This is a genomic window from Mesorhizobium sp. M0227, from assembly GCF_040321855.1.
In the GTDB taxonomy this organism is placed as follows: Bacteria; Pseudomonadota; Alphaproteobacteria; order Rhizobiales; family Rhizobiaceae; genus Mesorhizobium.
In genome coordinates this window covers 1-113,938 of the sequence record NZ_JAMYSJ010000017.1, presented here as the reverse complement: position 1 = coordinate 113,938, position 113,938 = coordinate 1, and the positions used below count along the sequence as shown (strand labels likewise).

Genomic DNA, 113,938 nt, shown 5'->3' with positions numbered 1-113,938 from the left:
CTGGCCTCCAATCCAGCCAGCATCTTGAATCACAAACATCCGGCTTTGGGAATCCTACGATTCTCTCAAAATAGGAATCGCTCTAGATGGATAGTCGCCAGATCACGTTTGCGGGCAATCGCGTTGGCGAGGGTCGACTTGCCACTGTTGGACGGCCCCAAGATACATATCCGGTCTCCGAGCTCCGAGAGATGCATCCGATCGTGCCCTGGTTTGTTGCCTGCGATTCTCAACCCGTGGCGGCCTCGGATCTTTAGCCAGGCAGGGCGAGTTTCTTCTGCTTGTCCGGCTGGCCGCATTCGCGGCGATCGATCGACCGGTTCATGGCATCGATCTCGCCGCTCGCCTTGTCGGTATCGCGTTTGGCCTTGGAGCGCATGTCAGGCGTGAACGGGCCGAAGCCCATCGCCGGGTTGGAGAAGGTCGGCTTGGCCCTCGTCGGAAGGTTGTATTGCTGCGCCAAGCCGTTGCGCTGCGCCAGCAACTGGTCGCAGGGCACGTTGTCATATTGCAGGGAGGACTGGACGTTCGCATCCTGCTGTTCCGACATCGAAGTGCCGCCGACGCAGCCGGCGGTCAGCAGGCAAGAGGCCAAGATCATCATGTTCCAGCGCATCGACTATGCTCCTCCTGATATCCCACCCTGATGCGAGCAGATCGCAAATATTAGTCGCGCATGCAAATCGGACTTTTTCACAGCAAGAATGTTTGCGAGGCGGCGACGGACCCCTCCGCCGGCAGCTTGCCTGCCACAACGGCAGGGCTGCGAGGTCGGGGCAACGGGTTCCTTCGGAGCCTTGGCCGGCGCGTGGCTGACGGAGCATCAACGAAAAACCCGCCTGTGCGGCGGGTGACTGGCACAAATCAGCACCATGGGCCAAAATGTACCATAGCTGAGGGCATGGTGTCAAGAAAAAATTCCTATCGCGCTGCCCGGCAAAAACGGCGGACACCGCCGAACTGGCTGTCGTCAGGTCTTTGCTAGGCGGAGTTCGGAGCCCCGGCCACAACGACCAGCCCGTTGACGTGTTCCCCGCGATCCTGCCGGATCACGGTTGGTTCCAGTGACAAGACCGAAAGCCCGTTGGCGGCCAGGACCTCGCGCACATAGTGTTGCGCATGCGCATAGCGGCGCGACGGCAACAGCACGAAATCGCCATCGCCAGCCAGCGTCTCCACGGAAAATGCGAACAGGCCATCCGTGGCCAGTAAGCCGGCAATCGTCTTCACCACGCCGTCCAGCGCGCCGACATAGATGAAAACATCGGCCACCGTCACCAGATCGGCTTTCGGACCGGCATAGGGAAAATTCCGCAGATCGGCCTTATCAAGGAAATCGTAGACGCCCTTGGCCCGCGCCTTTCTCAGCATCCTGGCCGAAATGTCATAACCCTCCAGCCGGTCGGCGATCGGACGCAGCCTCTGTCCCGTCAGGCCGGTGCCGCAGCCAAGATCGAGCGCCAGCGCGAAGCGACCTGGCCTTGCCGCTCGAATGGCCTGGTCGAGCATCTCAGGCAGCCGGTACCCCAGCCTGCCGACCAGGGACTCGTCGAAGCTCTCGGCATAATGGTCGAACAGTGTCTCGACGAACGCGCTGGGGAGCGCGTCGAGCGCCGGCGCCTTGCCGATCAATTGCAGGTTGAGTGCAGCGCCTTGACGATCCGATGGATCGAGTTGCAACGACATCGTCCAGGCCTGTGCAGCCAGATCCGCCGCGCCCGCCGCCTGCTGCATCTCGCCGAGGCGAAACCAGCCCATCGCCCATTGCGGCGTCATTTCCAGCGCACCGAGCAGCAATTCCGCCGCTGCCGCATGATCGCCATCCGCGTGCAGCATCTCGGCATAATCGGCACGGCGATCGGCGTTCAAGTCGCCGGACGAGGCCTGAAGCGGTTTCATGGCGATGGGTCCTGCCGGCGGATCGAGCCGGCGGTGCTCTATGCGGGAGTCAGCAGTGACTTACAACAGGCTTCCCGCCGCGGAATTATATCCTATCTTGGAGACCATGCGCGCCAGCGACCTGCTCCATCCCCGGCCCGAGGGCCTCTATTGCCCGCCGGGCGATTTCTTCATCGACCCGGTCCGGCCGGTCAACCGGGCACTGATCACGCATGGCCATTCCGATCACGCACGTTCCGGCCACCGCTCGGTGCTGGCGACGCGGCAGACGCTCGACATTATGGGCCTGCGCTACGGCGAGAATTTCGCTGGCGCGACGCAAGCGGCACAGCTCGGCGAGACGATTGCACTCAATGGCATCAGCGTCAGCTTCCATCCAGCCGGCCATGTGCTGGGCTCGGCGCAGATAGCGGTCGAGCATCAGGGCACGCGCATCGTCGCTTCCGGCGACTACAAGCGGCAGAGAGACGCGACCTGCGCGCCATTCGAGCCGATCCAGTGCGATGTGTTCATCACCGAAGCGACCTTCGGCCTGCCGGTGTTTCGCCATCCTCCCGACACAGAAGAAATCGCCCGCCTGCTGAAATCGGCAGCGCAGTTCCCCGAGCGCTCGCATCTGGTCGGCGCCTATGCGTTGGGCAAGGCGCAAAGGGTGATGCGGCTGTTGCGCGACGCCGGCTACGACAGGCCGCTCTACATCCATGGCGCGCTGGCCAAGCTCAGTGAATATTACCAGAGCCAAGGCATAGACCTTGGGCAACTGGAGCCGGCAACCGTCGAAAGCGGGGGCAAGGATGATTTTACCGGCGCCATCGTCGTCGGCCCGCCATCGGCCTTCGCCGACCGCTGGGCGCGGCGCTTTCCCGATCCGATCTCGTGCTTCGCGTCAGGCTGGATGCGCATTCGCCAGCGCGCCAAGCAAGGCGGCGTCGAACTGCCGCTGATCATCTCGGACCATGCCGACTGGGATGAGTTGACCGCCACCATCAAGGAGACCGGAGCCGAGGAGATCTGGGTGACGCATGGCCGCGAGGAAGCGCTGGTGCGCTGGTGCGAACTCGAAGGCATCGCCGCCCGGCCGCTGCATCTGGTGGGATACGAGGACGAGGGCGATTGATGCTAGTTGCTGATCCACCAATCACCGGCGCCGCGATCCTTCACACCCCCCTCTGGCCTGCCGGCCATCTCCCCCGCAAGGGGGGAGATCAGATGTCACCGCCGCTTTCGCTAATCACCAACCGCGCAAGGAGAGTGCTGGCATCGAAGCTGCCAATCTCCCCCCTTGCGGGGGAGATGTCCGGCAGGACAGAGGGGGGTGTGCCGAAGTGCCAAGCCCATCCAGTAGTGTCACCATGAACCGCTTCGCCGAACTACTCGACCGCCTGGTGCTGACGCCGTCGCGCAACGGCAAGCTGACCTTGCTGACCGACTATTTCCGCACGGTAGAGGATCCCGACCGCGGGCTGGCGCTGGCTGCCATCACCGGCGATCTCCACATTGCCGCGGTCAAGCCGGCGATGCTGCGCATGCTGGTCACCGAACGCATGGATCCGGTGCTGTTCGGCTATTCCTACGACTATGTCGGCGATCTCGCCGAAACGGTGTCGCTGGTCTGGCCGCAAACGCCCGGAAACATCGCGAACCGCGAGCCGACGCTTGGCGAGGTCGTCGCCAGACTGCAGGCGGCGAGCCGCTCCGACGGACCGAAGGTGCTGGCAGGGCTGCTCGACAGCGCCGGCATCTCGGCCCGCTTTGCCATCATCAAGCTGGTCACCGGCGGCTTGCGCATCGGCGTGTCGGCGCGGCTGGCCAAACAGGCGCTGGCGGATTTCGGCAAGGTCGACATCGCCGAGATCGAAGAGCTCTGGCACGGGCTGTCGCCGCCTTACACAGCGCTGTTCGCGTGGCTGGAAGGCAAGGCCGAAAAACCCAGGAACACGGCGTTGGCATTGTTTCGACCGGTGATGCTGTCGAACCCGGTTGGCGACGGCGATCTCGAAAAGCTCGATCCGGCGGATTATGCCGCCGAATGGAAATGGGACGGCATCCGTGTCCAGGCGGTGGCCGAGGGCGGTATCCGCCGGCTCTATTCGCGCACCGGCGATGACGTTTCGGGTGCTTTTCCCGATCTCGCCGAGGCCATGCATTTTTCAGCAACGTTGGACGGCGAACTGCTTGTCGGCGATCCCCGAGAGGAGACGGGAACATTCTCGGATCTGCAGCAACGGCTGAATCGCAAGACGGTGACGCCGAAGATGCAGCAGCAATACCCGGCCTTCATGCGCTGCTACGATCTGCTCCAGGTCGGCGACGAGGATTTGCGCGCGCTGCCGTTTCGCGAGCGGCGCGGCCGGCTGGAAAGCTTTGTCGGGACGCTCGATCCCAGCCGTTTCGATCTTTCGCCATTCGTCGACTTCACGGATTGGCAAACGCTGGAGGAGCTGCGCCGGGCGCCGCCGCATCCAATCATCGAAGGCGTCATGCTGAAGCGCTGGGACTCAGCCTATGTCGCCGGCCGCCCGAAAGGTCCATGGTTCAAATGGAAACGCGATCCGCACACGGTGGACGCGGTGTTGATGTATGCCCAGCGCGGCCACGGCAAACGCTCCAGCTTCTATTCCGACTATACGTTCGGTGTCTGGACAGGTGCCGAAGGCGAGGAGGAACTGGTGCCGGTCGGCAAGGCCTATTTCGGCTTCACCGACGAGGAGCTGAAGCAGATCGACAAATATGTCCGCGACAACACGATCGAGCGTTTCGGGCCGGTGCGTTCGGTGCGGGCCGACCGCGACAACGGCCTGGTGCTGGAAGTCGCCTTCGAAGGGCTGAACCGCTCGACCCGGCACAAATCCGGCGTCGCCATGCGCTTTCCCCGCATTTCGCGGCTGCGCTGGGACAAGCCGGCCAACGAGGCCGACCGCATCGAGACGCTGCAGGCGCTGCTCGATCGCTAATCCGCGCTTTCGGTGCGGGGTGCGCTATGGCTCGATTGAAACGCGGATTTCGTAGATGTCCGCGGCCTTGCCCTGCTTGTCGAAGTCGGAATTGATGGCAATGGTGCCGGCCGAGCCCGGGCGCTTATCCGGAAACTGAACGTCGAACAGATATTCGTTCTGCTGCTGGCCGACCGCATAGCGCTTGCGGCCGCAGTCGCCGAGTTCGCCGAAATTGCAGTCGACCGAAATCTGCGTCTCCTTGCCTTCTTCGGAGCGGGCAATGATGTCGAACACGGCATGTTTGCCGGCCAGCTTCTCCAGCACGCCTTGTCCGACGTCGAAACTGATCGCCGAACCGGACGCGCCGGAACGGATGCGCAGGAACGAACCGGTATCGTCCTTCATCACCTCGGCCCTGGCGTCAGACGGCGCGCTAACATGGGATGCATCGGCCGGCGAAAACACATTGATCCAGTCGCGCGCCTGGTCCGCGGCGCCGGGTTTTGCCGGACCGCCGTCGGCCGGTGTGAAATCGTCGTCCTCGACGGTCGGCGGCGCCTGCGGCGGGGCGGTGTCGAGTTGCGCGGATGTCTTGAACACGCCGGTCTGCACGGCGAAGAACAGGCCGATGCCAATCGCGGCGAGCAGTGTCACGGTCAGGAAGATGGCGGTCAGCGGCAGGCGACGCCCCCTTATGCGTCGTTCATCGCGGTCGGGCGCCACTTCCGTCGTCGCGCCGGCCGAGGCCGGAACCGACATGTCGATGGCCGGAGCATCGGGAAGCGTGGCGTCCGGCATGATGTCGGGAACGACGGGCAGAACGCGCGAGCGCGGCGCATCGGCAGCGGATTGCACGGGTCCGTCGACGACGACATCGGGGGACGATGCCTGTCGGCCGGTTTCGACCGCGGGCGCCGAGTCCGCTCCGAGTTCGACCGCCGGTGCATCGCCCTGCTGGCCGACATCCGGCACCGCCGGCAGGAACTCGGATTCGATTTCGGTGATTTTCGCCTGGATTGCCTTGCGGCGCTTGATGGCGACCTCGACGGTCACACCGGGATTGGCCTGGAGCGCGCGATCGAGCGCGGCAAAAGCCGAGCGATAGACCCTCTCGCGGAACGCGCGGTCCTCGGCATTGCCTTTCTCCAAGGCGTTCCGGATCGCTTTTTCGATCGCGTCCAAGCAGGTCCCTCTGTCTTTGCCAACCTTGCCGTGATCGTTAGCCGCAGGCGACCAATCAATCAACGGGCGAGCGGCGTATTCTGCCTCGCAGAGGTGTGCAAAGTCCATTCCGGCGCTGTTCCGGCAACAAAATCAGCATGTTTCGCCGATTTCGCGCACAGGGAGCGCACGCACCGTGCGCCGCATTCCCTTGGCGATTGACTGGCGGACAAAGCGGCGGCCGGCTTTCGAGGGTGCCATGACGCCGACGCAGGAATTGCCAAGTCGCATCTTGAATTCGCGCCCGGTTGCGTCTATCACCGCCGCATCTTGGAGGCCTTGGCTTCCTGGGCCGCTTTAGCTCAGTTGGTAGAGCACCGCATTCGTAATGCGGGGGTCAGGTGTTCGAGTCACCTAAGCGGCACCATTCCTCCTCCGTTTTGTAGTCTGCCCCTTCGCGGCTGGTGCAAAGGATTGCGACGCCGGCCTGGCAGATCTGCCATTGTCGAGACCCCGGTTTGGTGTGAAACTCATGGCCTCAGCATGGGAGGTCAAAAAATGCCCAACAATTTCAAGACCGGAGACGTCGTCAGGCTGAAATCCGGAGGCCCCAGGATGACGATCAGCGATGGCGCAGCCTCGGGCATGTATCTGTGCCACTGGTTCAATCGCGAGGGCGAGGTGTGGACCCCGCAACATGCCGGGTTCAAGCCCGAACAACTGATTGCGGCCGACCAGTCGGACTAGAGTTCCTTTCATCCCGAACAGGTCGAGATGGGCACCCTCTGTCGTCCGGGCATGAACGGATCAGCACGTGCGACCGACGGATTTTCCGGGTCGCGGCGTTTAACGGTTGAAGCGCGATGGCGGCACAAGCCGTCTGCGTCGCGCCAACCTGGAGACGCACAACATGATCAGTCGTTCGATATCAGTCGTTGCCTTGAGTTTGCAGACCGTTGCGGCTTTCGCCCAGGCAGCGACGCCGCCTGCACCGCCAACGGCCGCGCCACTTGCCGCGCCAGGCGCTTCGGGGATCAGGTCCGACATCACGCTGGCCAAATTCCAGAAGCGGCGCGAGAAGGCGATCATGGCGGCCGATACCGACGGCGACGGCAAGATCAGCCTGCTGGAATGGGAGGCCTTTCAGACGAAGCGCAACGCCAAGGGCGACGCCGCCAAATCCTTCGCGCGGATCGATTCCAACCATGACGACTTCATCGATCGCGCCGAACTCGATGCATTCTTCGCCAAGCGCTTCGCCCGGCTGGACAAGAATGCCGACGGCATTTTAACGGCCGACGAACTGCCGGGCCACAAAACCGCTCCCAAGCCGGGCCAATGACCAAGAGGCAATGACGCGCGATGAATATCGGGAGTGCGCCGACTGATGGCTGCGGATCCGGACGAGGAGCTGGTTCGCCGTGTTGGCGCCGGCGAGCCCGCAGCCGTGCAAACGCTCGTCGCGCGCAAGCTGCCGCGTATCCTGGCGCTTGCCGTGCGCATGCTCGGCGATGCGGCGGAGGCCGAGGATGTCGCGCAGGAAACCTTCGTGCGGATCTGGCGCCATGCCGCGAGCTGGCGGCGCGGCAATGCGCGCTTCGACAGCTGGATCCACCGGGTGACGCTCAACCTTTGCTACGACCGGCTGCGTCGCAGGCGCGAGTGGGTGACCGGCGACCTGCCGGACGTGGTCGACCCTGCGGCACTTCCCGACGCCCCTCGCCAAGAGGACGCGCTTCGGGTCGAACGGGCACTGCAAGCCATAGCGCCGCGCCAGCGCGAAGCGATCGTTCTGGTCTACTATCAGGAGATGTCCAATATCGAGGCGGCAGCGACCTTGCAGATCAGCGTCGATGCCCTGGAGAGCCTGCTTGCGCGCGGCCGGCGGTCGCTGCAGGCGATCCTGGCGGGGGATGGCGCCGATGAGTAAGCACCGGGCAAGCACCAACGCACTACGGCCATTGCGCCTTGCTGGTGCCGCCTGGCGCTCGGCGCCGACCGGCAAGGAGGAGACACATGGCTGAAGGGTCCAGAAACGAAATGGATGCCAGGCGCTTTGCCGCCTTGGCACAGGCCTATGGCGGCGACTTGCGGCGATGGCCCGAGGCTGAGCGAATGGCCGGCACGGCCTTTGCCGCGAGCGGCGCGGGCAAGGCCATCTTGAGGCAGGCCGGGACACTTGACGCGCTGCTCGACAGCTACCGCGTCGACGCCCCGGACAAGGCACTGCACAGCAGCATTCTGCAGGCTGCCGGCCGGCACCTCGTCCAGCGCCGGCGTCAGTGGTTCTGGTGGCTGGGACTTGGACTTGCCGGCATTGGTCTGGCCGGTGCCGTGGCAGGACTGGCCCTGGTGACCATCGTCACGCCGGAGGTCCAGCCGGACCATTATGTGCTGGATGCCAATGTGACGGCGTTTGGCGATGCCGGCCCGGATGCCGAGAACGGTGAGGAAAGCCTATGAGCCCGCGCTGGATCCGTGGCCTGGTCATTGCTTCCGTGGTGCTGAACGTCTTTCTTGCAGGCGCATTTGCCGGCGGTGCGGTCTGGCTGAGAAATGCCAAATCGGGTGTCTCGCTGGAATCGGCTGGCCGACAGCTTCCCAACCAGGACCGCAAGGCGTTCCGCCTGGCGCTGCGCCAGGTTCGCGTGGAGTCCCGGCAGATCATTCTAGATGGCCAGCAGGCGAGGCAGGAGGCAGCGGACCTGTTGCAGCAGCCTGTCATGGACAAGGCCGCCTTGTCCGCCGCGCTGGAGCGGGCACGCAATGCCGATGTGACGGTGCGCAGCCGGCTTGAACAGGCCATTGTCGACTTCGCGGCGAACACGTCACACGAAAACCGGAGCGTGCTGGCACAGGCATTGCTGCGCCATATGGAACGCCGCGCCGCCGTTGCGCCGAAAAAATCGCCATGACGACCGACGGAAAAGGCCGGAGACGCCGTTTAACGATGCGAAGGGACAAGCCTGCCCGATCGCACCATGCAGGGCGGCCATCTTCAAACTCGAAAGCACTCGGAGTCCAATTATGAGTCGCCTGAAAAACTACGCAGCAGCCGCTATGCTGGCCCTCAGCGGAACGGTCGTGACAGCCACCGCGTCCAGCGCAATGCCCATCGTGTCCGTTGCCCAGCCGGCCGCCCAGGCATCGGTCGAGCATGTCCGCTGGGGCTGCGGCATCGGCTGGCATCCGAACAGATGGGGACGTTGCGTGCCGAGCGGCGTCGTCATCGTGCGCCCGCGCTATCATTACTGGCACGCTCCGGTCCACGTCTGGCATCCGCACCATCGCTGGCATCGCTGGCACCACTACTGATCGAAGCACGGTAGGGCCAGGCGCTTGTGAAACCTGGTCCCGCCGTTGCGGACAGCGCGATCCCCGGAATTAAGGTTAAATTCACTATAGATTTGTTCTCAGCCCGCAAATAATCGAAGAGTTTCCCGAAACTATGCTCAGGCATATTCATGGGAAAATCTGTGGCTCAGCTTCAAATCCTTGGGCGGGTGCTCTGTCATCCGCTGACGCTGGTCGTGGTCAGCCTAGCCGGTGTCTTCGCCGCCGGACGGGCCGAGCACGAATGGCTGTCGGTGCCGTTCTCGCTGGCGCTGGTGGCTGCCCTTGCCGGACTTCTCTTCCTGGCTTCGGGGCGCCTTGTCTTTTCCGTCTATCTCGCCTGGATGGGCATCGCTTTCATCACAGTGGTGTCAGCGATCAAATTCAGGATGAAGGGGTTTTCGCTGCACTTCTACGACACGGTCTTCGTGTCGAAGGATCCGGAAGTGTACCGCTTCCTGCTCGGCTCCTACCTCCATCTGATCGCGCCGGTCGTTGTTGCCCTGGTGCTCGGCATTACGGCGGCGGTGCTTCTGTTCCGGATCGATCGAAAAATCGGCTGGCCAGTATCGGCACGCGTCCTGGTCATGGCGGCGCTCGTCGTTCTGGTGCCGCTGACCTTTCCGGCCGAGGCCTCGAAGGACCGTTATTTCTACTACATGCAGGGCCGGCACATGTCGGCCTTCTTCGTTTCGCTGCTGGATTTGCACAACCTCGTTGTTGAATCGGGCTTCGAAAAGCGGCTGCAAGCCGTCGCGCCACAGCCGCCTTTGGCCGACACGGTCGATTGCGGCGACCGGGCTGATCTTCCCGACGTCTTTTTCGTGCTCAGCGAAAGCCAGTCCGATCCCGGCTATTTTCCGCAGGTCGGCAACGGCGCGGGATTCCTGCAGAGGTTCGCGCCGGGGGCCGGCACGCCGCATCCGATGCAGGTCGAGACGTTTGGCGGCGGCACCTGGATCACCAATCTGTCGCTGATGACAGGCCTGTCGGCCACCGATTTCGGCTGGCGAAGCCCCTATTTGACCATCACCCTGCAGGACAAGGTCGCCGGCGCCTTGCCGGAGGTGCTGGCGCGCTGCGGCTATCGAACTGTCGTGATGACGCCGATGGACTTTTCGTTCGTCAATGAAGGGCCGTTCCTGAAATCGATCGGTTTCGAGACCGTGCTCGACATCAAGGACATCGCCGCGCCCTTCTACCACCTGCGCGATATCTTTTATTACCAGGCGGCCGAAGCATTCATCGCCAGGCACCGCAAGGAAGACGGCCGGCCGCTGTTCCTCGAAATACAGACCATGTTTTCGCACTCCCCCTATGAGGGGCGGATGGAGCCCGAGTTGAAGGTCGAGGGCGAGCCTTTCTCGGGCGATTTCCAGGCCAATGAGTATCTGCGCCGGATGGCGGCAGCGCGCGGCGATTTCCAGCATTTCCTCGACAAGAGGAAAGCGGATGCCGGTGAACGCGGCGCCGTGGTGCTCGAATTCGGCGATCACCAGTCGTCGGCGACCAAGCCGCTCGTCGACGCGATCGCCGGGGACGACGCCTTGGCGACCCCTGGCTCGCTTGCCTACCGCACCTTCTACACGCTCACTACCTTCAACCATCCTTTGCGCCATCCGATGCCTGACCTGGCGCCGCTCGACGTCGGCTTCCTCAGCGCAAGCCTGCTCGACGCCGCCGGCCTGCCGATGTCGCCTGTCATGGCCGATCTCGTGCGCCTGCGCGACCATTGCGGCGGCAGGTTCCATGGCTGCAAGGACAGGGCAGAAGTGGACGCGCATCTGCGCCGGCGCGTCGATTCAGGGCTGCTGCATCTGTTCCCGGAGGCGGCGCCGCTGCGTTCGCCGGCGCCGCTCCAATCGGTAGACGCCCGCTAGATATTTCAGTCGATTTTATCCGGTCCCAGCGTCGCCACCGTCTTCAACGCACCATCGAGCATGTCGCCCTTCTCGTCCTTCAGCGCCATCTCGCGCAGGCGGCGGATCCAGTCGGCGGCGTCGGCGCGGCCCTTGACCAGGTCGAGCGCCGACAGCACCCGGTCGAATTTCGACTGTGCGCGGACATGGGTGTCGCTGTAGCCCTTGATCAGCCGGCGGCAGTTGAGGATCTCGACGGCCAGCGCGTAGTCCTGGCGAACATGGTCGAGCGCCAGCGCGTACCAGCGGTCGAGATGCGCGATCTCAACCTTGTGGCGCAGCAGACTACGGCGCCAGCGGCGCAGGCCGCCGATGAACCACAGAGCGGCAAAGCCGGCAAAACTGTCGGTGCGGATGCGGCGGCCGTGGTTGATGCGGCGGTCGAGAAAGGCGGCGAGCTTCGGCCGGTCCTCGATGTAGCTGCCCAGCCCCGCCGGCAAGGTACCGCAGAACTCCTCGATGCGCGGATGGAAATACTCGGTCACCTGCAGGATCGAGCCGTCCTTGACGCCGACCTCGCGGCGCACGCGTTTGTCGCGCGTCGAGCGCGTCTTGAGATCGGCGACGCGGATCATGTCGTCGTAGCACAGCGCATTGGCCAAATGCTTTGCGGCAGCGATGGACAGGCCATAGCCCTGAACCGGCCCGTCCAACGCGACGGCCTCGTCCAGCCGGTCGAGATACTCGCGCCCGTAGGCTATGTCCTGATAGTCGACGACCTTTCTCAAGCCCCGAAGTGCCATGTCGCGTACGGCCACCGGCAACAGATCGATGCGGGCAGCCAAGGCCTGCCAGCCTTGCAGCAGGTTTTGCGGGCCACTCACCTGTCCTTTGCCCAAGGCAGATTCGACAATCGCGGGCTCGGCCGGCCTAGGCGCCGGTGCTGCCGTGCCGCGCGCACGATCAAACGCGGCACCGAAGGCGGCGAGGCTGGCCTTGACGCCCCGGCCGCCGGCACCGATCGCCTGTTCGTAGCTTTCGCGCGTGAACGGCAGGGCGTCGGACCCCGCCAGCGCGCCAAGCAGGCTGGCCGAGATCATCGAGCCATTGGCGGCGGCGATCTTTTCCATGTCGAAAGCGATGAAGCGCTTCGATGCGGCTTCCGCCGTTGCATGCACCTTGGACGACGAGGCCCGGCCATCGCCCGGCTCGATTTTTTCCGACACGGCGGCGATGCGGTGCGAGGAGGCGATCAGCGTGGTCCGCTCGGGCGTGACGAAGCCGCGAATGATGGCACGGCCGGCTTCCATCAATTCGGCGGCGATCAGGATGTCGACGTCGCCCTGCGACGGCGACAGCGCGAAGACCGGCAGCCGGCCGGTGTCGCGGGCCATCTCCACATAGTAAATGGTGGCGCCGGTACGCTGGGCGACGCCGGCGACCGAGGTCGATTGCGCAACAAAGCCGTTGCGCTCGGCGACATCGGTGATCCAGTCGGCGAGCACGCCACCGCCTTGGCCGCCGACCGCCAGCACGGCGAGCTTGATGACACGCTCGCTATCCTGAGCGCCGGCGCGGGCGCGAAATGGCGGGACAGCGTCAAGCATCGGCGAAGGTCAGGCGCCGGCTTTCGCGGCGGCGCTGCAACAGGCTGATGGTGGCACGGCGCGCGGCTTCCAGGAAGCGATCCCAGCGGCTCGGATTGTGTACGACGTCGGCGCGATAGAAGGATGGGCACAGCACCGCCGCATCGGCGACCTCGCCGCAATTGCCGCAGCCGATGCAGCTCTGGTCGATATGCGCGACCGGATCGTCGCGCAGCGGATCGTCGAGCGACTTGACCGACAGCGACGGGCAGCCGGACAGCCGCATGCAGGCATGGTCGCCGGTGCAGATGTCCTCATCGACGCCGAACTTCGGCTTCACCACACGCTCGCCGCCCTTGATCGCCTTGTCGACCAGCGGCTTTTCGCGGCGCTGCCGGTTGAGCATGCATTCGGACGAGGCGACAATGACCTTCGGCCCTTTCTCTTCCGTCGTCAGCGCCTCACGCAGCGTGTCCTGCATCCTGGTCACATCATAGGTACGGTCGACATGGCGCAGCCATTTGACGCCCATGCCTTTCACCGCCTCGGTGATTGGATGCTTCGTCGACTTGGTCTTGTTGCCCGCGCGGGATGACAGGATATCCTGCCCGCCGGTGGCCGCCGAGTAAAAATTATCGACGATGACGATGACGCCGTCGTTCTTGTTGAACACCGCATTGCCGATCGAGGAGGTCAGGCCGTTGTGCCAGAAGCCGCCATCGCCGACGAAGGAGATCGAGCGGCGCTTGGCATCCGGCGAATTGAACGCCGAGGCCGAGGCGGGCCCCAGCCCGTAGCCCATGGTGGTGGCGCCGAGTTCGAAGGGCGGCATGATCGAGAAGAGGTGGCAACCGATGTCGGAGGCGATGTGATGTTTGCCGAGTTCCTGCTCGACCAGTTTTGTCGCGGCAAAGATCGGCCGTTCCGGGCAGCCGATGCAGAAACCGGGCGGTCGTCCTGGAACGACGTTGATCAAATCGGCGGTGTCGACGCCGTCGCCGACCTTGTTTGGGGCACGCACTTCGCCAGGCAGCAGATGCGGCGCCTCGGCGCGCAGGAAGGCGCCGATGCCGTCCAGCATGACCTGGCCGGTATACTCGCCGGCCATCGGCAGATGTTCCTTGCCGACCAGCCTGGTGCCGCGACCGGCCTTGTGCAGCATCGAAGCGAAGGCCTGCTCGATATAGTTGGGCTGGCCCTCCTCGACGACCAGCACCGACTGCTTGCCCTCGCAGAACGACAGGAACTCGTCATCGATCAGCGGATAGACGGCGTTGAGCACATAGAGCGGCACATCGGTGTCGCCATAAATATCGGCGAGGCCGAGCCGCTGCAGCGCGCGGATGACCGAATTGTACATGCCGCCCTGCATGACGATGCCGACCGAGCCATGATCCGACCCGAAGAATTCGTTGATCTTGTTCTTGCGGATGAAATCGACCGCCGCCGGCCAGCGCTTCTGCACCTTCTCCTTCTCATGCAGGAAGGAAGCAGGCGGCAGCACGATGCGGCCGGTGTCGCGGCGGGGCGCGTCGAGCGCATCGGCGACCGTCATCGGCGGCCGCTTGTTGTCCTTGGCGATGAAATGGCCATGCACGTGGCAGCAGCGGATGCGAACCTGCAGCATGACCGGCGTGTTGGAAATCTCCGACAGTTCGAAACCGTCCTCCACCGCCTTGACAATCGACGGCAGGTTGGGGCGCGGGTCGAGCAGCCAGACCTGACTTTTCATGGCGAAGGCATGGCTGCGCTCCTGCATGATCGAGGAGCCTTCGCCATAGTCCTCGCCGACGATGATCAGCGCGCCGCCGGTGACGCCGCCGGAGGCGAGGTTGGCCAGCGCGTCGGAGGCGACATTGGTGCCGACCGTCGACTTGAAGGTCGCCGCACCGCGGATCGGGTAATGCACCGAGGCGGCCAGCATGGCGGTGGCGGTGGCTTCGGAAGCGCTGGCTTCGAAGTGCACGCCGAGTTCGCCCAGAATGTCCTGTGCGTCGGCCAGCACGTCCATCAGATGGCTGATCGGCGCGCCCTGGTAGCCGCCGACATAGCCGACGCCGCATTGCAGCAGCGCTTTAGTGATGGCGAGGATGCCTTCGCCGGCAAATTCCTCGCCGGCACCCAGCCGAAGCTTTTCGACTTCCTTGGCAAAAGAGCGTTCGGCCATTTTTTTCTCCTTCCGGTACCGCCCGAGGCTGGCGACGCGTAGGTCTAGATGTCGTGCTTGCGAATGTTCTTCAGCATCTTCAAAAGCGTGGCGATAAGTGCGGAATATTCGGCGTCGTCGATATCGTCGAACATCGCCTCGAACGCGTCATGCATGGCCGGCCAGGCGCGGGTAAACTCGGCGCGGCCCTCATCGGTCAGGAACACATGGCGGATGCGGCTGTCTGTGACGCCCTGCTCACGCCGCACGAGGCCTTGGCCCTCCAGCGAGTCGAGCGTCCGGCTCAAGGTCGACTGCTCGATGACCGTATAGACCGAGAGGTCGTTGACGGTGATGCCGTCGGTGACCGACAGCACGGCCAGCGTGCGCACCTGCGGAATGGTCAGGCCCTGCTTGCGGAAATCGTCGCGCAAGGTGGCGTTGTAGCGGCCCATGATGCGGTTCATCAGATAGGGCGCGAATTGCTGCAGGCCGATCTGCCCCAGGGTCGAAATGCGCTGGCGCTTCTCGGTGACCTTCTCTTCCATCACAGCCTCCCCGCAAGGAGAAAGCCGGAACCGCCGCCAAGGCCGGCCCCCGGGTGGGTCGAGGCGCCGATATGGTAGAGGCCCTTGATGCCGGTCTGATGGTTGCGGCTGCTCTTGAACGGCCGCCACAGGAACGACTGGTCGATGGTCGAGGAACCGCCATAGGGGTCGCCGCCGACCAGATTGATGTTCATCGCTTCGAGGTCAGCGGGCGAATAGGCGCGACGCGCAATGACGCTATCTCTGAAGCCGTCGATATGGCCGGCGAGGATGGCCTCGGCGCGATCGGCATAGGCTTCCCGCAACTCTTCGGTCCATTGCCCGTCAACCGGCGCCTGCAGGATGCCGGCGGCGTCGCCCTTGATGTGGCGGGGAGCCTCGGGCAATTGCAGCCACAGGATCGCCTTGCCCAGGGGGCAGCGCGACGGATCGAGCGCATGCGGCTGGCCGACACAGATGGTCGGCACTTCCGGCAACATGCCGCGCGTCGCCTCGTTGCAGGCTTTCGAGACGCCATCCAGTCCCGGCGCCAGGTGCAGCAGCGCCACCTTGTCCAGGCCTTCGCCGCGCCATGCCGGCGGCTTGTCCAAGGCGTAGTGAATCTGGAAATTGCCTTTGCCGTAGCGATATTTCCGCGTCGCCTCGACATCGGCTTTGGGTGCATCCGCACCAAGCAGCCTGCCATAGAGCTGCGTTGGCGTGACCGAGCAGATGACGCTCTTGTTGGCCGTGATCGTCTCGCCCGAGGCCAGCCGCACGCCGGTTGCCCGGCCATTGCTTTGAACGATCGAAGCGACATCGGCGCCGGTGCGGATGTCGCCGCCGCGTTCCCGGATCAAAGCCTCGAAGGCCGCCAGCAGGTTTTTTGCCCCGCCCTTGACGATCGGCGCGCCCGCCGCCTCAAGCGCGAAGGCGATAACCCTGGCGATCTGGCCGGAGAAAGCATCTTCGGGACCAAGCCCGGCATGCAGCACCCAGGGCGCCCACAGCGCACGGATGGTCTCCGACCGGTAGGTGCTTTCGAGCCAGCTTCGCGCCGGCACAAGTGCCTCGCCGAGAAAGGCGGCAAGGCCGCGCGGGCCACGCCGCCAGCCATCGCCGGCCAGCAGCTTGGCCGTCGGATAGGACCACAGGCTGCCGCCGAGCAGACCGAACAGCAGGCCGGCATTGCGCTCGATGTTGCCGACATCGTCTGCGTGCCGGTCACCGTCGCCTGCCGCGATCGCATTGAGGGCGGCGGCATTGGCGGCACGGTCGGTGCGCAGCACGGCGTGGCTGCCGTCCGGCCGCAGCACGCCGGTCGGCGTGCCGGTGTGGCAGAATTCCAGCCCGTGCCGAGCAAGGTCGGCGCCCAGTGCCGCAAAGGCGGGCGAGGTGATGAACAGCACGAAGGTCGTCGCCATCACATCATGGATGAAGCCGGGCGCGGTGATCTCCTCGGTGCGCATGCAACCGCCAATGTGGTCGTTGCGCTCAAGGACGAGCACACGCGCCCCTTTGCCGCCAAGCACCGCCGCGCAGACCAGCGCGTTGATGCCGCTGCCGACGATGATGTGATCCGGCTGGGTCACGGCAAACGCTTTCGCTTAGCCCTTCGACACCAGCGCCAGCGCGCGGATCGGGCTGCCGGTGCCGTGCTCGATCTTGAGCGGCGCCGCGATCAGGATGGCGCCCTTTGGCGGCAGCTGGTCGAGGTTGCAAAGGCTGGCGAGGCCATAGCGGTTGGCTTTGTGCATCAGCGTGTGCGCCGGGAATGGCGGCTCCATGCCACCGGCTTTGCCGGCATCGGTGCCGATCGTCTCCGAGCCCCAGCCCTTGATGTCCTTGCTGATCAGGAACTGGATGGCTTCGGCCGTCGGGCCGGGCGTGTGCGGGCCGGTCTCGTTGGCGTTGAGGAACTCGGCTTCCGAGCCGTTGCGCTTGTACCAGTCGGTGCGCATCACCACCCATTCGCCGGCATTGATCGCGCCATGCTTGGCTTCCCAGGCCTTGATGTGGTCGACGGTGAGCAGGAAATCAGGGTCGCCGGCGGCTTCCTTCGAACAGTCGATGACATTGACCGGGCCGACGAAGTTCTGCGCCGGAATGGTGTCGGTGGCGCCGTCCGGATAATCCTTGCCGGAGATCCAGTGCTGCGGCGCATCGAAATGTGTGCCCGAATGCTCGCCGAGCTTCAGCCAGTTCCAGGCCCACCACGGACCGTTCTTGTCGTAACGGGAGATGTTGTGGATCTCGACCTTCGGCGTGTCGACGGCGAGTTCCGGCGGCAGCTTGATCAACGGCGTGTCCGGCCCGAGCGGCGCCGACAGGTCGACCACCTTGATGGCGCCTGAAAGAAGCTGGCCGGCGACCTCGCCGAGGAGTTTTTGCGTGTCCATGGTCTGAAGTTCCCTCTTTCGTGTGATGATCAAGGCTCGTCTCGGCCCTTAATATCCTACTAGACGAAAACATATGCATCTGCAATTATCTTTAAGCATAAAGGAAATGGGGACGAGGCGTGAGCGAGTTCGACGCCATCTTTGTCGGGGCGGGCCACAACAGTCTGGCATGCGCCGCGCATTTGGCGCTCAAAGGCTGGAAAACCGGGATTTTCGAGCGTAACGCAGCGATCGGCGGCGCCGTCCAGACGCGCGAATTCACCCTTCCCGGCTTCCGCCACGATTTCGGCGCGATGAATCTGAGCCTGTTCGCCGGCTCGGCCTTCCACCGGAAATATGCAAATGAATTGAAAGCGCAGGGGCTGGAGTTCGCGCCCGTTGCCGACTGTTTTGCCAGCGCGTTCCCGGACGGACGCTGGTTCGGCGTCAGCAACGATATGGAAAAGACCACTGCGCGCATGGCCGCCTTCTCCGCCACTGACGCCACGACATGGCGCAGGCTGGTCGCCGCCTTCCCGGCGGAGGCCGAACATCTGTTCCGGCTGCTGGGCTCGCCGATGAGCGCCCGCGCGCTTGCCGGCATCGCGTGGAACCTGTGGCGCAAGAAGGGCATGTCTGGGGCGCTCGATACAGGCCGGCTGCTGTTGTCCTCGCCCCGCGCCTGGCTGGAGGAAAATTTCCAGTCGCTGCATATCAGGGCAACGCTCGCCACCTGGGGCATGCATCTCGACTTCGCGCCCGACATCGCCGGGGGTGCGGTGTTCCCCTATCTGGAATCAATGGCCAACCAGAGCTTTGGCATGGTGCTGGGCAAAGGCGGCGCCGACACCATCATCCGCGCCCTGTCGGGCATGGTGACCTCCGCCGGCGGCAAGATTGTCACCGGCGCCGAAGTGGCCGAGATCACCGTTTCCGCCGGCAAGGCGACCGGCGTCCGGCTCGCTTCGGGCGAGACGTATACCGCCACCAAAGCGGTCATTGCCGGCGTCGCGCCGACGGCGCTGACCGGCAGATTGCTTCCCAATGGTTCGGGCGACGCCGGCTTCGATACGGCGATGCAGAAATTCCGCTATGCGCCGGGCACGATGATGATCCATCTGGCGCTCGACGATCTGCCGGACTGGCGTGCCGGAGCGGAGCTTCGGCAGTTCGCCTATGTGCATCTGTCGCCCTCGCTCGACGCCATGTCGCGCACCTATCAGCAGGCGATGGCGGGCATGCTGCCGGACGAACCGGTGCTGGTCGTCGGCCAGCCGACGGCGATCGACCCGTCGCGGGCGCCGGAAGGCAAGCATGTGCTGTGGGTGCAGGTGCGCATGCTGCCCGCCGAAATCCTGGGCGATGCCGCCGGCAAGATCGCACCGGACCATTGGGACAAGGTGAAGGAAGCCTACGCCGAGCGTGTCCTCGACATCATCGAGACCTACGCACCCGGCCTGCGAAACAAGATCCTTGGCCAGGCGGTGTTCTCGCCCATCGACCTCGAACGCGAGAATCCGAATCTCGTCGGCGGTGACCAGGTCTGCGGCAGCCATCATCTGGCGCAGAGCTTTTTATTCCGCCCGGCACGCGGCTATGCCGGCTGCAACACGCCGGTGGCGCATCTGCACCTCACCGGGGCCGCGACATGGCCGGGCGCCGGCACCGGTGCTGCGTCGGGCTTCATGCTCGCACAACAGCTTGGCGGGAGGTAGGAGCCGAGGATTTCCGTGAGGCTACAAGGGGCAAGGCGCTGCTGCCCGAGAAGCCTGAACCAATGAACTAAGACGCCGCGCGCAGAAACAAAACCAACAAGGGGAACGACCATGACAATCAACAGACGTGAATTGCTGGGATACAGCGCCGCGGCACTCGGGGCGGCCGCCATCGGCCTGCCGCAGATCGCCAAGGCAGCTGCCGGCGAACTGACCATCGCCTACAATGTCAACCTGCCGTCCTGGGATCCGACCACTGGACCTTCGGCCGTCAACCCGACCATCCAGGGTCTCTACCAATCGGTATTCGACCAGTTCATCCCGCAGAAGCCCGATTTGTCCTTCGCGCCGGGCCTGCTCACCGAATGGGGCTGGAACGACGACCGCACCAAGATCATGATGACGGTGCGCGAAGGCGTGACCTGGCATGACGGCTCGCCGTTCACGGCCGAGGACGTCGTCTGGTCGCTGCAGCGGGCAGGCGACGAAAAGACCGGCAACCCTATCCAGTTCGTCTGGAAGAACGTCAACAATTTCAAGATCGACGGCAACAAGATCACCGGCGACGTCGTGCAGTTCGACCCGGTCTATTTCAAATGGATGTCGTTCCTGACCGGCTACATCATGCCGAAAGCCTACTACGAAAAGGTCGGCGCCGAAGGTTTCGAGAAGGCGCCGATCGGCACCGGCCCCTACATGGTGGAAAAGTTCGAGCGCAACGCCTTCCTGCGGCTCAAGGCAAACCCGAACTATTGGGGCGGCAAGCCGGCCTTCGAGAATGTGACGATCAAGTTCGTCGCCGATGCGGCAAGCCGCGTCGCCGAGATCGAATCCGGCTCCTCGCAGGTGACGCTCGAAATCCCCTATGAGGAGTATGACCGGCTGATCGCCAAGGACGGGCTGGCCGGCTCGTGCAAGAACGTTTCCGACATCGGCATGATCTTCTTCAACGACATCGAGGCGATGCTGGACAAGAACGTCCGCCAGGCCGCCGTGATGGCCGTCGACAAGAAGCTGCTGGTCGATCGCCTGCTGCGCGGCTACGGCCAGCCGATCGATACGCTGGAAACGCCGGAATACGCATCCTACGACGCGTCGATCAAGGTCGAGCACAATCCGGAAAAGGCCAAGGAATTGCTGGCCGCTTCCGGCTATTCGCCGGAAAAGCCGGTCAAGTTCACCATCCAGACGACCAAGGGCTTCAAGCCCAAGGACTATGAGATGATCCAGGCGATCGTCGGCATGTGGCGCAAGGTTGGCATCGAGGCGACGATCGAAGTCTACGAGATCGCCAAGCACTACGAACTGCGCGCCGCCGACAAGCTGGCGCCGGCGGCCTTCTATAATTGGGGCAATGCCATCGGCGATCCGACCACCTCGACCGGCTTTGCCATGTACGGCCCGAGCCCGCATTCGGTGTGGGACAGCCAGGATTTGATCGACATGATCAATCCGCTGTGGGGCGAAAAGGACGAGGCCAAGCGCATCGCCGGCTGGAAGGCTGTCGACAAATACATCGCCGAGCAGGCCTATGTGCTGCCGCTGATCCAGTATGCGCAACCGATCGTGCATGCCAAGGGCGTCAATGTGGTGCAGCATGTGTCCGGCGCGCTGCTGCCGGCTCTGATGACCCCGGCCTGACCAATATGGGAGGGCACGCTGTCGCGAGACGGCGTGTCTTCTTTAACGACGCAGGCCCCTCATCCGGCCCTTCGGGCCACCTTCTCCCCGCTGGGGAGAAGAGACTGGCTGAGCCGTCGTCGACCTCTTCTCCCCTCGGGGAGAAGGTGGCCGCGAAGCGGCCGGATGAGGGGGCTGTTCGTTCCACCTGTCACTGAAACGCATTAGGCCTACGCCAGAATGCTCCTGCAAAGATTCCTGATCCGTCTGCTGACGATGCTGATCACGCTGTTCGGCGTGGCCGTCGTCGTCTTTGTCGTGATCCGCGTCGCGCCCGGCGATCCGATCGCCATGATGCTGCCACCGGGCGCGACGGATGCCGACATCGCCCGGCTGCGCGCGCTCTATGGGCTCGACAAGACCATCGTCCAGCAATTCTTCATCTGGCTCTCGGGCGTCGCCAGGGGCGATTTCGGCACCTCGATCTCGCTCAGCCAAGATGTGCTCGGCCTCGTCTTCAACCGGCTACCGGCGACGCTGGAACTCGCCATCGTCGCGCTTGTGATGGCGGTGACGCTCGGCGGCACCACGGCGATCATCGGCGCACGCGAGCGCGGCACGGCGGTCGAGGCCGGCATCGACATCGCCAGTGGTGCCGCGCTCTCGATACCCGATTTCCTGTGGGGCCTGGTGCTGATCCTGCTGTTCGGCGTGCTGGTGCCGATCTTCGACATTTCCGGCCGGGTGTCGCCGCAGCTCGACTTGCCCTTCGTCACCCAATTCTATCTGTTCGAGAGCCTGTTGCGCCTGCGCCTCGACCTCACCTGGGATCTCCTGAAGCACATGCTGATGCCGGCCGTGGCGCTTGCGCTGCCGCTGGCGGCAATCATCTCGCAGCTCTTGAAACAGTCCCTGAAGGAAGTGCTCGATCTCGACTATGTCGTGCTGGCGCGGGTGAAGGGGTTCTCGGAAACGCAGGTCATCCTGCGCGAGGCCTTGAAGAATGCCGCTTTGCCGACGCTGACACTGGTCGGCGTGCAGTTCACCTTCCTCATCGGCGGCACCGTCATCGTCGAGCGGCTGTTTTCCTATGAAGGCCTCGGCAATATGGCGATCGACGCCGTCATCAACCGCGACCTGCCGCTGATCCAGGGCATCGTGCTGGTCTTCGCGCTGCTGTTCGTGCTGATCAACCTCAGCGTCGACATGATGTACGCGCTGCTCAATCCGAGGCTGCGCCATGGATGAGGGCCGCGCACGAAGGCGAGGTGTGTCGCCACGCCTGTGGCTGGCCGGCGGCTGGCTGCTGCTGGCGCTGTTGGCCGCGATCTTCGCGCCGCTTGTCGCGCCGCAGGATCCGCTGGCGCAGGATTTGATGCTGGAACGACTGCCACCGTTCTGGGTGAGCGGTGCTGAGCCCGGCTATTGGCTGGGCACCGACAGCCTCGGCCGCGATCTGTTGTCGAGGCTGATCTTCGGCGGCCGCATCGCCTTCATCGTCGCCTTGTCCGCAGCCATCGCTGCGTGCCTGGTCGGCTCGACGCTGGGCCTGATCGCAGGCTATTTCGGCGGTTGGGCCGACCGCATCATCTCGCGCGTCGTCGATGTTTGGATGGCGTTTCCGCCGGTGCTGTTCGCCATATTGCTGGTGGCGGTGCTCGGCACGGGCTTGAGTTCCGTCATCCTTGCCATCGCCATCATCGACTGGACGCGCTTTTGCCGGGTGATCCGTGCCGAGACGATGGGTCAGTCGCGCATGGACTATGTCGAGAATGCCCGCATCGCCGGCTACGGCCGCATCGGCATCATGCTGCGCGAAGTGCTGCCCAATGTGGTGCCGTCGATCGTCGCATTGCTGTCGCTAGAAATGGGCATCGCCGTCATCGTCGAGGCGATCCTGTCCTTCGTCAATCTGTCGATCTCGACCGACGATCCGACCTGGGGAGGCATCATCGCCGAGGGCCGGCTGTCGATCCATCAGGCCTGGTGGGTGCTGGTGTTCCCGCTGATCACGATGATCCTGACCGTGCTGTCGTTCAGCCAGTTCGGCGAGGCGCTGAAGACGCGTTTCGATCCGGTGCTGCGATGAGCGCCTGTCTCGACATCAGGGATCTGAGCGCGGTGCTGCCCAACGGCCAGCGCGTGCTGCGATCGGTGTCGCTTGCGGTCCAGCCCGGTGAAGTGCGCGCGCTGGTCGGCGAAAGCGGCGCCGGCAAGACGATGATCGGCAAGGCGGTGCTCGGCGTCCTGCCTTCGAGTGTGCGCATTGTCGAAGGCGACATGCGGCTTGAAGGCGAAGACCTCGGCAAGCTTCCGCCCAAGGCACGGCGCACGCTGATCGGGGCACGCACGGCGCTGATCCCGCAGGACCCGCTGACAGCGCTTAACCCGTCGCGCCGCGTCGGCTCGCAGATGACTGACCGGCTGGTGCGCATCCTCGGCTGGAGTGGCGAGAGGGCCGATACCCGCATTCGGCAATTGCTGGACGAGGTGCAAATCCGCGATCCCGACCGTGTGCTGAAAAGCTATCCGCACGAACTGTCAGGCGGCATGCGCCAGCGCGTGCTGATCGCCGCCGCCTTCGCCGCGGAGCCAAGGCTGATCGTCGCCGACGAGCCGACCACGGCTCTCGATGTGACCGTACAAAAACAGATCCTGCGGCTGATCGTGCAGTTGCAGCGCGAGCACGGCACGGCGATCCTGTTCGTCACCCATGACCTCGGCGTCGTCGCCAAGATCAGCCAGAAGGTATCGGTGCTCTATGCCGGCAAGGTGGTGGAGGAGGCCGAGACCGCAGCGCTCTTCGCCGCGCCGCAGCACCCCTATACACGAGCGCTGATGGCGGCGACGCCACGCTACACCGATCCTTTCGCCTCGCTGAAGCCGGTGGACGAGGCGGTTCTGGCCGGGCTTGCTTCGGAGATCGCTGCCGCCGACCAAGCCTGGAGGCGGCCGCATGGCTGAGCCACTGTTCTCCGTGCGCGGGCTGAAGGTCGCGCTGCCCGACATGACGCGCAAGCCACTGATCGGCCGCGCGCCATTGGTCGAAATCCTGAAGGGCCTGGACTTCGACCTGCCCAAGGGCTCGGTGACCGGCATCGTCGGCGAATCCGGATCGGGAAAATCAACGCTCGGCCGCGCTTTGGTACGCCTGCTGCAACCCAGCGCAGGCAGCATCACTTTCGACGGCCGCGACATCACCCATCTGCCGGAAGCCGAACTGCGGCCGCTGCGCCGCAATCTGCAGATGATCTTCCAGGATCCGATGTCGTCGCTCAACCCGCGCCGCACCATTGCCAGCATCATCGCCGCGCCGCTGAAACAGAACGGCCTTGGCGACAATCTGAAGGCACGCGTCGCCGAGGCGCTGCAGCGTGTCGGCCTGCCGCAGAGTTTTGCCAGCCGCTACCGCCACGAACTGTCGGGCGGCCAGCGCCAGCGCGTCGGCATTGCGCGCGCTCTGGCGCTGTCGCCGAAATTCGTGCTGGCCGACGAGATCGTCTCCGGCCTCGACGTATCGACGCAAGCGCAGATCCTGACCCTGCTGGAAAAGCTGGCGGCGGAGATGGGGCTGACCGTCGCTTTCATCAGCCACGATCTGTCTGTTATTCGGCGGCTGTGCCGGCAAGTGATTGTCATGCGCGAAGGCATGATCGTCGAAGCGAGCGCCACCGACGCCTTGTTCGACAAGCCGCAGCAGGCCTACACGCGCGATCTCATCGCGGCCATTCCGCTGCCCGAGATCGATGCTGGCTGGCTGGACATCCCCGCCGCCGCCAAGGCGCCGACATGAATGCATACGCACGCCGAAGAGCGGGCCTCGGACGTGCGACCACAAAGACCCAAGTCCCGCCAAATGGAGAGGACTGACATGAAGACCACAATCGCAATTGCAACGGTGGCCGCCGCGATGCTCGGCAGCGCCGGCATGGCCTCGGCGGATTCGATCCCAGGCATGCGCGGCCACGACCACACCGGCATCACCGTTCCCGACATGAAGCAAGCGGTCGACTTCTTCACCGAAGTGGTCGGCTGCAAGAAGGCGATGTCGTTCGGTCCGTTCGCCGACGACAAGGGCACCTTCATGCAGGATCTCCTGGGCGTCGACCCGAAGGCGGTGATCGAAGAGGTCACCATGGTCCGCTGCGGTTATGGCTCGAACATCGAGCTGTTCAAATACACAGCACCGGACCAGAAGGCCCTGACGCCGAAGAACAGCGACATTGGCGGCTTCCATATCGCCTTCTATGTCGACGATGTCGCAGCCGCGAAGGCCTATCTCGAAGCCAAGGGCGTCAAGACAAGGATGGGACCATTGCCGGTCAACGAAGGACCCGCCGCCGGCCAGACCATCCTCTACTTCCAGGCGCCGTGGAGTCTGCAACTGGAGGCGATCAGCTATCCGTCGGGTATGGCCTACGAGAAGGGCGCCGAGACGGTGCTGTGGAGCCCGAAGAGCCCGGAAAAGTGATCCGGCAGCGCGCTTGCGCGATGACACGCAGGCGCGCTTTCGCCATGTCAGGACAATCGTTTTGATATAAAACTTTAAGCTTGAAATATCGTGTCGCCGGCGCGATACTGAACTCCAGCAAGCGAAGAGGAGATCGCAGACATGAAGGTTGCGGTTCTCGGCGGCGGACCAGCCGGCCTCTACTTTGCCATTTCGATGAAGCTGAGGGACGCCGCGCATGATGTGACGGTGTTCGAGCGCAACCGCGCCGACGACACGTTCGGCTGGGGCGTCGTGCTTTCGGCCGAGACGCTCGACAATCTGTCGAAAAACGACCCGGTCAGCGCCGTCTGGATCAAGAAGCACTTTGCCTACTGGGACGACATCGCCGTCATCCATGACGGCGTGCGCACGGTCTCGTCAGGTCATGGTTTCTGCGGCATCGGCCGCAAGCGGCTGCTGGTCCTGCTGCAGCGCCGGGCGCGCGAACTCGGCGTCAAGCTGATGTTCGAGACCGACATCGCAGATCCCAAGCCCTACATGGCGACGCATGATCTGGTCGTCGCGGCCGACGGCCTGAACTCCAGGGCGCGCAACAGTTTCGTCGACATCTTCAAGCCCGACATCGACACCCGCAAATGCAAGTTCGTCTGGCTCGGCACCAACCAGAAGTTCGACGACGCCTTCACCTTCATCTTCGAGAAGACCGAGCATGGCTGGGTGTGGGCGCACGCCTACCAGTTCGACAGCGACACCGCGACGTTCATCGTCGAGTGCAGCGAACAGACCTGGGCTGCCTTCGGCTTCGGTGCGATGTCGCAGCAGGAATCGATCGCCGTTTGTGAGCGGATCTTCGAAAAACATCTCGGCGGCCACGCGCTGATGACCAACGCCAACCACATCCGTGGTTCCGCCTGGATCAATTTTCCGCGCGTGCTGTGCGAGCGCTGGTCCTACAAGAATCTGGCACTGATGGGCGATGCGGCGGCATCCGCGCATTTCTCGATCGGCTCCGGCACCAAGCTGGCACTGGAAAGTGCTGTGGCGCTGGCCGAATATGTCGAAACCGAGCCGGACCTGGACGCCGCCTTCCGTAGATATGAGGATGCCCGCCGCACCGAGGTGCTGAAGCTGCAATCGGCGGCGCGCAATTCGCTGGAATGGTTCGAGGAGGTCGAGCGCTATCTCGGCCTCGATCCGGTGCAGTTCAACTATTCGCTATTGACCCGCTCGCAGCGCATCAGCCACGAGAATTTGCGGCTGCGCGATGCCGAATGGCTTGAAAGCGCGGAAGAATGGTTCCAGCGCCAGGCAGGCGCCGGCGGCAACAGCCTGCGCCGCGCGCCGATGTTCGCCCCGTTCAAGCTGCGCGACATGAGGCTGCAGAACCGCGTCGTCGTCTCGCCGATGGCGCAGTACAAGGCCGTCGACGGCTGTCCGACCGACTGGCATTTCACCCACTATGCCGAGCGGGCCAAGGGCGGCGCCGGGCTCATCTATATCGAGATGACCTGCGTCAGTCCGGAAGGGCGGATCACGCCCGGTTGTCCCGGTTTCTACGCGCCCGAACATGAGGTGGCGTGGAAGCGGCTGGTCGACTTCGTCCACACCGAGACCGAAGCGAAGATCTGCGCCCAGATCGGCCATTCCGGCGCCAAGGGCTCGACCCGGCTTGGCTGGGAGGGCACCGACGTGCCGCTGACCTCCGGCAACTGGCCTATCATGGCGGCCTCGGCCGTTGCCTGGTCGCCTGAGAACCAGGTGCCGAGGGCGATGGACCGTGCCGACATGGACCGGGTGCGTGACGAATTCGTGGCTTCGGCGGAAATGGCCGGTCGCTGCGGCTTCGACATGCTCGAGATCCACGCCGCGCACGGCTATCTCTTGTCGTCCTTCATCACCCCGGTCACCAACCGGCGCACGGATGCCTATGGCGGTTCGCTGGAGAACCGCATGCGCTATCCCCTCGAAATCTTCCGCGCGGTGCGCGCCGCCTGGCCGGCGGAAAAACCGATCTCGATGCGCATTTCGGCCAATGACTGGGTCGGCATCGAAGGTGTGACGCCAGCCGATGCGGTCGAGATCGCCCGGCTGCTGCATGAGGCCGGCGTCGACATTTGCGACGTCTCGGCCGGCCAGACCTCGGCACTGGCGAAGCCGGTCTATGGCCGCATGTTCCAGACGCCGTTTTCCGACCGCATCCGCAACGAGGTCGGCATGGCCACCATGGCGGTCGGCAACATCTACGAGCCGGACCATGTCAACTCGATCCTGATGGCCGGCCGCGCCGATCTGGTGGCGCTGGCACGGCCGCATCTCGCCGATCCCTACTGGACACTGCACGCCGCCGTCACGCTCGGCGACCGTGGTGTCAAATGGCCGGATCCCTATCTGCCCGGGCGCGACCAGCTCTACCGTCTGGCCGAGCGCGACGCCGCAGCGGGGCTGAAAGTATGAACGCTTTTCGTCTGCCACGTCAGCGCTGTACCCCCGCCCCTCGCCCCTCCCCACAAGGGGGAGGGGGACCGCGTCGCATTCGACTCAGCCGGCACCGCATAAGTTTGCAATGGACAGGTGCTGTCGTAGCCTTCTCCCTCCCCCTTGTGGGGAGGGTTAGGGGTGGGGGTACTTGGCGCCATGTTTTGAGGATTGAAGCATGATCGCCGGCAAGCATGCGCTGGTCACCGGCGGTGGCTCCGGCGTCGGGCGGGCCATCGCGCTGGCGCTGGCTGCTGCCGGCATCGATGTCACCATCTGCGGCCGCCGGGAAGCAGAGCTCACTGAGGTGGCCGGCGAGAACGGCCGCATCTTCGGCATTGCCGCCGACGTCACCGACGAGGCGGCGATGGCGTCGCTTTACGAAAGGGCGCAAGCCGCGCGCGGACCCTTCGACATCGTCGTCGCCAATGCCGGCATGGCCGGCAGCGCCCCGGCGCACAAAACCGCGCTCAGCGACTGGCAGCGAACGCTCGACGTCAATCTGACCGGCGCCTTCCTGACGGTGAAGCCGGCGCTGGCCGGCATGGCCGTGCGGAAAACAGGACGAATTGTTTTCATCGCCTCGACCGCCGGCCTGAAAGGCTACGCCTACGTCGCGTCTTACGTCGCCGCCAAGCATGGCGTCGTTGGCCTGATGCGGGCGCTTGCCGCCGAAACGGCGAAATCGGGCGTCACCGTCAACGCGGTGTGCCCAGGCTTTGTGGAAACCGAAATGCTGGAAGAGTCCATCCAGCGCATCATCGAGAAGACCGGCCGCTCGGTCGAGCAAGCGCGGTCAAGCCTCGCCTCGAACAACCCGCAAGGCCGCTTCATCCAGCCGGATGAGGTCGCCGCCGCCGTGCTGTGGCTGTGCGGCGACGCCGCCGAATCGATAACCGGACAGGCGATTTCCATCTCAGGAGGCGAAACATGGTAGCCGGCCCCCTGCCCGCGCCGTCGGGACCCGGCAAGGACCGCTTGCGGCTGTGGATCAGGCTGCTGCGAGCCTCGCGCACGATCGAGGCCGAGCTGCGCGAGCGGCTGAAGAAGGAGTTCAACACGACGCTGCCGCGCTTCGACGTGATGGCAGCACTCTATAGGATGCCGGAAGGCATGCTGATGAGCGACCTGTCGCGCTTCCTGCTGGTCTCCAACGGCAATGTCACGGGCATCGTCGACCGGCTGGTTTCGGAAGGACTTGTCGCCCGCGCGAGGCGCAATGGCGACCGCCGCACGTCGATGGTGCGGCTGACCGAGGAAGGCACGCAAGCCTTCGCCACAATCGCCGCGGCGCATGAAGGCTGGATCGGTGAATTGCTGGGCAAGGTCAGCGAGGACGACGCGCGCCGGCTGACCGGCATGCTGACCTCGTTTCGCAGCAACTGGGAGGGACGCGAATGACCGCAATGGCCGGGCGCAAGCCGAAGCATTTCCTGTGGGAGGTCGAGGGCAGGATCGCCAAGGTCCGGCTCGACCGGCCGGAGCGCAAGAACCCGCTGACCTTCGACAGCTATGCCGAGCTGCGCGACACGTTCCGCGACCTCGTCTATGCCGACGATGTCGACGCCGTGGTGTTCCTCTCCAATGGCGGCAATTTCTGCTCCGGCGGCGATGTCCACGACATCATCGGCCCGCTGGTCAAGATGGACATGAAGGAGCTTCTCGCCTTCACCCGCATGACCGGCGATTTCGTCAAGGCGATGCTGAATTGCGGCAAGCCGATCATTGCGGCGGTCGACGGCGTCGCGGTCGGCGCCGGCGCCATCATTGCGATGAGCTCCGATATCCGCATCGCCACGCCGGAAGCCAAGACCGCGTTCCTGTTCACCCGCGTCGGCCTCGCCGGCTGCGACATGGGCGCCTGCGCGATCCTGCCGCGCATCATCGGCCAGGGCCGCGCCGCAGAACTGCTCTACACCGGCCGCACCATGACGGCTGATGAAGGCGAACGCTGGGGTTTCTACAACCGGCTGGTCGATGCCGCATCGATCGAGGCCGACGCGCTCGATATGGCGGCGCGCATCGTCTCCGGCCCGACCTTTGCGCACGGCATCACCAAGACGCAGCTCAACCAGGAATGGTCGATGGGCCTCGACCAGGCGATCGAGGCGGAAGCGCAGGCGCAAGCAATCTGCATGCAGACCCGCGACTTCGAGCGCGCCTACAAGGCGTTCGTGGCCAAGGAAAAGCCGGTGTTCGAGGGGGATTGAGGATGATGCATTCCGTGGAGACGTCGGCGGGACAGCGCCCCCCTCTGTCCTGCCGGACATCTCCCCCTCCAAGGGGGAGATCGGCTGTCACGCACGCCTTCGCAAATCGCCAACGTCTCAAGAAGGGCGCCGACGTCGACGTTGCCAATCTCCCCCCTAGAGGGGGAGATGTCCGGCAGGACAGAGGGGGGCGCCGTAGAGCGCAGGGCCTGGAGAATAGTGGTGGAAGCACCCATGCCTGATCGTTCCTTCCTCCATTGGCCGTTCTTCGAAGACCGCCATCGTCAGCTCGCCGAGCAGCTCGACGTATGGTGCGCGAAAAACCTGCCGGTCTCCCACCATGATGTCGACGCCGCCTGCCGCGAACTGGTCAGCAAGCTCGGGCGAGACGGCTGGCTGAAGCCGACGGCAATCGACACCGACAATCCTGGCCCCCTCGACGTGCGCACCCTGTGTATCACGCGCGAGACGCTTGCCCGCCATGACGGGTTGGCCGATTTCGCCTTCGCCATGCAGGGGCTCGGCACCGGCGCGCTCAGCCTGTTCGGCACGCCGGACCAGCAGCAATGGCTTTCGAAGACGCGTGCCGGCAAGGCGATATCGGCCTTCGCCCTGTCGGAGCCACGCTCGGGGTCGGACGTCGCCAACACGGAAATGACGGCGACCCGCGACGGCGACAGCTATGTCTTGTCGGGTGAAAAAACCTGGATCTCCAACGGCGGCATCGCCGACCTCTATGTCGTCTTTGCCCGCACCGGCGAGGCGCCGGGCGCCAAGGGGCTTTCCGCCTTCCTTGTGCCTGGCGACGCCAGGGGCCTTGGCATCGCCGAACGGCTGGAAGTGATCGCGCCGCATCCGCTGGCACGGCTGTCTTTCGATCAGGTCCGCCTGCCGGCCGCTGCGCTGATCGGCAGACCCGGCGACGGCTTCCGCATCGCCATGTCGGTGCTCGACGTGTTCCGCTCGACCGTCGGGGCGGCGGCACTCGGCTTTGCCCGCCGCGCGCTGGATGAAAGCATCAAACGGGTGGCCGAGCGCAAACTGTTCGGCGCGCCAATGGCCGAACTGCAGATGGTGCAGGGTCATATCGCCGAGATGGCGCTGGACGTCGATGCGGCGGCGCTTCTGGTCTACCGCGCTGCGTGGACCAAGGACATGGGGGCCGCGCGGGTCACACGCGAGGCGTCGATGGCCAAGCTGTTTGCCACCGACAAGGCGCAAGAGGTGATCGACAAGGCTGTGCAGCTGCATGGCGGCGACGGTGTCCGCAAGGGCCACATCATCGAAAGCCTGTATCGCGAGATCCGCGCGCTGCGCATCTACGAGGGTGCCTCCGACGTGCAGAAGGTGGTGATCGCGCGGCAGGTGATGGGCGCGGCCTGACGGCAGAGATTTTGACGAGCGTTCGATTTTGAAAATTGGGTTTTGGAATACCGGGAGGTTTTGAATGCACAGGATTCTGCAGCCCGAAGGCTGGGCAAAACCTGTCGGCTACGCCAATGGCGTCGCCGCGCGCGGGCAGCTCGTCTTCGTCGGCGGACAGGTCGGCTGGAACAGGCAATGCCAGTTCGAGACCGACGATTTTGTCGGCCAGGTGCGGCAAACGCTTCAGAACATCGTGGCGGTGCTGGCCGAGGCCGGTGCCGGACCGCAGCACATCACCTCGATGACCTGGTATTTTACCGACAAGGCCGAATACCTCGCCAACCTCAGGGGCATCGGCGAGGCCTATCGCGAGGTCATCGGCCGGCATTTTCCGGCGATGGCCGCCATGCAGGTGGTGGCGCTGGTCGAAGACCGGGCCAAGGTGGAGATCCAGGCGACTGCCGTTATTCCGGAATAGGGAATTCGTTCGTCCGGAGTAAACGCCCATTACTTCGTCATCCACGGGCGAAGCAAGGAGCGAAGCGACGCGGCGCAGACCCGAGGATCCATGCCGGGACTCCAAAGCGTCACCACGGTCCAGAATTCTGCACCGCTGCACACTCCACGGCCGAAGTCGCGGCATGGATCCCAGGGTCTCCGCGACGGAGCTGCGCTCCTGCTTCGCCCAGGGATGACGACGTTGGGGAGGGCTTCGGCTAATTCCGAATATCCGCGATGATCCACCGCAACTGATCACCACTACTATGCGCGAAGCCCCGCCTTCCGCAAAATCGGCAGCACGTGATCGCAGAAATAGGGCAACTCCCTGGTGTAATTGACGAAGGACAGCGCGATGCCCTGGTAGCCATGCCCGGCAATGGCGACCATGTCGGCGGCGATCGTTTCCGGCGTTCCGATCAGCGGGTAGGTGCCGGCGCCGCCGGCGAAACGCTGCCGGTAGCGGTCATAGGCGTGCGGGTCGTGCGACTGCGAGAATTCCTTCTTGCCGGCCATGTGGGCATCGACGGCGTCGTGGTCGGCCATATGGACCGCATAGCGCGTGTAATATGCCCGCGCCTCTTCCATCGTCGGGCGGCAGACGACATGCGCCACGGTGTAGACGCCGACATCACGGCCCACCTTGTCTGCCCGCTCGCTGATGTCGGCGACATGTTTGCCGGCATCGCCCATTTCGGAAAAGGTCGTGAACAGATAGTCGCATCTCGCGGCGGCGAAATCGCGGCCGGGCCCGCCGAAAGCGGCGTTCATGGTCACCGGGCGCGGCACCTGCAGACTGGCCGGACGGCTGACGGCTTCCTTGAGGCGGTAGTAGGTGCCCTCATAGCCGAGCGGGTCGGGCGAGGCATAAAGCTTTTCGAGGATTTCGATCCATTCCGCTGCCTGGTCGTAGCCCTTCTCGACCAGAGGCGTGCCGAACATGCCGAATTCCTTCGGATTCCAGCCGCAGACGATATTCAGGCCGGCGCGACCCTGGCTGATGTGGTCGACCGTCGCCAGCGCCTTGGCGGCATAGAGCGGATGCACCAGCGGCACATGCACGGTCATGAACAGGCCGATCTGCTCGGTGGCCATGGCAAGGGCCGCCGCCCAGGTGAAGGTCTCGAACGACCATTCCCGCACCTTGTTGCGGCCGCCAAAACCGCGCCAGCGGGCGATCGGCAGCATGAACTCCAGCCCGGCACGGTCGGCGATCTGGGCTGCGGTCAGATTGTCCTGCCAGCTTGCCGTCCAGCGTTCAGGCACATCGGTTATGGCCAGCCCGCCATCGGCATTGGTCGAAAAGACCCCCAGCTTCAATCTGTTCGGGCCGTGCAAGGGGTGTGGTTTGTTCATGTCGCGACCTCCCGGCGAGAGAGCACACGCTAGGCCCGCGCGGAGATATTTCAAGCCTGAAATAGCTTCGCGTCGCCATCGCTCGCGGGTATCGGTTCCAGCGGGCCGCACCGTGTCGGCCACGCAACGGACACCGCAGCTTTTTAAGCTTAAAACTTTCGCCTTGAAAAGCGCCGCACTTTGGATAAGCATTCCAGAGTCGATGGCGATTGCCGTGCCGGACGGGCTTGCCGGCCAGTCCATCGTGCAGACCAGTTCATCGTGCCGGCCAGTCCATCGTGGGTGCTCCGGGTGGGAGTCTCAGTTCTTGTCGTTCATACTGCCCCAGTCATCATCCAATGCGCGCCATGCCTTCGATGAAGTGCGCGCGCAGATCCGCGATCTGCAACACAAAACGTCGCCAACCATGACCGCATGGTCGCTGCCATGAATTGACGTCCTGCGTGAAGCGGGGCGGCAAAAAACCGTGCGGGAGCAACCCGCCCGATCAACAACAGAGGGAACACAAATGAGCTTCACGCGCCGCAAATTGCTTCTTCTTGCCGCCGCCGTCGGCATCGCCGCCGGCCCCGCCACCGCCTATGCCGCCGATGTGCTCAATGTCGGCGCCTATCCGACCAACCCGCCCTTCGAATTCAAGAACGAGAGCGGCACCTTCGAAGGCTTTGAAGTCGACATCGTCAACGAAGCCGCCAAGCGCATCGGCATGACCACCGACATCGCCGATCTCGGCTTCCAGGCGCTGTTTGCCGCCACCACGTCGAAGCGCATCGACGTCGCCATCTCGTCGATCACCATCACGGCCGAGCGGCTGAAGTCGCAGTCGTTCACGCAGCCCTATTATGATTCCGACATGGGCATTGCCACCAAGGCCGACAGCCCGATCAAGGCCGAGGCCGACCTCAAGGGCAAGATCGTCGGCGTGCTGTCCGGCTCGACCGGTGAAACCTGGGTCAAGGCACATCAGGAAGCCGGCGGCTTCAGCGACGTGAAGGGTTACGACACGCAGCAGAATTTGCTGCTCGACCTCAGCGCCGGCCGCGTCGATGCCGCCGTCAGCGACATTCCAGGCATGGAGTATTCCTTCACCAAGATGAAGGACCTGGTCGTCAAGGAGCGCATCAAGACCGGCGAACAATACGGCCTGATGATGAGCAAGGACCACCCGCTGCTCGGCAAGCTGAACGACGCGCTGAGCGCTATGAAGAAGGACGGCACGCTGGCCGCCATCCACAAGAAGTGGTTCGGCAGCGACGCGCCCGCCGACTCTTCGACCATGAAGGAAATGCCGCTGCCGAAGGCCTGAGCTGAAAGCTGCGCTGACATCGTGCCGGCTTTCCAGGCCGGCACGATTCATTTCATGCGCCAGCGCCGGCTTCCGCGCAGACCGTCTCGCCATTGGCGAGGTCGATTGGTTTTAACCTGAGCATCCTTGCTCTCGGGTTCGGGAACGCTCCCATGTCGCTGCTGGATACCTTCTTCAATCCCGATGTCATCATGTCCAGCCTGCCGGCGCTGCTGCGCGGCTTCCTGAACACGCTGCTGCTCGGCATTTTGAGCATCGGCATCGGCATCCCCATCGGCCTGGGGATCAGCCTGGTGCGGCTCTATGCGCCGAAGCCGCTGCGGTGGCTGGCGGTCGGCTACACCGACATCTTCCGCGCCCTGCCGGTGCTGGTCGTGCTGATCCTGATCTACTATGCACTGCCGTTCCTCGGCATACGCCTGTCGTCCTGGGCCTCCGCCGTGACTGCTTTCGCCTTCATCATGTCGGCCTACTCGGCGGAGGTGTTCCGCTCCGGCATCGAGAGCATCCCGCGCGGCCAGTTCGAGGCGTCGCAGGCGCTTGGCCTGCCGTTCCTGCTGACCTTGCGCAAGGTGGTGCTGCCGCAAGCGATCCGCGTCGTCATCCCGCCGATGACCAGCAACTGCGTCTCGATGTTCAAGGACACTTCGCTCGCCTCCACCGTGGCGCTGCCGGAACTCTTGAAGGAAGCGACCAACGCGCAGTCGCTCTACGCCAACCCCTCGCCGCTGATCGGCGCAGCGCTTGTCTACCTCATCTTCCTCTGGCCGATGGTCCGCCTCGTCAGCCTGCTTGAAGAGCGCTTCAAGACCGAAAAGAAGCGCTGACCTCCACTACCTGATCCCCGCTCAAGTCCTTTGCAGGAGCCTACCCGTGAACAAGCATCAAACCGACAATGCAAACGCCACCGCGTTCCCCGTCGACGCCATCCGCGCCATGTTTCCAGCCTTGCAGCGGGCTGGCGACTTCATCTTTTTGGACAACGCCGCCGGCGCGCAGATCCCGCAGAGCGTACTCGACGCGGTGACCAACCATCTGGTTTCGCACAATGTGCAGCGTGGCGGCCGCTATGGCCGCAGCGTCACGGTCGACCAGTCGGTCGCCGATGCGCGAACAAGCGTCGCCCTGCTCATCAACGCCTATAGCCCGGCGGAAATCTGCTTCGGCATGAATGCCACCTCGTTCATCCGCCTGGTCAGCCTCGGCATCGGCCAGATGCTGCAGGAGCGCGACGAGATCGTCGTCACCGACATGGACCATGACGCCAACATCGCGACTTGGCTGGCGCTGGAATCGGCCGGCGCCAAGTTCAAATGGTGGCGCATGCGCGAGGACGGCAATCTGCATGTCGATGATCTGCGTCCGCTGGTTTCCGACCGCACCCGTCTCGTCGCCTGCACGGTCACCGCGCACTCGATCGGCTCGATCGTCGATGTCGCCGCGGTGGCCAAGATCGCGCACGCGGCCGGCGCCGAAGTGTTCCTCGACTGCGTGCATTACGGACCGCACGGGCTGATCGACGTGCAGGCTTGGGACTGCGACTATCTCGTCTGCTCCGGCTACAAGAATTTCTCGCCGCATATGGGCTTCCTCTGGGGTCGTTTCGAAACGCTGAAACGGCTGCCGACCTTCCGCGAGGATTTCATCCCCGACGAGCCGCCCTACAAGGTCGAGGCCGGCACCTTCATCTACGAGAACGTCTCGGGCATGGACGCGGCCGTGCAGTATCTGGAACTGATCGGCCGCAATCTGGCGCCCGCCAACAACCGCTCCCGGCGCGACAACATCGTCGCCGGCATGGGCGCCATTCGCGACTATGAGCTGGTGCTGGCGCGTGAGATGCTCGCTGTGCTCAAGGACTGCGGCGCGACCATCTATGGTGTTGCCGACGTGGCTCGCATCACCGAGCGCGTACCGACCTTCTGCTTCAACATCGGCACACTGTCGCCGCAGCGGATCGTCGAGGAAATGGCCGAGATGCAGATCGGCATCCGCGACGGCCACATGTACGCGCCACGGCTGATGAAGCGCCTCAACCTGTCGATGGATAGCGGCGCCATCCGCGCCTCGCTGGTCCACTACAACACAATCGAGGAAGTCCGGCGCTTCGGCGAAGCGTTGCGCGCCATCATCGCGAAGTTGTCCTGAGCGGCGGCCTCTCCAGCGTCGTCATCCACGGGCGGAACAAGGAGCGTAGCGACGCAGTGCAGACCCGAGGATCCATGCCGTGACGTTCGAGTGTTGCCACGGTGCAGAATTCTGCTCCGCTGCACCTTTCGGCTGAGGTAAACGGCATGGATCCTAGGGTCTGCGCGACGCTTCGCGCCGCTCCGCCCTAGGATGACGAAGAGACGTTAAGCCGCTTTCTTCTTCGCTAGCCTCGCCTTGATCGAGGCGACGTCGGCGCGCGGGGTCGCCGCGAACAGCGTCCTGGTGTAGCTGTGCTTGGGGTCGGCGAAGACCTCGTCGCGCGAGCCGTATTCGACCGCTTCGCCGAAATACATCACCATCACATCGTCGGCGATGTAGCGCACCACGGACAGATCGTGGCTGATGAAGACATAGGTCAGCTGGAACTCGTCCTGCAGGTCGGCAAGCAGGTTGAGCACCTGCGCCTGCACCGACAGATCGAGCGCCGAGACCGGCTCGTCCAGCACCAGCAGGCTTGGATTGAGCATCAGCGCACGGGCAATGGCAATGCGCTGGCGTTGGCCGCCCGAGAACATGTGCGGATAGCGGTTGTAATGCTCGTGACCGAGGCCGACCTTCTTGAGCATCTTCATCGCAAGGTCGCGCCGCTCGGCCGCCGGCTTGTCGGTGTTGATCAGCAGCGGCTCGCCCAGCACGTCGCCGATCTTCTGGCGCGGATTGAGCGATCCGTACGGATTCTGGAAAACGATCTGCACCTTGCGGCGCATCTCCTTCGTCAATGCTTTCGTGGCAATGTCGACCTTGTTGCCGTCGATGAACAGCTCGCCCGAAGTCGCCGGATCGATCAGCGTGATGATGCGGGCGAGCGTGGACTTGCCGCAGCCGCTCTCACCGACGATGGCCAGCGTCTTGCCTTTGTCGACCTTGAACGAGACGCCCTTGACCGCATGCACGGTGCGCGGCCCGGTGAACAGGCCACCACCGATATGGTAGTCGCGGACGATGTTCTTGCCTTCGAGGACCGTGGTGCTCATCAGGCGGCTCCAACTGCCGAAGGCGCCGGCTCGAACATCATGTCGGAAACGGTCGGTAGCCGGTCGCCGACGGCGTTCTCCGGCAGCGCCGACAAAAGCGCCCGCGTGTAATTGCTCTTCGGCGATTCAAACAGCGACAGCACGTCGGCCTCCTCCATCTTGCGGCCCTTGTACTGGACGATGACACGGTCGGCGGTCTCGGCCACCACGCCCATATTGTGGGTGATCATGATCAGGCCCATACCGTATTTGGCCTGCAGCGAAACCAGCAGATCGAGGATCTGCTTCTGGATGGTGACGTCGAGCGCCGTCGTCGGCTCGTCGGCGATCAGCAGCTTCGGATTGCAGGCGATGGCGATGGCGATCATGACGCGCTGGCATTGGCCGCCCGACATCTGGTGCGGAAAGGAGCTAAGCCGTTCTTCCGGATCGGCGATGCCGACCAGCTTCATCAACTCGATGGCCCGCTCGCGCCGCTGAGCGCGATCCATACCCATATGGAAGCGCAGCACCTCCTCGATCTGGAAGCCGACGTTAAAGCACGGGTTGAGGCTGGCGACCGGCTCTTGAAAGATCATCGAGATGTCCTTGCCGACGATCTTGCGCCGTTCGGACGGGCTGAGCTTCAACAGATCGACGCCGTCGAAGGCCATCCGGTCGGCCTTTACCGTTGCCGTGTTGGGCAACAGGCCCATCACCGCTAGCATCGCCACCGACTTGCCGGAACCGGACTCGCCGACGATCGCCAGCACTTCGCGCGGCTCTATCGACAGGTCGATGCCTTGCACGGCCATGAACGGTCCGGCCGCGGTGTCGAAGGAAACGGTGAGGTTCTTGATCTCGAGCAGAGGCATGCTCACGACCTCTTCAGCTTGGGGTCGAGCGCGTCGCGCAGGCCGTCGCCGATCAGGTTGATGGCGAAGACGGTGATCAGGATGGCGAGACCCGGGAAAGTAACCACCCACCAGGCACGCAGGATGAACTCGCGCGCTTCGGCCAGCATCGTTCCCCATTCCGGCGTCGGCGGCTGCGCGCCCATGCCGAGGAAGCCAAGGGCGGCTGCCTCGAGAATGGCGTTGGAGAAGGACAGCGTCGCCTGCACGATCAGCGGCGCGATGCAGTTGGGCAGGATGGTGACCAGCATCAGCCTGAGATGGCTGGCCCCGGCGACCTTGGCCGAGACGACATATTCGCGGGTCTTCTCGGCCATCACGGCGGCACGGGTGAGCCGGGCGAAATGCGGCTGCAGCACGAAGGCGATGGCGATCATGGCGTTGACGAGGCCGGGGCCAAGCACCGCGACCAGCACCAGGGCCAATAGCAGCGACGGGAAGGCCAGGATGATGTCCATGATGCGCATGATCAGCGTGTCGACCCAGCCGCGGCAGTAGCCGGCGAGCAGGCCGAGAATGACGCCTGAGATCAGCGCTGACGTGACGACGACGAAGCCGATGGCGAGCGAGAAGCGCGAGCCGTAGATCAGCCGCGACAGCATATCGCGGCCGACAGCGTCGGTGCCGAGCAGGAACTGCGCGTTGCCGCCTTCCTGCCAGGCCGGCGGCGTCAGGAAGAAGTCGCGGAACTGATCGTCCGGCGAATGAGGCGCCAGCAGCGGCGCGAAGATGGCGATCAGGATCAGCAGCGCAAAGACAAAGAGCCCGATCACCGCGCCCTTGTTGACGGAGAAGTAATGCCAGAACTCGCCGAACATCTGCAGCCTGGCGTCCTGCGGCTTGACGACGGTCGCGGCTTCGATGGTGGCTGGGCCTTCATTGCTCATGTCAGTTGGCCCGGATGCGTGGGTTGATGACGGCGTAGAGCACGTCGACGATGAGGTTGACCGACATGACGATCAGCGCGATCAAAAGCAACCCGCCCTGCACGGTGAAATAGTCGCGCTTGGAAATGGCGTCGATCATCCATTTGCCGATGCCGGGCCAGGAGAAGATGCTCTCGGTCAGGATGGCGCCGGTCAAAAGCGTGCCGACCTGCAGACCGATGGTGGTGACGACCGGGATCAGCGCGTTGCGGAAGGCATGCAGGCCGATGACGCGGCGCGGCGCCAGGCCCTTGGCGCGCGCGGTGCGGACATAGTCCTCACCCAGCACTTCGAGCATCGCCGAGCGCGTCTGCCTGGCGATGACTGCGAGCGGGATAGTGCCGAGCACGATCGTGGGCAGGACGAGGTGCGACAGTGCCGAGCGGAATGCGCCCTTCTGCCCCGAGATCAGCGAATCGATGGTCATGAAGCCGGTCACCGGCTTGAAGAAATAGAGAAGGTCGATGCGGCCGGAAACCGGCGTCCAGTGCAACGTGCCGGAGAACACGATGATCAGCAGCAGACCCCACCAGAAGATCGGCATGGAATAGCCCGCCAGCGCCGTGCCCATCGTCAGCTGATCGAACCAGGAGCCGCGGCGGATGGCGGCGAAGATGCCGGCGGCGACACCCAGGACAACGGCAAAGATCATGGCGAAGATGGCGAGTTCGACCGTTGCCGGGAAGCGCACCAGGAAATCCTTGAGCACCGGCGTCTTAGTTGAAAACGAGGTGCCGAAATCGCCGCTCAGGACATTCGTCAGATAGGTCAGGTATTGTTGCCAAATCGGCAGATCGAAACCGAACTGGTGCATCAGCGCCGTGTGGCGTTCGGGCGACAGGCCGCGTTCGCCCGCAAGCACCAGCACCGGATCACCGGGCAGGATGCGCACGAAGCCAAAGGCGAGGATGGTTATCCCGATGAAGGTCGGGATGATGAGGGCGAGCTTGCCGAGGATATAACGCAGCATGGCGGGCGAGTGGGGGCGTCACCACATGGTGGCGCCCCCGTTTCGCAACCTTATTCGGCGATATCGACGCCGTCGAAGCGGTGGATACCGAGCGGATCCATCGCAAAGCCGGTGACGGTCTTCTGCATCGGCATGAACACCTTGGAGTGAGCGAGCGTCGCCCAGGGTGCCTGTTCCTTGAAGATGACCTGTGCCTGTTCATAGAGCTTGGTGCGCTCGGCCTGGTCCGAAACGGTCTTGGCCTTGTTGATGAGCGCATCGAAGTCCTTGTTGCACCATTCCGCGCGGTTGTTCGAACCGACGGAAGCGCAGCTCAGGAGCACGCCGAGGAAGTTGTCCGGATCGCCATTGTCGCCGGTCCAGCCGACGATGACGGCGCCGTCGTGATCGACCGCGGAAGCGCGCTTGAGGTATTCACCCCAATCGTAGCTGACGATCTCGACGGTGACGCCGACCTTGGCGAAGTCCGCCTGGATCAGCTCGGCGGTGCGACGCGCATTCGGCATGTAGGGGCGCGACACCGGCATGGCCCAGACGTTCATCTTGAGGTCCTTGACGCCGGCTTCTTCAAGCAGCTTCTTGGCTGCATCCGGATCGTAAGGATCGTCCTTCACTTCCTTGTTGTAGGACCACATGGTCGGCGGGATCGGATTGATCGCCACCTGGCCGGCGCCCTGGAAGACGGCATCGATGATGGCCTTCTTGTTGATGGCCATGTTGAGCGCCTTGCGAACGCGCACGTCGTCGAACGGCTTCTGCTGGGTGTTGTACATCAGCGCGCCGACATTGAGGCCTTCCTGCTCCTCGACCTTCAGGTTCGCATCGGCCTGCAGGCCGGCGATGTCGGCCGGTGCCGGGTACGACATGATGTTGCATTCGCCGGCCTTGAGCTTCTGCGCGCGCACCGCCGGATCGGTGGTGATGGCGAAGACCAGATCGTCGATCTTCTGCTTGCCGCCCCAATAGTCCGGGTTGGCCTTGTAGCGGATGGCGGCGTCGGTCTGGTAGTCGACGAAGATGAACGGGCCGGTGCCGATCGGCTTCTGGTTGAACAGCTCAGGCGTCTTGTCGGCCTGCAGCTTGTCGGCATATTCCTTGGAGACGACCGAGGCGAAATCCATGCCCAGCGTCGGAATGAAGGTGATCGCCGGCTCCTTGAGGGTGAACTTCACCGTCAGGTCATCGACCTTCTCGACCTTGGTAATGTTGTCGCCGAACTGGTCATTGTAATACTGGTAGGCAATGCCCGGAATGTACTGGAACCAGGGGCCGTTCTTGTCGACCTGGCGTTCGAACGAGAACACCACGTCGTCGGCGTTGAAGTCGCGCGTCGGGGTGAAATAGTCGGTTGCGGCGAACTTGACGCCCTTGCGCAGCTTGAAGACATATTCCTTGCCATCGTCGGAGATCGTCCAGCTCTCGGCCAGGCCCGGCGAGGTCGTCGTCTTGCCGTGATCGAATTCGACAAGGCGGTTGAAGACGGTGCGCGATGACGCGTCGAACGTCTGGCCTGCGGTATACGGCGCCGGATCGAAACCTTCCGGCGAAGCTTCCGCGCAGTAGACCAGAGTTTTCGCATTGGCCATGCCGCTCAGGACGCTTGCAGCCAGCAACGCGGCTGCAAAAGTCAGCTTCTTATTCATTGAGCACTCCCTGATGTTCTTCCAAGCCCCTCTATCAGGCTCGCGAAGCGCGCATATAAGCACCGTTTTTCCGGCTTTGGAACACCCCGTTTGCTTACCCCGCGGGAAGCAGGAAAAAAATCCGCTATTCTGCCAAATTGCAGAAAAAATTAGCAGTTTCTTCCATTCACGAGATTATTAACAACCGAATTTTTTTATTGATCGCCAAGCTGACGATATAAATGTTCCCGGCGCTTCCGAGCGGCCGAGGGATGCGCCAGGACACCGCCTGGGAGCGCTGGCGGCGGCAAAGACTTTCGACGGCAAATCTTTCGCCATGTTGCCGCAAGGGCAAGACTTGCACGGTCACCAACGGAGGCAATACATAGGGTGTAGCGGCCGCAGCGGAGGGCGTCCTTGTCAATTCAGGGGCGAGCGCGGCGCGGATGAACAAGACTTGTCCAGGGAGGAACGGTTGGCAAAAGCATCAAGGACGACGGCGCCGGTGAAAGCGGGAGCCAAGGCGCCGTCGAAAGCAGCCGGTACTGCCAAGCCGAAAGCACCCGTTTCCAAAGCCGCCACGCCGAAGGCGGCCGCGGCGCCCGTAAGGGCAAGCACAAGGCCAGTGGTGAAAGCCCCGGCCAAGGCTGCGGCCGGAAAGACGGCGTCGGGAAATAAAGCGGGGGCGGCAAAGCCCGCTGCCAGGCCGGCATCGAAAGCCGCCGCGGCGATGAAGACCCCACCGGCGGCAAGGCCGGCCGACGCCACCGCCAACCGATTGCCGAAAACGCTGACGGCGCTGGCCGCCGGCTTGCCGGAAAAGCCGTGGCTCAAGAGCTATCCGAAAAACGTGCAGGCCGAGATCGGCGCCCTGCCCTACAGCTCGATCGGCGATTTCCTCGTCGCCGCCTGCAAGCAGTTTTCCGCGCAGCCGGCCTTCACCTGCATGGACAAGTCCATCAGCTACACCGATGTCGAGCGGCTGTCGGCGGCCTTCGGCGCCTACCTGCAATCGAAAGGCCTGCAGAAAGGCGCGCGCGTCGCGCTGATGATGCCGAACGTGCTGCAATATCCGGTGGCGATGATGGCGATCTTGCGAGCGGGTTATGTGGTGGTGAACATCAATCCGCTCTACACGCCGCGCGAGCTCGAACACCAGTTGAAGGATTCCGGTGCGCAAGCCATCGTCATCCTGGAGAACTTCGCCAACACCTTGCAGGCGGTGATCGCCAGGACCACGGTCAAGCATGTGGTGGTCGCCGCGATGGGCGACATGCTTGGCGGCCTGAAGGGCACGATCATCAATTTCGTCGTGCGCCGCGTGAAGAAGATGGTGCCGGCATGGTCCTTGCCCGGCCATGTCAAGTTCAATGCCGCCATGAAGGCCGGCGCCGGCATGGGCTTCAAGCCGGCCAAGGTGGAAGCCGACGATGTCGCCTTCCTGCAATATACGGGCGGCACCACGGGCGTGTCGAAGGGCGCCACACTGCTGCACAGAAACGTGCTCGCCAACGTCGCGCAGAACGCGCAGTGGATGGAGGACGCCTACACGATCAAGCCGAAACCGGCGCACCCCAACTTTATCTGCGCGCTGCCGCTCTATCATATTTTCGCGCTGACCGTGAACGCGCTGATGGGCATGCAGCAAGGCGCCCGCAATGTGCTCATTCCCAATCCGCGCGACATTCCCGGCTTCGTCAAGGAATTGCAGAAGTATCCGGTGCACATCTTTCCCGGCCTCAACACGCTGTTCAACGCGCTGCTCAACAATGAGGATTTCCGCAAGCTCGACTTCAAGCCGCTGGTGCTGACGCTGGGCGGCGGCATGGCGGTGCAGAAGGGCGTCGCCGAACGCTGGAAGACGCTGACCGGTTGTTCGGTCACCGAAGGCTACGGCCTCTCGGAAACCTCGCCGGTGGCCACCGCCAACAAGTTCACCGCCGGCGACTTCACCGGCACCATCGGCTTGCCGCTGCCCTCGACCGAGATCGCCATCCGCGACGACGACGGCAACAATTTGCCGCTCGGCGAGGTCGGCGAGGTCTGCATCCGAGGACCGCAAGTGATGGCGGGCTACTGGAACCGGCCCGATGAGACCGCCAAGGTGATGACCAAGGATGGCTACTTCAAATCCGGCGACATGGGCTTCATGGACGAACGCGGCTACACCAAGATCGTCGACCGCAAGAAGGACATGATCCTCGTCTCGGGCTTCAATGTCTATCCGAACGAGCTCGAGGAAGTCGTGGCGATGCATCCGGGCGTGCTCGAAGTGGCGGCGGTCGGCGTGCCGGACGAGCATTCGGGCGAGGTGCCGAAACTGTTCGTGGTCAAGAAGGATCCGGCGCTGACCGCCGAAGCAATCACCGCCTTTTGCCGTGAGAACCTGACCGGCTACAAGCGGCCCAAATACATCGAATTCCGCACCGAGCTGCCGAAGACGCCGGTCGGCAAGATCCTGCGGCGAGCGCTGCGCGAATGATTGCAGCCGGCGGCGCGGACGCCGTAAATGCACCTTGCCGTCCTGACCCGGCAGAATTCATCAGGACGAACATGCGCCTCGCCCCGGTGCCGTCGGTGCCTGAGATCCAGCTTTATACACCGCATCCGGCCAGTGGCCTGAGACGGCTCATAGATCCGCACCAAAGCGCTGGCGACGATGACGACACGATCGAGGCGGACAACGATGGACCCGAGCCGCAGCCGCCTTACTGGGCTTATGTGTGGGCCGGCGGCGCGGTGATTGCGCGCCACATACTGGATCATCCGAAAACGGTAGCCGGCCGCCGCGTGCTCGACCTCGGCGCCGGTTCGGGTCTTGTCGGCATTGCCGCCGCCAAGGCTGGCGCACGCGAAGTCATCGCCGCAGAGATCGACCGCAACGGCGTTGCCGCGCTCGCTCTAAACGCGGCGGCCAACGGTGTCGCCATCACCGTGATCGGAGACGACATCACCAGGGGTCCGCCGCCGGCCGTCGACCTCGTGCTTGCAGGCGATGTCTTCTACAGCCAAGGCGTCGCCGACCGCGTCATGCCTTTTTTCGAACGCTGCCTGAATGCCGGCATCGAGGTCCTGGTCGGCGATCCTAGCCGCGCCTATCTGCCACGATCACGGCTGCGCCTGCTCGCCGAACATAAGGTGCCGGATTTCGGCCAGGCGAAAGACAGCGCGCTGCAGCCAAGCGGCGTCTTTCGCTTCGAAGGCTGACGAGGCGGCCGCGTCTACCGACGGGATCAGATCGTCTCCTTGACCCGCGCCGAGAGAAAATCCGGCAGATCGGCAACGGAATCCAGGATGGCGTCGGCAATGCCGGCCAGCGATTCGCGGGTTCCGGTGCCGGAGAGCACGCCGACCGCCAGCCCGCAGCCGCCGGCACGCGCCATTTCGAGGTCGTGGCGGTTGTCGCCGACCATGGCGATTTCCGCCGGCCTGAGGCCGGTGAGATCGCTGAAGGCCAGGATCGTGTCGGGCGCCGGCTTCGGATTGGCCACCGCGTCGTAGCCATAGGCCGCGTCGAACAATTGGGCGACGCCGAGCGTGACAAGCGTCTTTTCCGCGCCGCTGGTCGAATCGTTGGTGGCGACGCCAAGCCGGTAGGACTTCCTGTGCAGTGCCGTCAGCGTGTCGACGATGCCCGGCAGCGCCACGGCCATCGCCGAGCCTTGCACCGAGGTGATCTCGTTGAAGCGGGCGACCGCCAGCATCTGATCCTCGTTGGAGAGGCGCGGAAACCACAATTCGACGACGTCGAGATTGGTGCCGGAGGCAAATATCGAGTCAGGCTTAAAGCGCTTGTTGGCGAAATCGAAGCCGGCGGCGGCCAGCAGCCTGTCGGCTTTCCAGCGATCGCCTTCGGACGCATCCATGGCCATGAAGTCGGCAACGCCGAGCCAGGTGGCGTTGAAGTCGACAAGCGTGCCGTCCTTGTCGAACAATATTCCCTTGATGTCTGCCAAGCTTTTCACTCCGAGCCACGCAAATGGTGGATGAATCCCACAAGGCCTGCGGTCGATGCGTCCCGCTTGGCGGCACTTTCCTTGCCCTCTACGACAGGCAGAAGGCCGGTGGCCAGTTCCTTGCCGAGTTCGACGCCCCACTGGTCGAAGGAGTTGATGTTGAACAGCGTGCCCTCGACGAAGACGCGGTGCTCGTAGAGCGCGATCAGCCGGCCGAAGGTGCGCGGGTCGAGTTTGCGGTAAAGGATGGTCACCGAGGGGCGATTGCCGGAGAAGACGCGGTGCGGGGCTATCTTGTCGACCTCGGCCGGCTTCATGCCCTTGGCCAGCATCTGGGCGCGGGCTTCGTCCAGCGTGCGGCCCTTCATCAGCGCTTCCGACTGCGCCAGGCAGTTGGCGAGCAGCAGATCGTGCTGGTGCTTGAGATCGGGCTCGTGGCCGACGGCCGCGGCGAGGAACTCGACCGGGATGAAATCGGTGCCCTGGTGCAGCAGCTGGAAGAAGGCATGCTGGCCGTTGGTGCCGGGTTCGCCCCAGACAAGCGGTCCGGTCGGCGTCGTTGCCGCCGTGCCTTCGAGGGTGACGCTCTTGCCGTTCGATTCCATGTCGAGCTGCTGCAGATAGGCGGGCAATCTGGACAGGCGCTGGTCGTAAGGGATGACGGCGCGCGCCGGGTAACCGCAGATGACGCGATGCCACCAGCCGACCAGCCCCAGCAGCGCCGGCAGGTTCTCCTGCACCGGTGCGGTACGGAAATGCTCGTCCATCTCATGCGCGCCATCGAGGAAGGCGCGAAAATTCCGCGGGCCGACAGCGATCATCACCGGCAGGCCGATGGCGCCCCAGAGCGAATAGCGGCCGCCGACCCAATCCCAGAAGCCGAAGACGCGATCGGGCGCGATGCCGAACTTGGCGACCAGATCGAGCGCAGTGGACACGGCGGCGAAGTGCTTGCCGACCGCTTCCTTGCCGAGCGCCTTCTGCACCCAGTCGCGCGCCGTCTGCGCATTGGTCATCGTCTCGACGGTGGTGAAGGTCTTGGAAGCGATGATGAAAAGCGTGGTCTCGGCGGACAGCCCCTTCAGCGTGTCGTGGATATGGGCGCCGTCGATGTTGGAAACGTAATGCGCGCGCGGCCCGTCATGATAGGGCGCCAGCGCCAGCGTCGCCATGGCCGGGCCGAGATCGGAACCGCCGATGCCTATGTTGACGATGTCGGTGATCTTCTTGCCGGTGGCGCCGGCCGCCTTGCCGGAGCGCACGGCATCGGCAAAGGCGCCCATGGCGTCGAGCACGGCGATGACGTCAGCCTTGACATCCTGGCCATCGACGGTGACGCCCTTGCCGGTCAGGTTGCGCAGCGCCGTGTGCAGCACGGCACGGTCCTCGGTGACGTTGATCTTCTTGCCGGCGAACATGGCGGCGCGACGAGCTTCGAGATCGGCGGCCAGGGCGAGCTTTTCCAGCAGTTCCATGGCGGTCGCATCGACCGCGCATTTCGACCAGTCGAGCAGCAGATCGCCATCGGTGGCGGAGAATTCCACGAACCGCTTGGGATCGGCGGCGAAGGCCTGGCGCATGCTGGCGGGCGCTGCAGCGCGGTGATCGCGCAAGGCGGCGAGCTGTTTTTGAAAGGACGATTGATCCACTGCCAAACTCCGAGACCTCGAGCCATCATTACGGACCGGATGTTTCCGGCGCGTGTCGTCGCGACAATCTATCGGGCCGAACTCCACCCGTTTCAATGCGCAGCGATGACGCACAGAGTCACGCAACTATGCCGCGGCGCAGCATCAAAATGGCGTGAAGGATCACTGGCATAAATCCCAACGATCAGAAAAATTGATTGGCGCAACCCGTTGTGCCACGGTTACGTTCGGCTGGTCCAGCCAAGCGAAAAAGGCTGGCCATCGAGGAAATCTCCCATGCCACAGCGAAACGACACGGCGATATGGTCCGGCCTGTTCCGGATTTCGGCTGAATCCGGCCAAACCCTGCAAGCGCAGATCCGCCAAGCCATCGTGGCCGCCATTCTGGACCGCCAGATCGCCGCTTCGATGCCGCTTCCTTCCTGCCGGATCCTGGCCGAAAAACTTGGCGTGGCGCGCGGAACCGTGGTGCTGGCGTTCCAGCAGCTCGTCGACCAGGGTTTCCTGGTGGCGCGCGAGCGGCGTGGACATTTCGTCAATCCCGATGTGCTGGCGACACCGGCCAAGCCGCACCAGAAGGCGCCCGACCAGGCCAACGAGATCGACTGGAAGGCACGCCGCAAGATCTTCGCCAGCGACATGCCGCCGCCGGCCAAGCACGAGAACTGGATCAAGTCGTCCTACCCCTTCGTCTACGGCCAGTTCGATCCGGCGCTGTTCCCTACCGCCGAATGGCGCGAGTGCAACCGCATGGCGCTGGCGGTGTTGGAAATCCGCAACTGGGCGTCCGACATGGTCGACCGTGACGATCCGCTGCTGATCGAGCAGATCCAGGCGCGGCTCCTGCCCCGGCGCGGCATCTTCGCCAATCCCGACGAGATCATCGTCACGTTGGGCGCCCAGAACGCGCTCTACATGCTGGCGACGCTGCTGATGTCCAAAGGCTCCAAGGTGGCGATGGAGGACCCCGGCTACCCCGACGCCCGCTCGATCTTCCGCCTTGCGGGCGCGGAGATACAGCCGGTGCCGGTCGACCAGTCCGGCATCGTAACCGCTTCTATTCCCAATGATTCCGGCTTCGTCTTCGTCACGCCCAGCCATCATTGCCCGACCATGGTGCCGTTGTCGGCTGAGCGGCGGCAGGATCTTCTGGCGCGGGCCAACCGCTACAACCAGATCATCATCGAGGATGGCTATGACAGCCAGCTTCTCGACGAGGCACCGCAGCAAGCGCTGAAGAGCCTCGATCGCTCCGGCCGCGTGGTCTATGTCGGCTCGATGTCCAAGACGCTGGCTCCCGGCCTGCGGCTCGGCTACATCGTGGCGTCCGCGGGACTGATCGCGGAACTCAGGGCGCTGCGCCGCTTCATGCTGCGTCATCCGCCGGCGAACAACCAGCGCGCCGTCGCGCTGTTCCTGTCGCTCGGCCACCACGAGGCGCTGGTGCGGCGGCTGTCGTCGGCCTTCGACGAACGGCGCAAGCGGCTGGTCCATGCGATTTCCGCCTTCCTGCCGGAATGGCGCTCGACCGATTCGGCCGGCGGCACGTCGCTGTGGCTCGAAGGGCCGCGCGGCACCGATTCGCGCGGGCTGGCCGAGGCAGCGGCCTCGCGCAGCGTCATCATCGAGCCAGGCGACCGTTTCTTCGATCGCACTGAAAAGCCTTCGCGTTTCATGCGGCTGGGCATCTCGTCGATCGCACTGCAGCACATCGAGCCAGGCATTCGCGAACTGGCCACGGCCGCCGGACGCAGACCCGCAGCCGCCTGATCCATCGTTGATCTCTCGTGACCGGAGCCGCTCGCAGCGGCTCCGGTATTTTAGTTCTGGCACATGGAACTGGGCCAGCTGGCCCATAGGATGGGCCAGTGCCGGCGGCATAGTCGGCGTCAGGGGAAGAAGCAGGCCGATGGTGGACCAACCGCCACGAGTTCCTGCCGACGAAGGTGGAGTGCTTCCATGCCAGTGGCTGTCGAACAGCAGGACACGCCGGCGAACCGTCGTCCACAACGCTCCGGTCTTCGCGAAACAGGACATGCCATGCGATCATCTCCCCTAGTGGAGGATACCAGACCACAGCACAAGGCCATCGAGGGCGGCGGCTACGGGCCGCTGCGCGGGGATGACCGCGAGCGTATCCACGAAGGCGTGCTGACGCTTCTGGAGACAGTGGGTTTCGCCAACGCCATTCCTTCCTGCATAAAGGTACTGACCAAGGTGGGGGCGGTCCATGGCGACGATGGCCGGGTCCGCTTTCCGCGCGCGCTCGTGCTCGACACCATCAAGCGGGCGGCACGACATTTCACACTTCATGGCCAGGCCCCCAGGCACGACATGGTGGTCCAGGGCAAGCGCGTGCACTACGGCACGGCAGGCATCGCCGTGCACCTGGTGGATATCGAAAAGCGCGAGTACCGCGAGTCCAAGCTGCAGGATATTTATGATGCCGCCCGCATCGTCGATGGGCTGGACAACATCCATTTCTTCCAGCGGCCGATGGTGGCGCGCGACATCGCCGATCCGCTCGAGATGGATTTCAACACGCTTTATGCCTGTGTGATGGGAACATCGAAGCACGTCGGAACATCCTTCACCGTGCGTGAGAACGTGAAGCCTGCGCTTGAAATGCTGTACGCCATCGCCGGCGGCGAGGAGAATTTCCGCGCCCGGCCATTCGTTTCCAACTCCAACTCATTCGTCGTGCCGCCGATGAAATTCGCCGAGGATGCCTGCGGCGTGCTTGAGGCCTGCGTTGAAGGCGGCATCCCGATCCTGCTGCTGTCGACCGGCCAGTCCGGCACCACGGCACCCGCGGCGATGGCCGGCGCCGTCGTGCAGGCGGTGGCCGAAGTGCTGGCCGGCCTGGTCTATGTCAACGCGCTCAAGCCCGGCCATCCGGCGATCTTCGGCGCCTGGCCGTTCATGTCGGACCTGCGCACCGGCGCCATGGCGGGCGGGTCGGCCGAGCAGTCGGTGGCAACGGCGGCCTGTGCCCAGATGGCGCAATTCTACGACCTGCCCGGCGGCTCCGCCGCCGGCATGACTGATTCGAAATTGCCCGATATTCAGTCCGGCTACGAAAAAGGCATCACCAATGTGATGGCCGGCCTCTCCGGCCTCAACCTCGTCTACGAGGCGGCCGGCATGCATGCCTCGCTGCTCGGCTTCTGCCTGGAGAGCCTGGTCATCGACAACGACATGCTCGGTCATTGCCTGGGCTGCGCGCGTGGCATCGACGTGACCGACGAGGCCCTGTCGATCGACAGCATCGCCGAGGTCTGCCTCAAGGGTCCGGGCCACTATCTCGACAACGAACAAACGCTCAAGCTGATGCAGACCGAGCACTTCTATCCCGCCCTCGGCGATCGTTCCTCGCCGAAGGAATGGAACGAAAAGGGCCGGCCTGATATATTGCTGCGTGCGATCACCGAGAAGAAACGCATTCTTGCCGAACGATTTCCGCGCCATGTGCCAAAACAGGTCGACGACAGATTGCGTGCCCGTTTCGGCAACCTGATCCACCTGCCGCGCACGCAAATGGGCGGCTGACCGGAGACGAGTTCGTGCAGCCATGCAGCCACCACCCAGGATCAACCATCGGGCAGAACGACAAATGAGTGTGCATCCTATCCAGCAAGCCCACACAGACGGCGACGCGATCGATCGGCTGGTGGCATCTCATCGGCCAGGTCACGGCCTGGTGCGTGCCTTCTATCATGACCAGGCAATCTTCGAGCGCGACATGGAACGTGTCTTTCGCCGCCACTGGCACTGCCTGGCCCATGCCAGCGTCATCGCGAACCCGGGCGATTTCGAGCTGTTCAAACTGGGCGACGAGGCGGTCATCCTGACACGCGGCATGGATGGCACCGTGCATGCCATGCTCAATGTCTGCCGCCACCGCGGCGCCGAGGTCTGCACCAAGGAAAAGGGCAACGCGAAGATGTTCGTGTGCCCCTACCACGCCTGGAGCTATTCCAATGACGGCTCATTGCGCGCTGCCCGCCTGATGCCGAAGGATTTCGACCGCTCGGCGCACGGGCTGAAGAAGCTTCATGTCCGCGTCGCCTCCGGGCTGGTCTTCATTTCCTTCGCCGAGACGCCGCTCGATTTCGATCCGATCGAACAGTCGCTGCGCACGAGTTGCGGCCAATATGGCTGGGGCGACGCCAAGGTGGCGTATCGTCAGTCCTATCCGCTCGACGCCAACTGGAAGCTCGCCGTCGAGAACTATGTCGAATGCTACCATTGCGGACCGGCGCATCCGGAATATTCGCAGACGCATGCGCTGGAAAAACCGGCCGAGATGATCGAGCAGCTCAATGCGGCGATGGAGCAGCGCACCTGCGCGCTCGGCATCGAGATCGGCAGCGCCAACCGCTGGCAGAACTCGGCGGCCGGTCAGGAAGCAATCGACACCTTCCGCTACGCGCTCTATGACGGCGTTTCGAGCGGCAGCCAGGACGGCTCTCCGGTGGCCCCGCTGATGGGCCGCTTCACCGACTATGACGGTGGCGTCACTTCCATCCATCTCGGCGGCACGACCTTTCTCGTCTGCTATCCCGATCACGGCATGATCTACCGATTCATCCCGAAAACGGCTGGTACATGCGAGATGGAACTGATCTGGCTGGTGCGCGGCGACGCGGTCGAGGGTCAGGATTACGATCTGGAGAAGCTGACCTGGCTATGGAAGGTCACCACCGACGAAGACAAGAAGATCATCGAGCACACCGCGCGCGGCGTGCGCTCGCACTATTTCGTGCCCGGACCTATCGCGCCGATGGAATACAACGAACTGCGCTACATCGGCTGGTATCTCGAGGAGATCAGCCGGGCCTGAACGGTTCGGCTGCCTTAGGAGGATCAGGCAGATCTTGCCTTTCGCGTCATTCCGCGCTGAGCCCGTATCGGTCGACGACTTCGGGGTTGATGAGCTTGGCATGCAGTGTCATCAGCACGATCTGCGCGTCGAGGCTGTCGCCGGTTTCAAGCGCCGCCTCGATGCGGCGCTCGGCTTCCAGCGTCCGCTGATGGCCATTGGCTTGCTCGAAGGTTTCGGGACCCGCGATGCAATAGCTGCATAATTGTGCCACCGACGCATAGGTACCCCGTGGCGGCTCGTCGGGCCAGCGATCCTTCATGAGATTGACCAGGGTAAGCTTCACGCCCTCCGGCACAAGGGCTGGATGCAGATCCGCGCCGCGCAATGCATCGTCGAGCTGCCTCAAGTCGCCCGAGCGGCCGAACATTCCGAGGAAGCCGAGGGAAGAGCGCCGTCCGGCCATGATGTCTCCTTCCGTTCCAGCCCACTTAGGTGGTGGGCAAGCGAATTACAAAGGCGGTGCTATCTAACCAGCCGCCGCCAGCAAGACCCCTGCAAGGGCGGATAGCGCGAGTGTCGCCAGCATGCCGATCTTCAGCTTCAGGATGGCGATCATGGCGGCACCCGAAAGCAAGGCCGCACGCCAGTCGATCGACGAAAGCACCGGCACATTCATGCCAAGACCCGTCGCATGCACCTCACGGAAGATGACGTGCAAGCCAAACCATAGGGCCAGATTCATAATCACCCCGACAATTGCGGCGGTGATCGCGCCCAGTGCGGCCGACAGTGCCTTGTTGCCGCGCAACGCCTCGATGTAGGGCGCCCCGAGGAATATCCAGAAAAAGCAGGGCGTGAACGTCACCCACAGGGTGAGCAACGCCCCCAGCGATCCGGCAAGCAACGGGTCCAGCGAGCCGGAGTGGCGGAACGCGGCGATGAAGCCGACGAACTGCAGCACCAGGATGAGCGGCCCCGGCGTCGTTTCGGCAAGCCCAAGGCCATCAACCATTTCACCAGGGGCCAGCCAGCCGAAGGACTGGACGGCTGCCTGCGCGACATAGGCAAGCACCGCATAGGCGCCACCGAAGGTGACGACAGCCATGAGACTGAAGAACCGGCCTATCTCGGTCCAGACGCTTGCAGAGCCGGTGAACCACCAGATCAAAAGAACAGGCCCGAGCCAGAGCGGCAGCCAGATGGCGACGGTGCGCGGCGCATGCCATTTGGTCGGTTTGACATGGGCGAGTTCGCCGCGTTCGAACATCAGGTCGACCGCTCCCTTGAAGTCGGCAACATCGTCCTTGCCATGGGCCGAGCCGGAAAACAGGCCGGGAGCAATGCGATCCCCCAGCCATCCCGTCAGGCCGGCGAACAAGACGATGAGCGGAAACGGCACATTCAACGCATAGATGGCGATGAACGCCGCGACCGCGATCGACACCATGACCCGGTTCTTGAGGGCGCGCCGTCCGATCCGGATCACCGCCTCGATGACGATGGCAAGCACCGCCGCCTTCACCCCGAAAAACAGCGCCGCGACGAGTGGCATGTCGCCGTAGAGCATGTAAAGGCTGCTCAAGACGAGCATGACCAGCGCGCCCGGCACGACGAACAGGATGCCGGCGACAAGGCCGCCGATCGTCCTGTGCAGCAGCCAGCCGACATAGATGGCGAGTTGCTGGGCTTCCGGGCCAGGCAGCAACATGCAGTAGTTCAACGCATGCAGGAAGCGCTGTTCACCGATCCAGCGCCGGTCCTCGACCAGCTCCTTGTGCATCAGCGCGATCTGCCCGGCAGGTCCGCCGAAGCTGAGCAATCCGATCCTCGCCCAGACCTTCGTGGCTTCCGCGAAGGTCGGCGCAGCCGGCGGCTCGACGGCCACCGCCTTGTTGTCGGGGACAAGAATGGTCATGACGGCTTACCCGCAGCGGGCCAGTTGTGCGTTTCTTCGGTGGCGTCGCGACACCAGCGGAAGAACGCGTCGTAGAGCAGCATGCCTGCTTCCAGTTGTTCCAGATCGTCGCGGTACATACGCGACAGACCCAGCGAGGCAGCCAGAAAACCGGCCGCCTGGGGCACCAAGTCGAGGCTTGCGGTGTCGGCCGCGCGCACGATTACGGCGAGGCGATCGAGCGCCTCGGATTCCAACCCGAACTCCTCGATCATCGTGTCGAAGGTGCAGCGTTCGCCACGATGGCTCCAGAACACATTGTCGATGTCGAACGGCACGGCCTGAAAGCGGTCGGCAACAGCCAATACTTCAGCGGGCTCGACAAACAGGAACACCGCGTCGGGGTCGAGGAAACGCCGGATCAGCCATGGGCAAGCGATGCGGTCGACCTTCGGGCGCGATCGCGTCACCCAGACGGTGGCGCCCTTTTCATTGCGCGGCGGCATTTTGGCGGTGCGGACCAGAAGTCCCCCGGCATCGCGCCAGGCCTCAAACCCGCTTTCAAGGGATTCGGCTGATATCCCCTCATGGCGCAGCCATGCAACGACGCCTTGCGAGAGCTTTTGCCCCTTCTGGCATACGACGGCCACCGGCTTGCCGGCGAATGCGGCCGCCCAGGTCGAAACGGTTTTGAAATCGCGCCGGCACGAAGCCGGCAACAGGCGCGGGTCGGCGTCGAAATCGTCATCGATGCGAACATCGATAATGACAGGCGCGCCCGGCAGACCGATGAGCCGGGACAGTTGCGATACAGTGATAGCGGTTGTTGACGGCATGGCGTCCACCTCCTGGAAGAGAAGCTTGGACGCGAACGTTGGGCTGACGCCTCACGGGGTCGTCGCGATGCACCCCTTGTCATGATGGTGGATTTGTTGGGCGCGCTTGTCAAGGACGGTGACCGTTCTCGACCTACCCGGCAACACGCTGACCGGAAAACCGACGGCGGCTTGATTTGATCAAGCCGCCATCCGTCGATCCAGAATCAATGATTGTCCCCGGAGCAATCAGTGATTGTCCCCGGAGCAATCAGTGATTGTCTCTGGGAACGCCGCTGGTGTGCGCGACGTCCTGATACTTCACCGCCGGCTTCAGCACCATTCCCTCCGAGAACTGCGCGACCATGCCGCGCTGGATCTCCTGCCAGGGTGTCTGGTGCTTGGGATAGTGGAAGCCACCATTGTTCTGCAGTTCGGCGCGGCGCCGGGTGATCTCGTCGTCGGTAACGAGGATGTCGGCCGTGCCCTTACGCAAGTCGATGCGGACCCTGTCGCCCGTCTTGAGCAGCGCCAGTCCGCCGCCGATCGCCGCTTCCGGCGAGGCGTTGAGGATCGATGGCGAACCCGACGTACCCGACTGGCGGCCGTCCCCGATGCAAGCGAGCGCGTGGATGCCCTTCTTGATGAGATAGGCCGGCGGCTGCATGTTGACGACTTCGGCACCGCCTGGATAGCCGACCGGGCCAGCGCCGCGCATGAACAGGATGGTGTGTTCGTCGATGCCTTGCGCCGGGTCGTCGATGCGGGCGTGGTAATCCTCCGGCCCATCGAAAACCATGGCGTTGCCTTCGAAAGCCTCGGGATCCTTGGGGTTGGAGAGATAGCGTTCGCGGAATTCCGGCGAGATGCCGCTGGTCTTCATGATCGCCGAATCGAACAGATTGCCCCGAAGATTGATGAAGCCGGCATTGGCCTTCAGCGGCTTGGCGACAGAGCGGATGACGTCGGGATTTTCGTTGGCGACGCCCTCGCTATTCTCACCGATCGACTTGCCGTTGACGGTGCGCGCGCCGGGATGCGGCAACAGCCCGCCCTTCATCAGTTCGGCGATGACCGCCGGCACGCCGCCGGCATGGTGGTAGTCCTCGCCAAGGTATTCGCCCGTCGGCTGCAAATTGACCAGTAGCGGCACATTGAGGCCGACCGTCTGCCAGTCGTCATTGTCGAGCTTGACTCCAAGGTGGCGCGCGATGGCGTTGAGGTGGATCGGCGCGTTGGTCGAGCCGCCAATGGCCGAATTGACGACGATAGCGTTCTCGAAAGCTTCTCTCGTCATGATGTCGGACGGCTTCAGATCCTCATGCACCATCTCGACGATGCGCTTTCCGGTCTCATAGGAAATCTGGCCGCGCTCGCGGTAGGGCGCGGGAATCGCGGCCGAGCCCGGCAACTGCATGCCAAGCGCTTCGGCCAGCGAGTTCATCGTGGTGGCGGTGCCCATGGTGTTGCAATAACCGGTGGACGGCGCCGACGAGGCGACGATGTCCATGAACTCGTCATAATCGATCTCGCCGGCCGACAGGCGCTGGCGCGATTCCCAGACGATGGTGCCGGAGCCGGTGCGCTTGCCCTTGTGCCAGCCATTGAGCATCGGCCCGACCGACAGCGCGATCGCCGGGATGTTGACGGTGGCCGCCGCCATCAGTAGCGCCGGCGTCGTCTTGTCGCAACCGATGGTGAGCACGACGCCATCGAGCGGATAGCCGTAGAGCACTTCGACAAGGCTGAGATAGGCAAGGTTGCGGTCAAGTGCCGCGGTGGGGCGCTTGCCGGTCTCCTGGATCGGATGGCAGGGGAATTCGAAAGGAATGCCGCCCATCGAGACGATGCCTTCGCGCACACGCTTGGCGAGTTCGATATGGTGACGGTTGCAAGGCGACAGATCCGAGCCGGTCTGTGCGATGCCGATCAGCGGCTTGCCGGACATCAGTTCGGCGCGCGTCAGGCCGTAATTGAGATAGCGCTCGAGATAGAGCGCCGTCATGCCCGGATTGTCGGGATTGTCGAACCACTCCTGCGAGCGAAATTTTTTCTTGTGGGTGGGGGCGCCTGCCATCATGGTCTCCGTATTTGTAAGACAAATCGATATGGCAACGCGCGGGAGCAGGCAAGAGGGCGTGCGGTCGCAACCGGACTTTGGTGCGATAGACACGCACCAAGCCGTGCGTTACGGGTTCCGACAGTCTTGTCCGGGAGGTTTTCATGGCTTTGGTGATCGAAGGCGAGGAGCGCATTGCCGCACCGCTGCAAAAAGTGTGGGAAGCGCTGAACGATCCCGAGGTCTTGAAGGCGACCATTCCCGGCTGCCAGAGCCTGGAGATGAAGTCGCCGACCGAGATGGCGGCAACCGTGGTGGTGAAGATCGGACCGATCAAGGCGACGTTCAACGGCGAAGTGACGCTGAAGAACCTGAAGCCGCCGCACTCCTACACCATCCAGGGCGAAGGCAAGGGCGGCATTGCCGGCTTCGCCAAGGGTGGCGCCGACGTGACGCTGACGGCAGATGGACCTGACGCCACGGTATTGAACTACGCGGCCAAGGCCGATGTCGGCGGCAAGATCGCCCAGCTCGGCAGCCGCCTGATCGAATCGACCTCGAAGAAACTGGCCGGACAGTTTTTTTCGTCGTTCGGCGAAAAGGTCGGCGGCTGAGCCCTCAAGCGGGCATCACTCGAACACAATACTCGGCACCGCCGCTGCCGCCGCGCCACGCTCTTCATTGACCCGGTCCCAGACCTTCGAAGCGATGTCGCGATAGATTTTCGCCTCGGCGCCGTCAGGCTTCGAGACGACAACCGGCGTGCCGGCATCCGAACTTTCGCGGATGCCCATCTCGAGCGGCACTTCGCCAAGGAAGGTGACGCCGAGGCGCTCGGCCTCGCGGCGCGCGCCGCCATGGCCAAAGATGTCGTAGCGCTTGCCGGTGTCCGGGGCGATGAAATAGCTCATGTTCTCGATGATGCCGAGCAACGGGACGTCGACCTTCTTGAACATGTTGAGGCCTTTTCGCGCGTCGATCAGGGCCAGATCCTGTGGCGTCGAGACGATGACAGCACCAGCCAGCGGCACCTGCTGGGCCATGGTCAGTTGCGCGTCGCCGGTACCGGGCGGCATGTCGACGACGAGCACGTCGAGACGGCCCCATTCGACCTCGCGCAGCATCTGCGTCAGCGCCGACATCACCATCGGGCCGCGCCAGATCATCGGCGTTTCCTCGTCGACGAGGAAGCCCATCGACATCACCTTCAGGCCGTAATTCTCCATCGGTTTCAGGATCTTGCCGTCGACGGTCTGCGGCCGTCCGTGGATGTTGAGCAGCCTGGGCATGGACGGTCCGTAGATGTCGGCATCCAGCACGCCGACGCGCAAGCCGTTGGCGGCGAGGCCGAGCGCGATGTTGACGGCGGTGGTCGACTTGCCGACGCCGCCCTTGCCGGAGGCAACGGCAATGATCGCCTCGATACCGGGCACGCCACGCTTGCCCGAGCTGTGCGAGGCCGGTGCGTGCGGAGTCGCACGCGCCGCGGCGGCAGCGGGCTGAGCCGGCGGCGCGGGCCTGGGTGCGGGGCGCGAGGGAACCGGCGCCTCCATGCCGCCGCCCTTCTTTTCGGCCGTCAGCGCGACGACGGCGCCGGCGACACCGGGGATCGCCTTGACGACACGCTCGGCGGCAGCGCGCAGCGGCTCCATCTCCTGGGCGCGGGCGGCGGGAACGGTAATCGAGAAGAAGACCTTCCCGTCGGCGATGAAAATTTCCGAAACCATGCCGAGGTCGACGATGTTGCCGGTGAAATCCGGCCCGTTGACCGTCTTCAGACGCTCGGTGACGATTTCCTTGGTGACGGACATGGCAGTTTTTCCTTACGCAGCTTGCGCCTGAGATGCAGCTTGCACCTGAGATAATGCAGTTTCCGGACAGAACCAAGCCGTGGAGCAATGGCTGTCTTGGCGTGCCTGAAAAAGCGGCGGGTCCTGTCGGATTTCATCCGCGCCAAACGTCTTCCAGATAATCGAGCGCCGATGCGGCCAACAATCAGGTCAAGCGACAGTCGTCAAACGATCGCGGCGACCTATTTCGGTGACCAGCACGGGCCGACAACCAGGAAAGGAGACCATCATGCTCGCAAACAGCAACGCAACGGCAAATCTGGCGGTAAGCGACCTGGCAAAGGCCAAGGCTTTCTACGAGGGAACGCTTGGCCTGCAACAGGTGCACGATGAGGGCGGCGAACTGATCGTCTACAAAAGTGGCGATACCACCCTCAACGTCTATCATTCCCAATTTGCCGGAACCAATAAGGCGACAGCGGTGACCTGGATGGTTGGCGACGGGATCGGCGATATCGTCAAGGCGCTGAAGTCGAAGGGCGTCGCCTTCGAGCACTATCAGATGCCGGGCCTGACACTGGAGGGCGATATCCACGTCGGTTACGGAATGAAGGTCGCCTGGTTCAAGGATCCAGACGGCAACATCCTGAACCTTGTGGACAGGTAGATTTCCTCACCTCACCTCGCCAGGCCAACCGCGAGGTAGGTGAGCGCCGAAATCAAAGCGGTGGCCGGCAGGGTGACGATCCAGGCAATGACGATATTGCCGGCAATGCCCCAGCGCACGGCCGAGACGCGGCGGGCGGCGCCGACGCCGATGATGGCGCCGGTGATCGTGTGCGTGGTCGATACGGGAACGCCGAGCCAGGTCGCGGCAAACAGCGTGATCGCCCCACCGGTCTCGGCGCAAAAACCCTGCATCGGGTTCAGCCGGGTGATCTTCGAGCCCATGGTGTGGACGATGCGCCAGCCGCCGAACAACGTACCGAGCGCCAGCGCCGTCTGACAGGTGAGCACGACCCACAGCGGCACATAGAAAGTCGCGCCGAGCATGCCTTGCGAATAGAGCAGCACGGCAATGATGCCCATGGTCTTCTGGGCGTCATTGCCGCCGTGCCCGAGGGAATAGAGCGAGGCGGAAAAGAACTGCATGACGCGGAAGGTGCTGTCGACCGCAAACGGTGTCTGGCGCACGAAGAGCCAGGAAACGGCAAGGATCAGGACAAGAGCCAGGATAAAGCCGGTCGCTGGCGACAAGACGATTGCCGCAACCGTCTTGCCAAGCCCTGTCCAGACGATGGCGCCCACGCCTGCCTTTGCCACACCGGCGCCGACCAGACCGCCAATCAGCGCGTGCGAGCTGCTCGACGGGATGCCGGCGATCCAGGTGACGATGTTCCAGACGATGGCGCCGACGAGCGCTGCAAAGATCACCGCCGGGGTGACGATGCTGACGTCGATGATACCCTTGCCCACGGTCTCGGCAACGTGGAGGCCGAAGAACATGAAGGCGATGAAATTGAAGAATGCCGCCCACAGCACCGCATATTGCGGCCGCAGCACGCGGGTGGAAACGATGGTGGCGATGGAATTGGCGGCATCGTGCAGGCCGTTGAGAAAGTCGAAGAACAGTGCGACGGCGACGAGGCCGGCCAGCACGGGAAAGGCAATGGTGGCTTCCATCACCTAGACATTCTCAATGACGATGCCGCTGATCTCGTTGGCGACGTCCTCGAAGCGGTCGACCACCTTTTCCAGCTGGCCATAAATCTCTGAGCCGATCATATAGGCCATCGGATCGCTGCTGCCGTGCTTCCTGAAGAGATCCTTCAGCCCTTGCTCATGCAGGTCGTCGGCCCGGCTTTCGACGCGCATTACCTCTTCGGCGATGGCGTTGAGGCGCACAGTATGCGTCGCGACCTTGCTGAGCAGCGGGATCGCCTCGGCCACCAGCTTGGCGGCGGCGACGATGACGCCACCCATTTCCTGCATCAGCGGATCGAACTCCTTGCGCTCGAACAGCTTCACCGTCTTGACCGTCTTGTGCATCATATCGATGGCATCATCCATCGACTGGATCAGGTCCTTGATGTCGCCGCGATCGAAAGGCGTGATGAAGGAGCGCCGCACCGCCAGCAGGACTTCCGCGGTGATGTGGTCGGCCTCATCTTCGAGATCGATGATTTTCTGGCACCATAGGTCGATATCCCTGCCCTGGAGAAGCTGCTCCAGCGCCTCGGCGCCGCCGACCACGGTGCGGGAATGTCGTTCGAACAGGTCGAAGAAGCGATCTTCGCGCGGCAAAAGCTTGCGGAACCAGCCCAGCATGGTCGATCTCCCAGTTTCATCCACATAGCGCCGCATCGCGCCGCGGGAAACAGGTAGCCGGCTTAAAGGTGTGGATGCCGGGCAATTGTGCGTGGTGCTTGCGGTAGAGCACAATTTCCCCGACCTTGCAGCGAACGACCGGAAAGATCGCATGATCGACAAGCTGGAATTCTTCATCGCGCTCGCCAGGGAGGAGCATTTCGGCCGGGCGGCGGAGGTATGCGGCGTCACCCAACCGACGCTCTCGGCCGGCATCAAGCAGTTGGAAGGCCAGCTTGGCGTCATGCTGGTTCTGCGCGGCTCACGCTTCCAGGGGCTGACGCCGGAGGGAAAACAGGTGCTGGTGTGGGCACGCCGCATCGTCGGCGACACCAGAACCATGCGCGAGGAAATGCGCGCGGCGCGCCACGGACTTTCCGGCCGTATCCGCATCGCCGCCATCCCGACGGCGCTCGCCATGCTGCCGCGGCTGACGACGCCGTTTCGCGAAAAGCATCCCGGCGTCACCTTTTCGGTGCTGTCGCGGACCTCGATCGAGGTGCTGTCGCTGCTCGGCAATTTCGACATCGATGCCGGGATCACCTATCTCGACAACGAGCCGCTGGGGCGGGTGACCAGCGTGCCGCTCTATGACGAGCGCTACCAACTGATCACCGCGATGGGGAATCCCTATTCCGACCGCGACAAAGTGACATGGGCGGAGCTCTCGAGCCTGCCGCTGTGTCTGTTGACGCCGGACATGCAGAACCGCCGCATCATCGATCAGCATCTGGCCGAAGCCGGCGTGCAGGTGCGACCGACGCTGGAATCCAATTCCATGATCGTGCTGTTTTCGCACATCCGCACCGGCAAATGGTCGTCGATCATGCCGCTCAACCTTGCGGAAACATTCGGCTTTTCCGAGCCGATCCGGGCCATTCCGATCATCGAGCCAGATGCCAGCCACACGGTCGGCCTGGTGGCGACACCGCGCGAACCGCACACACCTTTGGTCTCGGCGCTGCTGGACGAGGCAATGGCGCTGGCGGACGATTTCCACGCCAACCGTTCCGCTAGACAGAGTTAGCCAAACGGAACGATAGAAAATTTCTATCGTACAACGAAACCGCTTTATTGATTTCAGAGGTTTTCTCTGGTTTCTTAAGCACTTAGCGATAAAGCGGCACGCGCATGTCGTTGTTCCAAAACAGCTTGATGCTCTTGGCCGATAGTATGGGTCGCTACGATAGGGAGGGCGCTGCATGACAATGCAGCCTGCAAGTACCGAGATTACGTCGCGCACGGCCGCGATCATCCAGGAGATGAAGGGCCTCGAAGGCCCATTGCTGCCGATCCTTCACGGCATCCAGGAAGAGTTCGGCCATGTGCCCAAGGATGCGCTGCCGGTCATCGCCGAGGCGCTGAACATTTCCAGGGCCGAGGTGCACGGCGTCGTCAGCTTTTATCATGATTACCGCAGCCACCCGGCAGGCAGGCATGTGCTGAAGCTCTGCCAGGCGGAATCCTGCCAGTCGATGGGTTCGGACGCCATCGCCGCCAAGCTGAAGCAATTGCTGGGCATCGGCTTCCATGAGACGACCCGCGACGGTTCGGTGACGCTGGAGCCGGTCTATTGTCTCGGCCTGTGCGCCTGTTCGCCCGCCGCAATGCTGGATGGCGAGGTGATCGGGCGGCTCGATGACGAGAAGCTCGACGAGATCGTTGCAGAGGTGCGCTCATGATCCCGCGTATCTACATTCCCGGCGATTCCGGTGCGCTGGCGCTTGGCGCCGAAAAGGTCGCCAAGGCGATCGCCGGCGAACTCGCCGAGCGCGGCATCGAAGCCAAGATCGTGCGCAACGGGTCGCGCGGCGCCTATTTCCTCGAGCCTATGGTCGAAGTCGCGACAGCCAATGGCCGCATCGCCTACGGGCCGGTCAAGCCGTCCGACGTCAAAAGCCTGTTCGACAGCGGCTTCCTCACCGGCGGCCACCACAAGCGCTGGCTGGGCACGCCGGACAAGATCCCCTTCCTGGCCAAGCAGACGCGGCTGACCTTCGCGCGCTGCGGCGTCACGGATCCGCTTTCGCTCGAATCCTACAAGAAGCATGGCGGGTTGAACGGACTGACGAACGCGCTGGCGCTGACGCCTGCCGCCACCGTCGCCCAGGTTACCGAGTCGGGCCTGCGCGGGCGCGGCGGCGCAGGCTTCCCGACCGGCATCAAGTGGAAAACGGTGCTCGATACCGCAGGCGACCGCAAATACATCGTCTGCAACGCCGACGAAGGCGATTCGGGTACCTTCGCCGATCGCATGATCATGGAGGGCGATCCCTTCGTGCTGATCGAAGGCATGACGATCGCCGGTATAGCCACGGGCGCGACGAAGGGCTTCGTCTATGTCCGCTCGGAATATCCGCATGCGGTGGCGGTGATGAACAAGGCCGTCGAGATCGCCCGCAAGGCTGGCGTTCTTGGCGCCAGCGTGCTGGGCTCACCCTACGCTTTCGACATGGAGATCCGGGTCGGCGCCGGCGCCTATGTCTGCGGCGAGGAGACGGCGCTGCTCGATTCGCTCGAGGGCAAACGCGGCATGGTTCGGGCAAAGCCGCCACTGCCGGCGCATAAGGGGCTGTTCGGCAAGCCGACGGTGATCAACAACGTCATCTCGCTGGCCTCGGTGCCTGTCATCATGGACAAGGGTGCGGCCTACTACAAGGATTTCGGCATGGGCCGCTCGCGCGGCACGATCCCGATCCAGATCGCCGGCAACGTCAAATATGCCGGTCTGTTCGAAGCCGCTTTCGGCATGACGCTGGGCGAGATCGTCGACGAGATCGGCGGCGGCACGGCCACGGGGCGCCCCGTCAAGGCCGTGCAGGTCGGCGGGCCGCTCGGCGCCTATTTCCCGCGCGCGCTGTTCGACACGCCATTCGATTATGAAGCCTTCGCCGCCAAGGACGGGCTGATCGGCCATGCCGGCATCGTGGTGTTCGACGACACCGCCGACATGCTGAAACAGGCGCGCTTCGCCATGGAGTTCTGCGCCATCGAAAGCTGTGGCAAATGCACGCCCTGCCGCATCGGCTCGACGCGCGGGGTTGAGACCATCGACAGAATAGTTGCGGGCATTGAGCCGGAGAAGAACCTCGCTCTGGTCACCGATCTCTGCAACACGATGAAGTTTGGTTCGCTCTGCGCGCTGGGCGGCTTCACGCCCTATCCCGTGATGAGCTCGATCACCCATTTCCCCGACGACTTCAAGCCAGCGCCCGTGCGCGTGGCTGCCGAATAGGAGCTGGCAGATGAACATCAAGGCCGACTTCCCCTCCCTCGTCGAAGAGATCGACTACGGAACCCCCCAATCGAAGGCGCAGAAGCAGGTCACGCTGAACGTCGACGGGCGCAGCATCACCGTGCCGGAAGGCACCTCGATCATGCGTGCGGCCATGGAGGGCGGGGTCGAGATCCCGAAGCTTTGCGCCACCGACATGCTGGACTCCTTCGGGTCGTGCCGTGTCTGCCTTGTCGAGATCGAAGGACGTGGCGGCACGCCGGCGTCCTGCACGACGCCCGTCGGCGAAGGCATGATCGTGCGCACGCAGACCGAGCGGCTCGACGCCATTCGCCGAGGCGTCATGGAACTCTACGTCTCCGACCATCCGACCGGCTGGAACGAACAGGCCGGAACCGGCGCCAGCGAGTTCGATGCAGTGGCGAAGTCGATCGGCCTGATCGAGAACCGCTACGGCATCGAAGGTCGCAACCACGTCAAGCCGGAAGGTGGCGTGGCGCCCGGCCATGGCTCGCTGGCGGTCGACTACATCGCCCGCGACGAGTCCAACCCCTATTTCACCTATGATGCCTCGCAATGCATCGTCTGCTCGCGCTGCGTGCGGGCCTGCGAAGAGGTGCAGGGCACCTTCGCGCTGACCATCGAGGGACGAGGCTTCGAATCCCGGGTTTCGGCGGGGATGCACGAGGCGTTCATCGATTCGGAATGCGTGTCCTGCGGCGCCTGCGTCCAGGCCTGTCCAACCGATGCGCTGCGTGAGAAGACGGTGCTTGCCAAGGGCCTGCCGGAGCGCTCCGCCGTCACCACCTGTGCCTATTGCGGCGTCGGCTGCTCATTCAAGGCCGAGGTGAAGGGTGACGAAGTCGTTCGCATGATGCCCTATAAGGAGGGCAAGGCGAACCACGGCCATTCCTGCGTCAAGGGCCGTTTCGCCTATGGCTATGCCACCCACAAGGACCGCGTCCTGTCGCCGATGATCCGGGAAAAGGTCACCGACCCGTGGCGCGAGGTGAGTTGGGAAGAGGCGATCGCCCATACGGCCAAGGAATTCCGCCGCATCCAGTACCAGTATGGACGCACCTCGATCGGCGGCATAACCTCCTCGCGCTGCACCAATGAGGAAACTTACCTAGTCCAGAAGATGGTGCGGCAAGGTTTCCGCAACAACAATGTCGACACCTGCGCACGAGTCTGCCATTCGCCGACGGGCTACGGGCTCGGCCAGACCTATGGCACCTCCGCTGGCACGCAGGATTTCGATTCCGTCGACTTCACCGACGTCGCCGTCATCATCGGCGCCAATCCGGCTTCCGCCCACCCGGTGTTCGCCTCGCGGCTGAAGAAGCGGCTGCGCCAGGGCGCCAAGCTGATCGTGCTCGATCCGCGCCGCACCGAGATGGTCAAGTCGGCCCATATCGAAGCGGATTACCACCTGCCGCTGAAGCCCGGCACCAATGTGGCCGTGCTGACGGCGCTGGCGCATGTGATCGTCACCGAGGGCCTGTTCGACGAAGCCTTCATCCGCGAACGCTGCGACTGGACGGAGTTCCAGGATTGGGCATCGTTCGTCGCCTTGCCGGAAAACAGCCCCGAAACCGTCGGCAAATTGTCCGGCGTCGATCCCGAGCTGATCCGCGGTGCTGCGCGTCTCTACGCCACCGGCGGCAACGGCGCGATCTATTACGGCCTCGGCGTGACGGAACACAGCCAGGGTTCGACCACTGTGATGGCAATCGCCAATCTCGCCATGGCCACCGGCAATATCGGCCGGCCCGGCGTCGGCGTGAACCCGCTGCGCGGCCAGAACAACGTGCAGGGCTCCTGCGACATGGGCTCCTTCCCGCACGAACTGCCCGGCTACCGCCACATCTCCGGCGAAGCCGTGCGCGATATCTATGAGACCTTGTGGGGCGTGAAGCTGGACGACGAACCCGGCCTGCGCATCCCCAACATGCTGGACGCCGCCGTCGACGGCAGCTTCAAGGGCATCTACATCCAGGGCGAAGACATTCTGCAGTCCGATCCCGACACCAAGCATGTCGCCGCCGGCCTTGCCGCGATGGAATGCGTCGTCGTGCACGACCTGTTCCTCAACGAGACCGCAAACTATGCGCATGTCTTCCTGCCGGGCTCGACTTTCCTGGAGAAGGACGGCACCTTCACCAACGCCGAGCGCCGCATCAACATGGTGCGCAAGGTTCTTGAGCCGAAGGCGCGCTACGCCGATTGGGAGGCGACGCAGGAGCTTGCCCGCGCGATCGGGCTGGACTGGAACTATCAGCATCCCTCGGAGATCATGGACGAGATCGCGATGACGACGCCGAGCTTTGCCGGCGTCTCCTTCGAGTTGCTCGACCGCGTAGGATCCGTGCAATGGCCCTGCAACGAGAAGGCGCCGCTCGGCACCCCGATCATGCACATCGATGCGTTCGTGCGCGGCAAGGGCAAGTTCATCCGGACCGAATATGTGGCGACGGACGAAAGGACGGGGCCGCGCTTCCCGCTGCTGCTCACCACCGGCCGCATCCTGTCGCAGTACAATGTCGGCGCGCAGACCAGGCGCACCGACAACAGCATGTGGCACTCGGAGGACCGGCTAGAGATCCACCCGCACGATGCCGAGAACCGCGGCTTGCGCGACGGCGACTGGGTCCGGCTGACGAGCCGCTCGGGCGAAACGACGCTGCGCGCGCTGATCACCGACCGGGTGTCGCCCGGTGTGGTCTACACGACGTTCCACCATCCGGACACGCAGGCCAACGTCATCACCACCGACTTCTCGGACTGGGCGACGAACTGTCCGGAATACAAGGTGACGGCGGTGCAGGTCGGCGCCTCCAACGGACCGTCGGAATGGCAGCGCGACTATGACGAGCAGGCCAAGCAGAGCCGGCGCATCGCGAAGCTGGAAGCGGCGGAATAGCTTTTGGGAACCTCGCTTTCGATAAAATGAGGGCGACGTTGCAATGACGGAGGAACAAAGGTGACTCGAAAGGAAGCCTACGAAATGCTCCTTCGCCTTTGTGAGAAGCAAGGCGCCGATCTGGATCGCTTCCTAAGTGATATTCAGGGACATGCTGCCAAAGAGGATTTCGAAAAGCTTCGGAGCATCGTCGGCAAGATAATGGGCAACGGACACTACGAGGCGTTTGAAGCCATTGCCCATGATGTTCCCGAATTGGCGCCTGTTTGGATGAAGCGAACCTGATGCGTACCCGCCAGCCTCTCAGCCAAATTTCCCGCTTGGCGCATCGCGCCAGCGGCACGGCTGCTGCCGACCGCATGGTGCCGGAAGAGACGCCGGTGGCGTTCTCCTTTGCCGGCACCACCCACGCCGTGATGATGGCGAGCCCGGCCGACTTCGAGGATTTCGCGCTCGGCTTCTCGCTGACCGAAGGCATCATCTCGTTACCGGATGAGATCGAAGCGATCGAGGTCGAGGACCATGGCGCCGGCATCGACATCCAGATCCGGCTGAAGGACCGAGCCAACACTCGTTTTGAAGCGCGGCGGCGAAGGCTCGCCGGCCCGGTCGGCTGCGGGCTCTGCGGCATCGAATCGATCGAGGAAGCAATGCGCTCGGTCGATGCGGTTGGTGCTTCAAAGCTTACGCTTGATGCCGACGACATTGTCCGTTCGGTCAAGCTTCTGTCGAAAGTGCAGCCGCTGCACACCGAGACCGGAGCCGTGCACGCCGCCGGCTTCTATGTACCTGGCAAGGGCATCGTCATGGCGCGCGAAGATGTCGGCCGTCACAATGCGCTCGACAAGCTGGCCGGCGCGCTGGCCAAAGCCCGCATCGACGGCGCATCCGGTGCTGTCGTGGTGACATCCAGGGTTTCGGTTGAAATGGTGCAGAAGACGGCTTCTATCGGCTCGGCCTTCATCATCGCCGTCTCGGCGCCGACCGCACTTGCCATCCGCACGGCGCAAGAGGCCGGCATGACGCTGGTGGCGCTGGTTCGCGGCGACGATTTTGATATTTTCACCCACCCCGACCGGGTGGTTTGCGGAGTTGCCAAGCATGTCGCATGACGAAGAACACATTATGAGCACCGCCGACAAGCTGGTGCGCATGGCAAACCAGATCGCCGATTTCTTCCATTCCAAGCCGCGCGAGGAAGGCATTGCCGGCGTCGCCGAGCACATCAACAAGTTCTGGGAGCCGAGGATGCGGCGGCAGTTCTTCGAAATGCTGGACGACGGCACCGGGAACTTCAACGAGTTGGTGGTGGCCGCCTCCGCCAGGATCAGGCGGCCGATCACGCCGGCTGCGGCCGACCTCAAACTCGGACTCGAGCCCTCCCCTGCCGATGTCGCCGCCTCGCAGGAATAGTCGCCAAGCCGCGCCGGCTTATATTCTCCATCGCTAAAGTTTAGCTGCGGCAATCTGCGCTGTTCTGCTATGGTTTGACGACCAGAAATCGTCAGGCCGGGGTGGAAATCTCGTGAGGCCGATCGAGACGCGATACGCCCGTAGCGGCGATGTGCGGATCGCCTATCAGGTGGTCGGGCAGGGATCGTTCGATCTCGTCTTCGTGCCGGGTTTCATTTCCAACCTCGACCTGCACTGGGAAGACGAGGGCTATACCAGGCTCTTGAAGCGGCTTTCGGCATTCTCGCGGCTGATCCTGTTCGACAAGCGCGGCACCGGTCTTTCCGACCGCGTCGACGCGCATAACCTGCCCAGTCTCGAAATGCGGATGGACGATGTGCGCGCGGTTATGGACGCCGCCGGCAGCGGCCGTGCAGCCCTGCTCGGCTCCTCCGAAGGCGCGCCGATGGCGATGCTGTTCGCCGCCACCTATCCGGAGCGGACGCGAGCTCTGGCGCTCTATGGCGGCTATGCGCATTTCCACAAATGGGTGATGTCGCGCGAACGCCTCGACGCTTTCATCGAGATGGCGGAGACAGCCTGGGGCACCGGCGCCACGCTGCCCCATTTCGCGCCGAGCCGGGTCGACGACGCGCATTTCGCTCAGTGGTGGGCACGTTTCGAACGATTATCGGCGAGCCCGACTTCGGCGGCGGCGCTGTGGCGCATGAACGCCGACGTCGACATCCGCCATATCCTGAGCGTGATCAGCGCGCCGACGCTTGTGATACATCGCCGCAACGATGCGCGGGTCGACCCCGATGCCAGCCGCTTCCTTGCGCAAAAGATTCCCGATGCCCGGCTCATCGAGATTCCGGGACGCGATCATCCGATCTGGACCGGCGATGTCGATGGGGTGGCCGACTTGATCGAGGAATTCCTGACCGGCGAGCGCGCCGTAGGCGAAGTGGACCGTGTGCTGGCGGCGCTGCTGGTGACACGCATCTACGACACGGCGCGGCTCGGCGACCGCATGTGGAGCGAACGCAGCCAACGCTTTCAGGAAACCTGGCAGCTGCTGGTCGGGCGCCATGGCGGGCGCTCTGTGGGCCTGCAGGGCGAGTTGATGATTTCGCGCTTCGATGGCCCGGCACGCGCCATTCGCTGCGCGGCGGCGCTGCGCGAGGCGGCGCAGGAAATCGGCGTGGCAAGCGCGCAAGGGGCGCATGTCGGCGAGATCGAAGTGCGCGGTCCGCCCGTTGGGATGACGGCGCGGGTGGCGATGCAACTAGCCGCCCATGCCGGCCGCGGCGACATTATCGCGTCGCGTCTGATCGCCGATCTAGCGGCTGGGTCGGGCCTGCATTTCACCGACGCCGGGCGCATCAGCGTCGACGAGTTGGAGGAGCCGTTGGCGCTGGTCCATGCGACGTCCGAACAACACCTGGAACCCGCCTGCCGGCCCAAACCCAAGGCTGCCGAGCCTGCCGCATTGACGGCGCGCGAAACCGAGGTGGTGAGCCTCGTCGCCGACGGCAAGAGCAATGCCGCGATCGCCGCCGAATTGAGGCTGAGCGAACACACGGTCAAGCGCCATGTCGCCAACATACTGCTCAAGCTGGACCTGCCGTCGCGGGCGGCGGCGGCGGCGTTCTCAGTCAGGCACCCTGGCCCGCACGGGCCATGAGAGCCATGGCGCTTTCGGGCGAAGCGGCCAAGGGCGGCTAGGCGCTATCAATTCTCCCATGCAGGCCAGGCGGATGTCGCCGGAAAGGTGCTGCGAACGGAGGAGGAAATGCTGACGTCGAACCAAACACTCAAATCGCTTGTGATAGCGGCAGGCATTGGAGCGCTGTTCGCCATCGCTCCGGCAAAGGCCGAGGATGCGTCCGCGGCGGCGACCTACAAGGACATTGAGGCGACGCTCGGCTCGGTGCCGGACATGTTCAAGACGTTGCCGGATGTGGCCGTCGCCGGCGCCTGGGCCGAGATCAAGGGCGTGCAGCTCAACCCGAAGACGGCGCTTGACGGCAAGACCAAGGAACTGCTGGGCCTCGCCGTCGCAGCACAAATCCCGTGCCAGTATTGCATCTATTTCCACACCGAGGCGGCCAGGCTCAACGGCGCCAGCGACGAGGAGATCAAGGAGGCGGTGGCGATGTCCGCGATCGTGCGCCACTGGTCGACGATGCTCAACGGCAGCCAGGTCGATCTGACGACCTTCAAGAAGCAGGCCGACGACGTGTTCGCGGCCGTCAAGGCGAAGTCGCAGTAAAAACCACTGCCTGGCGACAAGCGCCGGGCAGCACTTCGACCATCAACCGCCCGGAAGACGGGCCAATGGAGAATGACATGCTGACCAAGACCCAAACAGTGGATGGCGCGGCGATCAAGAAGGCCATCGAAACCCGTGACGGCAAGATGCTGTCGAGCTTTTATGCCGAAGACGCGCTGGTGCGGGTGATCGACCGCAACAACCCGCCGAGCAAGCCGCGCGAGATCCGCGGACGCGCCGCGATCACCACATTCTGGGACGACATCTGCAGCCGCGCGATGACCCACAAGGTCGATACCACCATCGCCGACGGCGACAGTCTCGCCTTCACCCAGGCCTGCGCCTATCCGGACGGCACCAAGGTGTTCTGCGCGGCGATGCTGGAGCTGAAGGACGGGCGGATCGCAAGGCAGACCGTCGTGCAGGCCTGGGACGAGTAGGCAACAGCCGGTGGATCAACCGCGGCCTGGGCCGCAAAGCTGGAGGAGAAGACGATGTTCAGCGCCAGATGGCAGATCGACGCCAAATTCGGACACAAGCAGACCGTGCTCGACCTGTTGAAGAAATGGGAACGCGAGATCGGCTCGCAGGTCGGCCTCGCCGAGCTGGAGTTCCAGATCATGACCGGTTCTATCGGCGCGCGGGAGGCGACCGTCGAGTCCCATCACCAGGTCGAAAGCCTGGCCCAGTTGGAGGCGTTCTTCGCCAAGATCGGCAAGATCGACGCGCACGCGAAATGGGGCAAGGAGATCGAGCCCTATGTCGTGTCGGGCACCAGCCTATGGAATATTTATCGCGTTGTGGAGTAGCGACTCTTCTCCCCGTGAACGGGGAGAAGAGAAAATAGCCACGCCCGGCCCTTCGCAGGCGCAGGGCGTTCGAAGCTCGAAAAGCCAAGCAATTGGCTTTTCGTTTGCTACGCGGACCACTTCTCAACCATGCGCCACCATCACATGCCGCACGGCGGTGTAGTCCTCCAGCGCATAGAGCGACATGTCCTTGCCGTAGCCGGACTGCTTCAGCCCGCCATGCGGCATCTCGTTGGTCAGCATGAAGTGGGTGTTGATCCATGTGCAGCCATATTGCAGGCGGGCGGCCGTCGCCATGGCGCGCGAGACATCCTTGGTCCATACCGAGGACGCCAGGCCGTAGTCGCTGTCATTGGCCCAGTTCACCGCCTCGTCGACCTCCGAAAAACGAGTAACCGAGACGACCGGGCCGAACACTTCGCGGCGCACGATTTCGTCTTCCTGCAGCGCGCCGGCAACGACTGTCGGCTGGTAGTAGAAGCCGGAACCCTCGCCCGGCTTGCCGCCGGTGGTGATCTCGATGTGGTTCAGTTCCGAGGCGCGCTCGACGAAGCTGGAGACGCGGTCGCGCTGGCGGCGGGAGATGAGTGGGCCGATCTCGTTTTCGGTGTCGTCGGGACGATTGTACTTGATGGTCGAGACGGCCGAGGAGAGATCGGCGACGAGTTTGTCATAGATCTTCCTGCCGGCGTAGATACGGCAGGCGGCGGTGCAGTCCTGGCCGGCATTGTAATAGCCGAAGGCGCGCAGGCCGTTGACCACGGCGCCAAGATCGGCGTCGTCGAAGACGATGACCGGCGCCTTGCCGCCGAGCTCGAGATGCGTGCGCTTGACCGACTTGGCGGCCGCCTGCAGCACTTTCTTGCCGGTGGCGACATCGCCGGTGATCGAGATCATGTTGACCTTGGGATGGTTGATCAGCGTGTTGCCGACGCTGTCGCCGCGGCCGAGCACGACATTGACCACGCCTTCCGGCAGGATTTCCGCAAGGATTTTTGCCAGCTTCAGCGCCGTCAGCGGTGTCTGCTCGGAAGGCTTGAAGACGACGGTGTTGCCGCCGGCGATTGCCGGCGCCAACTTCCAGGCCATCATCATCAGCGGATAGTTCCACGGCGCGATGGAAGCGACGATGCCGATGGCGTCGCGGCGGACCATCGAAGTATGGCCGGGAATGTATTCGCCGGCGACGACGCCGGGCATCGAACGGACGGCACCGGCGAAGAAGCGGTAGCAGTCGACGATGGCCGGGATTTCATCATTGAGCACGGCGTTGATCGGCTTGCCGCAATTGAGCGCCTCGAGCGTGGCGAATTCCTTGGCATCGGCCTCGATGCGGTCGGCGATCTTCAGCAAATAGCCGGAGCGCTGCGCCGGCGTGGTGCGCGACCACAAGACGAACGCTTGTTCGGCGGCAGTGATCGCCGCCTCAATCTGTGCCTGGCTGGCCTCGGGCAGGCTGAGGATGGTCGCCCCGGTCTTTGGATTGAGGATCGGTTCCTCGGTCTCGGTGCCCTTCTCGAATCTCGAGCCGATCAGCATCTGGGTGTCCATAAGGTTTCTCCTTAACAGGAGCGAGTAGCGAGTAGCGAATAGCGAGTAGGGTTTGACTGTCGATCTTCCCTATTCGCTATTCGTCACTCCCTATTCGCTGATTTCATTTTCCACTGCCCGCAATCTGGTCGCCGTCGCGGGTGAGGTAATGGGCGGCAAGGATGGGCAGCAGCGTCACCAGCACCACGACCATGGCGACGACATTGGTCACCGGGCGCTGGCGCGGACGGATCAGCTCTTCCAGCATCCAGATCGGCAATGTCTGCTGCTGGCCGGCGGTGAAGGTGGTGACGATGACCTCGTCGAAGGACAGCGCGAAGGCCAGCATGCCGCCGGCAAGCAGCGCCGTGGCAATGTTGGGCAGCACGACATGTCGGAAGGTCTGAAAACCGTCGGCGCCGAGATCCATCGACGCCTCGATCATCGATCCGGAGGTGCGGCGAAAGCGGGCGACGGCATTGTTGTAGACGACGACGACGCAGAAGGTGGCGTGGCCGAGCACGATCGTCCAGAACGAGAACGGAATGTCGGCGAGCGAAAAGGCCGAGCGCAGCGCGATGCCGGTGATGATGCCGGGCAGCGCGATCGGCAGGATGACCAGCAGCGAGATGGTTTCGCGGCCGAAGAATTTTGTCCGCGAAACCGCCGCCGAACAGAGCGTGCCGAGGACGAGCGCGATCGCCGTCGAGATCGCGGCAACCCTGACCGACAGCGACAATGCCTGCCAGACATCCGGCCGGTTCCAGGTGACGGCGAACCATTGCGTCGTCAGGCCGGGGGGTGGCCAGACAAAGCTCTTCTCCTCGGTGGTGAAGGCATAGACGAAGATCAGCAGGATCGGCAGATGCAGGAACAGCAGGCCGCAGGCGGCGGCGATCTTCAGGCCGAGCGGCGCCGACTGGGAACCATCAGAGCGCATCGAAGGCCCCCATGCGCTTGGCGCCCCAGAGGTAGAAGCCCATGATGACGATCGGCACCACGGTGAAGGCGGCGGCGAGCGGGATGTTGCCGGCCGTGCCTTGCTGCGAATAGACCGCCTGGCCGATGAACAGCCGCGAGGTACCGATGATCTGCGGGATGATGTAGTCGCCCAGCGTAAGCGAGAAGGTGAAGATCGAACCGGCGACGATGCCCGGCAGCGCCAGCGGGAACAGCACGTTGCGGAAGGTCTGTCCCGGAGAGGCGCCGAGATCAGACGAGGCCTCGACGAGATTGCCGGGCACGCGCTCGAGCGCCGCCTGTACCGGCAGGATCATGAACGGTAACCAGACATAGACGAAGACGATGAAGGTGCCGGTGAACGATACCGACAGCGAATTGCCGCCGACGATCGGCAGCGACAGCCAGGCGTCGAGCACCCACAACAAATGCAGCTTGGCGAGGAGCCAGGTGAGGATGCCTTCCTTGGCCAGGATGAGCTTCCAGGCGTAGATCTTGACCAGATAGCTCGACCACAGCGGCAGCATGATGCCGAGATAGAACAAGGCCTTCCAGCGACCGCGCGCATAGCGCGCCGCGTAGTAGGCGATGGGGAAAGCGATGACGGCCGAGGCCAGCGTGACCAGAGCCGCCATCGTCACCGTGCGCAGGATGATATCGAGATTGGCGGCCTGGAACAGGTCACCATAGGTCTTGAGCGTGAACTCACGGTTGATGAGACCGGAAAACTCGTCGATGGAGAAAAAGCTCTGCGCCAGGAGCGCAAACAGCGAGCCGATATAGACGATGCCCAGCCAAAGCACCGGCGGCAGCAGCATGAGCAACAGCAGGACCTTCGGCTTGCGCCAGAAAAGGTCCGACAGCGCGCCACGCAGGCCGCCGCTGCCCGGCAGGATGGCGGGCGCGGGATTGGAGCTGAGCGCGGCGGTCGTCATGATGGAGCTCTGTACTCATGGAGGATGTATGAGAGGCCGAGATCCTTCACACCCCCCTCTGTCCTGCCGGACATCTCCCCCGCAAGGGGGGAGATCAGCAGCTTGTCCGCCTCACCGGCTCTGCAGCGTTGGAAGCTGGCGAAGCCAGTGGTAACAGCCAATCTCCCCCCTTGCGGGGGAGATGTCCGGCAGGACAGAGGGGGGTGCAATGCGCAAACCTTCATCATGCCGGCTCGTCCATCAGATGCAGGTGCTCGCGGTTAAAAGTCAGCACGACCGCCTCGCCTTCCCCAGGCAAGGCCGTGCCGGCCGGCACGATGGCGTGCAGTCGAAGGCCGTCGGCGTCGAGCGCCAGTTTTGTCGTGGCGCCGAGATAGTTGGTCGAGACGAGGCGGGCGGACACGCCTTCACCACTTGTGCCCCCGCTGGCCGCGCGGCCGACGCGAATGGATTCAGGGCGGAGACTCCCCCAGCGATGCTGGCCGGAATAACGCTGGACGAAATCCGGTGGCAGTACATTCGATGAGCCGACAAAATCGGCAACAAAACGCGTCTTCGGCCGCTGGTAGATATCCTCCGGCGTGCCGATCTGCATGATCTTGCCGTCGTTGAAAACGGCGACGCGGTCGGCCATCGACAGTGCTTCGCCCTGGTCGTGGGTGACGAAGACGAAGGTGATGCCGAGCGCCTTCTGCAGCGACTTCAGCTCCTCCTGCATGTTCTCGCGCAATTTGAGGTCGAGCGCGCCGAGCGGCTCGTCGAGCAGCAGCACCTTTGGCTGGTTGACCAGCGCACGGGCGAGCGCGACGCGCTGGCGCTGGCCGCCGGAAAGCTGGCCGGGGCGGCGGGCGCCATAGCCGGGCAGCCGCACCAGTGACAGCGCCTCTTCCGCCGCCTTGTGCCGCTGAGCCTTGCCGACGCCCTTGACCATCAGCCCGTAGGCGACGTTGTCGAGCACGTTCAGATGCGGGAACAGCGCATAGTCCTGAAACACGGTGTTGACGTTGCGGCGATAGGGCGGAACGCCCTCGGCGCGTTCGCCGAAGATCGAGATCGAGCCCGATGTCGGCTGCTCGAAGCCGGCGATGAGGCGCAGGCAAGTGGTCTTGCCGGAACCGGACGGCCCGAGCATGGCGAAGAATTCCCCCGGCGCGATATCGAGATCGACCGCGTCGACGGCGCGCACGCTGCCGAAATGGCGCGAGGCTTTCTGGAAGGAGACGGCGGAGGTCATGGGCTGTCAGTCCGTTGCCGGTTTGGTGTGCTGATGTCGCGCGACGTCCTACCTCCCCCCTTATGGAGAGGTCGCGGCGAAGCCGCGGGTGGGGGTGCCTCGAAAAACGCCGAGCCGACCCCACCCCGACGCTATGCGTCGACCCTCCCCACGAGAGGGAGGGTAAGAAAAATCACCGCCCGCCGATGACGCCGATATAGTCCGACACCCAGCGGTAGTAGGGCACGCACTGGTCGTTCTGGGTGGTGCATTTCGACACCGGCGTCTTCCAGAACTTGATCTTGTCGAAATTCTCGTAGCCGTTGGTCTTGCAGCCTTCGTCGGTCAAAAGCTCGTTGCCCTTGCAGGCGGCGGGCACGACGGGCAGCGAACCGAACCAGGCCGAGACATCGCCCTGCACCTTGGGCGACAGCGAATGTTCCATCCACATATAGGCGCAGTTTGGGTTGGCCGAATCGGCTTCCATCATCGTGGTGTCGGCCCAACCGGTGGCGCCCTCCTCCGGGATGGTGGACGCGACCGGCTTCTTGGCGGCGACCAGCGTGTTGACCTGATACGGCCACGAGCCGGAAGCGACGACGCCTTCGTTCTGGAAATCGTCGACCTGAATGGCGGCGTCGTGCCAATAGCGGCCGACCAGCGTGCGCTGGACGCGCAGCAATTCCAGCGCAGCCTTGTACTGATCCTCGTTCAGTTCGTAGGGGTCCTTGATGCCGAGTTCCGGCTTGTGGAACATCAGATAGTTGGCGGCATCCGCGATGTGGATCGGCCCGTCATAGGCTTGGACGCGGCCCTTGTTGGACTTGCCGTCAGGCAGCTTCATTTCCTCGAAGACGATGTTCCAGCTCTTGGGAGCCTCCTTGAACACGTCGGTGTTGTACATGAGGACGTTCGGGCCCCACTGGTAAGGAACGCCGTAATGGGCGCCGCCGACGGTGAACCACGGCGCGTCCTTGAGGCGCTCGTCGACCGTCTTCCAGCTCGGGATGAGATCGGTGTTGATCGGCTGCACGCGCTTGCCGGCAACGAGGCGCAGCGAGGCATCGCCTGAAGCGGTGACGAGGTCGAAGCCGCCCTCATTCATCAGCGAGACCATTTCATCGGAGGTGTTGGCGGTCTTGACGTTGACCTTGCAGCCGGTCTCCTTCTCGAAGGAGGTCACCCAGTCATAACCCTTGTCGGTTTCGCCGCGCTCGATATAGCCCGGCCAGGCAACGATGTTGACCTGACCTTCGCCCTTGCCAAGTTCCTTGACCTGGGCGACGGCCTGACCGGAAAAGGTCAGCGCAACCGTCAGAGCAGTGCATGACTTCAGGAATGAATTCATTGTCGATCTCCCATTTAGGCGCCTGACCCTGAAAGCCGGTTTCGGTCTTCGCTAGGGGTCACGCGCGGACTGAAAACTGTCAGTTCGTCCGTTGGGCTTGATGCCGCTCTGATGGCGGCTTTGGTCCCTAACCGAAAGTGCTTCGAAAATTCCGGTTTCGCAAATTCATTTATCAGAAGGGCGATATCGGTTTTTCCGATAGGTGGGCAGCCGATCTCTCAGGGACGCTGGCGGACCGTCCGTTGCGACTGGGCAAGGCCGATGAAATCGCGCGCCGCCTGCGGCAGACCGGAGCCGCGCCGCCAGACCATGCCGACCTGGACCACCGGCAAGGAGCCGGAAATATCGCGCGATTCGATGCGGTCGCCTTCCAGCGACCAGGGCCGGTAGACGAGGTCGGGCAGCAGCGCCACACCGGCGCCGGTGGCGACCAGACTGCGCACGGCCTCCACGGAACGGGTGCGGAAGGCGACATGCGGCTTGGCGCCGATCGCCGTCAGCAGCTTGCCGGTATTCTCCTCGATCTCGTCGACGGTCAGCATGATCAGCGTTTCGGAGGCAATGTCGCCAATGCCGATGATGTCGGCGCCGACGAGCGGATGACCGAGCGGCAGCCACAGCCGATAGGCCGAGACTTCGAGGATTTCCGACTGCAACGCGGTGCGGTCGCGCAAATTGGAGGTGACCATGACGGCAATGTCGAGCTTGCCGCCGATCAGGAGGTGTTCGAGATAATCGCCATTGTCCTCGATGGCAGAGACCTCGACGCCGGGATAGGCGCGGCGGTAGCGGGCGAGCAGATCCGACAGCACATAGCCGGCGACCAGTGAGGTGACGCCGAGCTGCAGCCGGCCGGCCGCCACCGTCTGCTCGCCCGAGAAAGAGCGGCGCGCGTCGGAAACGTCCGCGAGAATCTTCGTCGCGTGGCGCAGGAACTGGTGGCCCTTGTGGGTGATGTTGAGGCCACGCGGATGGCGTTCGAACAGTTCGACGCCGAGATCGCTTTCGAGCTCCTTGATCGCTTCGGTGACCGACGATTGCGAGATTGACAGGTTCTGCGCGGCGCCCGAGACCGTGCCTTGCTCGGCGACTGCGATGAAGAACTGCAACTGGCGGATGGTGAAAGCCATGGCCGGACTAAACACGGCGGACGCGATGCTGGGAAGTGGCAACCGGCGAACACTTGACGCCTTCGCCAATCGTAACTAACTAAGTTACATGAAGCGCAACAGCCGACTGTCCTCGACCTTGCACATTCTCGTCCACATGGCCGAGAAGCCCGAACAGGCGCTGACCTCCGAGCAGCTTGCCACCTTCATCCACACCAATCCGGTCGTGGTCCGCCGCACCATCGCAGGCTTGCGCGATGCCGGCATCGTCACCTCGTCACGCGGGCACGGTGGCGGCTGGCTGCTCGGACGGGCGCCCGAGAAAATCTCCCTGGCCGAGATCAGCGCAGCGCTTGGCGAGACGCTGCTGCCGTTCAGCACCGAGCCGGAAAGCCCCGGCTGCCTCGTCGAGCAGGCGGTGATCGCCGTGCTCGACGATTTTCGCATCGCCGCCGAAAAGCTGCTGGCGGAGAAACTGAGCCGCATCACGCTGGCCGACCTGACCGCCGATTTCCGCCGCCGTTTTGACCTCATTGGAGTCTCCAGCCATGCAGTATGATCTTGCCGTCGTCGGCGGCAGCTTTGCCGGCCTGTCCGCCGCCATCCAGGTGGCGCGCGCAGGACGCAAGGTGCTGGTGATCGACGCCGGCCAGCCGCGCAACCGCTTTGCCGAGCATTCGCACGGCTTCCTCGGACATGACGGGCGCGCGCCCGGCGCAATCCTGGATGACGCAAGGCGGCAGCTGCTGGCCTATCCGACAGCCAGGGTTGTCGACAGGCGTGCGGACAAGGCCGTTGCTGCTGACAGCAGCGATTTCGAAATCGCCACCGACGGCGGCGAGACATTCGGCGCCACACGGCTGGTGCTGGCCACCGGGGTGCGCGATATCCTGCCGGAGGTTGCCGGTCTTGCCGAGCTCTGGGGCAGAAAAGTGCTGCACTGCCCCTATTGCCACGGCTACGAGGTTTCCGGCGGGCCGCTCGGCGTGCTCGCAACCGGCCCGATGTCCCTGCATCAGGCGCAATTGATCGCCGATTGGGGCGATGTCACGCTGTTCGGCAACGGCCTGTTCGAGCCTGACACAGAGCAGATGCGCGCGCTGGAGAGCCGAAAGGTGCGGTTTGAGCCCACCAGCGTTGCCGAGCTGCGGGAAGACGGCTCCGGCGGGTTGATCGTCCACCTCGACGATAGCCGAAAGGCCGGCGTCAGGGCGATGTTCACCGCACCGCGCAACACCATGGCCAGCCCGCTGGCCGAACAGCTCGGCTGCGGCTTCACCGAAGGCCTTCTCGGTCCGATAATCACCGTCGATGACAGGCAGCAGACGACCGTGCCCGGCGTCTACGCCGCCGGCGACGCGGCACGTTCGATGCACAACATCGCCTTTGCGGTATCGGCTGGCACCTTTGCGGGCGTCTGCGCCCACCAGTCGCTGGTGTTTAGCTAAACCCGGCTTCCTCGTCGGCGATGCTAAGCCGCGCGCCGGCCTGCGCAAGGGCGGCGGCCAGGTCGTGCGGCGGCGAGCGATCGGTGGCGAGTTCGGAAAAGCTGTCGAAGCCGCAGACCTGGACCAGACCAAGACGGCCGAATTTCGAGTGATCGGTGATGACCAGGGACCGCTGGCCGCGCGACAGCACCATGCGGGCGAACTCGGCTTCATCCAGATCAAAATCCATGACGCCCATCACCGCGTCGACGCCGCCGGTGGAAATGATGGCGTGGCTGACCGAAAAACGACTGACAAAATCGATTGCCGAGGCGCCGAAAGCAGCGCCGGAATCGCTGCGCAGCTCGCCGCCCGCCATATAGACCTTGTTGCCGTTGATGGTGGCCAGCGTGCGGGCAATATCCGAGGAATTGGTGACGACCGTCAGGCGCCGGTGGCCAAGCAGTTCACGCGCAAGGAACGAGGTCGTCGTGCCGGTGTCGAGCATGATCGATTCGCCGTCGCGTATGGTGGCGGCGACCATGCGGGCAATGACGCGCTTGGCGTCGGCGTTCTCACGCATACGCCGCTCGAACGGCGCTTCGCCGATCATCGACGGCAGGCCGATGGCGCCATGCATCTTGAGGACAGAGCCATCACCAGTCAGTGGCTTGACGTCGCGGCGCACTGTCTCGAGCGACACGCCCAGCCGGTCGGCCAGACTGGCGATGGTGACGGTGCCCTCTTCCTGCAGGAGACGCAGGATCTCGCCGTGTCGTTTGGACTGGGCCATCTGGTTTCCCGAACTGATGCTCCTGACCGATTCTAAGGTAATTCAAGTGCTTTTAAAGGAACTACCTTATGCTTTCGGGCAAAATACCCAAAAAAAGTCACACCTTTTTATTGACAAGCGGGCAACCCGGGCGTGAAATCAAAGACATCAACAGGCTTCAGATCTGCGACTGGGGGCAGAGCCGCAACTCAGTGGTCAGGCCGTTTGGAACGTGCCTGTACAAGGAATTTTCAGATCCGCGGGGGCGGATGCCGGGCTCAAAAACCTGGCCAAGGGGCTCGTCGGTGCGGTGCGGGATACCGATCCTGGCGTCCCGCACCGACGAGAGTATTTACGTTTCTCCCCGCCGTCGTTGCGCTGTTCACGGCGCCTTGTCGAAGCCCAGCAAACCAGGGATGATTCCGTGACCGCCGAAGATCGCATCCGCGCCCTGCCCTGCTGGACCGGTGGCATCGAGATCGCACCGCTGCCCGGCGGCCTGAGCAACGCGAATTATGTGGTCACGGACGCGGCCGGACGACATGTCGTGCGCTTCGGCAAGGACTATCCGTTCCACCATGTCTTTCGCGAGCGCGAGGTTATGACCGCGCGGGCGGCGCATGCCGCCGGTTTCGCGCCAGCCGTCCACCATGCCGAACCGGGCATACTGGTAACGGAATTTCTCGGTGCGAAAACCTATCTGGCGGAAGACGTGCGCGCCAATCTCGGCCGCGTCGCGGCTCTGATGCGCGCCTTCCACCGGGAGATGCCCAATCACGTTTCCGGCGCCGGCTTCATGTTCTGGGTGTTCCATGTCATCCGCGACTATGCGCGCACGCTTGAAGAGGGCGGGAGCCGCAAGCGCAGCGACTTGCCGCGCCTTTTGACACTGGCCGACGAACTGGAGCGCGCGCAGAAGCTGCTGCCGATCGTCTTTGGCCACAATGATCTGCTGCCGGCCAACATTCTCGATGACGGCAACAGGCTGTGGCTGATCGACTTCGAATATGCCGGTTTCAACACGGCGATGTTCGACCTCGCAGGCGCCGCCTCCAACGCCGGCATGAGCGACGAGGAATCCTTCGCCTTCCTGACAGCCTACTTCATGAAGGAGCCGGACGATGCGATCCGCCGTTCGCACGCGGCCATGCAATGCGCCTCGCTGCTGCGCGAGGCGATGTGGAGCATGGTCTCCGAGCTCTATCTCGACGCGCCAGGCATCGACTACGTCGCCTACACCGAGGAAAACCTCGTCCGGCTCGACGCGGCACTTGAAAACTACCGGACAAAATACGGGATACAGAAATCATGACATTGCCGAGCCAGGCCGCCATCGTCGTCATCGGCGGCGGCATCATCGGCTGTTCGACGGCCTATCATCTGGCGCGCGACCATAAGGCTGACGTGGTGCTGCTGGAGCAGGGCAAGCTGACCTCGGGTTCGACCTGGCATGCGGCCGGCCTTGTCGGGCAATTGCGCTCGTCGGCGTCTATCACCCGCGTGCTGAAATACTCCGTCGACCTCTACAAGGGACTGGAGGCCGAGACCGGTCTCGCCACCGGCTGGAAGATGACCGGCTGCCTCAGGCTCGCCACCAATGCCGACCGCTGGACGGAGTACAAAAGGCTGGCGACAACAGCAAAAAGCTTCGGCATGGACATGCAATTGCTGTCGCCGGACGAGGTGAAAAGAATGTGGCCGCTGCTGGAGACCGGCGATCTCGTCGGCGCCTCCTGGCTGCCGACCGATGGCCAGGCGAGCCCCTCCGACATCACGCAGTCGCTGGCCAAGGGCGCGCGCATGCATGGCGCCAAACTGTTCGAGGATGTCCGTGTCACCGGCTTCGAAATGAAGGACGGCCGCATCACGGCGGTGAAGACCAGCAAGGGCGACATCGCCTGCGACAAGGTGGTCAACTGTGCGGGCCAATGGGCGCGGCAAGTGGGGGCCATGGCCGGCATCAACGTGCCGCTTCAGCCGGTGAAGCACCAGTACATCATCACCGAGAAGATCGACGGTCTGGCGACCGACGCGCCGACCATCCGCGACCCTGACCGACGCACCTATTTCAAGGAGGAAGTCGGCGGGCTGGTGATGGGCGGCTATGAGCCGAACCCGCAGGCCTGGGCGACTGGTCTCCCCGGCGGCGACGTACCCAATGATTGGGAGTTCAGGCTGTTCGACGACGACTACGACCATTTCGAGCAGCACATGAGCCAAGCGATCGCGCGCGTGCCGGCGCTGGAAACCGTCGGCGTCAAGCAGATGATCAACGGGCCGGAGAGTTTTACGCCGGACGGCAATTTCATTCTCGGCACAGCGCCCGAATGTGCCAACATGTTCGTCGGCGCCGGCTTCAACGCCTTCGGCATCGCCTCGGGCGGCGGCGCCGGCTGGGTGCTGGCGCAGTGGGTGGTCGACGGCGAAGCACCGCTCGACCTTTGGGTGGTCGACATCAGGCGCTTTTCCAACCTGCACCGCGACCGTCAGTGGGTCCGCGACCGCACGCTGGAGGCCTATGGCAAGCACTATACGATCGGCTTCCCGCATGAGGAGTATGCCAGCGGGAGGCCCCGTATCCTCTCGCCGCTCTACGACAGGCTGAAACAGCAAAATGCTGTGTTCGGCTCGAAGCTCGGCTGGGAGCGGCCGAACTGGTTCGCGCCCGAAGGCGTCGAGCCGCAGGACATCTATTCGATGGGCCAGCAGAACTGGTTCGCGGCGGTCGGCGACGAACACCGTCATGTGCGCGAAAAGGTTGGCATATTCGATCAATCCTCCTTCGCCAAATACGAGTTGAGCGGGCCCGATGCGCTGAAGGCGCTGGACTGGATCTGCGCCAACGACGTCAGCAAACCGGTCGGCCGGCTGACCTACACGCAGCTTCTCAACACGCGCGGCGGTATCGAGGCTGATCTCACTGTGGCGAGGCTGGCCGAGGAGAAATTCTACATCGTCACCGGCACAGGTTTCCGCACGCATGATTTCTCATGGATCAGCGATCATATCGGCGAAGGGCTCGACGCCAGGCTTGTCGACGTCACCGAGGATTTCGGCACGCTGTCGCTGATGGGTCCTCGGGCGCGCGACGTGCTCTCGGCGGCGACCGGAGCCGACGTGTCGAATGCCGGCTTCCCGTTCGGCCATGTGCATGAGATTGCCATCGCCGGCCACACGGTTCGGGCGCTGCGCGTCACCTATGTCGGCGAACTCGGCTGGGAACTGCATGTGCCGATCGCGGCCACCGGCGAAGTCTTCGACGCGCTGCTGGCGGCAGGCGAGAAGCATGACATCCGCCCGGTCGGCTATCGGGCGCTGGAATCGCTAAGGCTGGAAAAAGGCTATCGCGCCTGGGGCTCCGACATCACCCCCAACGACACGCCGCAGGAAGCCGGGCTCGGTTGGGCGGTCAAGCTGCGCAAGAACACCGATTTCGTTGGACGGCGCGCGCTGGAGAAGACCAGCGGCGCGGCACTGAAGAAACGCTTTGCCGGCTTCACGGTCGACGACCCCGAGATCGTGCTGCTCGGTCGCGAAACCATACTGCGCAATGGCGATCCGGTCGGTTATCTCAGCAGCGGTGGTTATGGCTACACGCTGGGCAAGACCATCGGCTACGGCTATGTGCGCAACGCCGACGGGGTGAGCGACGATTTTCTGGTCTCGGGCGACTATGAACTGGTGGTTGCGATGGAGAGGACACCGGCCAAGATCCATCTCGAGCCGATGTACGACCCGGCAGGCGCCAGGGTCAAAGCGTAGGTCAGGTCACGCGCAGTGCGAGACCGCGGCTGGGCACGGTGTCGGCTTCGCCCGGCATGGAGACGTAAGGGCGCGTTTCCTCGACGCGGGTGACGAGGCCTTGCACCTCGATCTCGCCGACACGCGTGGCAAAGCCGGCATCCCACAGCGTGTTCTTGACCGTCAGCACGATCACGCCGCCCGGGCGGCAGATGCGGATTAGCTCGTCCAGCCCCTCGACGCCGACATGGCCCGAGGTGAAGACGCCGGCCGAGATGATCCCGGCATAGGCATCATCGGCAAAGGGCAGATGACCGCCGAGCGCCAGGCAATGGAGCGCGGAATAGACGCCCTTGCGGGCCGCCTGATCCAGCATGCCTTGTGAAATATCGAGTGCCTCGACTTGCGGGTAACCAGCAATATCAAGCCATTCGCCGATGAGCCCGGTGCCGGCCCCGGCATCGAGCAGCGGTGCTGAACCGCGCGGCAGATGGCGGGCCAGCAAGGCAAGGCAGATCGTCGGATGGCGATAGCCGGCGGCCGACATGTCGGCGTCATAGGTTTCCGACCAGCGATCATAGAGTGCGGCCACCTCTTCGGGCCGCTTTGCCGCGTAGGCCGCGCCGAGCGCGCCATGATGTTTGCTGTCCGCCACTTTTATCCAGTCCGCCAATTTTTGATCTCGCAGTGATGATAGCCAAAGCGCGAAAATTGTGGAACCGTCGCTGCGACAAATAACGGCGTGGGGGCGCAGGCATGGTGACTGACGAGGCGCGTGCGGCACTGGACGCCATTCCCATGCTGGCCGGCTACAGCGGGCCGCTGGAACGGCTGGGCGGCCTCACCAACCTCGTCTTCAAGGCCGGCGACTTCTGCCTGCGCATTCCCGGCAAGGGCACCGAGGAATACATCAACCGGGCCAACGAAGCAGTGGCTGCACGCGAAGCGGCAAAGGCAGGGGTCAGTCCCGAGGTGCTGCATGTCGACCCCGGCACCGGGGTGATGGTGACACGCTACATCGCCGGCGCCGAAACGATGTCGCCGGAGAAATTCCGGACACGTCCGGGCAGTCCGGCCCGCGCCGGCGAGGCCTTTCGCAAGCTGCACGATTCAGGCGCGGTGTTTCCCTTCCGCTTCGAATTGTTCGCGATGATCGACGATTACCTCAAGGTGCTGTCCACCAAGGAGGTCGCCCTGCCCGCCGGTTATCATGACGTGGTGCGCGACGCCGAGAGCGTGCGCTCGGCGCTGGCCGCCTATCCGCTGCCGCTCGTTGCCTGCCACTGCGATCCGCTGTGCGAGAACTTTCTCGATACCGGCGAGCGGATGTGGATCGTCGACTGGGAGTATTCGGGCATGAATGACCCACTCTGGGACCTTGGCGACCTCAGCGTGGAAGGCAAATTCGACACGGGGCAGGATGAGGAGATGATGCGCGCCTATTTCGGCGGCGAGGCCAAGCCGGCGGAGCGCGGCCGCATCGTCATCTACAAGGCGATGTGCGACCTGTTGTGGACGCTGTGGGGGCTGATCCAGCTCGCCAACAACAATCCGGTCGATGATTTTCGCGCCTATGCCGACGGTCGGTTCGCGCGCTGCAAGGCGCTGATGGAGACGACGGAGTTTTCACGGCACCTGGCGGCGATACGTCAGGGCTGAGCCTACTAATTCACGCCCTTCGGCACGTTTTCGGGCGGCACCGCAGTCTCGACCACTTTCTGGCGGTGGAAGATGAACAGGCCGGCCAGAACGACGATGCCCGAGCCGATCAGTATGCGCGGGCCTGGCACGTCGCCGAAGAATGCCAGTCCGAACACCACCGCCCACAGCAGCAGCGTGTAGTGCAGCGGCGCCAATGTCGAAGCCGGCGCCAGCTTGAGCGCCCTGGTGATCATCAGATGCGCGCCGCAGGAGACGATGCCGAGCAGCAGCATGGCGCCGAGATCGAGCGCCGACGGCGTCTGCCAGGCGCCGATGGTCAGCACACCCCCGACCAGCAGCGTGCCGATAGTCTGCCATGTCACCAGATTGGTGTCGCTGGTGCCGCGCAGCCGGCGGTTGAGGATGATGGCGAAGGCGAAGGAGATGCTGCCCACCAGCGCAAAGCCCGACGACAGCGAGAACGCCGCCGAGGACGGTTTCAGCATGATCAAAACGCCGCAGAAGCCGAGCAGGATCGCCATCCAGCGGCGCCAACCGACCTTTTCGCCAAGCAAGAGGTGCGAGAGCGCCGCAACGTAGATCGGCCCGGCCATGTAGAAACTCATGACATCGGCAAGCGGCAGATAGACCACGGCGGCATAAAAGAGCGCGGTGTCGAGCGTGGTCATGACAACGCGCAGCAGCTGCAGCTCCAAGCGCTCCATGCGAAACAGCTTGGCCGTGCCTTGATGGGCAATCATCGGGCCAAGCACGAAAAAGGCGCCGATGGAGCGGATCAGCACCACCTGACCGACGGAGAAGCTGGCGACCAGCCACTTGCCCATGGCGTCGTTCAGCGCAAACAGGAAGTCGCCGGCCAGCATCAGCAGAATGCCGGCCAGAAGCACATTCCTGATCGTCGAATTCTGCGCCACGGGCTGCGTCATGCCGATCCCGATTCCTCCCTGGTAAGCCGCGTCGTAGACGGAAGCGGCGGCTTTGACGAGGAGAATTCGGGCAATGGGTAAGACCAGCGCCAGGAATCGGCTGTATCTAGCTGGATATGTGCCGCCGGTTCACCATTCCCGGCCTTCCGTCGATGGACAGCCTGGTTTCCTGCTTCGTCCGCTCCGCCACCACCTTGCCCCTGGCGATGACGCACAGGCGCTCGGCGCGCAAGCGCAGGGCTTCGACCGGATTGCCGGCATCGAGGACGACAAGGCTGGCGCGCTTGCCGACCGCCAGGCCGAGATGATCGAGGCCCATGATCGCGGCATTGACGTTGGTGACCATGTCGAAGCAGCGCGCCATCTCGGCCGGGCTCGACATCTGAGCAACGTGCAGACCCATGAAGGCGACATCGAGCATGTCGGCGGTGCCAAGCGAATACCAGGGATCGAGCACGCAATCCTGGCCCCAGCCGACGCGAATGCCGAGCGCCAGCATCTCCTTGACCCGAGTCAGGCCGCGGCGCTTCGGGAAGGTGTCGTGGCGGCCCTGCAGCATGATGTTGATCAGCGGATTGGGAATGACCGAGACGCCGGCCTCGGCGATCAGCGGCAGCAGCTTCGAGACGTAGTAATTGTCCATCGAATGCATCGATGTGAGATGCGAGCCGGCCACCCTGTTTTGCAGACCAAGGCGCTGCGTCTCATAGGCAAGCTGTTCGATGTGACGCGACAGCGGGTCGTCGGTCTCGTCGCAATGCAGGTCGACCATCAGGCCGCGTTTGGCCGCGATCTCGCACAGCTCCGTTACCGAACGCGTGCCGTCGGCCATGGTGCGCTCGAAATGGGGGATGCCGCCGACAATGTCGAGGCCCGTGTCCAATGCGCGGATGGTGTTCTCACGTGCCGTCGGCGAGCGGTAGAACCCGTCCTGCGGAAAGGCGACCAGTTGCAGGTCGATATAGGGGGCGACCGTCTTCTTGACCTCGAGCAGCGCCTCGACCGCCAGCAGCCTGTCATCGCAGACATCGACATGGGTGCGGATTGCGAGCAGGCCCATCGACACCGCCCAGTCGCAATAGGCCAATGCGCGATCACGCACCGCCTCATGCGTCAAAAGCGGCTTCAACTCGCCCCATAGCGAAATGCCTTCGAGCAGCGTACCCGACGCGTTGATGCGCGGAATGCCGTATGAGAGCGTCGCGTCCATGTGGAAATGCGGATCGACGAAGGGCGGCGAGACCAGATTGCCACGGGCGTCGATCTCGGTTCGCGCGGAACCCTGCATAACGGGCTCGATCGCCGCGATCGTCTCGCCGCTGATGCCGATGTCGGCAACGCTGCCATCAGGCAGCGTGCCGCCGCGAACGATAAGGTCGAAATCCATCTGTCGTCATCCCGTCAAAAGAATCATCTGATATAGCCGAGGCTGGAAATCGCATCTCGTCGATGCCGCTTGCAACAGCGGTTTGTCCGCGGCGGCCGCGGATGGTTCCATCCGGCCGCAACTCCCTCTATAAGCCGCCTTCGTTGTCCCGGTTTCAAGGATCCGCCGTTTGTTTCGTTTCTTCCGCTCGACGGAAAACCAGCGCCTCGTTGCGAGGTTGATCCGGGAATCCTTTTACCAGCACAGGTTTGGCTACGGCGCCGCGATCTTGTCGATGCTTGTGGTGGCCGCCACGACCGGCGCCAGCGCCTGGATTCTCAAAGAGATCACCGACGAATTCGTGGTCTTCAAGCGGATTGACCGCGTCAACCTGATTGCGGCGGGGGTTGCCACGATCTTCATCCTCAAGGGTCTCGCCAACTTCATCCAGGCCTATTTCATGAGCCGGGTCGGCAACGCCATCATCGCCGATCGCCAGCGCAAGATCTACGACCGCATCCTGGCGCAAGGCATCGAATTCTACCATTCGACCTCGTCGTCCGACCTGATCACACGCATGACCAACAATGCGCAGGCTGCGCGCAACGTGCTCGACCTCGTTGTCACGTCCTATGTGCGCGACCTGTTGTCGCTGGTTGTCCTGGTAGGGGTCATGGTCTGGCAGCAGCCAGCCTTGTCCATAATCTGCTTTGTCGTCGGCCCCTTGGCTATCTACGGGGTCAACCGCATCCTCAAACGTGTTCGCAAGTTCGCCGCGATGGAGTTTCGCTCGGTCGGCCAGATCGTGCAGGTGATGCAGGAAACGGCAATCGGCGTGCGCGTCGTCAAATCCTTCAACCTCGAAGGCGCAATGCGCAACCGCATGTACAAGGCCGTGTCGGACGTCGAGAACCGGGCCAACAACATCGCGACGCTGGAGGCTGCGACAAGCCCGGTGATGGAGACGCTGGCCGGACTGGCAATTGCCGGGGCCATCTTCGTCAGCGGCTTCCTGGTCTTGCAAGGCGGCCAGATGCCTGGAAACATCATGGCCTTCATCGGGGCGCTGCTGTTTGCCTATGAGCCGGCAAAGCGCCTTGCGCGCGTGCGCATATCGCTGGAAAGCGGCATTGTCGGCGTGCGCATGATGTTCGAGCTCGCCGACCAGCCGCTGACTCTGGTAGAGAAGCCCGACGCGAAGCCGCTTCTGGCCGGACCGGGCGAGATCCGGTTCGACGCGGTCGACTTCGCTTATCAGAACGGGCCGCCGGTGCTGGACAGGTTCGATCTGACGCTTGCGCCCGGCAAGATGACGGCGCTGGTCGGGCCTTCCGGCGGCGGCAAGTCGACGATTCTAAACCTGATCATGCGCATGTACGACCCGAAGAGCGGCAAGGTGCTGTTCGATGGTCAGGATATTTCCCATGCGACGCTCGCATCGCTGCGGGAAAAGATCGCCTATGTCAGCCAGGACACGTTCCTGTTTGCCGGCACCATCATGCACAACATCCGGCTTGGGCGCGAGGGTGCGACCGACGAAGAGGTGATCGCCGCCGCCAAGGCGGCCAACGCCCATGACTTCATCAGCGCGCAGGCGAAAGGCTACGAGACGGATGTCGGCGAGAATGGCGGCCTGCTGTCGGGCGGCCAACGCCAACGGATCTCGATCGCACGCGCCATGCTGCGCAATGCCGAGATCCTGCTTCTGGACGAAGCGACCAGCGCGCTCGATGCCGAATCGGAAGCACTGTTCCGCGACGCGCTGCAGCAATTGACGGAAGGCCGCACGACGATCGTTATCGCGCACCGTCTGTCGACCGTGCACCAGGCTGACACGATCGTGGTGCTCGAAGCCGGCAAGGTGGTGGAAAGCGGCCCGCACAAGACCTTGCTCAAGCAGGGCGGGCTCTACCAGAAGCTTTATGAGTATCAGTTGATGCCGTGATGGTGTTCCGGATGTTGGAGCCAGACGCCCTCATACGGCCCTTCGGGCCACCTTCTCCCCGAGGGGAGAAGAGATCGTCAGCGCCGGCGCCAGCCTCTTCTCCCCTGCGGGGAGAAGGTGGCCGCGTAGCGGCCGGATGAGGGGGCCTGGGCGCGAACCTTATTCCGGCACAAACCTGACCGCGCCCTTGGCCGCGCTGGTCGCCATCGCGGCATAGGCGCGCAAGGCGGTCGTCACCTTGCGCTTGCGCTTTTCCTCGGGCTTCCAGGCCAGGGCGCCCCTGGCCTCCATAGCAGCACGGCGCGCTGCCAGTTCGGCATCGTCGACAGCCAGGCGGATGCTGCGGTTGGGGATGTCGATCTCGATCGTATCGCCCTCCTGCACCAGCCCGATCAGCCCGCCTTCGGCGGCTTCCGGCGATGCGTGGCCGATCGACAGGCCCGAGGTGCCGCCGGAGAAGCGGCCGTCGGTGACCAGAGCGCAGGCCTTGCCGAGCCCTTTCGACTTCAGATAGCTGGTTGGATAAAGCATTTCCTGCATGCCTGGGCCGCCGCGCGGCCCTTCATAGCGGATGACGACCACATCGCCGGCCTTGATCTCGTTCGACAGGATCGCCTTGACGCTGGAATCCTGGCTTTCGAACACGCGGGCCGGGCCGGTGAACTTCAGGATCGATTCATCGACGCCGGCCGTCTTCACGATGCAGCCGTCGAGAGCCAGATTGCCTTTCAGCACAGCGAGGCCGCCATCCTTGGAAAAGGGATGTTCGGTCGAGCGGATGACGCCTTTCTCGCGGTCGAGATCGAGTTCGTCCCAGCGGCGGTCCTGGCTGAAAGCGACCTGTGTCGGCACGCCACCAGGGGCGGCGAGGAAGAAATCGCGCACACTCTGGCTGGTCGTGCGGGAAATATCCCAATGGTCGAGCGCTTCGCCCAGCGTTCGCGTGTGCACCGTCGGCAGGTCGCGGTTGAGCAGGCCGGCATTGTCGAGCTGGCCGAGGATGGCCATGATGCCGCCGGCGCGGTGGACGTCTTCCATGTGCACGTCGGACTTGGCCGGAGCAACCTTGCACAGCACCGGCACCTTGCGCGACAGCGCGTCGATGTCGTCCTGATCGAAATCGATTTCGCCCTCATGCGCGGCGGCGAGAATGTGCAGCACGGTGTTGGTCGAGCCGCCCATGGCGATGTCGAGCGTCATGGCGTTCTCGAACGCACCTTTGGAGGCGATGTTGCGTGGCAGCGCGGTTTCGTCGTCCTGCTCGTAATAGCGCTGGGCGAGATCGACGATCAGGTGGCCGGCCTCGACGAACAGCCGCTTGCGGTCGGCATGCGTGGCCAGCGTCGAGCCGTTGCCGGGCAATGAAAGGCCCAGCGCCTCGGTCAGGCAATTTATCGAATTGGCGGTGAACATGCCCGAGCAGGAGCCGCAGGTCGGGCAGGCCGAGCGCTCGATGACCTTGACGTCCTCGTCGGAAATTCTGTCGTCGGCCGCCGCCACCATGGCATCGACCAGGTCGAGAGCCTGCGTCTTGCCGGCGAGCACCACCTTGCCAGCTTCCATCGGACCGCCGGAAACGAAGACGGTAGGGATGTTGAGGCGCAACGAGGCCATCAGCATGCCGGGCGTGATCTTGTCGCAATTGGAGATGCAGACCATGGCATCGGCACAGTGAGCGTTGACCATGTACTCGACCGAGTCGGCGATCAATTCGCGCGACGGCAGCGAATAGAGCATGCCGTCATGGCCCATGGCGATGCCGTCGTCGACGGCGATGGTGTTGAATTCCTTGGCGACGCCGCCGGCCTTCTCGATCTCGCGCGCGACCAACTGGCCGAGATCCTTCAGATGGACATGGCCCGGCACGAACTGGGTGAAGGAGTTGACCACCGCGATGATCGGCTTGCCGAAATCGCTGTCCTTCATGCCGGTGGCGCGCCAGAGGCCGCGAGCGCCGGCCATGTTGCGGCCATGGGTGGTGGTGCGGGAGCGATAGGCAGGCATGTTTTTTCCTTGGTGGCTGGCCGCAGCCAGGCATGGCGCGGCGGAGCTGAATTCGGACCGCAGGCGTTATAGACGCGCAAGCCCGGTCTGGCCACAATTTTGCAATGCGCCAGATTCTCTCAAAAAAAATGCGTGGCACTGTCGGATGGCGCACTGCATGCCCGTCCTTGGGCAGACGGCATGGAAATGGCACCGCGTTCGGAGTCAGCCGTTTCGCCGTAACGCAACCAAAACCACCCGAGGAGCACGACATGCAAAAGATCACCACCTGCCTGTGGTTCGACGGCCAGGCCGAAGAGGCCATGAATTTCTACGTCTCCATCTTCAAGAATTCGAAGGTGCTGAGCGTAATGCGCTGGCCCGAAGGCCACGCCGATGAAGGCAAGGTGCTGGTGACCACGTTCGAACTCGACGGGGTGCAGTTCCAGGCGCTCAATGGTGGACCGCAATTCAAGCACACCGAGGCGATGTCGCAGTCGATCGACTGCAAGACGCAGGAAGAGGTGGATTACTTCTGGGACAAGCTCATCGAAGGTGGCGGCCAACCGTCGCAATGCAGCTGGCTGAAGGATAAATTCGGCGTCTCCTGGCAGGTTGTGCCGGAGCAGCTGCCGCGCCTGCTGCTGGATCCGGACCGGGCCAAGGCCGGCCGCGTGATGTCGGCGATGATGCAGATGAGCAAGATCGACATCGCCAAGATCGAGGAAGCCGCTAGAGGATAGTCAAGGGTCGCGCCGCCCCTCATCTGCCCTTCGAGCACCTTCTCCCCGTGAACGGAGAGAAGGAAAAACTGGCGCCTACGCCGCTCTGTCGCGGACCTGATAGTCCTTGATCGTGGCAAACCTGATCGCCTTCCAGCGTTCCGCTTCGTAGTTCAGCGAGAAAGCGTGCTGGGCGAGGAACACCGGATCATTGTCGAGGTCGCGGGCGATGTCGCCGCGATGCGCCTCGATGAAGCGAAGCGTCTCGGCCTTGTCGTCGGCCGAGATCCAGCGACACACCGAGAAGCGCGACATTTCGAATTCGACCGGCAGCGTGTATTCGAAGTTCAGCCGTTCCTTCAGCACGTCGAGCTGCAGCGCGCCGACGACCCCGACGATGGCCGGCGAGCCATCCTCGGGCGAAAACAGCTGCACGACGCCCTCCTCTGCCATCTGGTGCAGCGCTTCCTTGAGTTTTTTCGCCTTCATCGCGTCGCCGAGGCGAACGCGGCGCAGGATTTCCGGTGCGAAATTCGGCACGCCGCGGAACAGGATTTCCTCGCCCTCGGTCAGCGTATCGCCAATACGCAGCGTGCCGTGGTTGGGAATGCCGACGACATCGCCGGCGAACGCCTCGTCGGCGGTGACGCGGGTGCGGGCAAAGAAGAACTGCGGCGCCGACAGCGACATCGGTTTTCCCGTGCGCACCAGCTTGGCCTTCATGCCGCGCTCGAGCTTGCCCGAACAGACGCGGACGAAGGCGATGCGGTCGCGGTGATTGGGATCCATGTTGGCCTGGATCTTGAAGACGAAGGACGTCATCTTCTCCTCGGTCGCCTCGACCTTGCGGGTATCGGCCTCCTGCGCGCGCGGCGGCGGTCCAAAAGCGCCAAGCGCCTCGATCAGGTCGCGGACGCCGTAGTTGCGCAGCGCCGAGCCGAAATAGACCGGCGTCAGATGACCCTCGCGGAAGGCCTCGATATCAAGGGGTCTGCACGCTTCCCGCGCGAGCTCCAGTTCCTCGATGAAGGCCTCGCGCTCGTTTTCCGGCAGCAGGCCGGCGACGCGGTTGGAATCGGGACCATTGACCGGCGTGCGTTCTTTCTCCGCGTCGCCCCTGCGCACGGCATTCAGCGCCAGATGATAGGTGCCGGCAAAATTCTTGCCGCGGCCGATCGGCCAGGTGACGGGGGCAGTATCCAGCGCCAGCTTCTGCTCGATCTCGTCCAAAATCTCGAACGGATCGCGGCTTTCGCGGTCCATCTTGTTGATGAAGGTGATGATCGGAATGTCGCGCAGCCGGCAGACTTCGAACAGCTTCAGTGTGCGCGGCTCGATGCCCTTGGCGGCATCGATGACCATGACCGCCGAGTCGACCGCCGACAGCGTGCGGTAGGTGTCGTCGGCGAAATCCTCGTGGCCGGGCGTGTCGAGCAGGTTGAAGACATTGTCTTCATACTCGAAGGTCATCACCGAGGTGACGACCGAGATGCCGCGCTCACGCTCGATCTTCATCCAGTCGGACCGCGTCTGAATCTTGTCCTTCTTGGCCTTGACCTCGCCGGCAAGCTGGATGGCGCCGCCGAACAGCAGCAGCTTTTCGGTGAGCGTGGTCTTGCCGGCGTCCGGGTGCGCGATGATCGCGAAGGTGCGGCGGCGCGCCACTTCTTCTTCTATTGCTTCGGGCATTCTCTGGGATTTCCGTGTGACAGGCCGGGCTTCTAGCAGCGCAGTGCCGGGCTGTCGACCGGTCCGACGGCTCGGAAGCTGCTGATCGCCGCCTCACCGTCAGAGCATACAGCTCAGCCGTGCTGTGGCTCCGGCCAGTGCATTGCCGCATATTTTGCGCTGCGCGATGTTGGCAAGCGGCTGCCGGGATGGCACTGGACGAACATCCCTCCGGATGGCGAGGCAGAGGAGCAAGCATGACTGCGGCGAAACAAGTGATCGTCATCGGCGCCGGCATCATCGGCGCCTCCATCGCCTGGCATCTGAGCAAGGCGGGAGCACAGGTCACGGTCATTTCCGACAGCCCCGTCGGTGGAATCGCCACCCCAAACTCGTTTGCCTGGATCAATGCCAGCTGGGGCAATCCGGAGCCCTATTTCCGGCTGCGCACCCGCGCGATGGCCGAATGGTCGCGGCTGGCGCAGGACCTACCCGGCCTGCCGCTCAGCTGGTGCGGTGGCCTGTGCTGGGATCTGTCGGCCACCGACATGGAAATCTACGCCACGGAGCATTCCGCCTGGGGCTACGGCATCGAACGCGTCGACCGCGCCGGTGCCGCGCGCATCGAGCCCAATCTCGCCGAGCTTCCCGACTTTGCCCTGCATGTGGCTGAGGAAGGTGTCGCAGAGCCCGTGGCCGCCGCCCATGCCCTATTGGCAGGCGCGAAGCGACATGGCGCGAAGACCATCTCCAGCACGGTGACGGCCCTGGTCCAGACCGGCGGCAGGATCACCGGTGTCGACACTTCGCACGGATTGATTGCATCAGACGAGGTGGTGGTCGCGGCCGGCGTCGGCTCGCCGGAGATCGCCGCGACCGCCGGGATCAACCTGCCGATCGAAACGCCGCCCGGCCTGATCGTCCACTCACGGCCTTACAAAAAGCTGCTCAACGGTCTGGTTCTGGCCGAGCGGCTGCACATGCGCCAGACGGCGGAAGGCCGCATCATCGCCGGCTCGGATTTTGGCGGCGCCGATCCGGGTATGAATGCCGAAGCCACCGCCCACGCGCTGTTTGCGGCCATGAAAGCCATGCTGCGCGACAGCGACGAGTTGGAACTCGATTTCCACACGGTCGGCTACCGGCCGACGCCGATCGACGGCTTTCCGATCATCGGCCGCGCGGTGGGCATGGACGGTGTCTATGTCGCGGTCATGCATTCCGGCATCACGCTGGCGCCGGCCGTCGGCCTGTTCGCCACAAGGGAAATCCTCGACGGCGAGCGCGACCCGCTGCTTGCGCCTTATGGATTGTCGCGCTTCGCTCAATAGGCGGGCGGACGGCGAAAGCCGCCGGTGAGTGGTTCGATTGCCTTGGCGATGCCGAGCAGCCGTGACTCCGACCAGCGTTTGCCGACCAGTTGCAGGCCGATCGGCAGGCCGGTGCTGTCCTGTCCGCACGGCATGGAAAGCGCTGGATGGCCGCTGTAGTTGAACACGGCGCCATAGGCCGGCAGCATCCAGTAGCTCTGCTCCTTGCCGTCGACCTTGATCGGCGTGCCCGGCTCGCAATGCGGGAAGGCGGTGGTCATGGCGACCGGGCAAATCAACGCGTCGTAGGCCTCGAAAAACCGGTCCCAGGCGAGAATGGATTTGTCGCGGCGGGCGAGTGCCTCGAACCAGCGCGAGACCGGTGTCGGTTCCTCCGGCGGCTCAGGCTGAGCGGCCTCCAGCATCATGCCGATCAGCGCGCCGCCCTGCTCCAGATCGTCATGCAGGTCGAGTTTCGGCAGTTTTGCTTCTTCGACGACCGCTCCTGCGGATTGTAACTGCCTTGCGAGACTTTCGACCGCGGCGCTGACGTCGCCCGCCACTGGAAACCCGGGAAAGAACGGCGCGAAGGCAATGCGCAATGTCTTGAGGTCGAGGCTTGGCATATCCTCGACCGGCACCGGCGCAAGATCGGTGTCGCTTCCATTAGGACCGGCAATGATTTGATAGATCAGCGCCAAATCTTCCACACTGCGCGCCAGCGGCCCAAGGCAGGACATCAGCCGCACGCTGCGCGCAGTACCGCCGGGATCGGGAAAGACGCCGGCCAGCGAGACGCGGTGCTCCGCCGGCTTCAGGCCATAGACACCGCAGAAACTGGCCGGCAGCCGGATTGAGTCCTGCATGTCGGTGCCGACATCGAACGGCGTCATCCCCGAGCAAAGTGCAGCCGCCGCGCCGCCGCTGGAACCGCCCGCCGTGCGCTGGAGATTCCAGGGATTGCTGGTGCGACCAAACAGCGGATTGTTCGACTGCCAGTCCGAAAGCATGGTCGCGACATTGGTCTTGGCCATCAGCACGCCGCCAGCCGCACGCAAGCGGGCGACGACCGGACTGTCCTGTTTGGCGACATAGTCGGCAAAGGGCGGAAAGCCGACCGTGGTCTTCATGCCTGCTGTTTCGTGCGTGTCCTTCAGCGTGAACGGTACGCCGTGCAACGGGCCGAGGGCCTCGCCGCGCGCCTGGGCCGCGTCGGCCTTCTTGGCGCACTCGCGAGCCCCTTCCCTGTCGAGCGAGATGACGGCGTTGACCGCATCGTTGTGCGCATCGATCTGCGCCAGGTGCGCGTCGAGTGCCTCGACGGCGGAGATCTTCCGCGCGGCGATGGCGGTGGCCAGCTCGATGGTTGAGGAAAAGACGAGGTCCATTGACAATGCTCCGGCTTGGCCGCGTTCGCCTGATCGGATGGCGGACAGCGGCGCTGCTTCAAATGGAGTTGAGCATTCGAGGATTGGCTGCGTTTGATCGAAATTGTGCAGACTGGACTGTCCAAGTCTGCACTCTACGGCGCCCCCCTCTGTCCTGCCGGACATCTCCCCCACAGGTGGGGAGATTGGATGTCACGACAGCTTTCGCCAATCTCGGACGTTGCAAGGAATAGCGCGGCAGTCGCAGGTGCCAATCTCCCCCGTGTGGGGGAGATGTCCGGCAGGACAGAGGGGGGCTGTCCCGCGGCGTTGCCGCACTTTTGCAACTAGACGGCCAGTGCCAGCCTGGCCGATGCGGGTGCGAAAGGGCGAATGACCATGCCATCGCCAGTGATCGTCACAAAACTCGACGGCGGGATCGCCTGCCAGTCGCCGCCCTCGCGGTCGAACGGCTCGGAAACGATGCAGCGGCCGCCGCCCTTGCGCAGGACAGACGTGTAGAGCGTCGGTGCGTGAGCGTCGGTGGCGTAGCGCACCGCATGCAGCGCCTGCCCGTCGGAGAAGGCGGCGGTGAGTTTCAGCGCCGGTTCGAGGCCGGCGCGGCGCGAGGCTTCGAGCACGCGGCTGGTGGCGCGGGAGACGGCGCCTTGCGGATCGCCGGTCAATCCCTCGTCGATCATCAGCAGGAAAAACAATTCGGAATCGGTGGTGCCTTCGCGCTGGTCGAAGACAGCGTCGGACAGCGAATTCTCCAGCGCGCGGCGGATTTTTTCGAAGCCGCCGATCTGGCCGTTGTGCATGAACGACCAAGAGCTGGAGATGAACGGATGGCAATTCATGCGGCTGGTGGCGCCGCCGGTGGACGCCCGCACATGGGCGAGGAACAGGCCGGATTTGATCTGCCGGCACAGGCTCTTCAGATTGGGATCCGACCATGCCGGCAGGATGTCTCGGTAGAGACCCGGCTCCGGGCGGTCGCCATACCAGGCAAGGCCAAAACCGTCACCATTGGTCGGCGATTTCGCTTCCTGGGCGCAATGGCTCTGGGCGATCAGCGAGTGACAGGGCGCGGTGAGCATGTCTTCGAGAAAGACTGCTTCACCGAGATAGGCCGCCCACCGGCACATCGCTTCTGTCGCCCTCTAGGCGCGATCCATAAGAGCCGCAGGCTCCTTGATCGCGTGTGTGCCTCTGTTGTGCGTCCGCTCGTAAAGCTCACGAACGATTCGGCTGGCGGTAGTCTCAAACAGAAATGGCAAGAAAGCGTGAACGAGCGCGGCGCCAGCCGCCATCAGCAGCCGCGACGAGAACCAGCCGGCAAAGGCCATATGAGTGAAATAGGTTTCGCCGACCTTGGCCGGATGAGAGGTGAAAATCCATGCGACCGACATGCTGGTCCCCTTCAGCGCTTGAAGTTCCTGATATGAGTATCCTGACACGCTTCGCCGGTTCATCGGTCTCAAAATATCCTTGTATTTGACCCGTTGATGGGACAAACATCCCACATGGCGTTGGAAATCGACGAAATCGACCGGAAATTGCTTGCCGAATTGCAACGCGACGGCACGCTGTCGGTCGACCAGCTGTCGGAACGGGTGGCGCTGTCGCGCAATGCCTGCTGGCGCCGGGTGAAGCGGCTGGAGGAGGATGGCGTCATCACCGGCCGCGTGGCGCTGGTCGATGCCGAAAAGCTCGGACTTGGCCTTTCCGTCTTCATCCTGATCCGCACGTCCAACCACGACCCGGAGTGGCTGCAGAAATTCCGCGCGGCAGTGACCGGCTTTCCCGAGATCACCGGCGTCTACCGCATGTCGGGCGACCTCGACTATGTCTTGCGCGCCCGCGTCGCCGACGTGAAGGCCTATGACCGGCTCTACCAGCGGCTGATCGCCAAGGTGGCGCTGTCGGATGTGTCCGCGTCCTTCGTGATGGAGGAGATCAAGGAGACCACCGTCGTTCCGATGGAACTGCGCTGAGGTCACAGTGCCGCCCAAAAGAAAGCCGTTGATAGAATTACAGTCGAGTTGACCGAATCGCCGTTCGCGCCGATAGGATCGATTTTATGCGCGCAGCCCTTCAAACTCCCTCCGTCATCGGTCCGACCGTCGGCTTCGTCAGGTTGCCGCATGCTGAAGGACTTCCCCTTCCTGCTTATGAAAGCACCGGTGCTGCCGGCATGGATCTGCGCGCCGCGGTGCCCGACGACCGGCCGCTGCTGATCCTGCCTGGCAAGCGTACTTTGGTGCCGACCGGGCTGATCCTGGAAATTCCGGAAGGCATGGAGGGCCAGGTGCGGCCGCGCTCCGGACTTGCTTTCAAGCACGGCCTGACCGTCCTCAACACGCCCGGCACCATCGACAGCGATTATCGCGGCGAGGTGAAGGTGCTGCTGATCAATCTCGGCGACGAGGACTTCGCGGTGACGCGCGGCATGCGCATCGCCCAGATCGTTTTTGCCGCGGTGACGCAAGCCGCCGTGGAAGAGCGCAACCTAGCTGGCGGCACGGCGCGCGGCGCGGGCGGGTTCGGGTCGACCGGCACCGCCTGATGCCTGAACTGCCTAAACTTGTCATCTTCGACTGCGACGGGATCCTGGTCGACACCGAGAACCTCGCCAATCGGCGCCTCGCCGAATGGCTGACCGCTGCCGGCTATCCGACAAGCTTCGAATATTGCCGCAAGAATTTCTCCGGCCGCAGCATGGCGTCGGTGCAGAAAGAGATCGAAGCAGAGACCAGCGGCAGGCTCGGCGTCGATTTCGTCGATCGCTGGAACGCCGGCCTGCCGGATCTGTTTGCCCACGGCGTCGAAGCGATCCCCTACGTCCGCGAGTTCGTCGAAGCCGTGCGTTCAGCCGGTATCGCGTATTGCGTCGCCACCTCGGCCCGAGTGTCGAAGATGCACATCACGCTCGGCCAGACCGGGCTGTTGCCGCTGTTCGAACACGCGATGTTTTCCTCGACCATGGTCAGCCGTGGCAAGCCGTTCCCGGACCTGTTCCTGCATGCGGCCAAGACCATGGGCTTCGCGCCCGCCGACTGCATCGTCATCGAGGACAGCGTCGCCGGCACGCAGGCCGGGATCGCCGCCGGCATGCGGGTGTTTTCCTATCATGCCGATCCCTATTCCGACCGCGCCGGCCTGATCCAGGCCGGCGGCATCCTGTTCGACGACATGCGCGAGCTGGCCGGGCTGGTGCCGATCCACTAAGCTGATCTTCAGCCTGCGGCTGTACGCCTCGATCGTCCGTGCTAGCTTGGCCCCGCCAATTCGAGGCCACGCATGAAACCCGCCCTGTTCCGCTTCTTCCTTACCTTGACGCTGCTGCCGTTTTTGTGGACTGCGGCCGGCGCGCAAGCCGTCGGCTTCCCGGAACTCGGCAGTGCTTTGCCCGGCCGCACGGATGCCACCTATCTCGACCTCGCGAGGATGGTCATTCCAGATCTCGCCGCGGACCAGGACGGCTTCTACAGGGGCGGGTTACCGATCGAGATGCGACATATCGAGCGACCGGACGGCGGCGGTTCGCCGCCCGAAACTTCGGGCTTTTCCAATGCCGCGGTGCTTGCGATCAAGGCCGGCGGCAAGGACCGGCTGGCCATGCTGTTCGACCTCGGTGACTCTCCCGACAGCGCCGAAGGCTATGCGGTGCTGGCGCTCTACGACGTCACGGCCAAGCCAAAATTGCTCGACGCCGTCAATGTCGCGCTCGACCGCGGCACCTACTTCCGCGAACCGGGCAAGCTTTCGGTCAGCGCCAACGATGACGTCCTGATCACCATGAGCGCGCATTTCAACTCGAGCCAGAACTATGTGATCACGCCGCTGATCATGGTCCGCGACGACAAATTCGAACTGATCGACATGATCTATACGTTCGACGAAAACCTGTGCGCCTACAGCCGCAAGCAGGATGTAGCTTTTCAGGCCATCGCGGAGGGGAAGTCCTATGCTGCCATCAAAGTGACGGTGACCGATGCCACGGTGCTCAACGGCGAAAGCTGCGACGACACTCCGCCCCGACCAGAGTCCCACGCGATTTCCGTCATCTATCACTGGGACAAGAAGACATCGCGCTACATCAAGGATTCCGACACGCTGGACAAATTGGCAGGAGAGAACGCCAAACGCTTCTGAACCAACCGCATTCGTTTGCCCGGCCAAATGGGGCAGGATAAAATCCACTTAGCCACACCGCATATGGGGGTACTACCATGGACAAGGGCAAGATCTTCCGCGACCTGCATGCCTCGACCTTCGTCATGCCCAATCCCTGGGATATCGGCACGACGAAGCTGCTCGGCTCGTTCGGCTTCACGGCGCTGGCGACAACCAGCGCCGGCTTTGCCTTTTCGCGCGGCTTGCCGGACGGCGCGGTGACCTTCGACCAGATGATCCACCATTGCCGCGAGGTGTCGGGGGCGACCAGCCTGCCGGTCTCGGCCGACCTCGAGAAAGGCAAGGGCGACAGCGCCGAGCAGGCCGCCGAAACCATCTTCGCGGCCGAAGCGGCCGGTCTTGCCGGCTGCTCGATCGAAGACCACACCGGCGACCCCGACAAGCCAATCTATGATTTCGCGCACGCTGTCGAGCGCGTTGCGGCGGCGGTGGAGGCGGCGCGGGCGCTGAAGCGCGATTTCGTCTTCACGGCGCGGGCCGAGAATTTCCTGTGGGGCAAGTCCGACCTCGACGATACCATCAAGCGGCTGCAGGCGTTCGAGAAGGCCGGCGCCGACGTGCTCTATGCGCCAGGCATCGGCGACGTCGAGATGATCCGCACGCTCTGCTCGGCGGTCAGCAAGCCGGTCAATGTCATGGCAAAGCCTGGCTTCACCATCGCCGACCTCGCCATGGCCGGCGTCAAGCGCATCTCGCTCGGGCCGTGGCTGACCAATTTCGCCTATGGCATGCTGGAAACGGCGGCACGCGAGATCCAGCAGGACGGCACCTTCGGCTTCACCCGCGCCGCCATGCCGTTCGGCAAATTGCAGGCCCTCTTCGGCAAGTCTTCAGCTTGAACGGGGCCCATCGCATGACGCTGACCGTCGTCGACATGCATACAGGCGGCGAGCCGCTCAGGATCGTCACCGGCGGCTATCCCGGTATTCCCAAGGGCACGATCCTAGAAAAGCGCGCCTATGTGCGCGACCATCTCGATCATCTCAGGAAAATCCTGATGTTCGAGCCGCGCGGCCATTACGACATGTATGGCGCCTTGCTGGTCGAGCCGGACCTGCCCGGCGCCGACCTCGCCGTGCTGTTCATGCACAATGAGGGTTACTCGACGATGTGCGGCCACGCCATCGTCGCGCTCGGCCGCTACGCCGTAGATGAGGGATTGGTGGCGAAACAGGAACCAATCACGACAGTCAATATCGAGGCGCCGTGCGGGCTGGTCGTCGCCTCGGTCGAGGTCAGGGACGGCAAGGCCGGTGCGGTGTCGTTCGAAAGCGTGCCGGCCTTCCTGTTCGCCGGCGGGCAGACGATAGAGCTGGCGGGTCATGGCACGATCGGCTTCGACGTCGCCTATGGCGGCGCCTTCTACGCGCTGGCCGATTGTCACCAATTCGGGCTTGAATTCGGCAGAAGCCGGGTGCGCGATTTCGTCGATGCGGCAACCGCGCTGACGGACAGGCTCAAGGCCGAATTGCCGCTGTCGCATCCCGACCATGCCGACCTTGCCTTCCTCTACGGCACCATCCTGACCGATGGCCGCGACGCGTTTTCCAGCGAGGTGACTAAGAACATCTGCGTCTTCGCCGAGGCCGAGGTCGACCGCTCGCCGACCGGCTCCGGCGTGACCGCGCGGTTGGCGGCCATGCATGCCAAGGGCGAGATCGCGATCGGGCAGACACGCATGTTCGAGAGCATCGCCGGCTCGCGTTTTTCCGGGTCCGTGGTGCGGACGGCGAAGGCTGGCCCGCACGAGGCGATCATCGCCCGCGTCGGCGGCCGCGCCTACTATTCCGGGCGGGCCGAGTTCATTGTCGAGGCCGACGACGAACTGGGACGCGGTTTCCTGTTGCGCTGACGAAAATGCTCAGCCGCGTGAGGAGCGAGCCACTTCCCGCACCGAAATCGCCTTGTGCAGATGCACCATCATGGCGGCGGCGAAGAGCGGCGTCACCAGATTGAGCAGCGGCACGGCGAGGAAGGCAGCGATGAGCAGGCCGGCGAGAAACACCGTGCCGGCATAGTGTCTGCGCAAGGCTCTGGCCTCTTCTTCGTCGCGAAAGCGCATGGCAGCGAATTCGAAGAACTCGCGCCCGAGCAGATAGCCGTTGACGATGAAGAAGGCGGCGATGTTGACGCCCGGCACCAAGAGAAGCAGCAGGGCGACGATGTTGCCAAGAATGACGACGCCGAGAAATCGCATCGATAGCACCAGCGAGCGCAGCGCTGGCATGGCGCGGCCGGATGGATCGCCGGGATAGTCGGTGCGCTCGACCACCTCGGCGATATCGTCGAGGAACAGGCCGGCGACAACAGCCGTTACCGGCGCGATGAGCAACGCCATACCGAAGGCAAGCGCTATTGCCGCGATGATGCCGCCCAGCCAGCCGGCCCAGGACGGCATGCCGGGCAACAGCGTCTGCAACCATGGCAGGGCCAGCCACTCGACAAGGCTGGTCAGACCGAACCACAGCGCCACCAGCGCCAGCAGGGTCAAGCCCAGCGTCTTGAGGAACACGGCACGAAACGGAGGCGAGAGCAGCTCAAGGGCCGCAGTGCGGGCAGCGTCGAAAATCACCGTGCTTCAACCAAGGGTTAGCGGATACCGCCGAAAGACGGACGCCCCCGAGATAAGCAGTGCAGGTCGCCAGCACAAGCGGCGGGCGCCTACCGCGCAAGCGCCGGCCTGCGAACCGGGATGGCCATGGCAGCGACCCCAGCCACGACAAACGCCATGCCCAGCCATGCCGTCGAACCAAGGCTTTCACCGAGGAAGACGGCGCCGATGCCGACGCCGATCGGCACGCGCAGATAGGCCTGCGAAGTGGTGCCGACCGAGCCCAGCGTGTGGATGAGGCGGAAATAGATGACGAAAGCCAGTGCGGTCGAAAACACCGACAGGCCGAGCAAGGCCAGGATCGATGCGGTCGACGGCGCCAGCGTCCACGGCTGGTCGAACACAAGACTGAGCGGCACCAGGATGATTGCGCCGCACAGCATCGATCCGGCGGCCGGCAGCATCGGGTCGAGGCCCTTGAAGCCACGGCCGAAAATGGCCGCACCGGCATAGCAGATTGTCGCTGCGACGATGGCAAGCTGCGCCCACAATTGGTGACCGATGCCATCAAGCGCCTGGGTTCCGATGATCAGGCATATTCCAGCTATACCGGCGCCGACGCCAATCAGCTTGCGCACCGTGACCGGCTCATGGCGGGTGATGAGCGCGGTGAACAGGAAGGTGAAGATCGGTGAGGTCGCGTTCAGGATGGTGGCGAGGCCTGCATCGACCGAGCGCTCGGCCGCGGCGATCAGGGTGAACGGTATGACGCTGTTGAGGCATGCCTGGAAGGCAAAGCGGCGCCAGCTTGCCGCATCGCCAGGCATGGCGAGCCCGCGCCAGCGGATGATGGCAAACAGGATGCCACCGGCGATCAGGGTGCGGGCGGCAATGAAGGTGACCGGCGGGATTGTCTCGACGCCGATCTTGATGAAGGTGTATGAGGCGCCCCAAAGCACTGCCAGCACGGCGAGCAGTGCCAGGTCGGTGGTCATGTCGTTTTTTGCAGACTCGTTCTTTGTCGGCATGTTCTTTGTAGACATGGGGGGCTGGCTCGCCTTTGTAACGGGATCGGCTGAGCCAGGCTTGTAAGCGGTGCGGCAATGAAATGCTTCGGCCACGGTCGAATTGTCATAGCGCCTCGCGGCTGGTGCGGCGCCGCACGCCTTCCCAAGGCGGGGATGCTCATCGCCGCCACGCTGGCGGCGACAGAAAATCGGTTGCCAATTTTCGGGCTCATGCTGTAGACCCGCCCGGGCGTGGCAAGAAGCCGGCTCGGGTTTTTGGCGGAGATTTTGATGCCGGATTATGACGTGCTTTGCATCGGCAATGCCATTGTCGACATCATCGCCCAGTGCGACGAGGAATTCCTCGACACCAACGGCATCATCAAGGGCGCGATGAACCTCATCGATACAGAGCGCGCCGAACTGCTCTACAGCCGCATGGGCCCGGCGATCGAAGCCTCCGGCGGCAGCGCCGGCAACACGGCGGCCGGCGTCGCCAGCTTCGGCGGCCGCGCCGCCTTCTTCGGCAAGGTCTCCAGCGATGCGCTCGGCGAAATCTACGCCCACGACATCCATGCGCAGGGTGTCGCCTTCGACACCAGGCCGCTCAAGGGCGAGCCGCCGACAGCGCGCTCGATGATCTTCGTCACCCCCGACGGCGAGCGCTCGATGAACACCTATCTCGGCGCCTGCGTCGAGCTTGGCCCTGAGGATGTCGAGGCCGACAAGGCGTCCGGTGCCAAGGTCACCTATTTCGAAGGCTATCTGTGGGATCCGCCGCGCGCCAAGGAAGCGATCCGGCAGACGGCCAAGCTGGCGCACGCGGCGGGCCGCGAAGTCTCCATGACACTGTCGGATTCGTTCTGCGTCGACCGCTACCGAGACGAGTTCCTCGACCTGATGCGTTCGGGCACGGTCGATATCGTCTTTGCCAACAGCCACGAGATCAAGTCGCTCTACCAGACATCGTCGTTCGACGAAGCGCTGGCGCAGATCCGCAAGGATTGCCGGATCGCCGCCGTCACCCGCTCGGAAAAGGGCTCGGTCATCGTGCGCGGCGACGAGACCGTGGTCATCAAGGCGACCGCCATCAAGGAACTGGTCGACACGACAGGCGCCGGCGATCTCTATGCCGCCGGCTTCCTGCATGGTTACACGCAAGGCCGCGACCTGCAGACCTGCGGCGACCTTGGCTCACTGGCGGCCGGATTGGTGATCCAGCAGATCGGCCCCAGGCCGCGGCAGAATTTGCGTCGCGAGGCCGAGCAGGCGGGGTTACTGTAACCCTAAAGCCCGGCGCTTGTGCCGTAGGCGGCCGGTCGCGCCGCTGCCCTTCGCAGGCTCAGGGCGTTCGAAGCTCGAAAAGCCAAGCAATTGGCTTTTCGTCCGCTGCGCGGACCGCTTCTCACCGTCGCGCGGCTGTCATACATCGCACCTACACGCAATCTGGGCGTCCCGCGACTGACATTTCGGTGCGCCCTCAGTCAGTTGGGGTGTCAAGAAATGCTGGACAGCATGCTGTCGGGCGGCCGGATTCGTTGCCGCCGCGATTTCCGTTTTCCGCACTAGAAATTCAACAATCGGCCGCAGCTGAGGGGAGCGCGCGGCCAAAAGACAGATGCATGAACAGATTTCAGATCCAGGGCCTCAAACAGGACGACTTCGCGGAGATGGTCGCGGAGGACGTCGAGCGCGCGCTTGCGCACTATGACGAGGCCATCAACAAGCCCACCATGGTCTCGGTCGGCAAGATCGCCGGCAGCATAGCGTCCGCCGTCACCTTGCTGTCACCGAAGCACCAGCGCGCCATCGACGCCATCCATGCCGACCTGCCCGGCCTGGCCTCGAAATTCGTGCGCGCGCTGGCGGCGGAAGCCGCGCGCCGCAGCGAAGCCGGTATAGCCGGCGTAATCAATCCGCCGACGACCCCGTTGGCCGATGTCGAGCCTCCTTCGCTGCCAAAGTCCGACGATCTCGAATCGATGCTGATCGAGGACTGGGCGGGCCGCGTCGCCGGCTCGACCTATCTGGAAGAGAATTTGCGTATCGCCCGCTCGACCCTGCATCGCTGGCAACGGCGGGGCGAGGTCATCGCCTTGCGCAAGGGCGGCCGCAAACATGTCTTCCCGCTGGCGCAGTTCGTCGATGGACGGCCGGTTGCGGGCATTCGCGACGTGCTGTCGCTGATCACCAATCCAAGGCTCGCATGGCTGTGGCTGACGCGGCCCTCGGCGCAGCTCGACGGCCGCATTCCCGTCGACCTGCTTCGGCAGGATCAGGTCGACGAGGTGATCGAAGCCGCGCGCGTATTCGCGCCGGGCTGAACGCCTCGCAGACTCACCGCTAAGGCTCGCCGCTCAAGTCCCCGCCGTATACGCCGCGATCGCCGCCATGTTGACGATGTCCGAGTCCTTGGCGTTGAGCGACACGATCTGAACTGGCTTGTTCAAGCCGACCAGCAGCGGGCCGATGACCGTGGAGCCGCCGAGTTCCTGCAGCATCTTGGTCGAGATCGAGGCCGAGTGGAACGCCGGCATGATCAGCACATTGGCCGGGCCGGTCAACCTTATGAACGGATATTGCGCCATGGCCCGCGCATTGAGCGCCACGTCGGCGGCCATTTCGCCGTCATATTCGAAATCGACGCGGCGCTTGTCGAGGATGCGCACCGCTTCCTGGACGCGCTCGGAGCGCTCGCCCTGCGGATGGCCGAAGGTCGAATAGGCGAGCATGGCGAGCCTCGGCTCATAGCCCATGCGGCGGGCAAAGCCCGCGGCCTCCTCGGCGATGTCGGCGATCTGCTCGGCGTTCGGCATGTCGTGCACGGCGGTGTCGGCGACGAGCACGGTCTTGCCCCGCGCCAGCACGATCGAGACGCCGATGACGCGGTGGCCGGGCTTGGCGTCGATGACGCGGCGGATGTCGTCGAGTGCGGTGGAATAGTTGCGGGTCACACCCGTGACGATGCCGTCGGCGTCGCCCAGCGCCACCATGCAGGCGGCAAAATGGTTGCGGTCGTTGTTGATCAGCCGCTGGCAGTCGCGGAACAGGAAGCCTTTGCGCTGCATGCGCTCGTAGAGATAGTCGGTGTAGATGCCGTTGCGGCGCGACAGGCGGGCGTTGATGATCTCGATGCCTTGCTTGTTGAGGTCGATGCCGGCGTGCTTGGCGTTTTCCTTGATGACGTCGTCGCGTCCGAGCAGGATGGCGGTGCCGAGCCGCTGGTTCACATAGGAGACGGCGGCGCGCATGACCTGCTCCTCCTCGCCCTCGGCGAAGACGATGCGCTTGGGCTGGCGGCGCACGCGGTCGTAGATGCGCTGCAGGGTCGATGCGATCGGGTCGCGGCGGGCCGACAGTTCCTGCGCGTAACGATCGAGATCGAGGATCGGCTTGCGGGCGACGCCGGAATCCATCGCCGCCTTGGCCACCGCAATCGGGATGGCCGAGATCAGGCGCGGGTCGAACGGCACCGGAATGATGTAGTTGGGGCCGAATTTCGGCCGGTTGCCCTGATAGGCGGCGGCGACGTCGTCGGGCACATCCTGGCGTGCCAATGCCGCCAGCGCCTGCGCGGCGGCGATCTTCATGTCGTCATTGATGGTGGTTGCCCTGACATCCAGCGCGCCGCGGAAGATGTAGGGGAAGCCGAGCACGTTGTTGACCTGGTTGGGGTAATCAGAACGCCCTGTGGCCATGATGGCGTCGGTGCGGATTTCGGCGACCTCCTCCGGCGTGATTTCCGGATCGGGATTGGCCATGGCGAAGATGATCGGGTTCTTGGCCATCGACTGCACCATGGCGGTGGTCAGCGCGCCCTTGGCGGAGAGGCCGAGGAAGACGTCGGCGCCGTCGAGCGCCTCGGCGAGGCTGCGCGCCTCGGTCTTGACCGCATGCGCCGACTTCCACTGGTTCATGCCTTCGGTGCGGCCCTGGAACACCACACCCTTGGTGTCGCACAAAGTGATGTTTTCGGGGGCAAAACCCATCGCCTTCATCAGCTCGATACAGGCGATGCCGGCTGCACCGGCGCCGTTGCAGACCATTTTTGTGGTCTTCATGTCGCGGCCGGTGATTTCCAGCGCGTTGATCAGGCCGGCGGCCGAGATGATCGCAGTGCCGTGCTGGTCGTCATGGAAGACCGGGATGTCCATCAATTCGCGCAGGCGCTGCTCGATGATGAAGCATTCCGGCGCCTTGATGTCCTCGAGATTGATGCCGCCGAAAGAGGGCCCGAGGAAACGCACACAGTTGATGAACTCGTCGGCGTCCTCGGTATCGACCTCGAGGTCGATGGAATCGACATCGGCGAAGCGCTTGAACAGCACCGCCTTGCCCTCCATCACCGGCTTGGAGGCCAGCGCGCCGAGATTGCCAAGGCCGAGAATGGCGGTGCCGTTGGAGATGACGGCGACCATATTGCCGCGCGTCGTGTAGTCGAAGGCGCGCGAGGGGTCTTCGGCGATGGCCAGAACAGGAACCGCGACGCCAGGCGAATAGGCGAGGCTGAGGTCGCGTTGCGTCGCCATCGGCTTGGTGGCAACGACCTCCAGCTTGCCGGGGCGACCCATGGCGTGGAATTCGAGCGCTTCCTGCGCACTGACGGACGGACCGTTGTTCTCGGTTTTCCTGGCCATGATGTTCTTGATTTCCTCACCGGTGCAGCACCTCGTTGAAGCGGGTGCTTTGTGTCGGACCGAATTAAGACCACGCGCCGCCGCGTGTAAACCGCCAGCGCGCTGGAATCGCCGTCCGCATCGGCAATTGCGGACAAGCTGCCGTCCCGTCGTCCCCTGTTTTTCGAAGCTCTGGCATTAAACCGCATCATCACATCTGCTAGCGTGCCGCGCATGAACATGCACAGCCCGAACGAGCCAGACGCCCCCGAGGCGATGACGCCGGTGCCGACCGCCCACGCCGGCGCCACGCCGATGATCGAGCAATTCATCGAGATCAAGGCGGCGAACCCCGATTCGCTGCTGTTCTATCGCATGGGCGATTTCTACGAGCTGTTCTTCGACGATGCCGAGAAGGCGAGCCGGGCGTTGGGCATCGTGCTGACCAAACGCGGCAAGTATCAAGGGCTCGACATTCCGATGTGCGGCGTGCCGGTGCATGCCGCCGACGATTATCTGCAAAAGCTGATCGGCCAGGGTTTCCGCGTTGCCGTCTGCGAACAGATCGAGGATCCGGCCGAGGCCAAGAAACGCGGCGGCAAATCGGTGGTGCGCCGCGACGTGGTGCGGCTGGTGACACCGGGCACCATCACCGAGGACAAATTGCTGGCGCCGTCGGAATCGAGTTTCCTGATGGCGCTGGGGCGGGTGAAAGGCGGAGCGGACCACTCCTTTGCGCTGGCCTGGATCGACATCTCGACCGGCGCCTTCCGCGTCACCGACACCACCGCCGACCGGCTTTTGGCCGACATTTTCCGCGTCGATCCGCGCGAGCTGATCGTCGCCGAGCCGGTGTTCCATGATCCGGAGCTGAAGCCGGTGTTCGACGTGCTCGGCCGCGTCGCCAGCCCGCAACCGCCGTCGCTGTTTGATTCGGCCTCGGCCACGGGACGCATCGCCCGTTTCTTCGATGTGGCGACGCCGGATAGCTTTGGCGCCTTTTCGCGCGCCGAGCTATCGGCGATCTCGGGCGCCATCGCCTATGTCGAGAAGACGCAGAAAGCCGAGCGTCCGCCGCTGTCGCGGCCGGAGCGCGAGGAGCAGGGATCGACCCTGTTCATCGACCCGGCAACACGCGGCAATCTCGAACTCTTACGCACGCTGTCGGGCAGCCGCGAAGGCTCGCTGTTCAAGGCGATCGACCGCACGGTCACCGGCGGCGGCGCAAGGCTGCTCGCCGACCGGCTGATGGCGCCGCTGACCGACCCGGTGGCGATCGGCGGCAGGCTGGACTCGGTTTCGTTCTTCCGTTCCGAGACCCGGCTCTGCCAGGCGGTGCGGTCGAGCCTGAAGAGCGTCGCCGACATGCCGCGCGCGCTGTCTAGGCTGGCGCTCAACCGGGGCGGGCCGCGCGACCTCGGCGCGCTGCGCGCCGCCTTCGAGGCGGCAGGCGCGATCGCCGAGATTTTCGCGGCGACCGCCCTGCCGCAGGAATTGACGGCCGCACTCGCCGCCATCCATGCACTGCCCCAAGCGCTTTCGCAGCATCTGACGCAGGCGCTCGGCGACGAGCTGCCGCTGCTCAAGCGTGACGGCGGCTTCGTGCGCGGCGGCTACCATGCCGATCTCGACGAGATGCGGGCGCTGCGCGATGAGTCGCGCAAAGTGATCGCCGGGCTGGAGCGCTCGCTGATCGACGAGACCGGCATCCGCTCGCTGAAGATCCGCCACAACAATGTGCTTGGCTACTACATCGAGGTGACCGCCAATCACCACGCGATCATGACCGGCAGCGACGGCGCCAAGGCGCGCTTCATCCACCGCCAGACCATGGCAAACGCCATGCGCTTCACCACGACCGAGCTTGCCGAACTCGAGACCAAGATCGCCAATGCCGCCGACCGGGCGCTCAGCATCGAGCTTGCCGCCTTCGACGCGCTGACGGCGGAAGCGGTCGGCGAAGCGGAGAAGATCCGCGCCGGTGCGGACGCGCTGGCCGTGCTCGATGTCTCGGCGGCACTTGCGCTTCTCTCGGAAAGCGAAGCCTGGTGCCGGCCGGTGGTGGATTCGAGCCTTGCTTTCGACATTTTGGGGGGCCGGCATCCGGTGGTCGAGCAGGCCTTGCGCCGTTCGGGCGAAGGCCCGTTCGTCGCCAATGATTGCGACCTGTCGCCGGAGGGCAGCGCCAAGAATGGCGCGATCTGGCTTCTGACCGGCCCCAATATGGGCGGCAAGTCGACGTTCCTCAGGCAGAACGCACTGATCGCCATCCTCGCCCAGACCGGCTCGTTCGTGCCGGCGACATCGGCCCATATCGGCGTCGTCGACCGGCTGTTCTCGCGTGTCGGCGCCTCGGACGATCTGGCGCGCGGCCGCTCGACCTTCATGGTCGAGATGGTCGAGACGGCGGCGATCCTCAACCAGGCCGGCGAACGCGCGCTGGTGATCCTCGACGAGATCGGCCGCGGCACCGCCACTTTCGACGGCCTGTCGATCGCCTGGGCGGCGGTCGAATACCTGCACGAGAAGAACCGCTGCCGGGCGATCTTCGCTACTCACTTTCACGAAATGACCTCGCTGGCCGGCAAGCTGGCGCGGCTCTCCAACGTCACCATGCGGGTCAAGGAATGGGAAAACGACGTCGTCTTCCTGCACGAGGTCGGCAAGGGTGCCGCCGACCGCTCCTACGGCGTGCAGGTGGCGCGGCTGGCCGGCCTGCCGGAGGCGGTGGTCGACCGGGCTAAGGAAGTGCTGCATCAGCTCGAAGAAGGCGAAGTCTCCGGCAAGACCAACCGGCTGGTGGATGACCTGCCGCTGTTTTCGGTGGCGGTGAAGCGCGAAGCGCCAAAGCCGGCGAAAAACGATGCGCTCGGCGACGCGCTCGGCGCGATCAATCCCGACGAGATGACGCCGCGCGAGGCGCTGGAGGCGCTTTACCGGCTTAAGGGACTGGCGTAGCCAGTAAAGGTCGGCGGGACAGCACCCCCCTCTGCCCTACCGGGCATCTCCCCCGCAAGGGGGGAGATCGGACGTCACCTTGGCTTTCGCCAATCACCATGCAAGGAGAGCGGAGCGCGGAAGCTGCCTATCTCCCCCCTGTTTGGACCGGAGACATCGCGAACAGGTGTGCGAGGACATCGCGAACAGTTTGGCGTGCTTTGCGCCGGGAGGT

General features: G+C 63.7%; 102 protein-coding genes, 1 tRNA gene and 1 pseudogene. 62 read left to right on the top strand and 42 right to left on the bottom strand.

All coding sequences use genetic code 11. The annotated features are described in order from the left end of the window. Window positions 1–80: 80 nt before the first annotated feature. The 3 genes and pseudogenes from NKJ00_RS22090 to NKJ00_RS22080 all read right to left on the bottom strand — a co-directional run. Window positions 81–197 (bottom strand): annotated as a pseudogene (locus NKJ00_RS22090) (GTPase); the annotation flags it as partial. A 56-nt stretch (window positions 198–253) separates the two neighbouring features. Continuing rightward, window positions 254–616: a hypothetical protein gene (locus NKJ00_RS22085; RefSeq protein ID WP_352556147.1), complete on the bottom strand. Its 363-nt coding sequence runs from the start codon at window positions 614–616 to the stop codon at window positions 254–256. Window positions 617–981: 365 nt separating this feature from the next. Then, complete coding sequence (locus NKJ00_RS22080) at window positions 982–1,899, bottom strand: class I SAM-dependent DNA methyltransferase (protein WP_352631133.1); 918 nt, start codon at window positions 1,897–1,899, stop codon at window positions 982–984. Window positions 1,900–2,005: 106 nt separating this feature from the next. Here NKJ00_RS22080 and NKJ00_RS22075 point away from each other — a divergent pair, with 106 nt between their 5' ends. Next, complete coding sequence (locus NKJ00_RS22075) at window positions 2,006–3,016, top strand: ligase-associated DNA damage response exonuclease (protein ID WP_352631131.1); 1,011 nt, start codon at window positions 2,006–2,008, stop codon at window positions 3,014–3,016. 235 nt (window positions 3,017–3,251) lie between these two features. Continuing rightward, window positions 3,252–4,853: a cisplatin damage response ATP-dependent DNA ligase gene (locus NKJ00_RS22070; RefSeq protein WP_352631129.1), complete on the top strand. Its 1,602-nt coding sequence runs from the start codon at window positions 3,252–3,254 to the stop codon at window positions 4,851–4,853. A gap of 24 nt (window positions 4,854–4,877) precedes the next feature. Here NKJ00_RS22070 and NKJ00_RS22065 read toward each other — a convergent pair whose 3' ends face one another. Then, the gene (locus tag NKJ00_RS22065) at window positions 4,878–6,017 is read right to left on the bottom strand and encodes a hypothetical protein (protein ID WP_352631128.1); all 1,140 of its coding nucleotides are present in this window, start codon (window positions 6,015–6,017) and stop codon (window positions 4,878–4,880) included. A gap of 330 nt (window positions 6,018–6,347) precedes the next feature. On the opposite strand from NKJ00_RS22065, the gene NKJ00_RS22060 reads away from it, so the two are divergent. From NKJ00_RS22060 to NKJ00_RS22025, 8 genes are all read left to right on the top strand, one after another. After that, window positions 6,348–6,423, top strand: a tRNA-Thr gene (locus tag NKJ00_RS22060). Window positions 6,424–6,554: 131 nt separating this feature from the next. Further along, the gene (locus NKJ00_RS22055) at window positions 6,555–6,743 is read left to right on the top strand and encodes a YodC family protein (protein ID WP_023811455.1); all 189 of its coding nucleotides are present in this window, start codon (window positions 6,555–6,557) and stop codon (window positions 6,741–6,743) included. 163 nt (window positions 6,744–6,906) lie between these two features. Continuing rightward, the gene (locus NKJ00_RS22050; protein ID WP_352631126.1) at window positions 6,907–7,338 is read left to right on the top strand and encodes an EF-hand domain-containing protein; all 432 of its coding nucleotides are present in this window, start codon (window positions 6,907–6,909) and stop codon (window positions 7,336–7,338) included. Window positions 7,339–7,383: 45 nt separating this feature from the next. Further along, window positions 7,384–7,926: an RNA polymerase sigma factor gene (locus tag NKJ00_RS22045; RefSeq protein ID WP_352550994.1), complete on the top strand. Its 543-nt coding sequence runs from the start codon at window positions 7,384–7,386 to the stop codon at window positions 7,924–7,926. Between the two features lie 86 nt (window positions 7,927–8,012). Next, the gene (locus NKJ00_RS22040) at window positions 8,013–8,459 is read left to right on the top strand and encodes a hypothetical protein (protein ID WP_127293951.1); all 447 of its coding nucleotides are present in this window, start codon (window positions 8,013–8,015) and stop codon (window positions 8,457–8,459) included. Then, window positions 8,456–8,911, top strand: a complete 456-nt coding sequence (locus NKJ00_RS22035; RefSeq protein ID WP_352610780.1) for a periplasmic heavy metal sensor — start codon at window positions 8,456–8,458, stop codon at window positions 8,909–8,911. Before NKJ00_RS22040 ends, NKJ00_RS22035 begins: the two co-directional genes overlap by 4 nt. 112 nt (window positions 8,912–9,023) lie before the next feature. Further along, the gene (locus NKJ00_RS22030; RefSeq protein ID WP_023811460.1) at window positions 9,024–9,311 is read left to right on the top strand and encodes a GCG_CRPN prefix-to-repeats domain-containing protein; all 288 of its coding nucleotides are present in this window, start codon (window positions 9,024–9,026) and stop codon (window positions 9,309–9,311) included. 161 nt (window positions 9,312–9,472) lie between these two features. Next, on the top strand, window positions 9,473–11,209 hold the full coding sequence (locus NKJ00_RS22025) for a sulfatase-like hydrolase/transferase (protein WP_352631123.1): 1,737 nt from the start codon (window positions 9,473–9,475) through the stop codon (window positions 11,207–11,209). A gap of 5 nt (window positions 11,210–11,214) precedes the next feature. Here NKJ00_RS22025 and NKJ00_RS22020 read toward each other — a convergent pair whose 3' ends face one another. From NKJ00_RS22020 to NKJ00_RS22000, 5 genes are read right to left on the bottom strand one after another with little or no spacing between them, the layout of a single operon-like run. Further along, window positions 11,215–12,795 (bottom strand): indolepyruvate oxidoreductase subunit beta family protein, encoded by a 1,581-nt coding sequence (locus NKJ00_RS22020; RefSeq protein WP_352631121.1) that lies wholly within the window; start codon window positions 12,793–12,795, stop codon window positions 11,215–11,217. After that, on the bottom strand, window positions 12,788–14,941 hold the full coding sequence (locus NKJ00_RS22015) for a thiamine pyrophosphate-dependent enzyme (RefSeq protein WP_352631119.1): 2,154 nt from the start codon (window positions 14,939–14,941) through the stop codon (window positions 12,788–12,790). The genes NKJ00_RS22020 and NKJ00_RS22015 overlap by 8 nt, the downstream gene beginning before the upstream one ends. Window positions 14,942–14,985: 44 nt before the next feature. Continuing rightward, the gene (locus NKJ00_RS22010; protein ID WP_127270494.1) at window positions 14,986–15,468 is read right to left on the bottom strand and encodes a MarR family winged helix-turn-helix transcriptional regulator; all 483 of its coding nucleotides are present in this window, start codon (window positions 15,466–15,468) and stop codon (window positions 14,986–14,988) included. Beyond that, window positions 15,468–17,039 carry a phytoene desaturase family protein gene (locus tag NKJ00_RS22005; RefSeq protein WP_352631117.1) on the bottom strand — a complete coding sequence of 524 codons (1,572 nt, stop codon included), beginning with the start codon at window positions 17,037–17,039 and terminating at the stop codon, window positions 15,468–15,470. The genes NKJ00_RS22010 and NKJ00_RS22005 overlap by 1 nt, the downstream gene beginning before the upstream one ends. A gap of 15 nt (window positions 17,040–17,054) precedes the next feature. Beyond that, a complete protein-coding gene (locus NKJ00_RS22000) occupies window positions 17,055–17,846 on the bottom strand; it encodes a cyclase family protein (RefSeq protein WP_023811466.1) in 792 nt (263 codons plus the stop codon). Window positions 17,847–17,965: 119 nt separating this feature from the next. On the opposite strand from NKJ00_RS22000, the gene NKJ00_RS21995 reads away from it, so the two are divergent. The 13 genes from NKJ00_RS21995 to NKJ00_RS21935 all read left to right on the top strand — a co-directional run bounded on the left by NKJ00_RS21995 (window position 17,966) and on the right by NKJ00_RS21935 (window position 32,141). Further along, a complete protein-coding gene (locus tag NKJ00_RS21995) occupies window positions 17,966–19,540 on the top strand; it encodes a phytoene desaturase family protein (RefSeq protein WP_352631115.1) in 1,575 nt (524 codons plus the stop codon). Window positions 19,541–19,651: 111 nt separating this feature from the next. Then, window positions 19,652–21,181 (top strand): ABC transporter substrate-binding protein, encoded by a 1,530-nt coding sequence (locus NKJ00_RS21990; protein ID WP_352631113.1) that lies wholly within the window; start codon window positions 19,652–19,654, stop codon window positions 21,179–21,181. A 219-nt stretch (window positions 21,182–21,400) separates the two neighbouring features. Beyond that, window positions 21,401–22,408, top strand: a complete 1,008-nt coding sequence (locus NKJ00_RS21985; RefSeq protein WP_352631111.1) for an ABC transporter permease — start codon at window positions 21,401–21,403, stop codon at window positions 22,406–22,408. Beyond that, window positions 22,401–23,249, top strand: a complete 849-nt coding sequence (locus NKJ00_RS21980) for an ABC transporter permease (protein ID WP_352631109.1) — start codon at window positions 22,401–22,403, stop codon at window positions 23,247–23,249. Before NKJ00_RS21985 ends, NKJ00_RS21980 begins: the two co-directional genes overlap by 8 nt. After that, window positions 23,246–24,124, top strand: a complete 879-nt coding sequence (locus tag NKJ00_RS21975; RefSeq protein WP_352631107.1) for an ABC transporter ATP-binding protein — start codon at window positions 23,246–23,248, stop codon at window positions 24,122–24,124. The genes NKJ00_RS21980 and NKJ00_RS21975 overlap by 4 nt, the downstream gene beginning before the upstream one ends. Then, a complete protein-coding gene (locus NKJ00_RS21970) occupies window positions 24,117–24,953 on the top strand; it encodes an ATP-binding cassette domain-containing protein (RefSeq protein ID WP_352631105.1) in 837 nt (278 codons plus the stop codon). Before NKJ00_RS21975 ends, NKJ00_RS21970 begins: the two co-directional genes overlap by 8 nt. Before the next feature lie 78 nt (window positions 24,954–25,031). After that, window positions 25,032–25,631: a VOC family protein gene (locus NKJ00_RS21965; RefSeq protein ID WP_352631103.1), complete on the top strand. Its 600-nt coding sequence runs from the start codon at window positions 25,032–25,034 to the stop codon at window positions 25,629–25,631. A 141-nt stretch (window positions 25,632–25,772) separates the two neighbouring features. Further along, window positions 25,773–28,067 carry a bifunctional salicylyl-CoA 5-hydroxylase/oxidoreductase gene (locus NKJ00_RS21960; protein WP_352631101.1) on the top strand — a complete coding sequence of 765 codons (2,295 nt, stop codon included), beginning with the start codon at window positions 25,773–25,775 and terminating at the stop codon, window positions 28,065–28,067. 199 nt (window positions 28,068–28,266) lie between these two features. Continuing rightward, on the top strand, window positions 28,267–29,025 hold the full coding sequence (locus NKJ00_RS21955; protein WP_352631099.1) for an SDR family NAD(P)-dependent oxidoreductase: 759 nt from the start codon (window positions 28,267–28,269) through the stop codon (window positions 29,023–29,025). Then, window positions 29,019–29,489, top strand: a complete 471-nt coding sequence (locus NKJ00_RS21950; RefSeq protein ID WP_127271381.1) for a MarR family winged helix-turn-helix transcriptional regulator — start codon at window positions 29,019–29,021, stop codon at window positions 29,487–29,489. The genes NKJ00_RS21955 and NKJ00_RS21950 overlap by 7 nt, the downstream gene beginning before the upstream one ends. Next, window positions 29,486–30,298: an enoyl-CoA hydratase family protein gene (locus NKJ00_RS21945; protein ID WP_292337695.1), complete on the top strand. Its 813-nt coding sequence runs from the start codon at window positions 29,486–29,488 to the stop codon at window positions 30,296–30,298. Before NKJ00_RS21950 ends, NKJ00_RS21945 begins: the two co-directional genes overlap by 4 nt. Window positions 30,299–30,532: 234 nt before the next feature. Continuing rightward, window positions 30,533–31,681 carry an acyl-CoA dehydrogenase family protein gene (locus tag NKJ00_RS21940; protein ID WP_352631097.1) on the top strand — a complete coding sequence of 383 codons (1,149 nt, stop codon included), beginning with the start codon at window positions 30,533–30,535 and terminating at the stop codon, window positions 31,679–31,681. Window positions 31,682–31,745: 64 nt separating this feature from the next. Beyond that, complete coding sequence (locus NKJ00_RS21935; RefSeq protein ID WP_352610798.1) at window positions 31,746–32,141, top strand: RidA family protein; 396 nt, start codon at window positions 31,746–31,748, stop codon at window positions 32,139–32,141. Between the two features lie 284 nt (window positions 32,142–32,425). Here NKJ00_RS21935 and NKJ00_RS21930 read toward each other — a convergent pair whose 3' ends face one another. Next, window positions 32,426–33,517 (bottom strand): LLM class flavin-dependent oxidoreductase, encoded by a 1,092-nt coding sequence (locus NKJ00_RS21930; RefSeq protein WP_352610799.1) that lies wholly within the window; start codon window positions 33,515–33,517, stop codon window positions 32,426–32,428. A gap of 112 nt (window positions 33,518–33,629) precedes the next feature. Between NKJ00_RS21930 and NKJ00_RS21925 the strand changes: the two genes are divergently transcribed. From NKJ00_RS21925 to NKJ00_RS21910, 4 genes are all read left to right on the top strand, one after another. Then, the gene (locus NKJ00_RS21925; protein ID WP_164893002.1) at window positions 33,630–33,947 is read left to right on the top strand and encodes a hypothetical protein; all 318 of its coding nucleotides are present in this window, start codon (window positions 33,630–33,632) and stop codon (window positions 33,945–33,947) included. A gap of 78 nt (window positions 33,948–34,025) precedes the next feature. After that, window positions 34,026–34,823, top strand: a complete 798-nt coding sequence (locus NKJ00_RS21920; RefSeq protein WP_023811480.1) for an ABC transporter substrate-binding protein — start codon at window positions 34,026–34,028, stop codon at window positions 34,821–34,823. A 152-nt stretch (window positions 34,824–34,975) separates the two neighbouring features. Then, window positions 34,976–35,650, top strand: a complete 675-nt coding sequence (locus NKJ00_RS21915) for an amino acid ABC transporter permease (RefSeq protein ID WP_023811481.1) — start codon at window positions 34,976–34,978, stop codon at window positions 35,648–35,650. A gap of 46 nt (window positions 35,651–35,696) precedes the next feature. Then, window positions 35,697–36,971, top strand: coding sequence for a cysteine desulfurase-like protein (locus tag NKJ00_RS21910; RefSeq protein WP_352610800.1), 1,275 nt, complete (start codon window positions 35,697–35,699; stop codon window positions 36,969–36,971). A gap of 206 nt (window positions 36,972–37,177) precedes the next feature. Here the strand turns inward: NKJ00_RS21910 and NKJ00_RS21905 are convergent, their stop codons facing one another. From NKJ00_RS21905 to NKJ00_RS21885, 5 genes are all read right to left on the bottom strand, one after another. Further along, on the bottom strand, window positions 37,178–38,008 hold the full coding sequence (locus tag NKJ00_RS21905) for a dipeptide ABC transporter ATP-binding protein (protein ID WP_352610801.1): 831 nt from the start codon (window positions 38,006–38,008) through the stop codon (window positions 37,178–37,180). Further along, complete coding sequence (locus tag NKJ00_RS21900) at window positions 38,008–38,862, bottom strand: ABC transporter ATP-binding protein (RefSeq protein ID WP_352610823.1); 855 nt, start codon at window positions 38,860–38,862, stop codon at window positions 38,008–38,010. The genes NKJ00_RS21905 and NKJ00_RS21900 overlap by 1 nt, the downstream gene beginning before the upstream one ends. Before the next feature lie 2 nt (window positions 38,863–38,864). Continuing rightward, window positions 38,865–39,719, bottom strand: coding sequence for an ABC transporter permease subunit (locus NKJ00_RS21895; protein ID WP_224618710.1), 855 nt, complete (start codon window positions 39,717–39,719; stop codon window positions 38,865–38,867). A 70-nt stretch (window positions 39,720–39,789) separates the two neighbouring features. Beyond that, window positions 39,790–40,797, bottom strand: a complete 1,008-nt coding sequence (locus tag NKJ00_RS21890; RefSeq protein ID WP_352551034.1) for an ABC transporter permease subunit — start codon at window positions 40,795–40,797, stop codon at window positions 39,790–39,792. 50 nt (window positions 40,798–40,847) lie between these two features. Beyond that, window positions 40,848–42,440 carry an ABC transporter substrate-binding protein gene (locus tag NKJ00_RS21885; RefSeq protein WP_023811486.1) on the bottom strand — a complete coding sequence of 531 codons (1,593 nt, stop codon included), beginning with the start codon at window positions 42,438–42,440 and terminating at the stop codon, window positions 40,848–40,850. A 454-nt stretch (window positions 42,441–42,894) separates the two neighbouring features. On the opposite strand from NKJ00_RS21885, the gene NKJ00_RS21880 reads away from it, so the two are divergent. After that, the gene (locus tag NKJ00_RS21880; RefSeq protein ID WP_352610802.1) at window positions 42,895–44,901 is read left to right on the top strand and encodes a long-chain fatty acid--CoA ligase; all 2,007 of its coding nucleotides are present in this window, start codon (window positions 42,895–42,897) and stop codon (window positions 44,899–44,901) included. Continuing rightward, entirely contained in the window at window positions 44,898–45,626 is a 729-nt protein-coding gene (locus tag NKJ00_RS21875) for a class I SAM-dependent methyltransferase (protein WP_352610803.1), read from the top strand. The genes NKJ00_RS21880 and NKJ00_RS21875 overlap by 4 nt, the downstream gene beginning before the upstream one ends. Before the next feature lie 26 nt (window positions 45,627–45,652). Here NKJ00_RS21875 and NKJ00_RS21870 read toward each other — a convergent pair whose 3' ends face one another. Together NKJ00_RS21870 and pgi are read right to left on the bottom strand one after the other, a co-directional pair. Continuing rightward, window positions 45,653–46,375, bottom strand: coding sequence for an HAD family hydrolase (locus NKJ00_RS21870; RefSeq protein ID WP_128304850.1), 723 nt, complete (start codon window positions 46,373–46,375; stop codon window positions 45,653–45,655). A 5-nt stretch (window positions 46,376–46,380) separates the two neighbouring features. Continuing rightward, entirely contained in the window at window positions 46,381–48,030 is a 1,650-nt protein-coding gene (gene pgi / locus NKJ00_RS21865) for a glucose-6-phosphate isomerase (RefSeq protein ID WP_502895826.1), read from the bottom strand. A 270-nt stretch (window positions 48,031–48,300) separates the two neighbouring features. Here pgi and pdxR point away from each other — a divergent pair, with 270 nt between their 5' ends. The 3 genes from pdxR (at window position 48,301) to NKJ00_RS21850 (ending at window position 52,867) form a co-directional block, all read left to right on the top strand. Then, complete coding sequence (gene pdxR / locus NKJ00_RS21860) at window positions 48,301–49,794, top strand: MocR-like pyridoxine biosynthesis transcription factor PdxR (protein ID WP_023811490.1); 1,494 nt, start codon at window positions 48,301–48,303, stop codon at window positions 49,792–49,794. A gap of 189 nt (window positions 49,795–49,983) precedes the next feature. Beyond that, window positions 49,984–51,573 (top strand): trimethylamine methyltransferase family protein, encoded by a 1,590-nt coding sequence (locus NKJ00_RS21855; RefSeq protein WP_352439702.1) that lies wholly within the window; start codon window positions 49,984–49,986, stop codon window positions 51,571–51,573. A gap of 64 nt (window positions 51,574–51,637) precedes the next feature. Further along, on the top strand, window positions 51,638–52,867 hold the full coding sequence (locus NKJ00_RS21850) for an aromatic ring-hydroxylating oxygenase subunit alpha (protein WP_023811492.1): 1,230 nt from the start codon (window positions 51,638–51,640) through the stop codon (window positions 52,865–52,867). 46 nt (window positions 52,868–52,913) lie between these two features. Here the strand turns inward: NKJ00_RS21850 and NKJ00_RS21845 are convergent, their stop codons facing one another. The 4 genes from NKJ00_RS21845 to NKJ00_RS21830 form a co-directional block, all read right to left on the bottom strand. Continuing rightward, window positions 52,914–53,312: a hypothetical protein gene (locus NKJ00_RS21845; protein WP_023811493.1), complete on the bottom strand. Its 399-nt coding sequence runs from the start codon at window positions 53,310–53,312 to the stop codon at window positions 52,914–52,916. 63 nt (window positions 53,313–53,375) lie between these two features. Further along, window positions 53,376–54,764: a chromate efflux transporter gene (chrA, locus tag NKJ00_RS21840; protein WP_352610804.1), complete on the bottom strand. Its 1,389-nt coding sequence runs from the start codon at window positions 54,762–54,764 to the stop codon at window positions 53,376–53,378. Further along, window positions 54,761–55,579 (bottom strand): chromate resistance protein ChrB domain-containing protein, encoded by an 819-nt coding sequence (locus NKJ00_RS21835; RefSeq protein WP_127290063.1) that lies wholly within the window; start codon window positions 55,577–55,579, stop codon window positions 54,761–54,763. Before NKJ00_RS21835 ends, chrA begins: the two co-directional genes overlap by 4 nt. Before the next feature lie 250 nt (window positions 55,580–55,829). After that, window positions 55,830–57,635 carry an IlvD/Edd family dehydratase gene (locus NKJ00_RS21830; RefSeq protein WP_023811496.1) on the bottom strand — a complete coding sequence of 602 codons (1,806 nt, stop codon included), beginning with the start codon at window positions 57,633–57,635 and terminating at the stop codon, window positions 55,830–55,832. A 146-nt stretch (window positions 57,636–57,781) separates the two neighbouring features. On the opposite strand from NKJ00_RS21830, the gene NKJ00_RS21825 reads away from it, so the two are divergent. After that, window positions 57,782–58,231, top strand: a complete 450-nt coding sequence (locus tag NKJ00_RS21825) for an SRPBCC family protein (RefSeq protein WP_023811497.1) — start codon at window positions 57,782–57,784, stop codon at window positions 58,229–58,231. A 15-nt stretch (window positions 58,232–58,246) separates the two neighbouring features. Here NKJ00_RS21825 and NKJ00_RS21820 read toward each other — a convergent pair whose 3' ends face one another. Then, a complete protein-coding gene (locus NKJ00_RS21820) occupies window positions 58,247–59,428 on the bottom strand; it encodes an Mrp/NBP35 family ATP-binding protein (protein WP_352610806.1) in 1,182 nt (393 codons plus the stop codon). A 268-nt stretch (window positions 59,429–59,696) separates the two neighbouring features. Here NKJ00_RS21820 and NKJ00_RS21815 point away from each other — a divergent pair, with 268 nt between their 5' ends. Beyond that, on the top strand, window positions 59,697–60,074 hold the full coding sequence (locus tag NKJ00_RS21815; protein ID WP_023811693.1) for a VOC family protein: 378 nt from the start codon (window positions 59,697–59,699) through the stop codon (window positions 60,072–60,074). A gap of 11 nt (window positions 60,075–60,085) precedes the next feature. On the opposite strand, the gene NKJ00_RS21810 is transcribed toward NKJ00_RS21815, so the two are convergent. Both NKJ00_RS21810 and NKJ00_RS21805 read right to left on the bottom strand, forming a co-directional pair. Next, window positions 60,086–61,090 (bottom strand): inorganic phosphate transporter, encoded by a 1,005-nt coding sequence (locus NKJ00_RS21810; RefSeq protein WP_023811692.1) that lies wholly within the window; start codon window positions 61,088–61,090, stop codon window positions 60,086–60,088. A 3-nt stretch (window positions 61,091–61,093) separates the two neighbouring features. Next, window positions 61,094–61,735, bottom strand: coding sequence for a DUF47 domain-containing protein (locus NKJ00_RS21805; protein ID WP_023811691.1), 642 nt, complete (start codon window positions 61,733–61,735; stop codon window positions 61,094–61,096). Between the two features lie 151 nt (window positions 61,736–61,886). Between NKJ00_RS21805 and NKJ00_RS21800 the strand changes: the two genes are divergently transcribed. The 11 genes from NKJ00_RS21800 to NKJ00_RS21750 all read left to right on the top strand — a co-directional run bounded on the left by NKJ00_RS21800 (window position 61,887) and on the right by NKJ00_RS21750 (window position 72,408). After that, window positions 61,887–62,801 (top strand): LysR family transcriptional regulator, encoded by a 915-nt coding sequence (locus NKJ00_RS21800; RefSeq protein WP_027039670.1) that lies wholly within the window; start codon window positions 61,887–61,889, stop codon window positions 62,799–62,801. Window positions 62,802–62,976: 175 nt separating this feature from the next. Then, on the top strand, window positions 62,977–63,456 hold the full coding sequence (locus NKJ00_RS21795) for a formate dehydrogenase subunit gamma (RefSeq protein ID WP_023811689.1): 480 nt from the start codon (window positions 62,977–62,979) through the stop codon (window positions 63,454–63,456). After that, a complete protein-coding gene (locus tag NKJ00_RS21790) occupies window positions 63,453–65,009 on the top strand; it encodes a formate dehydrogenase beta subunit (RefSeq protein WP_128304842.1) in 1,557 nt (518 codons plus the stop codon). Before NKJ00_RS21795 ends, NKJ00_RS21790 begins: the two co-directional genes overlap by 4 nt. 10 nt (window positions 65,010–65,019) lie before the next feature. After that, on the top strand, window positions 65,020–67,932 hold the full coding sequence (fdhF, locus tag NKJ00_RS21785; RefSeq protein ID WP_352610807.1) for a formate dehydrogenase subunit alpha: 2,913 nt from the start codon (window positions 65,020–65,022) through the stop codon (window positions 67,930–67,932). An 84-nt stretch (window positions 67,933–68,016) separates the two neighbouring features. After that, window positions 68,017–68,217, top strand: coding sequence for a thioredoxin domain-containing protein (locus NKJ00_RS21780; RefSeq protein ID WP_155930580.1), 201 nt, complete (start codon window positions 68,017–68,019; stop codon window positions 68,215–68,217). Beyond that, window positions 68,217–69,044, top strand: coding sequence for a formate dehydrogenase accessory sulfurtransferase FdhD (gene fdhD / locus NKJ00_RS21775; protein WP_128304839.1), 828 nt, complete (start codon window positions 68,217–68,219; stop codon window positions 69,042–69,044). The genes NKJ00_RS21780 and fdhD overlap by 1 nt, the downstream gene beginning before the upstream one ends. Continuing rightward, window positions 69,034–69,345, top strand: a complete 312-nt coding sequence (locus NKJ00_RS21770) for a formate dehydrogenase subunit delta (protein WP_352610808.1) — start codon at window positions 69,034–69,036, stop codon at window positions 69,343–69,345. Before fdhD ends, NKJ00_RS21770 begins: the two co-directional genes overlap by 11 nt. A 112-nt stretch (window positions 69,346–69,457) precedes the next feature. Next, window positions 69,458–71,011, top strand: a complete 1,554-nt coding sequence (locus tag NKJ00_RS21765) for an alpha/beta fold hydrolase (protein ID WP_352631095.1) — start codon at window positions 69,458–69,460, stop codon at window positions 71,009–71,011. A gap of 108 nt (window positions 71,012–71,119) precedes the next feature. After that, complete coding sequence (locus NKJ00_RS21760) at window positions 71,120–71,599, top strand: carboxymuconolactone decarboxylase family protein (RefSeq protein ID WP_023811682.1); 480 nt, start codon at window positions 71,120–71,122, stop codon at window positions 71,597–71,599. Between the two features lie 77 nt (window positions 71,600–71,676). Then, a complete protein-coding gene (locus NKJ00_RS21755; protein ID WP_352610811.1) occupies window positions 71,677–72,039 on the top strand; it encodes a nuclear transport factor 2 family protein in 363 nt (120 codons plus the stop codon). A 54-nt stretch (window positions 72,040–72,093) separates the two neighbouring features. Continuing rightward, window positions 72,094–72,408, top strand: coding sequence for a hypothetical protein (locus NKJ00_RS21750; protein ID WP_127290045.1), 315 nt, complete (start codon window positions 72,094–72,096; stop codon window positions 72,406–72,408). A 123-nt stretch (window positions 72,409–72,531) separates the two neighbouring features. Here NKJ00_RS21750 and NKJ00_RS21745 read toward each other — a convergent pair whose 3' ends face one another. The 6 genes from NKJ00_RS21745 to NKJ00_RS21720 form a co-directional block, all read right to left on the bottom strand. Next, the gene (locus NKJ00_RS21745; protein WP_352439716.1) at window positions 72,532–73,959 is read right to left on the bottom strand and encodes a gamma-aminobutyraldehyde dehydrogenase; all 1,428 of its coding nucleotides are present in this window, start codon (window positions 73,957–73,959) and stop codon (window positions 72,532–72,534) included. A 103-nt stretch (window positions 73,960–74,062) separates the two neighbouring features. Beyond that, on the bottom strand, window positions 74,063–74,878 hold the full coding sequence (locus tag NKJ00_RS21740; protein WP_352610813.1) for an ABC transporter permease: 816 nt from the start codon (window positions 74,876–74,878) through the stop codon (window positions 74,063–74,065). Further along, window positions 74,868–75,833: an ABC transporter permease gene (locus tag NKJ00_RS21735; RefSeq protein WP_023811677.1), complete on the bottom strand. Its 966-nt coding sequence runs from the start codon at window positions 75,831–75,833 to the stop codon at window positions 74,868–74,870. Before NKJ00_RS21735 ends, NKJ00_RS21740 begins: the two co-directional genes overlap by 11 nt. 223 nt (window positions 75,834–76,056) lie before the next feature. Continuing rightward, on the bottom strand, window positions 76,057–77,067 hold the full coding sequence (locus tag NKJ00_RS21730) for an ABC transporter ATP-binding protein (RefSeq protein ID WP_352439717.1): 1,011 nt from the start codon (window positions 77,065–77,067) through the stop codon (window positions 76,057–76,059). A 172-nt stretch (window positions 77,068–77,239) separates the two neighbouring features. Then, complete coding sequence (locus NKJ00_RS21725) at window positions 77,240–78,394, bottom strand: ABC transporter substrate-binding protein (protein WP_023811674.1); 1,155 nt, start codon at window positions 78,392–78,394, stop codon at window positions 77,240–77,242. Between the two features lie 218 nt (window positions 78,395–78,612). Then, entirely contained in the window at window positions 78,613–79,524 is a 912-nt protein-coding gene (locus NKJ00_RS21720; protein ID WP_023811673.1) for a LysR family transcriptional regulator, read from the bottom strand. A gap of 88 nt (window positions 79,525–79,612) precedes the next feature. Between NKJ00_RS21720 and NKJ00_RS21715 the strand changes: the two genes are divergently transcribed. Continuing rightward, a complete protein-coding gene (locus NKJ00_RS21715; protein WP_128304833.1) occupies window positions 79,613–80,062 on the top strand; it encodes an RrF2 family transcriptional regulator in 450 nt (149 codons plus the stop codon). Then, complete coding sequence (locus NKJ00_RS21710; protein ID WP_128304832.1) at window positions 80,052–80,951, top strand: NAD(P)/FAD-dependent oxidoreductase; 900 nt, start codon at window positions 80,052–80,054, stop codon at window positions 80,949–80,951. The genes NKJ00_RS21715 and NKJ00_RS21710 overlap by 11 nt, the downstream gene beginning before the upstream one ends. Here the strand turns inward: NKJ00_RS21710 and NKJ00_RS21705 are convergent. Further along, window positions 80,944–81,723, bottom strand: coding sequence for a DeoR/GlpR family DNA-binding transcription regulator (locus NKJ00_RS21705; protein ID WP_352631093.1), 780 nt, complete (start codon window positions 81,721–81,723; stop codon window positions 80,944–80,946). The genes NKJ00_RS21710 and NKJ00_RS21705 overlap by 8 nt on opposite strands. Before the next feature lie 403 nt (window positions 81,724–82,126). On the opposite strand from NKJ00_RS21705, the gene NKJ00_RS21700 reads away from it, so the two are divergent. Next, window positions 82,127–83,014, top strand: coding sequence for a phosphotransferase family protein (locus NKJ00_RS21700; protein WP_128304831.1), 888 nt, complete (start codon window positions 82,127–82,129; stop codon window positions 83,012–83,014). Continuing rightward, on the top strand, window positions 83,011–85,464 hold the full coding sequence (locus NKJ00_RS21695; RefSeq protein ID WP_352551067.1) for a GcvT family protein: 2,454 nt from the start codon (window positions 83,011–83,013) through the stop codon (window positions 85,462–85,464). The genes NKJ00_RS21700 and NKJ00_RS21695 overlap by 4 nt, the downstream gene beginning before the upstream one ends. A 1-nt stretch (window position 85,465) precedes the next feature. Here NKJ00_RS21695 and NKJ00_RS21690 read toward each other — a convergent pair whose 3' ends face one another. After that, window positions 85,466–86,098, bottom strand: coding sequence for a class I SAM-dependent DNA methyltransferase (locus tag NKJ00_RS21690; protein ID WP_352551068.1), 633 nt, complete (start codon window positions 86,096–86,098; stop codon window positions 85,466–85,468). Window positions 86,099–86,199: 101 nt separating this feature from the next. Here NKJ00_RS21690 and NKJ00_RS21685 point away from each other — a divergent pair, with 101 nt between their 5' ends. Continuing rightward, a complete protein-coding gene (locus NKJ00_RS21685) occupies window positions 86,200–87,102 on the top strand; it encodes a phosphotransferase family protein (RefSeq protein ID WP_023811666.1) in 903 nt (300 codons plus the stop codon). Between the two features lie 5 nt (window positions 87,103–87,107). On the opposite strand, the gene NKJ00_RS21680 is transcribed toward NKJ00_RS21685, so the two are convergent. Both NKJ00_RS21680 and NKJ00_RS21675 read right to left on the bottom strand, forming a co-directional pair. Next, window positions 87,108–88,031 carry a DMT family transporter gene (locus tag NKJ00_RS21680; RefSeq protein ID WP_023811665.1) on the bottom strand — a complete coding sequence of 308 codons (924 nt, stop codon included), beginning with the start codon at window positions 88,029–88,031 and terminating at the stop codon, window positions 87,108–87,110. 106 nt (window positions 88,032–88,137) lie between these two features. Further along, window positions 88,138–89,418, bottom strand: coding sequence for an amidohydrolase family protein (locus tag NKJ00_RS21675; protein WP_352631091.1), 1,281 nt, complete (start codon window positions 89,416–89,418; stop codon window positions 88,138–88,140). 169 nt (window positions 89,419–89,587) lie between these two features. On the opposite strand from NKJ00_RS21675, the gene NKJ00_RS21670 reads away from it, so the two are divergent. Continuing rightward, window positions 89,588–91,342: an ABC transporter ATP-binding protein gene (locus tag NKJ00_RS21670; RefSeq protein ID WP_128363991.1), complete on the top strand. Its 1,755-nt coding sequence runs from the start codon at window positions 89,588–89,590 to the stop codon at window positions 91,340–91,342. 159 nt (window positions 91,343–91,501) lie between these two features. On the opposite strand, the gene ilvD is transcribed toward NKJ00_RS21670, so the two are convergent. After that, on the bottom strand, window positions 91,502–93,346 hold the full coding sequence (ilvD, locus tag NKJ00_RS21665) for a dihydroxy-acid dehydratase (protein WP_352631089.1): 1,845 nt from the start codon (window positions 93,344–93,346) through the stop codon (window positions 91,502–91,504). Window positions 93,347–93,597: 251 nt separating this feature from the next. On the opposite strand from ilvD, the gene NKJ00_RS21660 reads away from it, so the two are divergent. Beyond that, window positions 93,598–94,068 carry a VOC family protein gene (locus tag NKJ00_RS21660; RefSeq protein WP_027039696.1) on the top strand — a complete coding sequence of 157 codons (471 nt, stop codon included), beginning with the start codon at window positions 93,598–93,600 and terminating at the stop codon, window positions 94,066–94,068. Window positions 94,069–94,143: 75 nt separating this feature from the next. Here NKJ00_RS21660 and NKJ00_RS21655 read toward each other — a convergent pair whose 3' ends face one another. Continuing rightward, window positions 94,144–95,736 (bottom strand): peptide chain release factor 3, encoded by a 1,593-nt coding sequence (locus NKJ00_RS21655; protein ID WP_352439722.1) that lies wholly within the window; start codon window positions 95,734–95,736, stop codon window positions 94,144–94,146. 236 nt (window positions 95,737–95,972) lie between these two features. Between NKJ00_RS21655 and NKJ00_RS21650 the strand changes: the two genes are divergently transcribed. Continuing rightward, entirely contained in the window at window positions 95,973–97,046 is a 1,074-nt protein-coding gene (locus NKJ00_RS21650) for an NAD(P)/FAD-dependent oxidoreductase (protein WP_352631087.1), read from the top strand. On the opposite strand, the gene NKJ00_RS21645 is transcribed toward NKJ00_RS21650, so the two are convergent. The 3 genes from NKJ00_RS21645 to NKJ00_RS21635 all read right to left on the bottom strand — a co-directional run bounded on the left by NKJ00_RS21645 (window position 97,040) and on the right by NKJ00_RS21635 (window position 99,804). Then, entirely contained in the window at window positions 97,040–98,413 is a 1,374-nt protein-coding gene (locus tag NKJ00_RS21645) for an amidase (RefSeq protein WP_352631085.1), read from the bottom strand. The genes NKJ00_RS21650 and NKJ00_RS21645 overlap by 7 nt on opposite strands. 326 nt (window positions 98,414–98,739) lie before the next feature. Further along, the gene (locus tag NKJ00_RS21640) at window positions 98,740–99,540 is read right to left on the bottom strand and encodes a class II glutamine amidotransferase (RefSeq protein WP_023811655.1); all 801 of its coding nucleotides are present in this window, start codon (window positions 99,538–99,540) and stop codon (window positions 98,740–98,742) included. Window positions 99,541–99,555: 15 nt separating this feature from the next. Beyond that, window positions 99,556–99,804 (bottom strand): DUF6356 family protein, encoded by a 249-nt coding sequence (locus NKJ00_RS21635; RefSeq protein WP_352610825.1) that lies wholly within the window; start codon window positions 99,802–99,804, stop codon window positions 99,556–99,558. A gap of 114 nt (window positions 99,805–99,918) precedes the next feature. Between NKJ00_RS21635 and NKJ00_RS21630 the strand changes: the two genes are divergently transcribed. From NKJ00_RS21630 to NKJ00_RS21605, 6 genes are all read left to right on the top strand, one after another. Further along, the gene (locus NKJ00_RS21630) at window positions 99,919–100,389 is read left to right on the top strand and encodes an Lrp/AsnC family transcriptional regulator (RefSeq protein ID WP_023811653.1); all 471 of its coding nucleotides are present in this window, start codon (window positions 99,919–99,921) and stop codon (window positions 100,387–100,389) included. Between the two features lie 86 nt (window positions 100,390–100,475). After that, window positions 100,476–100,961, top strand: coding sequence for a dUTP diphosphatase (gene dut, locus NKJ00_RS21625; protein WP_128304825.1), 486 nt, complete (start codon window positions 100,476–100,478; stop codon window positions 100,959–100,961). Next, the gene (locus NKJ00_RS21620; protein ID WP_352610816.1) at window positions 100,961–101,623 is read left to right on the top strand and encodes an HAD family hydrolase; all 663 of its coding nucleotides are present in this window, start codon (window positions 100,961–100,963) and stop codon (window positions 101,621–101,623) included. The genes dut and NKJ00_RS21620 overlap by 1 nt, the downstream gene beginning before the upstream one ends. Window positions 101,624–101,695: 72 nt before the next feature. After that, window positions 101,696–102,550, top strand: coding sequence for a hypothetical protein (locus NKJ00_RS21615; protein ID WP_352439725.1), 855 nt, complete (start codon window positions 101,696–101,698; stop codon window positions 102,548–102,550). A gap of 77 nt (window positions 102,551–102,627) precedes the next feature. Continuing rightward, window positions 102,628–103,431 carry an isocitrate lyase/PEP mutase family protein gene (locus tag NKJ00_RS21610; RefSeq protein ID WP_352439726.1) on the top strand — a complete coding sequence of 268 codons (804 nt, stop codon included), beginning with the start codon at window positions 102,628–102,630 and terminating at the stop codon, window positions 103,429–103,431. Between the two features lie 14 nt (window positions 103,432–103,445). Then, window positions 103,446–104,444: a proline racemase family protein gene (locus NKJ00_RS21605; RefSeq protein ID WP_352439727.1), complete on the top strand. Its 999-nt coding sequence runs from the start codon at window positions 103,446–103,448 to the stop codon at window positions 104,442–104,444. A gap of 9 nt (window positions 104,445–104,453) precedes the next feature. Here the strand turns inward: NKJ00_RS21605 and NKJ00_RS21600 are convergent, their stop codons facing one another. Together NKJ00_RS21600 and NKJ00_RS21595 are read right to left on the bottom strand one after the other, a co-directional pair. After that, window positions 104,454–105,164: a sulfate transporter family protein gene (locus tag NKJ00_RS21600; RefSeq protein ID WP_352439728.1), complete on the bottom strand. Its 711-nt coding sequence runs from the start codon at window positions 105,162–105,164 to the stop codon at window positions 104,454–104,456. A gap of 89 nt (window positions 105,165–105,253) precedes the next feature. Further along, complete coding sequence (locus NKJ00_RS21595) at window positions 105,254–106,138, bottom strand: EamA family transporter (protein WP_352610817.1); 885 nt, start codon at window positions 106,136–106,138, stop codon at window positions 105,254–105,256. A gap of 303 nt (window positions 106,139–106,441) precedes the next feature. Here NKJ00_RS21595 and NKJ00_RS21590 point away from each other — a divergent pair, with 303 nt between their 5' ends. Continuing rightward, window positions 106,442–107,434, top strand: coding sequence for an adenosine kinase (locus tag NKJ00_RS21590; protein WP_352610818.1), 993 nt, complete (start codon window positions 106,442–106,444; stop codon window positions 107,432–107,434). Window positions 107,435–107,772: 338 nt separating this feature from the next. Then, window positions 107,773–108,474: an antitoxin Xre/MbcA/ParS-like domain-containing protein gene (locus NKJ00_RS21585; RefSeq protein WP_352610819.1), complete on the top strand. Its 702-nt coding sequence runs from the start codon at window positions 107,773–107,775 to the stop codon at window positions 108,472–108,474. A gap of 33 nt (window positions 108,475–108,507) precedes the next feature. Here the strand turns inward: NKJ00_RS21585 and NKJ00_RS21580 are convergent, their stop codons facing one another. Further along, window positions 108,508–110,787 (bottom strand): NADP-dependent malic enzyme, encoded by a 2,280-nt coding sequence (locus NKJ00_RS21580; RefSeq protein ID WP_023811643.1) that lies wholly within the window; start codon window positions 110,785–110,787, stop codon window positions 108,508–108,510. Window positions 110,788–111,000: 213 nt separating this feature from the next. On the opposite strand from NKJ00_RS21580, the gene mutS reads away from it, so the two are divergent. Then, window positions 111,001–113,724 carry a DNA mismatch repair protein MutS gene (mutS, locus tag NKJ00_RS21575; protein WP_352610820.1) on the top strand — a complete coding sequence of 908 codons (2,724 nt, stop codon included), beginning with the start codon at window positions 111,001–111,003 and terminating at the stop codon, window positions 113,722–113,724. Window positions 113,725–113,938 lie beyond the last annotated feature (214 nt).

Excerpts from the sequence above, each read along its gene's own strand:
- NKJ00_RS22085 (WP_352556147.1), bottom strand. The coding sequence starts at position 616 with ATGCGCTGGAACATGATGATCTTGGCCTCTTGCCTGCTGACCGCCGGC.
- NKJ00_RS22080 (WP_352631133.1), bottom strand. The coding sequence starts at position 1,899 with ATGAAACCGCTTCAGGCCTCGTCCGGCGACTTGAACGCCGATCGCCGT.
- NKJ00_RS22075 (WP_352631131.1), top strand. The coding sequence starts at position 2,006 with ATGCGCGCCAGCGACCTGCTCCATCCCCGGCCCGAGGGCCTCTATTGC.
- NKJ00_RS22070 (WP_352631129.1), top strand. The coding sequence starts at position 3,252 with ATGAACCGCTTCGCCGAACTACTCGACCGCCTGGTGCTGACGCCGTCG.
- NKJ00_RS22055 (WP_023811455.1), top strand. The coding sequence starts at position 6,555 with ATGCCCAACAATTTCAAGACCGGAGACGTCGTCAGGCTGAAATCCGGA.
- NKJ00_RS22050 (WP_352631126.1), top strand. The coding sequence starts at position 6,907 with ATGATCAGTCGTTCGATATCAGTCGTTGCCTTGAGTTTGCAGACCGTT.
- NKJ00_RS22045 (WP_352550994.1), top strand. The coding sequence starts at position 7,384 with ATGGCTGCGGATCCGGACGAGGAGCTGGTTCGCCGTGTTGGCGCCGGC.
- NKJ00_RS22040 (WP_127293951.1), top strand. The coding sequence starts at position 8,013 with ATGGCTGAAGGGTCCAGAAACGAAATGGATGCCAGGCGCTTTGCCGCC.
- NKJ00_RS22035 (WP_352610780.1), top strand. The coding sequence starts at position 8,456 with ATGAGCCCGCGCTGGATCCGTGGCCTGGTCATTGCTTCCGTGGTGCTG.
- NKJ00_RS22030 (WP_023811460.1), top strand. The coding sequence starts at position 9,024 with ATGAGTCGCCTGAAAAACTACGCAGCAGCCGCTATGCTGGCCCTCAGC.
- NKJ00_RS22020 (WP_352631121.1), bottom strand. The coding sequence starts at position 12,795 with ATGCTTGACGCTGTCCCGCCATTTCGCGCCCGCGCCGGCGCTCAGGAT.
- NKJ00_RS22015 (WP_352631119.1), bottom strand. The coding sequence starts at position 14,941 with ATGGCCGAACGCTCTTTTGCCAAGGAAGTCGAAAAGCTTCGGCTGGGT.
- NKJ00_RS22010 (WP_127270494.1), bottom strand. The coding sequence starts at position 15,468 with ATGGAAGAGAAGGTCACCGAGAAGCGCCAGCGCATTTCGACCCTGGGG.
- NKJ00_RS22000 (WP_023811466.1), bottom strand. The coding sequence starts at position 17,846 with ATGGACACGCAAAAACTCCTCGGCGAGGTCGCCGGCCAGCTTCTTTCA.
- NKJ00_RS21990 (WP_352631113.1), top strand. The coding sequence starts at position 19,652 with ATGACAATCAACAGACGTGAATTGCTGGGATACAGCGCCGCGGCACTC.
- NKJ00_RS21985 (WP_352631111.1), top strand. The coding sequence starts at position 21,401 with ATGCTCCTGCAAAGATTCCTGATCCGTCTGCTGACGATGCTGATCACG.
- NKJ00_RS21980 (WP_352631109.1), top strand. The coding sequence starts at position 22,401 with ATGGATGAGGGCCGCGCACGAAGGCGAGGTGTGTCGCCACGCCTGTGG.
- NKJ00_RS21975 (WP_352631107.1), top strand. The coding sequence starts at position 23,246 with ATGAGCGCCTGTCTCGACATCAGGGATCTGAGCGCGGTGCTGCCCAAC.
- NKJ00_RS21970 (WP_352631105.1), top strand. The coding sequence starts at position 24,117 with ATGGCTGAGCCACTGTTCTCCGTGCGCGGGCTGAAGGTCGCGCTGCCC.
- NKJ00_RS21965 (WP_352631103.1), top strand. The coding sequence starts at position 25,032 with ATGAAGACCACAATCGCAATTGCAACGGTGGCCGCCGCGATGCTCGGC.
- NKJ00_RS21960 (WP_352631101.1), top strand. The coding sequence starts at position 25,773 with ATGAAGGTTGCGGTTCTCGGCGGCGGACCAGCCGGCCTCTACTTTGCC.
- NKJ00_RS21955 (WP_352631099.1), top strand. The coding sequence starts at position 28,267 with ATGATCGCCGGCAAGCATGCGCTGGTCACCGGCGGTGGCTCCGGCGTC.
- NKJ00_RS21950 (WP_127271381.1), top strand. The coding sequence starts at position 29,019 with ATGGTAGCCGGCCCCCTGCCCGCGCCGTCGGGACCCGGCAAGGACCGC.
- NKJ00_RS21945 (WP_292337695.1), top strand. The coding sequence starts at position 29,486 with ATGACCGCAATGGCCGGGCGCAAGCCGAAGCATTTCCTGTGGGAGGTC.
- NKJ00_RS21940 (WP_352631097.1), top strand. The coding sequence starts at position 30,533 with ATGCCTGATCGTTCCTTCCTCCATTGGCCGTTCTTCGAAGACCGCCAT.
- NKJ00_RS21935 (WP_352610798.1), top strand. The coding sequence starts at position 31,746 with ATGCACAGGATTCTGCAGCCCGAAGGCTGGGCAAAACCTGTCGGCTAC.
- NKJ00_RS21930 (WP_352610799.1), bottom strand. The coding sequence starts at position 33,517 with ATGAACAAACCACACCCCTTGCACGGCCCGAACAGATTGAAGCTGGGG.
- NKJ00_RS21920 (WP_023811480.1), top strand. The coding sequence starts at position 34,026 with ATGAGCTTCACGCGCCGCAAATTGCTTCTTCTTGCCGCCGCCGTCGGC.
- NKJ00_RS21915 (WP_023811481.1), top strand. The coding sequence starts at position 34,976 with ATGTCGCTGCTGGATACCTTCTTCAATCCCGATGTCATCATGTCCAGC.
- NKJ00_RS21905 (WP_352610801.1), bottom strand. The coding sequence starts at position 38,008 with ATGAGCACCACGGTCCTCGAAGGCAAGAACATCGTCCGCGACTACCAT.
- NKJ00_RS21900 (WP_352610823.1), bottom strand. The coding sequence starts at position 38,862 with ATGCCTCTGCTCGAGATCAAGAACCTCACCGTTTCCTTCGACACCGCG.
- NKJ00_RS21895 (WP_224618710.1), bottom strand. The coding sequence starts at position 39,719 with ATGTTCGGCGAGTTCTGGCATTACTTCTCCGTCAACAAGGGCGCGGTG.
- NKJ00_RS21890 (WP_352551034.1), bottom strand. The coding sequence starts at position 40,797 with ATGCTGCGTTATATCCTCGGCAAGCTCGCCCTCATCATCCCGACCTTC.
- NKJ00_RS21885 (WP_023811486.1), bottom strand. The coding sequence starts at position 42,440 with ATGAATAAGAAGCTGACTTTTGCAGCCGCGTTGCTGGCTGCAAGCGTC.
- NKJ00_RS21875 (WP_352610803.1), top strand. The coding sequence starts at position 44,898 with ATGATTGCAGCCGGCGGCGCGGACGCCGTAAATGCACCTTGCCGTCCT.
- pdxR (WP_023811490.1), top strand. The coding sequence starts at position 48,301 with ATGCCACAGCGAAACGACACGGCGATATGGTCCGGCCTGTTCCGGATT.
- NKJ00_RS21855 (WP_352439702.1), top strand. The coding sequence starts at position 49,984 with ATGCCAGTGGCTGTCGAACAGCAGGACACGCCGGCGAACCGTCGTCCA.
- NKJ00_RS21850 (WP_023811492.1), top strand. The coding sequence starts at position 51,638 with ATGAGTGTGCATCCTATCCAGCAAGCCCACACAGACGGCGACGCGATC.
- NKJ00_RS21845 (WP_023811493.1), bottom strand. The coding sequence starts at position 53,312 with ATGGCCGGACGGCGCTCTTCCCTCGGCTTCCTCGGAATGTTCGGCCGC.
- chrA (WP_352610804.1), bottom strand. The coding sequence starts at position 54,764 with ATGACCATTCTTGTCCCCGACAACAAGGCGGTGGCCGTCGAGCCGCCG.
- NKJ00_RS21835 (WP_127290063.1), bottom strand. The coding sequence starts at position 55,579 with ATGCCGTCAACAACCGCTATCACTGTATCGCAACTGTCCCGGCTCATC.
- NKJ00_RS21830 (WP_023811496.1), bottom strand. The coding sequence starts at position 57,635 with ATGGCAGGCGCCCCCACCCACAAGAAAAAATTTCGCTCGCAGGAGTGG.
- NKJ00_RS21825 (WP_023811497.1), top strand. The coding sequence starts at position 57,782 with ATGGCTTTGGTGATCGAAGGCGAGGAGCGCATTGCCGCACCGCTGCAA.
- NKJ00_RS21820 (WP_352610806.1), bottom strand. The coding sequence starts at position 59,428 with ATGTCCGTCACCAAGGAAATCGTCACCGAGCGTCTGAAGACGGTCAAC.
- NKJ00_RS21815 (WP_023811693.1), top strand. The coding sequence starts at position 59,697 with ATGCTCGCAAACAGCAACGCAACGGCAAATCTGGCGGTAAGCGACCTG.
- NKJ00_RS21810 (WP_023811692.1), bottom strand. The coding sequence starts at position 61,090 with ATGGAAGCCACCATTGCCTTTCCCGTGCTGGCCGGCCTCGTCGCCGTC.
- NKJ00_RS21805 (WP_023811691.1), bottom strand. The coding sequence starts at position 61,735 with ATGCTGGGCTGGTTCCGCAAGCTTTTGCCGCGCGAAGATCGCTTCTTC.
- NKJ00_RS21800 (WP_027039670.1), top strand. The coding sequence starts at position 61,887 with ATGATCGACAAGCTGGAATTCTTCATCGCGCTCGCCAGGGAGGAGCAT.
- NKJ00_RS21795 (WP_023811689.1), top strand. The coding sequence starts at position 62,977 with ATGACAATGCAGCCTGCAAGTACCGAGATTACGTCGCGCACGGCCGCG.
- NKJ00_RS21790 (WP_128304842.1), top strand. The coding sequence starts at position 63,453 with ATGATCCCGCGTATCTACATTCCCGGCGATTCCGGTGCGCTGGCGCTT.
- fdhF (WP_352610807.1), top strand. The coding sequence starts at position 65,020 with ATGAACATCAAGGCCGACTTCCCCTCCCTCGTCGAAGAGATCGACTAC.
- NKJ00_RS21780 (WP_155930580.1), top strand. The coding sequence starts at position 68,017 with ATGCTCCTTCGCCTTTGTGAGAAGCAAGGCGCCGATCTGGATCGCTTC.
- fdhD (WP_128304839.1), top strand. The coding sequence starts at position 68,217 with ATGCGTACCCGCCAGCCTCTCAGCCAAATTTCCCGCTTGGCGCATCGC.
- NKJ00_RS21770 (WP_352610808.1), top strand. The coding sequence starts at position 69,034 with ATGTCGCATGACGAAGAACACATTATGAGCACCGCCGACAAGCTGGTG.
- NKJ00_RS21760 (WP_023811682.1), top strand. The coding sequence starts at position 71,120 with ATGCTGACGTCGAACCAAACACTCAAATCGCTTGTGATAGCGGCAGGC.
- NKJ00_RS21755 (WP_352610811.1), top strand. The coding sequence starts at position 71,677 with ATGCTGACCAAGACCCAAACAGTGGATGGCGCGGCGATCAAGAAGGCC.
- NKJ00_RS21750 (WP_127290045.1), top strand. The coding sequence starts at position 72,094 with ATGTTCAGCGCCAGATGGCAGATCGACGCCAAATTCGGACACAAGCAG.
- NKJ00_RS21745 (WP_352439716.1), bottom strand. The coding sequence starts at position 73,959 with ATGGACACCCAGATGCTGATCGGCTCGAGATTCGAGAAGGGCACCGAG.
- NKJ00_RS21740 (WP_352610813.1), bottom strand. The coding sequence starts at position 74,878 with ATGCGCTCTGATGGTTCCCAGTCGGCGCCGCTCGGCCTGAAGATCGCC.
- NKJ00_RS21735 (WP_023811677.1), bottom strand. The coding sequence starts at position 75,833 with ATGACGACCGCCGCGCTCAGCTCCAATCCCGCGCCCGCCATCCTGCCG.
- NKJ00_RS21730 (WP_352439717.1), bottom strand. The coding sequence starts at position 77,067 with ATGACCTCCGCCGTCTCCTTCCAGAAAGCCTCGCGCCATTTCGGCAGC.
- NKJ00_RS21725 (WP_023811674.1), bottom strand. The coding sequence starts at position 78,394 with ATGAATTCATTCCTGAAGTCATGCACTGCTCTGACGGTTGCGCTGACC.
- NKJ00_RS21720 (WP_023811673.1), bottom strand. The coding sequence starts at position 79,524 with ATGGCTTTCACCATCCGCCAGTTGCAGTTCTTCATCGCAGTCGCCGAG.
- NKJ00_RS21715 (WP_128304833.1), top strand. The coding sequence starts at position 79,613 with ATGAAGCGCAACAGCCGACTGTCCTCGACCTTGCACATTCTCGTCCAC.
- NKJ00_RS21710 (WP_128304832.1), top strand. The coding sequence starts at position 80,052 with ATGCAGTATGATCTTGCCGTCGTCGGCGGCAGCTTTGCCGGCCTGTCC.
- NKJ00_RS21705 (WP_352631093.1), bottom strand. The coding sequence starts at position 81,723 with ATGGCCCAGTCCAAACGACACGGCGAGATCCTGCGTCTCCTGCAGGAA.
- NKJ00_RS21695 (WP_352551067.1), top strand. The coding sequence starts at position 83,011 with ATGACATTGCCGAGCCAGGCCGCCATCGTCGTCATCGGCGGCGGCATC.
- NKJ00_RS21685 (WP_023811666.1), top strand. The coding sequence starts at position 86,200 with ATGGTGACTGACGAGGCGCGTGCGGCACTGGACGCCATTCCCATGCTG.
- NKJ00_RS21680 (WP_023811665.1), bottom strand. The coding sequence starts at position 88,031 with ATGACGCAGCCCGTGGCGCAGAATTCGACGATCAGGAATGTGCTTCTG.
- NKJ00_RS21675 (WP_352631091.1), bottom strand. The coding sequence starts at position 89,418 with ATGGATTTCGACCTTATCGTTCGCGGCGGCACGCTGCCTGATGGCAGC.
- ilvD (WP_352631089.1), bottom strand. The coding sequence starts at position 93,346 with ATGCCTGCCTATCGCTCCCGCACCACCACCCATGGCCGCAACATGGCC.
- NKJ00_RS21660 (WP_027039696.1), top strand. The coding sequence starts at position 93,598 with ATGCAAAAGATCACCACCTGCCTGTGGTTCGACGGCCAGGCCGAAGAG.
- NKJ00_RS21655 (WP_352439722.1), bottom strand. The coding sequence starts at position 95,736 with ATGCCCGAAGCAATAGAAGAAGAAGTGGCGCGCCGCCGCACCTTCGCG.
- NKJ00_RS21650 (WP_352631087.1), top strand. The coding sequence starts at position 95,973 with ATGACTGCGGCGAAACAAGTGATCGTCATCGGCGCCGGCATCATCGGC.
- NKJ00_RS21645 (WP_352631085.1), bottom strand. The coding sequence starts at position 98,413 with ATGGACCTCGTCTTTTCCTCAACCATCGAGCTGGCCACCGCCATCGCC.
- NKJ00_RS21640 (WP_023811655.1), bottom strand. The coding sequence starts at position 99,540 with ATGTGCCGGTGGGCGGCCTATCTCGGTGAAGCAGTCTTTCTCGAAGAC.
- NKJ00_RS21635 (WP_352610825.1), bottom strand. The coding sequence starts at position 99,804 with ATGTCGGTCGCATGGATTTTCACCTCTCATCCGGCCAAGGTCGGCGAA.
- NKJ00_RS21630 (WP_023811653.1), top strand. The coding sequence starts at position 99,919 with ATGGCGTTGGAAATCGACGAAATCGACCGGAAATTGCTTGCCGAATTG.
- dut (WP_128304825.1), top strand. The coding sequence starts at position 100,476 with ATGCGCGCAGCCCTTCAAACTCCCTCCGTCATCGGTCCGACCGTCGGC.
- NKJ00_RS21620 (WP_352610816.1), top strand. The coding sequence starts at position 100,961 with ATGCCTGAACTGCCTAAACTTGTCATCTTCGACTGCGACGGGATCCTG.
- NKJ00_RS21615 (WP_352439725.1), top strand. The coding sequence starts at position 101,696 with ATGAAACCCGCCCTGTTCCGCTTCTTCCTTACCTTGACGCTGCTGCCG.
- NKJ00_RS21610 (WP_352439726.1), top strand. The coding sequence starts at position 102,628 with ATGGACAAGGGCAAGATCTTCCGCGACCTGCATGCCTCGACCTTCGTC.
- NKJ00_RS21605 (WP_352439727.1), top strand. The coding sequence starts at position 103,446 with ATGACGCTGACCGTCGTCGACATGCATACAGGCGGCGAGCCGCTCAGG.
- NKJ00_RS21595 (WP_352610817.1), bottom strand. The coding sequence starts at position 106,138 with ATGACCACCGACCTGGCACTGCTCGCCGTGCTGGCAGTGCTTTGGGGC.
- NKJ00_RS21590 (WP_352610818.1), top strand. The coding sequence starts at position 106,442 with ATGCCGGATTATGACGTGCTTTGCATCGGCAATGCCATTGTCGACATC.
- NKJ00_RS21585 (WP_352610819.1), top strand. The coding sequence starts at position 107,773 with ATGAACAGATTTCAGATCCAGGGCCTCAAACAGGACGACTTCGCGGAG.
- NKJ00_RS21580 (WP_023811643.1), bottom strand. The coding sequence starts at position 110,787 with ATGGCCAGGAAAACCGAGAACAACGGTCCGTCCGTCAGTGCGCAGGAA.
- mutS (WP_352610820.1), top strand. The coding sequence starts at position 111,001 with ATGAACATGCACAGCCCGAACGAGCCAGACGCCCCCGAGGCGATGACG.